A 90073-nucleotide genomic window follows, 5' to 3' on the forward strand; every position below is an offset into this window, starting at 1 on the left:
CGGAAATCTACGAACTGCTGTACGACCTCGCGGAAGCAGGACGCACGGTGATCGTCGTATCGAGCGATCTGGCGGAAGTGATCGGCATTGCGGACCGCGTGCTGGTGATGAAGGAAGGGCGCATCGTCGGCGATCTGCCGAAAGCGCAGGCCACGCCCGATCAGCTGATCAAACTTGCTTTGCCGCAGTAAGCAGCGCGTGCAACAGCGCACCACGTAGACCACGGAACTGGAAGCCCATGCAAACACCGAGCACCCGTCCGGCGACCGAGCCGGCCGCCAGCCACGTCGCATCGCCAGGCGCGGTCGCGCGCGCGGCGCGCACGGGGGATCTGATCAACAAGTCGGGCATCGTGCTGGTGTTCGGCCTTCTGTTCGCGGTGCTGTCGTTCGCGGGGCCCGACTTTCTGACGACACGCAACATGCAGGGCCTGCTGCTCTCGGTGACGTTGATCGGTTCGATCTCCGTGACGATGATGTTCGTGCTGGCGCTCGGAGAAGTGGATCTCTCCGTCGCATCGATCGTGGCGTTTTCGGGCGTCGTGGCTTCGACGCTGATTACCGTGACGCATAGCGTGTGGCTCGGCGTGGCGGCGGGCGTGCTCGCGGGCGGCGCGGTTGGCCTCGTGAATGGTCTGCTGATCGCGCGCTACAAGATCAATTCGCTGATCGTCACGCTCGCGATGATGGAAGTGGTGCGCGGCCTCGCGTTCATCACGTCGAACGGCGATGCCGTGATGATCTCGGAAGAGAGTTTCTTCGATCTCGGTGGCGGTTCGTTCCTCGGCATTTCGTATCCGATCTGGAGCAATATCGTTGGGTTCGTGCTGTTTGGTTTCCTGCTGCGCAAGACGGTGTTTGGCAAGAACGTGCTGGCTGTGGGTGGCAATAGCGAAGCGGCGTTGCTGGCGGGGTTGCCTGTTACGCGTATCAAGATCACGGTGTTCGTGCTGCAGGGCCTGGTGACGGGTTTTGCTGGCGTCATGCTCGCGGCGCGGATGAGTCTCGGCGATCCGAAGACTTCGGTTGGTCTCGAACTCGGCGTGATTGCGGCTTGCGTGCTGGGCGGCGTGTCGCTGACAGGTGGCGTCGCGACGATCTCTGGCGTGCTGGTGGGCGTGCTGATCATGGGCTCGGTGCAGGACGCGATGAGCCTCCTGAATGTGCCGACGTTTTATCAGTATCTGATTCGTGGTGGGATTCTGTTGCTGGCGGTGCTGTTCGATCAGTTTCGGCGGAGCAAGCGGCGGGTTTGATTTGGGCGCTTATCGGAAGATGTAATGCTGACGATTCCGGCCGAACCCACGTCTTATGCTTTCGGCGCGGTCGCAGCTGGTGCACTGGCTGCATTCGGTGCACTCTGCTGCGGCGCGTCGCGCTTAACGGGTTCAGGCTTTGCGTCAACGAGTTCCATCACGTTGCCGCGCACGACGATCTTCACAGGGTCAGTCTTCTTCCACTGCTTTTTCGGCACCAGTAGCTTCCACGTCGAGTCCCGGTCCGGATTGCGGAAGAATGCGACCACGCCAACATACTGTGCGTCTTCCTGCATCGGCTCACTGATGCTCGCGCTCGCGTTGGGACGTAACACGACATCGCGCGTTGCAAGCAGATCGGCTTTCAGCGCGTTGAGATCGTCGGTTTGCAATTGCGCGTACTCCAGTTGCTGGAAGCTCTGCGCATCCTTCAACTGATACAGGCGCACAACCGTCGATAGCGATTGCCCTGCTGCGTTTTCATTCAACGACGCACGGCTGACGAGATCGACGCTCATCGTTTTTACCTGCGTCGTGAAGACCCATTTGGCTGCATCGACGGTGCTGTCGGACACTGCCTGAGTCAGTCCGCAGCCGGCCAGCGTCAGTGCAGTCAATGTCAGTGCGCTCATGCCGAGCGCGTTCATCTTGTTGTTCATGGTTTTCGGCGTTGTTTGTTGTGTTCTGCGGATCACGGTATCGACGTACCATCGTTGCTGTTGCCCGTCCAGACACCCAGTTGCACGCGCGTACGGCCACCGTGACGGCTCAACGCCTCAGTGCCTGGCAGGCGCGTCGTGAAGCCGAGCCGCAAATCGCTCGTATTGATCTTCTGTGCCGGCATCAGATCGGGCGAGACCTGCATCTCGAGATGCGCCTGCGCCTCGTAGCCGAGGTAGAACCGCAACAACGTCATCACTTCGCGATGTGCGTGATGGCCTGGAAGCAATGCGAGCACGGACTCGCGTGTTTGCGGCGTGAGTGTGATGCGCACGCTGTTGCTTCTGTCATGAAAGCCACGACCCAGCAGACACGCTTCGCCGAGCGCTGCCCGTTGATCACTGCGCACGGCGATCCAGACGGGATGAAACTCATCGACGTCGACCTGCGTATCCGGCACTGCGTGACGCAGAATGCCCGCCAGCCCTTCAGCCGTGCGTGTCTTCTGACCTGCGAGGCCGAGCATCGACAGCAGTTTGCGCGGACCGACCCTGCGCGCAATGTCAGGCGTGCCGATGCCGAGTCCCGCGTAGCTGAGCAGATACTGCGAAATGTCATCTGCGCCATCTTTTCTGAAACCGGCCGGATAGCGATACTTGCGCCACACGCGGTAGTACTGCGTAACGATCCGGTGATGGAACAGATCGAGAAAGCCGGCGAGCGGCTCGGCGCCTTCGCGGTTCTGCGCAATCTCATCGGCAAAGTACGACGGCATGCGCGCATCGACGCCATAGAGGCCGAGAAAGGTGGTGACGACGGCTGGCGGTTTCGTTGGATCGTCGGCGTTGATTTCGGTCGCGTCGATTTCCCGGCGGGGGAACCCAAACCGGCCGTGCGAGCGAAAACGAACAGGCTCGTCTTTCGGCGAATCCGTCGTGCCAAGCGGCGACCGATCAGGCGCTGTCAACTCGATGAGCTGGCAGAAGCGGAAGAAATTCATCTGCGACGCGTGATCGAGCAATGCGGACAGCAGCGGTCGACCGGGCTCGCTCACCTCGTTATTGACCGCGTATGGAAACGCGTCATGCCGGTGGTTCAAAGCGGTGCTCCCTGGCCCTTGGTGTCCGGCCATTCGATGCGCCGGCCTGTCGGTTGCGAGACGATCACGAGCCTCGTGTAGAGGTTGAGCGAGGCATAGAGCCCGAGAAAGCGGTTCAACATGCCGCCGAACAGTTCGAGATCGCCATCGCCGGCAAAGCGGCTGCTGTCGATGGTCACGACGATCTCGACACCGCGTTGCAGGCCGCCGCGCACCAGTTTCTGCAGCAGGTGATGCTGAACATCGGTGATTGCGTCGATACGCCGCCGGTTCAGTTCGCCGTCCGTCCAGTCGTAGAGCGCGAGACTGCCGCGCAAGATCTCTGCGTTGAGCAGCGACAGATAATTCGGCGCGAGATGCGATAGCACGCGCCACTGAAAGCGGTCGCCAGTCGGCGGATAGACGGGCAATGTCGGCGCGCACAGATTGCGCACGGCGCCAATGTTCGTAAAACCGCCGCGCATGCGCGTGATGCCTGCTTCGCGTAGCGCTTTGCGCGGCAGCATGCCATTGGTGCCCGTCACCGAGAGCGATAGCGTTTCCTTTGGAAGCGTGTCGGCACGCTCCCATGCATGGCCGCCGAGCACCAGCCACGTGTCCAGCCGTCCTGCCGGCCCGCGCCGCACGCGGGTGTGAAAGTAACGCTCAGGCATTTCATGGCGCAGCATGCCGCCGCGATGTCGAAACGCCGCGAACGGAACATATTCGAAGCGCTGACCTGTGCCTGCTTCGAAACCCTGCACGGAATCGACCGAATAGACTTCGACGTTCGCGCCGTATTGCTCGCGAGCGTTCACGCGGTATTCGGTCTCGAACTGCGTGACGGTGACGGGCGCGGCTTCGAGTGCGAACAGATTGATGATCGGCGTGCAGTAGAGGCGAAGGTTATCGGCGTTGAAGCGCATGTCGTCGGGATACGCCTGGGCCGTGACGATCTCGACGTCGACGTGCGTAGCGGCAGCGGGGATTGCCTGGATGTCGAGACCGAGCAGATCGACAAACATGAACTTCTCGGGAAACGTGAAGTATTCGAGCAGCAATTGATATCAGGAAGCGCATACCGTTTCCCAACTCAAAGGCTCGCCGCCGGGCTATGTCGGCTACGGCCAGGGCGGGGTGCTGACGGAAGCCGTGCGCCAGCGTCCATACAGTGTGATCCTGCTGGACGAGGTCGAGAAGGCACACCGCGACGTGCTGAATCTGTTCTATCAGGTATTCGATCGCGGCTTCATGCGTGATGGCGAAGGCCGCATCATCGACTTTCGTAACACCGTCATTCTGATGACGTCGAATCTCGCTAGCGCGCAGATCGCCTCTGCTGCTGAGCTCCCGCACAGCACTGCCGATGAGCCCGCGCAAGACACTGACGATATGACGCGTGCCAACGGCGCGCCTGTCAATGACGCGGCGTTGATGGAAATCATCCGTCCCACGTTGCTGCAGCACTTTCAGCCCGCGCTGCTCGCACGTTTTCAAACGGTGATCTATCGGCCTCTTTCCGACGCCGCGCTCGCCGCCATTGTTCGCATGAAGCTCGACAAGGTAGCGCAGCGGATCGCGAAACGGTTCGATGCGGTACTGGTCTGTGAGACCACGTTAATCGATGAAATGGTTGGGGCTTGCAGAACGCCGGACTCGGGCGCCCGGAATATCGATAGCCTGCTCGATCAGCAGATTCTGCCCGTGCTCTCGCGTGAGTTGCTGTTGCGTTCAGCTCAAGGCAAACTGCCGGCCACGATACGGTTATCGTCGAGCGAGACGGAAGGCGTGGTCATCGACTTCGAAGACGGACCGCTTCTTCACGAGATTGCCGTATGAGCCATGGCGGCCCCGGACTGTTCGAAATGGTGACCGGGCACTTTGCTAACGGCGCGGCCATCGACGAATTCGACGCACAGACCCAAACGTTTCTGTCCGTTCAGGACAATATCCATCGCATCCTGAATAGCCGTCGCAATGGACTCGCGCATCTGCCGGACTACGGCCTTGCCGATCTGTCCGAGATTTATCGGCATTTGCCTGCATCGGCGCACAAATTGCGACGCGAGATCGAAGCGACGCTGCTCAAATACGAACCACGCCTGTCCAGCATCGAGATCAGTATCGAGGAAACCGATCCCGGCATGCTGTTGAGCTTCACGATGTCGTGTCATCTGCGCAGGCACGGCCTGGTGCGTTTCGGCACGCACTTCGCGCCGGACGGCCGCACCGTGCTGAAGATGTTGAACCGGGACATCGACCGCTACTGATCAGAACGGCGCCCCGCCCACCCCTTCGCGCTATCATCTATCTCTTCCCCGGTTCAAACGACACCAGCCGGACATGGCAAGAGACAACACGACAGGAGCGGGACGCCGGACTGCCGGGCCGCAGGCAACGCGCGCAGCCGCCGACGAAGAAGCCGCGCGCGGCACGGAAAGCATCGAAGGCGCAGCACCAGCCGAATCCGCCGCCGACGAAGCCAGCGGCGCGTCGACTTATCTCGTGCCAGGCCTCGAACGCGGCTTGCGCATTCTTTCCGAGTTCTCGGCGCGCGAACCCGTGCTCGGCGCGCCCGAACTGTCGAAGCGCATCGGCATTCCGCGCACCACGACCTTCCGCCTGCTGCAAACGCTCGAAGCGCTCGGCTTTCTCGAACGTGCGAATGGCGACCGGCATTTCCGGCTCGGCGTCGCGGTGCTGCGGCTCGGCTTCGAGTATCTGAGTTCGCTCGAACTGACCGATTTCGGCACGCCGATTCTCGAAAGGCTGCGCGATCAGACTGGCTTGAGTACGCATCTGCTGATACGCGACGACCGCGACGTGGTGTTCGTCGCGAAGGCGCAAACGCATGATCCGATGTTCAGTTCGGTGAAGGTGCATGTCGGCACGCGGCTGCCTGCGCACGCGACTGTGCACGGTCAGGTGCTGATGGGCGATCTCTCGCTGATGCAACTGCGCCAGCTATACCCCGAGCAGCAGCTAGAACGTTTCACGGACCGCACACCTGCCACTGTCGACGAACTGTATGAGCGCGTGCGCGACACGGCCGCGCAAGGTTACGCGCTCAGCGAGGCATCGTTCGAACGTGGCATTTCCGTGGTCAGCGCGCCCGTGCGCGACCAGACGGGCAAGATCGTCGCGGCGATGACGGTGACCGTGCCGCGTTCCGATATCGGCGACGACGAGCGCGCACCGCTCGTCGCGAAGGTGTGCGGCGCGGCGCTCGATCTGTCGACGCGATTGAATTATCGGCCGTCTGCTGACGATCCGACGCTCGCACATTCACGTTGATCGAGCGTACATAAATAAAAACAGGCGGCCTTTGAGCCGCCTGTTTCGCTTCATACCTGATCAGATCATCGTTCAGAACGAGTGGTGAATGCCCGTCAGCACGATCGCCTGATTGCGGCCGCCCGATACACCCGCCGTGAAGAACGCAGCGTTCGCGTTGTCGTTCGCGTGCTCGTACAGCACGTTCACGTAGACCTGCGTGCTCTTGGACAGCGCATAGATGTCGCCGATTTCGAACTGCGTCCAGCGACGGCCCGCGAGCGTCGTGGTCGCGGCGCCGCCTGCGACAGTGTTGGCCGGCGTGAACTGATAATTCGCGCCCGCGTCCCAGCTTTGATAGGTATCCGAGAAACCGTTCGACTGCAGCTTCACGCGCGTGTACAGCGCATGCAACAGCAGATTCCCAAGCTGATACGACAGACCCGCGCCCATGTTCTCGACCTTGTCGGCGGAATACGTTGCGGCAGCTTCCCCCTGGAAGCTGTTGATGCCCGTCGTGACGATCGACGGCGTGCGGTTGTGCTCGTTCGAATATACGGCGGCGGCCTTGAACGGACCGTTCGCGTAGTTCACGCCGAAGCTCATCGTCTTGCCCGTCGAGAAGTTCGTCGTGTTGCCGAGGCCGAGCATCGCGCCGACTGTGAAGCCCGCGTAGCTGATTGACTTGAACTTCACCGAGTTGTCGTACGGCACGACACCTGTGTCCGCCAGTTCGTCGATGTTGCCGGGGTGAAACGCATACCAGCTTGCTGCGAGATATGCGGTGCTGAGCGGGCCGAGCATGTCGAAGTTGAACGGCGTCTGATGGCCGAGCGTGATCTGCCCAACCTGATCGGAACTGATACCGACATACGCCTGCCGGTTGAACAGCGTGCCCGCCTTCGCGAAGTTGCCCGTGTTCGTATAGAAGCCGTTTTCGAGCTGGAAGATCGCGTGCAGACCGCCACCCAGATCTTCGACGCCGCGCAGACCCCAACGGTCCGGCTGCATGTTGCCCTGTTCTTCCATCCACTTCGTATGGCCGCCGACGTTGCTCACGTAAGCAATGCCGGCATCCAGACTGCCGTACAGCGTGACGCTGCTCTGCGCCCACGCCGTCGATGTCACCACAAGTCCTGCCACGCCGGCAGCGATGATGCGTTTCACCCTTGGTACTCCTGATCGTGTGGTCGAGATCACGGCATGCCGTTTTCTCTTCCTTTGCCTGTCATCTCTCCGGATGGCCTTCTGGTCGACTGCTCTGTTGGCTATCCGCTTTATGTTCCACCTATGGGCATATGTATCGCCTATGGAAAGTATAGTGAGTCAATACGGCGATCAAAAAACTTTTTGCGACGGTGAAAACCCTCATTCATCAGATGGCATCCCGTGCCGTACGCGCGCGTTCTTTATGCGCAGCAAGTCCTTGATTTGGCCCGCATTAGTCGGTCCATCCGTTGCAAAAACGCTGCTGTCGGTGTTTTCCCTGGAAGCGCAGAATTTTTATTTTGTCCGTCCAAACATGTTCCTATAATGACCATACATAAACTGATGTTCCTTAGATGGAACGTCAAGGCGAACGGAACAGGTTGGTCGGAGAAGGTGAGATATGAGTGAACAGTGGCTTTGCGCCGGACACGCCGGTGCGCTTTCCGAAGACTCGCCCGTCGAATTCAAGCTCGACGACGGCAAGGAAATCGGCATCTACAAGGTGGGCGACGAGCTTTACGCCCTCGAGAACGTCTGCCCGCATGCGTATGCGCTGCTGACGCAAGGCTTTATCGACGGCGACACGGTCGAATGTCCGCTGCACGAAGCCGTTTTCCATATCCCGACTGGCAAATGCATGAAAGAGCCGGGCGGCCGCGACCTGAAGACGTACTCCGTGCGCCTCGCGGGTGAAGAAATCCAGATCAAGGTGGAATGACATGAAAGAAGCTGTCGTGAACTTCAATCCCTTCCTGAAGCCGTGGCTCGCGCCGCAGCCGAACAACGTCGCGGGCAAGGGCGTGATCGAAAAGCCGGGCGAAACGGACAACATGATCTGGCAGACGCGCAAAGCCGAGCCGACGCAGTACGAGAACGACTTCGGCGATGCGCTGGAACAGGTGTTCGAAGCAGGCGCCGCCGAGTTGCATGAAGTGGTGGCAGGCCTGAACAGGATCGGCTTCCGCACGCCGGATGGCGCGCAGTGGAGCGAAGAGCGTCTCGCCGCGGAACTGCGGCTGCTTGCCGAATAAGCGCAACGCGTCCACGACCCAAGCGAACACGGAGTTTCTTCATGACGTCCCTCAATACAACGACCCCCGCAGCCGATCCGATCCAGGCCTATCTGGATCGCGGCATCAAGAACTACTGGTATCCCGTCGCGCCGAGCTGGCAAGTTGGCAATGCGCCTATCGGCCTCACGCGTCTGAGCGATCAGATCGTGCTGTGGCGCGATCAGGAAGGCAAAGTTCACGCGCTCGAAGACCGCTGCCCCCACCGCGGCGCGCGTCTGTCGCTTGGCTGGAATCTCGGCAATCGCGTCGCGTGCTGGTATCACGGCATCGAAGTGGAGGGCTCGGGCACGGTGCAGTCGGTGCCGGCCGTGTCGGCCTGTCCGCTCGAAGGCCAGAAGTGCGTGAAGTCGTATCCCGTCGAAGAGCACGCAGGCGCGATCTTCCTGTGGTTCGGCGACGATGCACATAAAGAACCGACGCCGCTCTCGCTGCCCGAAGAACTGGTCGGCGCGGAGTACTCGCAGTTTCTGTGCGTGTCGAACTGGAAGTGCAACTATCAGTACGCGATCGACAACGTGATGGACCCGATGCACGGCGCGTATCTGCACGCGACGTCGCATTCGATGGCCGAAGGCGACAAGCAGGCCGACATGCGCGTGCGCAAAACAGAGTCCGGCCTCATGTTCGAAAAGGTCGGTCAGCGCGACGTGAATTTCGACTGGGTTGAACTCGGCGAAACGGGCGGCCTGTGGATGCGCCTCGCGATTCCGTACAAAAAGAAGTTCGGCCCCGGCGGCAGCTTCGGAATTATCGGTTTTGCAGTGCCGGTCGATAACGACAACTGCCAGGTCTACTTCTGGCGCACGCGCAAGGTGAGCGGCTGGCAGCGCGATGCATGGCGCTTTCTGTATCGCAATCGTCTGGAAGGTCTGCATTGGGCGGTGCTGGAGCAAGACCGCTATGTGCTCGAAAGCCTCGCTCCGAATGCACGCGATCACGAGTTCCTCTATCAGCACGATGTCGGCATGACGCGCGTGCGTCGCATGCTGCGTCAACGCGCGCAACAGCATTTCGCCGATCTCGACGCATTCAAGGCGAAGCAGGCGGAAGCGGCCGCGCAGGCATCGACGGGGCACGCTCATGCCTGACGTCACGCTCTCCGGCCTGAACGGGCGGCGTGTCGTCGTAACGGGCGGCGCGCGCGGCCTTGGCGCAGCGTTCATCGAAGCGCTCGCCAAGGCAGACACGCAAGTCGTGTTCGGCGATGTCCTCGAGGCAGAAGGTCGCGCGCTCGCAGAGAAGCTCGGCGCGAACGTGCACTTCGTCGCGCTCGATCTCGCGAATCCTGAAAGCATCGCGGCGTTCGTCGAACAGGCCGCACAGAAGATGGGCGGCATCGACGCGTTGATCAACAACGCTGCAATCACCAACTCGGGCGGCCGCTTCGCAGAAGAGTTGACCACGCAAACGTGGGACGCGGTGATGAACGTCAACGTGCGCGGCACATGGCTGATGTGCACGGCAGCGCTGCCGCATCTGCGTGACTCGAAGCGCGGCGCAATCGTGAACATCGCATCCGATACGGCGATGTGGGGTGCGCCGAAACTGCTCGCTTACGTTGCCAGCAAGGGCGCAGTGATTTCGATGACGCGCTCGCTCGCGCGCGAATTCGGTGCGCACGGCATCACGGTGAATGCGATTGCGCCGGGCCTCACGGAAGTCGAAGCCACTGCCTACGTGCCCGCTGAACGCCACGAGTATTACCTCAAAGGCCGCGCACTGACGCGCCCGCAGGTGCCCGACGACGTCACGGGCCCGGTGCTGTTCCTGCTGACGGATGCCGCCCGCTTCGTGACGGGCCAGTTGCTGCCCGTGAACGGCGGCTTCGTGATGAATTGACCTTGCTCGAACGAGCGAACCACATGGAGAAAACAATGGCCGACGCCGATCTCGAACGCAAATCGTGGGACCAACCCGCCGACGCGAGTTTCGAACAATGGCTGGATTCACGTGTCGCGCGCTTCGAAACGCGCCGCTACGACTGGGACGCTTTGAAGTTCCAGGCCGACTACGACCCGAAGTATCGCCGCGCGCAAATGCGTTATGTCGGCACGGGCGGCACGGGTGTCGCCAAAGATATGAACACGGTGCCTGCTGGCGGCTTCACGTTTTCGACGATGGTGATTCCCGCCGGCAACATCGGTCCGAGCCACATTCACACCGACGTCGAAGAAATCTTCTTCGTGCTGCGCGGCAAGATGAAAGTGATCTGCGAGCGCGATGGCGAAACGTGGGAAGCCGTGCTCGGCGAGCGCGATCTGATCTCGGTGCCGCCGGGCGTGTATCGCACGGAAATCAACATCGGTGAAGAAGACGCGTTGATGTGCGTGATGCTCGGTGCGCCGAAGCCGATCACGCCGACGTATCCGCCCGATTCGCCGCTCGCGAAGATCAAGCGCGATCTCGCGAAGTAAATCCGCTGCAACGAAAGCACCTCACTCACGAAGCGAAGCGAAACGAAGCCATGTCCGCAGCACTGCCCGTCACCGCCGATCAGTCCGATCAATCCGTCACGCTGGAAACGCGCCTCTCGCACTTCCCGGCAAAGCGGATCGCGATTGCGTCGCAACGCACGCTCGGCTATCGCGAAGCGGGCGCTGCACATGCTGGCGCATTGCCGCTCGTGCTGTTGCACGGCATCGGCTCGGGCGCCGCTTCGTGGGTGCAACAGCTTGAAGGACTCGGCACGACGCGCCGTGTGATCGCGTGGGACGCGCCGGGATATGGCGAATCGACGCCGGTTGAATCCGCTTCGCCGCAAGCCGACGCATACGCGATCTCGCTTGCGCAATGGCTCGACGCGCTTGATATCGAGCGATGCGTGCTGGTCGGTCATTCGCTCGGCGCGATCATCGCCGGTTCGTTTGCAGCGTCGCATGCACAACGCGTGGCGGGCTTGCTGCTGATTTCTCCCGCAGCGGGCTACGGCGCAGCATCCGAAGAAGTGCGTGCATCGAAGCGCGACAGCCGCCTCGCGATGCTCGCCGAACTCGGCCCGCAAGGACTCGCAGAACAGCGCAGCGCCAACATGTTGTCGTCGCATGCCGATCAGGCGTCGCGCGACTGGGTGCGCTGGAACATGTCGCGCATCGTGCCGCACGGTTACGCGCAGGCGACGCATCTGCTCGCCAATGCCGACCTCGCCAGCGATGTCGCGAACTACACAGGCCGTATCGCCGTTGCAGTCGGCGCGGATGATGCGATCACGCCGCCATCGTCGTGCGAACGCATCGCACTTGCGGCACATACACGCTTGCAGATCATCCCGCGCGCGGGTCACGCGGGCTACATCGAAGCAGGCGACGAATACACCGCGCTCATCGACGCATTCTGCCGCGCGAGCGACGGCCAATGGAGCAAAGCATGACCCCCGAATTGACGGGCACTGTGCCTGACGCAGAAGAAGACCGCAGCGACGCGAGCTATCGCGTGCCAGGTCTGGAACGTGGCCTGCGCATTCTCACTGAGTTTTCGCCGCGCGAGCCGGTGCTCGGCGCACCCGAGTTGTCGAAGCGCCTCGGCATTCCACGCACGACGGTGTTCCGTCTGTTGCAAACGCTCGAAGCGCTCGGCTTTCTTGAGCGCGCGGATCGCGACCGTAACTATCGTCTTGGCGTCGCTGTGTTGCGCCTGGGGTTTGAGTATCTGAGTTCGCTCGAACTGACGGATCTCGGCTTGCCGCTGATCGAAGCGCTGCGCGACGCGACGGGTTTGACCTCGCACATCGTGATCCGCGATGGCCGTGACGTCGTGTTCGTCGCGAAGGCGCAAAGCCATGCACCCGTGTTCAGCTCGGTGAAGGTGAACGTCGGCACGCGTTTGCCCGCACATGCAACGACACACGGACATGTGCTGATGGGCGATCTCTCGCTCGCCGAACTGCGCGCGCTGTATCCGGAAGACACGCTCGAACGCTTCACGAAGCACACGCCCGCGACCGTCGAGGAACTGTACGAACGCGTGAAGGACGATGCCGCGCGCGGCTTTGCGATCAGCGAATCGTCCTTTGAAAACGGTATTTCCGTGATTTCCGCGCCGGTGCGCAACGACACGGGGCGCATCGCTGCCGTCATCACGACGACGATTCCGCGTCCGCAAATCGACGCTGCGCTGCTCGACGGCGGGCTGGTCGACAAGGTGCGTAACGCAGCCGAGCAACTGTCGCTGCGGCTGAACTATCGGCCGTCGGCGGAAAGCCGCTACATGAAAGCATTGGGGCTGTGATGAATCAAATCGATCTGACAGGACAGGTTGCAGTGGTGACGGGCGGATCGTCCGGCATCGGCCTCGCAACGGCTGAACTCTTTTTGCGCGCGGGCGCATCAGTGGCGATTTGCGGACGCGATGCCGACCGGCTTGCGAGCGCTGAAGCCTCGCTGCGTGTCCATTATCCGCAAGCGCAACTTCTGGCTGCACGCTGTAACGTGCTCGACGCAGACGACGTCGCGCAGTTCGCGAATGAAGTGCAGCAGCGTTTCGGCCGCACCGACATGCTGATCAACAACGCAGGCCAGGGCCGCGTGTCGACCTTTGCGGACACGAGCGACGAAGCATGGCGCGAGGAACTCGATCTCAAGTATTTCAGCGTAATCCGCCCAACACGCGCCTTTCTGCCGATGCTCGCGCAAGCCGCGCAGCAAGGCAATGGCTCGATTGTCTGCGTGAATTCGCTGCTCGCGTTGCAGCCTGAACCGCATATGGTCGCGACTTCATCGGCACGTGCAGGCGTGCAGAACCTGATCAAGTCGCTGGCCGTGGAGTTTGCGCCGCAAGGCATCCGCGTGAATTCGATTCTCATTGGTCTGGTCGAGTCGGGCCAATGGCGCCGCCGTTATCAGACGCAGGCGCAGCCCGGTCAAAGCTGGGAAGACTGGACCCGCGAACTCGCACGCAAGAAAAGCATTCCGCTCGGCCGTTTAGGCCTTCCCGAAGAGGCCGCCCAAGCTCTCTTTTATCTCGCTACACCCCTGTCGTCGTACACGACGGGAAGCCATATCGATGTTTCCGGAGGCGTTGCACGTCATGTCTAACAAAACCACCGTCGGCGAGCTGATCGCCGCTTTCCTCGAGCAGTGCGGCGTCCAGACTGCTTTCGGCGTGATCTCCATTCACAACATGCCGATCCTCGACGCTATCAATTCGCGCGGCAAGATCCGCTATGTCGGCGCGCGCGGCGAAGCGGGCGCGCTGAACATGGCCGATGGTCTGGCGCGCGTGTCGGGCGGCCTCGGTGTCGCGATCACGAGCACGGGCACGGCTGCGGGCAACGCGGCAGGCGCGATGGTCGAAGCGCTGACGGCAGGCACGGCACTCGTGCACATCACCGGTCAGATCGAAGCGACGTATCTGGATCAGGATCTCGCGTACATCCACGAAGCGCCGGATCAACTGGCCATGCTGTCGTCTATTTCGAAGGCGGCGTATCGCGTGCGTTCAGTCGAAACGGCACTGGCGACGGTGCGTGAAGCCGTGCGCGTCGCGCAAACGGCGCCGAGCGGCCCTGTTAGCGTCGAGATTCCCATCGACATCCAGGCAGCCGAAGTGGAATGGCCCGCCGACATGACGGCACCGCACATCACGACGCTGACGCACGACACGAAGCGCGTCGAGCAACTCGCCGATGAACTCGCGAAAGCAAAGCGTCCGTTGTTGTGGCTCGGCGGCGGCACGCGTCATGCACGTACGCAGGTGGAGCGTCTGGTGAAGCTCGGCTTCGGCGTCGTCACGAGCGTGCAGGGCCGTGGCGTGCTGCCCGAAGATCATCCCGCAACACTCGGCGCATTCAACGTGCAGCCGACCGTCGAAAAGTTCTACAAGACCTGCGATGCACTGCTCGTGGTCGGCTCGCGCCTGCGTGGCAACGAAACGCTCAAGTACAAGCTTGCGCTGCCGCAGCCGCTGTTCCGTGTCGATGCTGACGCACTTGCCGACAACCGCGGCTATCGCAACGAACTTTTCATTCACGGTGATGCAGCCGACGTGCTCGATCAACTGGCGACGCTGCTCGAAGGCCGCATGAAGATCGACCCTGCATTTGCAGGCGATCTCGCCGCAACCCGTGAAGTCGCTGTCGGTGAAACGGGCAAGGGTCTCGGACCGTACAAGCGCCTCGTCGACGTGCTGCAACACGCAGTGGGCCGCGACTACAACTGGGTGCGCGACGTGACAATCTCGAACAGCACGTGGGGCAACCGCATGCTGAAGATCTTCCAGCCGCGCGCGGGCGTGCATGCACTCGGCGGCGGCATCGGCCAGGGCATCCAGATGGCGATTGGCGCGGCGTTGGCGAATGCTGCGTCGAAGACCGTGTGCCTGGTCGGCGACGGTGGCCTGATGGTCAACGTCGGCGAACTGGTCACGGCTGTGCAGGAAAACGCGAACGTGATGATCGTGTTGATGAACGATCAATGCTACGGCGTGATCCGCAACATTCAGGACGCGCACTACGGTGGCCGCCGCTGTTACGTGCAACTGCATCAACCCGACTTCGCGCAGTTCTGCGCGAGCTTCGGCCTCACGCACTACCGCATCTCGTCGCTGGATCAGGCTGAAGCGATCGTTCGCGACGGCATGGCGAAGACGGGTCCCGTGATGGTCGAAGTGGACATGCTGTCGGTCGGTACGTTCGCCACGGCATTTGCAGGCCCGCCCGTGCGCAAGCAGGAGCCGGAACATGCCTGAAGCCAATCACGCTGCCAACGGTGCCGCCATGAACAACCTGCCTATCGACATTGCAATGATCGGCTTCGGCGCAATCGGCCAGACCGTTTATCGCGCGGTCGCCGCCGATCCGCAAGTGCACGTGTCGCACGTGATCGTGCCCGAGCATCAGGCCGATGCGGTGCGCGAGCAGGTCGGGCCGGATGTGGACGTGGTGTGGTCCGTCGATGCGTTGAAGTCGCGCCCGCAGTTCGCGCTCGAATGTGCGGGGCACGGCGCGCTGGTCAGCCATGTCGTGCCGCTGCTGAAAGCGGGCACGGATTGCGCGGTTGCATCGATCGGCGCGTTGTCTGACCTCGCGTTGCTCGACGCGCTGAACGCTGCTGCTGACGAAGGCCACGCGACGGTGACGCTGTTGTCCGGCGCGATCGGCGGTATCGATGCGTTGGCGGCGGCGAAGCTCGGCGGTCTCGACGAAGTGCAATACATCGGCCGCAAGCCGCCGACGGGCTGGCTCGGCTCGCCCGCCGAACAGGTTTGCGATCTGCACACGCTGACGGAAGCACGCGTGATCTTCGAAGGCAGCGCGCGTGAAGCGGCACTTCTGTATCCGAAGAACGCGAACGTTGCGGCGACCGTCGCGCTTGCAGGCCTCGGCCTCGATCAGACGACCGTGCGTCTTATTGCCGATCCCGCAGTCACGCGCAACGTGCATCGCATCGTCGCGCGTGGCGCGTTCGGCGAGATGTCGCTGGAGATGAGCGGCAAGCCGTTGCCCGATAACCCGAAGACGTCTGCGTTGACCGCATATAGCGCAATCCGCGCGCTGCGCAATCGCGCGGCCCGCTGCGTGATCTGAGAGTCAAAGGAAGTACGACATGCCCCACACCGACATCATTTCGAGCCTCGTGCCCTCCGCCGATATCCTGATCGGCGGCGAGTGGAAGCGTGGACGCGGCGCACTGTACGCGAGCGTGTATCCCGCGGACGGCTCGGTGAACACCGAGATCACCACGGCTGACGCCGACGATGCTCGCGAAGCCATCGAAGCCGCCGACATCGCGTGGCGCAAACCGGACTGGTCCGGCCTGAAACCGCATCAGCGTGCGTTGATCCTGTATCGCATCGCCGATCTGATCATGGCGAAGCATGAAGCGCTCGCGCAGCTGCAACGCCGCGACAACGGTAAGCCGATCAACGAGACGCGCGTACTGGTTGCGAGCGCCGCGAACACGTTCCGCTATTTCGCGGCCTGCCTCGAAACGCTCGATGAAGAAGTCACGCCTTCGCGCGGCGACTACCTGACGATGAGCGTGCACGAGCCGATCGGTGTGATCGCGGCGATTACGCCGTGGAATTCGCCGATCGCATCCGATGCACAAAAGCTCGCGCCTGCTTTGGCGGCTGGCAACGCAGTCGTGCTCAAGCCCGCTGAAGTGACGCCGCTCGTATCGCTTGCGCTTGCGCGCATCTGCGAGGAAGCAGGCGTGCCGAAGGGTGTGTTGAGCGTGCTGCCCGGCAAGGGCTCGGTGATCGGCGATGTGATGGTGCGTCATCCGCTCGTGAAGAAAGTGTCGTTCACGGGCGGCACCGAAGTAGGACGCGGTATCGCGCGTATCGCAGCGGACAAGTTGATGCCCGTGTCGCTCGAACTCGGTGGCAAGTCGCCGACGATGGTTTTCGAAGATGCCGACCTCGATCACGCGGTAAATGGCGTGCTGTATGGCATTTTCAGTTCATCGGGTGAAGCGTGTATCGCGGGTTCGCGTCTGTTCGTGCAACGCTCGATTTACCCCGAGTTCATGAAGCGGCTCACGGAAAAAGCGCGCCAGTTGCGCGTCGGCGATCCGGCGAGCGAGAACACGCAGATGGGTCCGCTGATTACGGCAAAGCATCGTGAATCGGTCGAGCGTTATGTGGCGCTCGGCCTTGAAGAGGGCGGGCGTTTGCTGTGCGGTGGCGAGCGGCCTGTGGGCAACAACCGCGAACAAGGCTACTTCTATCAGCCGACGATTCTCGAAGGCCTGACGAACAACGCACGCATCTGCCAGGAAGAAATCTTCGGCCCGGTGCTGGTCGCGATGCCGTTCGACGACGAAGCGTCCTTGCTGAAAGAAGCCAACGACAGCGTGTTCGGTCTCGCCGCCGGCATCTGGACGCGCGACTACAAGCGCGCATGGCGCGTCGCGCGCGCCCTTGAAGCAGGCACGGTCTGGATCAACACGTACAAGCTGTTCTCGATTTCGACACCGTTCTCAGGCTGGAAAGAAAGCGGCATGGGCCGCGAGAAAGGCCGCCTGGGCATTCGTGAGTACATGCAGCAAAAGAGCCTCTACTGGGGCTTGAACGACGCCCCGCTCGCGTGGGCGAACTGAAGAGGCACGCAACATGAGCATTCTCGGCATTGAACAGATCACTTACGGCGTAACGGATCTGGAGACCTGTCGGCGCTTTTTCGCTGACTGGGGCATGAAGGAAACCGCGCGCAACGAAACGCGCGCGCGATTCGAAACACTGAATGGCTGCACCGTGCTCGCTGTATTGGCCGATGATCCGTCGCTGCCGCCCGCGTTCGAAGCAGGTCCGACGCTGCGCGAAGTGACGTGGGGTGTCGCGACGCCCGCTGATCTCGACAAGTATCGCGTGAGCCTGAAAGGCGCACAGGGCTATTACTCGCACGATGATGCCGTTGGTTGTATCGATCCGAACGGCATGGCGATCCGCATCGAAGTGACGCGCAAGCGCGATGTCGATGTGCATGGTTCGCTGTCGAACGTGTGGGGCCAGACGCTGCGTGTCGATACGCCCAGCACGATCTACGAACGCGCGGAGCCGGTTGAAGTGGGCCACGTCGTGTTCTTCACGAACTGTCTCGCAGAGCAGGAGAAGTTCTATCACGAGCGGCTCGGCTTCGAGACGTCGGACCGTTATCCGGATCGTGGTGCATTCATGCGCTGCGCACCGCACGGCGGCCATCACGATCTGTTCCTGCTGCAACTGCCCACAGGAAAGCGCGGCCTGAATCACGTCGCGTTCACCGTGCGCGATATTCACGAAGTGTTCGGTGGCGGCATGCATATCAGCCGTTGCGGTTGGGACACGCAACTCGGGCCGGGACGTCACCCTGTTTCGTCAGCGTACTTCTGGTACTTCCAGAATCCGGCGGGCGGCCTGATCGAGTACTACGCGGACGAAGACCAGCTGACGCCCGAATGGCAGCCGCGCGAATTCGAACCGGGTCCGACCGTGTTCGCCGAATGGGCGATCGATGGCGGTATCGACGGCAATACGCGCCGTCAGAAAGACACGAAAGCGCCGGAAGGCAAGTTCATGACGGAGCGCAAACATGACTGACGCTGCCAACACACACGCCGCGAGCCACACGGACGCGCCGCAAACCATCGTTGTGATTGGCGGTGGTCAGGCGGCGGGCTGGGTCGTGAAGACGCTGCGCAAGACGGGCTTCGAAGGCCGTCTCGTGATGATCGCCGATGAAATTCATCTGCCGTATGAGCGGCCGCCGCTGTCGAAAGCGGTGCTGTCCGGCGATGCCGATATCGACACCGTACGTCTGTTCGCTACCGACGATTTCGCTTCATTGAACGTCGAAGCATGGCAACCGGATGTAGCGACGCAGATCGACCGTGAACAACGCATCGTGCGCACGCAGACTGGCCGTGAAGTGCAGTATGACCGCCTCGTGATCGCAACGGGCGGCGCGGCGCGCAAGCTGCCGGCATCGCTGGTGAAGACGGATCACATCGCGTATCTGCGTACGCTGGATGAAGCCTCGGCACTCGGCGAGCGTCTGCGCAAAAGCCAGCATGTGCTCGTGATCGGCGGTGGATGGATCGGCCTCGAAGTCGCCGCGACGGCGCGCAAGCTCGGTGTTGCAGCGACGGTGGTGGAAGGCGCGCCGCGTTTGTGCGCGCGTTCGTTGCCGCCTTCGGTGTCGGATTTCCTGCTGGATCTGCATCGCGCGAATGGCGTCGATGTGCGCTTGTCCGCTGCGTTGACATCGCTCGATACGCATCCCGAAGACGCGAACAAGGTTCGCGCAACGCTCGCGGATGGCACGGTTATCGACGCCGATTTCGCAGTCGCAGGCATTGGACTCACACCGCACACGTCGCTTGCCGAAGCGGCGGGTTTGCCTGTGAGCGACGGCATCGTCGTCGACGAGCACGGCATGACGAACGACCCGCGCATCTTCGCATGCGGCGATGTGGCGAACCATCCGAGCGCGTGGCTCAAGCGCCGCGTGCGGCTCGAATCGTGGGCAAATGCACAGAATCAGGCGATTGTCGTCGCGAAGGCCGCGCTCGGCCAGTTCGAACCGTATGCGGAGATTCCGTGGTTCTGGTCGGATCAGTACGACGTGAACCTGCAGATTCTCGGCGACATTCCCGCCGATGCTCAACTCGTCGTGCGCGGCGATGTCAGCGCGCGGCGCGCGACGCTGTTTCATGTCGCCGATGGCGGCGTGCGCGGCGTGATTGCGATCAATACGCCGCGCGACCTGAAGCTTGCGCGCAAATGGATGACCCAGGGACGCACGGTCGATGTCGCGGCTCTGGCCGACGCCGACAAGGCACTCGCATAACCCCAGTACGCGGCGGAGAGACGACGCATGAGCACTATCGACAACACGTTTGAGGCACACAGCAGCGCTGGTGTCTCCCAACCCGCGACGCGCGGCTCGATCATCGCGCGGCTCGAGCGATTGCCTGCGAACGCTCTGCTGGTGCGCGCGCGCATCCTGATCGGTCTCGCGACGTTCTTCGACGGCTTCGACGTCATCGCAATTGCCGCGACGCTGCCGATCCTGATCGGCAAATGGCATCTGACGCCGTGGGACGTGGGCCTGATGATCGGCGCAAGTTCGGTGGGACAGTTGATCGGCGCGTTTCTGTTTCCGTGGTACGCGGAACGACATGGCCGCGTGAAAGCGATTGCGCTGAGTTCGGGGCTGATCGGTGTGACGAGTATTGCGTGTGGTTTTGCCCCGACGTTTGCAGTGTTTTTCGTGTTGCGCATCGTGCAAGGCATCGGACTGGGCGGCGAGTTGCCCGTGGCTGCGAGGTACTTCAACGAAATCTGCCGTGCGCATGGACGTGGGCGTTTCGTGCTGCTGTATGAGATCGTGTTTCCGGTTGGTTTGCTGGCGTCGAATGCGCTGGGTGCGTGGATCGTGCCGCGCTTTGGCTGGGAAGCGATGTACTTTATCGGCGGCATGCCGTTGATTCTGTTCTTCGTGCTGCGCAAGCTCGTGCCCGAGTCGCCGCGCTGGCTGGCCGAACGTGGCCGCATGGGCGAAGCCGCCGATGCCGTGCAGGCTTTCGAGCGCACCGCGAAAAGCGCGCTGCCGCCGATGGGCGACCCTGCTGCTTTCGAAGCAATGGCGGCACGCCATCCGAAGCGCAGGATGCGCGACCTGTTCGGTCAGGCTTACTGGAAGCGCTCGGCGGCTGTCGCGATGCTGTGGATGACGTGCGGCGTGATCCAGTACGGTCTGTCGACGTGGCTGCCGACCATTTATCGGACGGTTTATCACGCGCCGTTGCAGCTTGCGCTGAATCTGGCTGTCGCTGCTTCCGTACTCGGCGTGCTTGGCTCGCTGCTGTGCGCGATGCTCGTCGACAAGGTGGGCCGCAAGCCGATCATCAACTGGTCGTTTATGTTGTGCGCGTTGTCGCTGGTGTTGGCGGGTGTGTTCCACGACGCCTCTGTTTATGTGGTCGCGACGTGCTGCGCGTTTGCGCTCGGCTGGCTGGCGTGCGGGTTTATCACCGCGTATGTGTACACGCCGGAGTTGTATCCGACGAGTATTCGCGCGTTTGGCTGCGGTGTCGGCGGCGCGTGGCTGAAGCTCGCGGCGATCTTCGCGCCGACGCTCGTGTCGAAGACGATGATCGGCGGCAATCTCGATGTGGCGTTTTATCTGCTGGCAGTGGTGCCGTTTGTTGCGGCGCTGGTGGTGAAGTTTCTTGGAATCGAGACGAAGGGGAAGGTGCTGGAGCAGCTGGAGGCTTGAGTTTTCGTTGATGCTTTGAATGTTGGGCCACGATGCGCACTGTGCGTATCGTGGCCCAGGTTGTTTATAGGTGAGGGTTTTCGGGAGTGAGTGATCGCATGCCTGTCGGACGCACCGTAAATCGCTTCTCGACATGGCGTACGTGTAAAAAGACCACATTTCAGGGCAGTTTTGCCGCTTTCACGGGAGCGGTGTACTACAAGCACAGGGGCTGGAGGACGCGTTCGAAGCGAAAGGTGAGACTTTTCGGGGTTCCGTCAGTGGCGAATTGCCAGATTCTCTGGGATGCCGTTAGCTTGAAATATATACCACTTAGTGGTATATTTAAACATGCCCACGATCTGATCTCAAATGAAGAAAAAGCCGCTGCGGGTTTTCAAAACGGCCTGGTTCACCAGGAAGGCCAAGTCCGTGGGCATCTCGGATGTTGAACTTTGCAAGGCGGCGCGAGAGTTGAACGACGGGCAAGGCGACGACCTTGGCGGTAACGTGTGGAAAAAACGCTTGGACAAGAACACGAAACGAGGCATTGTCGTTAACAAGGTTGGAGATTTTTGGGTATTTGTTTACGTATTCGCCAAGAGTGACCGGGAGAACATTGACGATCGCGAGTTGCGCGGCTTTAAAAAACTCGCCCGGGACTACGGCGCTGCGAAACCGGCCGACATCGCCTGGATGTTGGAAGCGAAGGAACTCGTGGAGATCTGCAATGGCTAAGACACGTTACAAAAGCGATGCGTCGGAAGCTATTCATAGTGCTGCTTCCGGCTTGCATCGTGCAAAGGTCATCGACAAGAAGACGATGCGCGAGTACGACGAACTGTGCATCGAAGAAGTGCCGGAGTACAACGCGAAGGACATTGCGCGTATCCGTAAAGAAGTCAACGTAAGCCAGAACGTGTTTGCGCTTTATCTCAACACGACGGTATCGACGGTCCGGCAGTGGGAGCAAGGCGACAAAAAGCCTAGCGGTATTGCTGCTCGCCTGCTCCAGCTCATTCAGAAAAACGGCCTGGCGATCTTCGGATGAGTCAATCGAAAGGGCAATCGCACGATCGCAACGCCTTTAACGAGTGGTGCGATCACCCCTGCGGCAACTCCCGCACATCCGCCGTCGCCACCGCCCCAAACGTCTCGCTGAGCACATAATCCACCAGCTTGCCCGCCGACTCTTCAGGCGTCGATAGCTTGCCATCGCGCTTCAATTCCTCGAACTTCTCGCGCATCGGGAATTTCTCCAACTCCGACGAACGAATTTCCGCCTGCATATTCGTATCGACGACGCCCGGCGCGACGCTGCAAATCCGCAGCGCACGGTTTTGATCGAGCGCAACCGAGCGCGCATGATGATCGAGCGCGGCCTTGGTCGCGCAGTAGATGCTCCAGCCCGAATACGGATGCCGCGCCGCACCGCTCGAAATGTGCACGATGCGCCTGTCGCTCGCGTCCGGGCTTGCCGCTGCGAATGCGCTCGCAAGCATCAACGGCGCCGACACGTTCAGCGTGACAGCTTGCGCAATGGCCGCCACGTCCTGCGTTTCGACAGGGCCAATCGGCTGCACCATGCCCGCGTTGTTGAACAGCAGTACCGTCTGCGCATCCTTCATAAAGTTGCGCAACGTATCGCCTGCAAGGAATTGCGTCAGTCGATCGGCATTCGACAGATCGACTGCGACCTGTTCGAAGCCAGTCTGATTCGCGAATGCCTGATTGCCGGTACGCGAAACGCCGAGCACGGCAATACCCTGTGTCAGCAGCCGTTGTGTGAGTGCAGCGCCGAGACCGCGCGTATGGCCGGTGACGATAGCGCGGACAGAAGTCGTAGCGTTCATGTCGATGTGCGTTGAACCTGTTGATCAATCGGTCATTCTCGCACGCACGCGCACACAGCGCGTGCAGGCGCGTCACTCATTCATGCCGAAAGCGCTCGCGATACTGATTCGGCGTCGCACCAATCCGCTTTGTAAACACGATACGCATGCGGTCCGCCGTGCCGAAGCCGCAATCGTAAGCAATCGTCTTGAGTGCTGCGCCGCTGCTTTCGAGCAGCTTGCGGGCCGCATCCATGCGCGCCCGCTCGACGAACTCATGTGGCGTCACACCCGTTTCCTGCACGAAGATACGCGCGAAATTGCGTGCGCTCATTCCGGCAACATCGGCGAGCTGCCTGACCGTGAAGTTCTCGCGGATATTCGCCATGACATGCGTCTGGATCTTCGCGACAGGCGAGGTTTCATCGGCTGGCGCGGTGAGATACGGGCTGAACTGCGACTGCCCGCCCTGGCGCTGCGAGAACACCACCAGCCGCTTCGCCACGCTCAACGCCGTCTGCGGCCCGTGATCTTCAGTCACGAGCGCCAAGGCGAGATCGATGCCCGCCGTCACACCCGCCGACGTCACCAGCCGCTCGTCACGCAGATAGATGCGGTCGAAATCGACGCGCGCTTTCGGGAACTGCGTCGCGAGTTGCTGCGCGTGCTGCCAATGCGTCGTGACATGGCGATCGTCGATCAAACCCGCATGGCCTAACGCAAACGCGCCCGTGCAGATCGAGCCATAGCGCTCGCATTGCGAAGCGACTTGCGCGAGCCAGTGCGTGAGACGTGTGTCCGGCACGCTCTCGGGCAACGCGGGACCGCCTGCCATCAAGGCCAGATCGAATGTGCTGCGCTGCTCCGCGAAGGTTTCGTCTGCCACGAAAGTGATACCGTTCGACGCGCGCAGCGGCGCGCTATCGGCGGCGAGCAGCGTGACTTCATAGCGGTCTTTCTCGCCGATAAACCCGTTCGCTTCGGCAAACACATCAAGAGGACCGGCGACATCCAGCGCCTGGACGCCCGGAAAGATCGCTATCGCAACGCTCGGCATTCAATGACCTCGCAGAACAACGCGTGACGGAAAAGGCAGCAGACAACGTGTAGTTGGCAGATTTCGCCGTTGGGAACAGGTTGAGCGCAGCGGCCGCAAAGCCAATACTGAAGCCATCGACAGCCACGACATACCGGAGGAACCCACGATGGAACAGGATAGCAAATTTGCGTATCAGGCCGATGCCAAGGTCCGCGACGCGCACGACGAACGCCTGATGGACGAAGCCCTGATGGACACTTTTCCTGCCAGCGACCCCGTCGCGCCGATGCGTTTCGATTGAGCGCGAGCATTTGAAGCAAGCTCACGGCACAATATGACGCAATCCAATGCGTCATATTGTCTGCCATGGTCCTGAAGAACCTGCTTCGCCGCCTCGACCTCACCACGTTGCAACTGTTCATCGCCGTCTACGAGGAAGGCACGCTGACGCGCGCCGCGGAACGCGAGGCCATCGCGGTTTCGGCGGCGAGCAAGCGGTTGCTCGAACTGGAGCAGGCGGTGAACGCCACGCTATTCCAGCGCAACGCGCGCGGCATGACGCTCACGCCCGCAGGCGAAACGCTGCTGCATCACGCGCGCCGCGTGATGCGCGGCATCGAGAACATCGGCATCGAACTGGCGGGCCATGCGAGCGGCGTACGCGGCTACGTGCGCATGATGGCGAACCTGTCGGCGATCGTCGAGTTCCTGCCGGAAGATCTGCGCGCCTTTCTCGGTGTCAACGAGCAGGTGAAGATCGATCTCGAAGAGCGGCCAAGTGGCGGCGTGGTCGAAGCGGTGGCCGACAGTCTCGCCGATCTCGGCATCTGTTCCGGCGAAGCCGATGCGCGCGGTCTAGAAGTGACGCATTACCGGCACGACAGGCTGTGCGTCGTGATGCGCGACGATCATCCACTCGCGGGCCGCGAAAGCGTTGCGTTCGACGAGACGCTCGACAGCGATCACGTCGGCCTGCATTCGGCCAGTTCGATCAACGCGCGCACGCATATGGCCGCACGCCAGGCGGGCAAGGCGCTGAAGCTGCGCATCCACGTGCCGGGCTTCGATGCCGTGTGCCGGATGGTACAGGCGGGCATGGGCGTCGGCGTGCTGCCAGTGAACGTGTATCGCATCATGGGCCGGCCGCTGGGCCTCGTTTCCGTCGCGCTGGAAGACGCATGGGCCGAGCGCAATCTGATCATCGTCACGCGCGACGCGGCGCGTCTTTCGCCCGTCGCGAAGCTGCTGTTCGACCATCTGCGCACCGTGGAAGCCTTGTCCGGCAAGGCGTAGCGCGGAGCGTTCGCGAACCGCGAACGGTCGTTGGCGAATTGCGGTTGGACGCTCCCGCTGCGTCGCTTCTACATTTGTCTCCAACCTGAAACAAGATTGGAGACAGCCTCATGAGTGGTCCGTTGCAGGGCATTCGCGTCGTCGAAATCGGCACGCTGATCGCCGCGCCATTCGCCGCCCGCCTGCTCGCCGAGTTCGGCGCCGAAGTCATCAAGATCGAAGCGCCCGAAACGGGCGATCCGCTGCGCAAATGGCGCAAGCTGCACGAAGGCACCTCGCTCTGGTGGTATCTGCAATCGCGCAACAAAAAGTCGATCTGCGTGAATCTCAAGTCGCCCGAAGGCGCGGACGTGGTCAAACGTCTCGCTGCCGATGCCGACATCGTCATCGAAAATCTGCGTCCCGGTGCGCTCGAAAAGCTCGGTTTGGGCTGGGACGTGCTGCACGCGATCAACCCCAAGCTTACGATGGTCCGCATCTCCGGTTATGGGCAAACAGGCCCGTATCGCGATCGTCCGGGCTTTGGCGCGATCGGCGAAGCGATGGGCGGTATCCGCTACACGACGGGCGATGTCGATGGTGCGCCCGCGCGCGTCGGCGTGAGTCTCGGCGATTCGCTCGCGTCGCTGCACGGCGTGATCGGCGCGCTGATGTCGGTGTTGCGCGTGAAGACAGGGCAGGGCGATGGACAGATCGTCGATGTGTCGCTGGTCGAAAGCGTGTTCAACCTGATGGAAAGCCTCGTGCCCGAATACGACCTGCTCGGTCACGTGCGCGAGCGCAGCGGCGGCGCGTTGCCGGGCATTGCGCCGTCGAACACGTATCGCACGGAAGACGGCGGCTTTGTGGTGATCGCTGGCAATAGCGATCCGATTTTCAAACGGCTGATGCAGGTGATCGGGCGTCCCGATCTCGCCGATGATCCCGCGCTCGCCCGCAATGATGGCCGTGTCGCGCAGAACGCGATGCTCGATGCCGCGATCACCGCATGGACTTCGCATCATTCGATCGACGATGTGCTTGCCGCGCTCGAAAGCGCCGAAGTGCCGTCGGGTCGCATCTATTCGGTCGCGGACATCGTTGCCGATCCTCATTACCAGGCGCGCGAGATGTTGCTGAAGGCCGACTTGCCGGGCGGCGCATCGGTGAAGATGCCGGGCATCGTGCCGAAGCTGTCGGCGACGCCGGGCGAAGTGCGCTGGCAAGGTCCGGCGCTCGGCGAACATACGTCGAGCGTACTGGCCGATCTGGGTTACGCGCAAAGCGAAATCGAGCGGCTGCGCCGCGAAGGAGCTGTGCAATGAACTTCGATAACGACATGCAGTTCGACAAACTGATCGTGCAGGAAGTCGCGCCGCGCGATGGCCTGCAGATCGAGCCAACATGGGTCGAAACAGCCGACAAGATCGCGCTGATCGATCAACTATCGACGGCGGGTTTCACGCGCATCGAGGCGGGTTCGTTCGTCTCGCCGAAAGCGATTCCCGCGCTGCGCGATGGCGAAGCGGTGTTCACGCAGATCCAGCGCCGCGAAGGCGTGATCTTCGTCGCGCTGGTGCCGAACGTGAAGGGCGCGGAGCGCGCGCTGAACGCTCGCGCCGATGAATTGAACCTCGTGATGTCCGCGAGCCAGACGCACAATCGCGCGAACATGCGCATGAGCTGCGAAGCATCGCTCGATGCATTCACCGACATCGTGCGGCTCGCGAAGCATTTTCCTGCTTCATTGAATGCGACGGTCGCGACCGCATTCGGCTGTCCGTTCGAAGGCAAGATCGACGAAGACCGCGTCGTGTCGATCGTCGATACGTACCGTGAAATGGGCATCAACGGCATCACACTCGCCGATACGACGGGCATGGCGAATCCGCGTCAGGTCGCGCGGCTCGTCACGCGCGTGCTGCAACGTGTGCCTGCCGAAGCACTCACGCTGCACTTCCACAACACGCGCGGACTCGGACTCGCCAACGTGCTGGCGGCATATGAAGTGGGCGCGCGCCGCTTCGATGCAGCGCTTGGCGGACTCGGCGGTTGTCCATTCGCACCGGGCGCGTCGGGCAACATCTGCACGGAAGATCTCGTGAACATGTGCGACGAAATGGGCATTCCCACGGGCATCGACCTGCAAAAGCTGATCGCGCTGTCGCGCACTTTACCCGCGCTGCTCGGCCACGACGTGCCGGGCCAGTTGATGAAAGCAGGCCGCAACTGCGATGTGCACCCCGTACCGGATTACGTGCACGCCATCTGAACTTCATTCACCCGAACAACATCGACAGCCGGACGACGAATCCGGCTCAACCAGGAGACAAGCATGAGCACACCAGGCGCAGTGGCGGCAGGCGGCCGCGACGACAAGCTGACGGCAACCGCCGACATCATCAAAAAGGTCACGTGGCGGCTGATGCCGCTCATCATGATCTGTTATCTGTTCGCGTTCTTCGACCGCATCAACATCAGCTTTGCGAAGTTTCAGCTGCAAAGCGATCTCGGCTTTTCCGACACCGCGTATGGACTCGGCGCGAGTCTGTTCGTGATCGGCTACGTGCTGTTCGAAGTGCCCAGCAATATGCTGCTGTACAAGGTCGGTGCGCGTAAGTGGATCGCGCGGATCATGATTTCGTGGGGTCTTGCGACAGCCGCGATGGTGTTCGTGCAGAACGAATGGCAGTTCTACGGGCTGCGCTTCGTGATCGGCGCGATGGAAGCGGGCTTCGCGCCGGGCGTGCTCTACTATCTGACGCTGTGGTTTCCGGCGAGCTATCGCGGTCGCGTGACGTCGCTGCTGTTCCTTGCGTCGGCATTCTCGGGTCTGGTTGGCGCGCCGCTGTCGGGTCTCGTGCTTGGTCAGATGGATGGCGTGTTCGGTATTCGCGGCTGGCACTGGCTGTTCCTGCTCGGTGGTCTGCCTTGCATCGTGCTCGGCATTCTCGTGCTGAAAGTACTGAAGGATCGCATCGAAGACGCGGGCTGGCTGTCGCCTGCCGAGAAGACCTATCTGTCGAGCCAGATCGCGCAACAGGCGCAGCCGACCACGCAGGGTCATTCGCTGCTCGGCGCGATCCGCACGCCTGGTTTTCTGACACTCGGTCTGATCTACTTCCTGATTCAGATTGCTTCATACGGTCTCAACTTCTGGGCGCCGCATCTGATCCGCAGCGCAGGCACGCAAAATCCGACGATTATCGGTTTGCTCACGGCTGTGCCCTATATTTGCGGTGCAATCTGCATGGTGGTGGTGGGGCGTTTGTCGGATGCGTCGGGTGAGCGTCGCAAGTTTGTGAGCGCGCTGCTCGTGATGGCTGCCGTCGGCTTCTTTGCCGCAGGCTACTTCGACAAGCAGACGACGATGCTCGTCGTCGCACTCGCTGTGCTCGGCGCTGGCGTGATCGCGTCGATCCCCGCGTTCTGGGCGTTGCCGCCGAAGCTCGTGACGGGTGCAGGCGCAGCAGGTGGCATCGCGTTGATCAATACGCTGGGGCAGTTGGGCGGTATCGTCAGCCCGGTGATGGTGGGGCGTGTGCGCGACGTGACGGGCAGCACGACGCCGGCGTTGTATGTGATCGGCGGGTTGAGCCTGATCTGCGCGCTGATCATTCTGTACGGTCTGCCGCAATCGCTGCGCGAGAAAGACAACACGGGGCGCGCTGGCGCGTGATGGCGCGATGATGAGGCAATAAAAAACGCACGGCTCGATGCCGTGCGTTTTTGCTTTTGGGCCTTTAAACAGGCCCTATTCAAGCTTTCAGTTTCGCCGCCGCTGCATCTTCACGCGACTGCACTTGCAACACCGCATCGCGTTTATCGAGCAAATGCTGACGCAAGATCGTGCTCAAACGCTTGCCGTCGCGTGCTTCGAGTGCCTTGAGCATTTCGTCGTGGTCGTGAATCGCGCTGTCCCACTTTGGAATCTGGAAGTTCGAACGAAAGCGCAGCGCCTGCAAACGCCGGTTCACAGCGATATACGTCTGACGCAGTGCCGAGTTGCGCGCGGCTTCGTTGATCTTGTCGTGAATCGCCTGATTGCGGCTGTAGTAACCGGCCAGATCATTCTGCGCGCGGCACGCGAGCATCGCGTAATGCAGCGCCTTGATCTCGGCCAGTTCGACAGCCGTCATCCGTTCCGCAGCCAGTTCGCCTGAAAACGCTTCGAGTCCGCTCATCAATTCGAAGGTTTCGCGCAGTTCCGCTTCGTCCATCTTCGACACGGACGCGCCGCGATTCGGCTCGATATCGATCAAGCCTTCCGCCGCGAGCACTTTCAGCGCCTCGCGCAACGGCGTGCGCGAAATGCCGAGTGTTTCGCACAGTTCGCGTTCGTTCAGTTTCTTGCCCGGTTCCAGCACGCCTTCCACGATAAAGCGCCGGATATGTTCGACCACCGTGTCGTGCAAACGCTGGCGTTCGACCTTCGGCATCAGCGGAGGCGGCGTCAGGCCTGCTTCAATGTCCGAATTTTGCATACAAAAACCCTCAAGCACGATTTGAACCGATTTTAAAGCATGCGACCCGCTATGTGGGTGCGAGGGTAAACACCGCCTTGGGATTGTCACGAATCGGCTGTTATAGTTTTTTGCATGCAAAATTCAATCGAGGAGATAGACCGATGCTGAAGCTCGACTTTCATCCCGCAGGCCGCCACTTTTTGCAGATTCCCGGTCCGAGCCCCGTGCCCGACCGCATTCTGCGAGCCATGAGCTATCCGACCATCGACCATCGCGGGCCGGAGTTCGGCGCGCTGGGTCTGAAAGTGCTGGACGGCATCAAGAAGATCTTCAAGACGCAGCAGCCGGTGGTGATCTACCCGGCGTCGGGGACGGGCGCGTGGGAAGCCGCGCTGTCGAACACGCTGAGCCCCGGCGATCACGTGCTGATGTTCGAGACAGGCCACTTCGCCACGCTGTGGAAGAAGATGGCCGAGAACCTCGGCCTGAAGCCCGAGTTTCTCGGTTTGCCGGGTATCGAAGGCTGGCGGCGCGGCGTGCAGCCGCAAATGATCGAAGCACGCTTGCGTGAAGACACGCAGCATTCGATCAAGGCCGTGTGCGTCGTGCACAACGAAACCTCGACGGGCGTCACATCGGATATCGCTGCCGTGCGCCGCGCCATCGATGCAGCGGGCCATCCGGCGCTGCTGCTGGTCGATACGATTTCGGGCCTCGCGTGCGCCGACTATCGTCATGACGAATGGGGCGTGGACGTGACCGTTTCCGGTTCGCAGAAGGGCTTGATGCTGCCGCCGGGCATCAGCTTCAATGCCGTGTCGCAGAAGGCGATCGAAGCGGGCAAGCAGGCGAAGCTGCCGCGCGCGTTCTGGGACTGGACCGAAATCATCGAAATGAACAAGAGCGGCTACTGGCCGTACACGCCGAACACGAACCTGCTGTACGGGCTGTATGAAGCGCTGGAGATGATTCTCGGCGAAGGGCTCGACAACGTGTTCGCGCGTCACGACCGTCTCGCAGAAGCATGCCGCCGCGCAGTGCGTGCGTGGGGCCTCGAGATTCAATGCGCCGATCCTTCCGTCTATAGCCCGGTTCTGACGGGCGTGATGATGCCCGAAGGCATCGACGCCGATGCCGTGCGCAAGGTGATTTACGAGCGCTTCGACATGTCGCTCGGTACGGGCCTCGGCAAGATGAAGGGGCGCATGTTCCGCATCGGGCATCTGGGCGACTGCAACGATCTCACGCTGATGGCGACGCTTGCGGGTGTCGAAATGGGCTTGCAGATCGCAGGCGTACCGGTTGCCGCGAGCGGCCTGCCTGCCGCGATGGAGTTCCTGATGTCGCAGCCCGGCGCAACGAAGCTCAAGGCAGCCGCGTAAGCAGCCTCACGACAGGCAGACGGCGAAGGCAGCACCACATCGCTCCCTTCGCCGCAGAGACACCTAAGCAGCACCTACGCATCACCCACGCGCCCGGCCAGCGCGACGCACAGCATCGAACAGAAAGACAAAGACACAAACGAACCACAAACGCGACCAACGCCAACGGCAGACCCTGCGGTAGGCGGCTCGCGCGGCATGAAGGCGAACACGCCGTGTGAATGCCCATCCGCCAGAAACGGAGACAGACGATGAAGCGGTTTCGTGTGACCAGTGCGAGCAGTATCGTTCTATTGATGCTATGCATCATGTACTTCATCACCTACCTTGACCGCGTCAACGTCAGCACGGCAGCAGCGGGCTTCGGCAAGGAGTTTCATCTTTCGCATACGGAAATCGGCCTTGTTTTCTCGGCTTTTGCGTATCCGTATCTCGTGTTTCAGATTATCGGCGGCTGGGTCAGTGACAAGTTTGGCGCGAAACGCACGCTGATTGCGTGCGGCGCAATCTGGGCGGTTGCTACGCTGCTGACGGGTTTTGCAGGCGGGCTGGTTTCGCTGCTCCTCGCTCGCGTGCTGCTCGGCTTTGGCGAAGGCGCAACCTTTCCGGCTGCAACGGCTGCGATGTCGCGCTGGGTCGCGAAAGAGAAGCGCGGCTTTGCGCAGGGCATCACGCACGCTGCGGCACGGATCGGTAATGCGGTCGCGCCTGGCGTGATCGTGCTGGTGATGACGACATGGGGCTGGCGCGAATCGTTCTATATCTGCGGTGCATTCAGTCTGTTGTGGGTCGTGGTGTGGGCGATGACCTTCACCGAGTATCCGAAAGAACATCGCCGTATCACGCAAGCCGAACTCGATATCTTGCCGCCGCCGAAGGCGAAGATGGCGAACGTGCCGTGGAAAGCATTGTTCAAACGCATGACGCCTGTGACCATCGTGTACTTCTGCTATGGCTGGACGTTGTGGCTGTTTCTCAGCTGGATTCCGCAGTACTTCCTGCATAGCTATCACCTCGATCTGAAGAAGTCGGCAGTGTTTGCTTCGGCTGTGTTCTTCGCAGGCGTGATCGGCGATACGCTCGGCGGCATCGTCACCGACAAGGTCTTCGAGCGCACCGGCAACCTTCGCCGCGCACGCAGCTGGATGGTGTCGATCTGCATGCTGCTCACGCTCGCGTCGCTCGTGCCGTTGATGTTCACGCACAACCTGTATGTATCGATGGTGTGTCTGTCGGCGGGCTTCTTCTTCGCCGAAATGACGATCGGCCCGATGTGGGCGATCCCTATGGACATCGCGCCGGAATACTCGGGCACCGCAAGCGGCATGATGAACACGGGTTCGGCGCTTGCCGCGATCATCTCGCCTGTGCTGTCGGGTTATCTGATCGACACATTTGGCAGCTGGGAATTGCCGTTCGCGGGCAGCATGCTGCTGATGGCGATCGGCGTCGTGCTCGCATTCCGCATGCAGCCGGAAAGCCGCTTCGCAGTCGGCAGTGAACCGACGGCACAGCCCGCCACGCATTTGAATGCCTAACTCTCGCTAACGTTTGACTGATCATGCTGAGCCAACAACTCGCCGACGCGCGCGCCGACTACACGACACTCGCGTCGCTTTCTCCCGACCTCATTCCTGCCGACATGAGCGCGGCCTACGCGATCCAGCACGAGCTGCTGGCGAAGCGCGGTGAGCGCATCGGAGGCTGGAAAATAGGCGCGAAATCTGCCGATGGCGCGATTCAAGGCGCACCATTGCCTGTTTCCGATTTGCATAGAAATGGCGCGCGCTTGCCGCGTGCGCACTTCACGCCGCTTGGACTCGAACTGGAAATCGCGTTCCGTTTCGGGCGTGATTTCGAGCCTTCCGCTAATGGGTATCACGAAGTCGAAGTACTCGATGCGATCGATGCGATGGGCGCGACCATCGAGATCGTCGCGAGCCGCTATGCGCAGTGGCCCAACGTCGACAAGCTCGCGCAACTCGCGGACTTGCAGAATCACGGTGCGTTGATTGTCGGCGAGTTCACGCCGTATCGGCGTGACTTTCCATTCGTTGCGCCTTCGCTCGAGTTCACGTTCGAAGGCGACAACGTGGTGAAAGCGACGCCGTCGAATCCGTGCGGCGATCCGCGCCGCCTGCTGACATGGCTCGTCAATCACTGCACGCAGCATCATCGCATTGCCGTGACGCGCGACATGGTTCTGACGACAGGCTCATACACCGGCATGTTCTTTCCGCAGCATGCAGGCACCGCGTGCGGACAGATCGAAGGGCTGGCGCCTGTCAGCGTCACGCTCGAGTAGCCGCGCCTTTCACGCCTCGCTTTCTATAGGCCGAAGCATATGTCGAACGCCGATTCCCTGCTGGTCAAGCCGATCCATCTCGTGCCGTCTTCGGCGCGTCTGAGCACGCCGCTGGCGAACCGTTTGCGCAAGGAATTGCGCGGCGATGTGCTATTCGATGCCGCGAGCCGTGGGCGCTATTCAACCGATGCGTCGATCTATCAGATCATGCCGATTGGCGTGGTCGTGCCGCGCGATCAGGACGATCTGCTTGTCGCGCTGGATGTGGCGCGTAGCGAGCGTGTGCCGTTGCTCGCACGCGGCGCGGGTTCGAGCCAGTGCGGGCAGACGGTTGGCGAAGCGCTGGTGATCGACACGAGTAAATGGCTGAATCAGGTCGTTGCGTTCGACAAGGACAGGCGTACCGTCACGGTCGAGCCCGGCATCGTGCTCGATCATCTGAATGCGTGGCTCAAGCCGCATGGCTTGTGGTTTCCCGTCGATGTGTCGACGGCAGCGCAATGCACGATCGGCGGGATGGCGGGTAACAATTCATGCGGCTCGCGATCGATCGAATACGGCAACATGGTGCACAACGTCGATGCGATCGATGCGATTCTTGCAGACGGCACGCAGGCGCATTTTGCTTCGTTGCGTGAGGCGCCGCAGGGCGCGCGCCTGGAACAGATTGTCGAAAGCGTGAAGGCGATTGCGCTGCGCGAGCGTGATGAGATCGTTGCGCAGGTGCCAAAGGTACTGCGCCGCGTGGCAGGCTACAACATCGATCTGTTCGATTGCCAGAATCCGCGCGCTTATACCGACGATGGTTTTGCCAATCTCGCGCATCTGCTGGTTGGCTCCGAAGGCACGCTTGCCTTCAGCCGACAGTTGACCTTGAAGCTCGCGCCATTGCCTGCGCACAAGACGCTGGGCGTCGTGAATTTTCCGACCTTCTGGCAGGCAATGGACCTGACGCAGCATATCGTCAAGCTCAAGCCCGTTGCCGTTGAACTGGTCGATCGCACGATGATCGAACTCGCGATGGGCAATCCGTCGTTCAGGCCGGTGATCGAAAAGGCGTTGGTGGGCAGGCCCGAAGCGATTCTGCTGGTCGAATTTGCGGGTGAGAACCGCGATGAACAGCTCGCGTCGCTCAAACAGCTGACTGAGTTGATGGCGGATCTCGGCTTGCCGGACACAGTCGTGCAGATGCCCGATGCGGGCGAGCAGAAAGCGCTGTGGGAAGTGCGTAAGGCCGGCCTGAACATCATGATGAGCATGAAGGGCGACGGCAAGCCGGTGTCGTTTATCGAAGACTGCGCGGTGCCTCTGGAGCATCTCGCTGAATATACGAGCCGGCTTACCGAAGTGTTTCATCGCAATGGCACGGAAGGGACATGGTATGCACATGCGAGCGTCGGCACGCTGCACGTGCGGCCGATTCTTGACATGCGCCGCGACGGCGCGACGAAGATGCGCGCCATTGCCGAAGAAGCGGCCGCGCTGGTGCGCGAATACAAGGGCGCGTATTCAGGCGAGCACGGCGATGGCTTGTGTCGCGGCGAGTGGGTAGCGTGGCAATACGGTCCGCGCATCAACCGCGCGTTCAGTGAGATCAAGACGCTGTTCGATCCGAACAACCGGATGAACCCGGACAAGATCGTGCGTCCGCCGAAAATGGACGATACGCGCAACTTCCGTTTTGCGCCGGGTTATCAGGTGCATTCGTTAGCACCCGCGCTCGACTGGTCGACGTGGAATGTCGAGCGCGATCCGATGACGGGTGTGGAGACCGCACCCGGTACAGGCAGCGATCTCGCGGGCGGACTCGCGAGAGCAGTCGAGATGTGCAACAACAATGGCCATTGCCGCAAGTTCGATGCGGGTACGATGTGCCCGAGTTATCGGGTGACGAAAGACGAACAGCATGTGACGCGTGGCCGCGCGAATACGTTGCGCCTCGCACTGTCGGGGCAACTCGGCGATGGAGGACTGGCCAGCCAGGACGTGAAAGACACGCTCGATCTGTGTGTCTCGTGCAAAGGTTGCAAGCGCGATTGCCCGACGGGCATCGATATGGCCAAGTTCAAGATCGAGGCGCGCGCAGCCTGGGCGCAAAAACACGGTTTGCGGCTGCGCGAAAAGATGATTGCGTTCATGCCGCGTTATGCGGCGAAGGCAGCAGGCATGCCGGGTGCATTTGCATTCGCGGGCAATCTGCCATGGGTCAAGCGCGCCCTTGGACTTGCGCCGCAGCGTTCGCTACCGCGTTTCGTAAAGCCTTTTTTAAGCGGCGAACATGCAAAAGCCAGTGCAACGAATGCGCAGACTAAACAGAAAGAAGTGCTGCTATTCGTCGACACGTTCAACAACAATATCGAACCGGAGAACGCACTCGCGGCGCAACAGGTGCTGGAAGCAGCGGGTTATACCGTGCACTTCAACACGCGAGCAGGAGAACGTCCGATTTGCTGTGGTAGAACATTTCTCGCTGCAGGACTCGTGGATGAAGCGAAGCGTGAAGCGCGCCGCATGCTCGATGCGTTCAAGCCATATATCCAGCGCGACGTTCCGGTAGTCGGTCTGGAGCCTTCGTGTCTTTTGTCGTTGCGCGACGAGTTTCTGCAATACGGTTTTGGCGAAGAGGCCGAACGTCTGTCGAAACTCGCCATGCTGTTCGAGGAATTTCTTGTAGCAGAGAAAAAGGCGGGCCGACTGACGCTGGAATTGAAAGCACTCGATGGCGCGAATCAGGCACTCGTGCACGGGCATTGTCATCAGAAAGCATTCGATGCGTTCACGCCTGTGCAAACCGTGCTGAAATGGATTCCCGAGCTGAAGGTATCGACAGTGGAATCGTCGTGCTGCGGAATGGCGGGAAGCTTTGGATATGAAGCCGAGCACTACGAGGCTTCCATGGCCATGGCAGAACTTTCGCTATTGCCTGCCGTGCGCAAGATCGATGCGAATACGGTGATGGTGGCCGATGGTACGAGTTGCCGTCATCAGATTCATGACGGCGCAGGCGTCGATGCATTGCATGTTGCAAGGATACTGGCGCGAGCGTTGAAAAGCAGCAACTGACATCGCGCCACTTTCACCGCAGGTGCATCACGCATTGGGTTTGCCAATACGTGACGTCACCTGCTGCAACGTTGTATGTTTTAGCGCGCGATGTCCCGCAAGAAATCCGATACCTTCGCGAGTCCAGCAACCAGCACGTCACGATTATTCGTGTAGCCAATGCGCACATAGCCTTCGACATCGAGCGCACTGCCCGGCGTGAACATCACGCCCGTCTTTTCGATTAGCGCAATGCAGAAGTCTCGCGAAGACATATCGACATTGACACGCACGAGCGCCGTCGTGCCGGCTTTCGGCTTGACATACGAGAGCAGCGGTTCTTTCGCGATCCACGCATCGAGCAGGGCGAGATTCGTCCGCAGAATGCCGTGATTGCGTTCGAGAATGGCCTTGCGGTTTTCCAGTGCAATGGAAGCCAGCAGATCATTCAACATCCCGACGCTAATGGTGTTGTAGTCGCGGTGCGTGCGCACGCGTTCGAGCAATTCGACAGGCGCGACGATCCAGCCCACGCGCAAGCCTGCCAGCGACCATGTCTTCGACATGCTGCCCGTGCTGATCCCTTTTTCATAAAGATCCGCAATCGATGCCGTGAAGCCGCTGCCTTCCTGGTCGGTGCCTCGATACACTTCGTCGTTGAGCACATAAGCGCCGCATGACCGTGCGATCTCCACGATGCGTTCGAGAAACGCACGATCCATCAGCGAGCCAGTCGGATTGTTCGGATTGTTGATCGCGATGACGCGCGTGTTCGGCGTCACCATGCGCTTCAGTTCATCCAGATCGGGCAGAAAGCCGTTTTCTTCGCGCAAACGCAGAATGTCGACCTTTGCGCCGTAGCTCTCGGGAATCGAATAATGCTGCTGATACGTGGGCAGCACGGAAATCACGTGATCGCCGGGTTCGACCAGCGTTTCGTAGACCAGCGCATTGGCACTGATCGCGCCGTGCGTGATCAGCACGTTCGACACGCTCTGCTTTTCATACAGCGATGCAACGTTGCTGCGCAGGCGCTCAGTGCCGTCGATTGCGCCATACGTCAGCTTCATCGGCAGGATCTCGCCGAGTAGCGCGTCTTCCTTGCCCGCAATCTTCAGCAACTCGCCGACCGTCAGCGACTCGACACACGTTTCCGCAAGATTGAGTTGGCACTGGTTCTCGTAGAGATCCATCCAGCGTTCGACTCCGAATTCCCTGATTTGCATGAGTTCTGTCCTCGATTGAAAGCAGTGGCAAAGGGCGCGGCTGGTCAGACTTTCGCGGCGCAAATTCGATTGCTGTCGAGTGTAGACTATTTGTCTCAAATAGACAAACATCCGTCCACGCACGATCGTGCTCGACAAGACGAACGTAGACCGTGCGTATCGCAAGCGAATGATGGGTAGAGGAGAAAGAGCAGCGTACGCCAGGAAGGGCCGCTGCGTCAGCGCGCGAGAATCAGCCCGCGCGCAGCGCCTGACGATAGACAGCCGGTGTCACGCCGACGCCCTGCCGGAAGCGGTGGCTGAAGTGGCTTGCGTTCGCGTAGCCGCATTGCGTCGCGATATCGATGAGCGGCAGCCTGGTGGTGCGCAGCAGCGTGCGCGCGCGTTCCAGCCGCTGCTGCGCGATCCACGCATGCGGCGGCAGGCCAAACGAAGCGCGGAACATCCGTGCCAGATGGAATTCAGACAGATTCGCGACGGCGGCCAGTTCGCCGAGCGTCAACGGCTGCGTCAGGTTTTGATCGATGTAGTCGCGCAGGCGGCGGCGTGTCGCGACGGCGAGGCCGCCCTTGAGCACGGCATCCGCGCGATTCACGCCTTGCGAGCGCAACAGCAGGCTCAATATTTCGTGTGATGTTTCGTTCGCGCGAAGGCGGCCGTCTGCGTCTTCCCACAGGTCGTTGGCGAGCGACTGGCACAGCGCCGCGATGCGCTCGTCTTCGAAGTACGTGCGATCGGCGAGCGTCATTTCACGCGGCTCGCGGTCCAGTTCGCGAATGGCGCGCTGCGTGAAATGCTCGGGCAGGAAGTACAGATGCATGAAGTGCATGTGACCGCGTACCCACCAGCGCGATTCGTGATCGCCGGGCAGCGCGCACAGACGGCTCGGCGCGCCATAGCGGCCGGGCAGTTTCTGCCGTTCGGTGCGGTAGCCGCCGTCCAGATAGCACGACAGCGTGTGATGGCCGGGCTGGTCGTAGACCGTCTCGGCTTCCTTGGTCTCGCGGGTCCAGATCGCGACGGCCAGCTGGTCGCCCAACCATGCGAAACGGTCGAGCGACGCATTGGAGTCGCTCAGCGTTTTGCAGACCGAATGCATGCCGAACGGCGGTTCGGCGAGATCGGCAGTGGAATTGGACGATGTGTTCACGTTGTAGACGGCAAAACAGAAAGGGCGTGCGCTTACCCGAAGTATACGGCCAGCCCGCCTGCCGCTCGTTGCGGCATGCCAAAAGTGCGCAATTCTGGACAATCGAACGGACGTGCGGCGGTGCATAGTCGGCTCGACCCGTATTCTGTGGCCTGAAAGCAATGAATCTGTTCCTTTATGTTGTGACCGTGCTGATCTGGGGTACGACCTGGATCGCGATCAAGTGGCAGCTTGGCGTCGTGCCGACGCCGGTTTCGATTGCGTGCCGTTTCTGGCTCGCCGCCATCGTGCTGTTCGCGCTGCTGAAAATCATGCGCCGCCCCATGTGGCCGCCGCGTGCCGCGTGGCGTTTCCTCGCGGCGCAAGGTCTCGCGCTTTTCTGCGTGAACTTCCTGTGCTTCTACTACGCGGAAAGCGTGGTGCCGAGCGGACTCGTGGCCGTGGTGTTCTCGACTGCGCCGCTGTTGAATTCGCTCAATGGACGTCTCTTCATGGGCCGTCCGCTGCAGCCGACCGCGATTGTCGGCGCGGTGCTCGGGCTGGCCGGCATCGTGTGTCTGTCGTTGCAGCAGATGGCCGGACATCTCGGCGATCACGCCGCGTGGCTCGGCCTCGCTGTCGCATTCGTGGGGACGATGTGTTTTTCGGCGGGCAATCTGCTGTCGAGCCGCATGCAGTCGATGGGTCTGCACCCTATCGTCACCAATAGCTGGGCGATGCTGATCGGCGCGAGCGTGCTGACAATCGGCAGTTTCGCGGCCGGCCTGCCGTTCGCGCTGGAGCCGGATGCGCGCTATCTCGGCGCACTCGTCTATCTTGCCGTCCCCGGCTCCGTGATCGGTTTCACCGCGTATCTGATGCTGGTCGGGCGCATCGGGCCCGAGCGCGCGGCCTATTGCACGGTGCTGTTCCCGTTCGTCGCGCTGGCGGTTTCGACTGTGTTCGAGGGATACCGCTGGTCGGCGCTCGCTGTCGTTGGACTGGTGCTGGTGGTGGCGGGCAATCTGGTTGCGTTCGGCCTCACGCAGCGGCTGTTCATGCGGCGCACGCGTGTCGCATGATGCATTCAAGCTAATGCCAATCTAGTTCAAATAAAAGCATAAAAAATCGCTAATCGATTTATTTAAGGAGAAACGGTCGTCGTCTGATTTGAGAAGATAGAAAACACAATAAATCTATTTCATGCGAATTGAGTATCGATTCATATGGAATGGCAAATTCTGTTGGATAAGCGTATTGCCTGAACGCTTTATCTGCATTTGCCAACGTTTTGCTTCTCGCAAGGACACGACCGTGAAAGCCTCCACTCGCCTCGCTGCCGCGCTGTTCGCGCTCGGCAGCCTTGTTTCTGCCGGCGCTGCTGCGCAAACGCAGTTGACCTATACCACGTCATGGATAGGCAATAGTTTCGGATTCGGCGATGGCAAATGGATGCAGCAGGACATTCAGGCAATTAACGTTGCACCGGATGGCACGGTATTCACCAATTCGCCATGGGATGAAAGCGGAAGTGAAATAGCGGCCTATAAAAATGGCGACAAAATCGCCGTAGGCGGCGCGACGCATGGCTGGGGCGCGGCAGGCGGCGACGCGATCACGTCGAATCACACATACGTGTATGCGGCGATGTCGATCGGCAATGAGAACAACGGGCTGGTCGGCGCCGATTATCCGCCTGCAGGCCAGACGTGGTTCGGCATCACGCGCCGCTCGCTGGCGAACATTGCTGTGGGCGTGCCGTTCGACAGCGGCATCGGCAATAGCGCGAACGCGACGAAGAACAGCTTCCTGCGCGTCAATGCAGTAGCAACCGGCACCGACGCGGGCATTCGCGGCCTCGCGGCAACCGATGCCGAAGTCTACGCATCCGATACCTATGGCAACCAGGTCGTCGTGTTCGATGCGAACACGATGCGGCGCCTGCGCGCATGGAGCGTCGCGGCGCCTGGACGCATCGCGATCGATACCGATTCGACCATCTGGGTCATGAGCGGCTTCGGCACAGGCACGCTGAGCGTGCTTCACTATTCGGCGACGGGCGCGCCGCTGGCAGGCACACTCGCGTTGCCGGTTGACGCCATTCCGACCGATCTCGCCATCTCATCATCGGGACAGATTCTCGTCGCCGATAACGGCCCGAAGCAGCAGATCCTCATCTACGACAGGACAGCAAGCGGCACGACCCAGCGGACGGGCGCGCTCGGCACGCTGTACGGGATCTTCCACGAGCCGAAGGGCACGCCTGGCAACTGGCGCTTCAACGGCATCACGGGGATCGGTTTCGATCAGATGGGCAATCTCTTCGTCGCGCAGAACGGGGAAGGGCCGCGGCCGCTCGCATCGGCGACGGTGGGGCAGGGCGCGGTGCTGGAAAGCTATCGCTACGCAACACGGGGCTTCAACTGGCGGCTGCAGGGCTTGACCTTCGTCGACAGCGCAGCCTTCGATCCCGCGACGCCGAACATCGTCTACACCGGCTCGAAGCGCTTCACGATGGATTACGCGCAGCCGCCAGGGCTTCAATGGAAATACGCCGGCTTCACGCTCGACCGCTTCGATTTCCCCGACGATCCCGCCTTCCATCAGCCGCGTGGCGTGCGCGGCGAGCCGATGGTGCGGCGGATCAACGGCAAGCCATATCTGTACACGCTGGATCCTGGCGCGCACTACCTGAACGTCTATCGATTCGACGCCGCGCACGACGAAGTGGCGATTCCATCGGGGCTGTTCGCGCAGAACCCGTTGCCGGGCAACTGGCCTGCTGCCCAGCCGACGTACGGCGAGTGGATGTGGCGCGATGCGAACGGCGACGGCCATGTGGACGCGAGCGAAATCACCGGCAATCCGTCGACGGGCAGCACCGTCGGCAACGGCTTCTGGTGGGTCGATACGCCCGGCAACGTGTGGCTCGCGACGCCCGCGAGCGGGATTCGCGAAATGCCGTTGCAGGGTTTCGATAGCGTTGGCAATCCTGTCTACAGCTACGCAAGCTCGAAGATGTTCCCGATGCCCGCGCCGTTCAACCGGATCGCGCGCATCGTCTACGCCGCCGAGACCGACACGATGTACGTGTCCGGCTACACGAGCAGTCTGCCGTGGGACGCGACGCACTGGAAGGAGGCGGGCCGCATTCTCGTGCGCTACGACAACTGGAGTTCAGGTGCGCCCACACCCGTCTACACGATCGCGCTGCCGTGGAACGCGGGTAGCAATCCGCAGGTGACGCCCGTCGGCGTCGCGGTTGCGGGCAACTACATCTTCGTCGCCGAGTTGTACACGCCAAAGGTCGATGTGTACGACGCGCGCTCGGGGCAGATGGTCGGCTACATGACACCGGGCGCGGCAGTCGGCAACACGACGGGCTGGGTCGACGTGTATCTCGGCATCAGCGCGGTGCGGCGCGCAAACGGCGAATACGTGGTGCTGCTCGAAGACGATGCGCGCGCGAAAATCCTGATGTATCGCTGGACGCCTTGAGCCTCGCGTGAACTCGCGTTGATCGCCGTCAGTCAAATGTGACATGCCGCGAGCGTGCCGTCTGTGCGAATGGACGGCTGCACGCGATAGGTATATACATAACGGCAGCACCTTTTGCTCAAGAGCCAGAACAGGAGTGACGATTCTTATGACGCACGACGATCCGGACAATCAGCAAACTGGCAATCAGCCGGACCTCGAACACCTCGACGCCGCCGTGACGCATGTGCACGAGATGGTGTCGTCGGGCAACATCGCTGTCAGCGCGGCGCGCGGCATTCTCTATAGCCTGATCGAGACGCTCGGCGCACTGGTCGGCGACCCGGACCTGCCCGAGCATGCGCGTTCCGGCTATGAAGGTCTGCTCGAAACGGCGCGCGAATTGCGGGTCAAGCTCGATCGCTGAGTCTTGCGCGCGCATGGTGTTGCCCGGCATGCCGGCACTCGCCTGACAATATTCGGCAGTGCCGCGCAACTGTGATACAAAGGGCGCTCGTTCTGACGTGCCCGCTTTCCTCCGATGCTCTCCACTTCCGATACCGCGCTGCTCGCGCTCGGCATCATCGTCGTGCTGATTACGCCTGGTCCTACCAACACGCTGCTGGCTGCAGCGGGCTTGCGTCAGGGCACGCGCCGCTCGTTGCCGCTGATCGGCGCGGAACTTGCCGGCTATCTCGTGTCGATCTCGGCGTGGGGCCGCTTTCTCGCGCATGCGGCGCATGCGTTGCCGTGGCTGCCGTCGGTGCTGCGCATCGCGAGCGGTCTGTACATCGCCTATCTCGCCATCGATATGTGGCGCGCCGCCGTGGCCTTGCCCGATTCGGCACAACCCGCAAACGGCCCGCGTGCGCTGTTCGTCGCGACCTTGCTCAATCCCAAAGCGTTGCTGTTTGCGGGCACGATCTTCCCGTCGGTCGCATTCGAAAACTTCCCGGTGTATGGCTTTGCGATGACGTTGTTCGCATGCCTGCTCGCGCCGATTGCGTTCGCGTGGATTTCGTTCGGCGCGGCGCTCGGCAGCGGCAAGCTCAAGTGGCTCGACCCGGTGAAGATGCAGCGCGGAGCGTCGATCGTGCTGGGGATGTTTTCGTTGTCGCTGGCGTGGGCCGCGTTGCATTAAGTCGCGTCGTTCCGCGTTCACTCTTCCGTGGCAGTAAGTGCGCTGGCGAGTCCGTCGGGCGCCGAGGTGATCTGCAATTCCGGCGTGCCGTGCCAGTCCGCGCAACGTTGCAGCGCGCGGCGTAGATCCGTGATCAACCGGCCGCTCACGCGCACGCCCGGCTCCAGATGCAGCGCCTTCAGTTCGAACACGCCGGTTGCGCGATGTGCCTTGGCATCGACGCGCCCTATCAGCTTGCCGCGATTCAGAATCGGCAGCACGTAGTAGCCGTAGCGGCGCCTGGGCGCGGGCACGTAGCACTCGATCACATAGTCGAAGTCGAACAGTGCCGCTGCGCGCTTGCGGTCCCACACGACGGGATCGAATGGCGACAGCACCGTCGTGACCGTCGAGGCGATCCGGCCATTCGAAGCATCGTCGATCATGGATGTGAAGTCGCGGTGCACGAAGGTCGGCTGCTTCCATCCATCGACGTGCACGGGTGTCAGTTCGCCGGCATCGGCCAGTTGATGGAGCGCATCGGCGTATGGGCGGCGTGGCATCCGGTAGTAATCCGCGACCCAGTCCGCGCGCACGACACCCAGCGCGCGGCACGTGCGCCGTAGCATTTCCTGCGCGACGGCATCGACGGGTTGCAGATCGCGTTTGTCGTTCCAGTGCGGCAGGACGCGCTCGGTCACGTCGTACACGCGCTGGAAGTTGCGCCGCTCCGCGACCATCAGATCACCGATAGCGAACAGCACTTCCAGGTGCCGTTTTTCCGGCTTCCAGTCCCACCAGCCGCTGCCTTTGCCCGCTTCGCGCGCGAAATCTGCCGAACGCACCGGCCCGGTTGCGCGGATATGCGCGAGCAGCGCGTCGATTTCCTTGCGGTACTGCGCGTGCCAGTTGCCGGCGTATTTCCAGCCCATGTCGCTCGGATCGAGCATCCGGTGACGCATGAGGCCGTAGTCTTCGACGGGCAGAAAACACGCTTCGTGCGACCAGTATTCGAACAGCTTGCCTTCGGCCAGATGCTCGTCGAGCCATTGCGGCTGATATGCGCCGAGCCGGCTGAACAGCACCAGATACGGACTGCGCGCAACAACGTGAATCGTGTCGATCTGCAATTGCGCCATCTGCCGGATGACGTCGAGCACATCGGCTTTGGTCGCCTTGCGGCGCGGCGGCGTGAGCAGGCCTTGAGCGGCCAGATGCAGGGTGCGGGCAGCGGACAGGGGCAGTGTGATCACGCGGTTTTCGTTGTGGCGATCAAGGCGGCATGGCGGCTTGCCATGCCGGGCTTGTCGCTACTGTAGCGTGATCGGTGGAAACGCACTGCTGGCTTGCTGTTCCGACCCGACCCAGCGAGCCGCCTCTTACCAGCGCCCGTGGCCGTGACGACCTTCCCAGCCGCGATGACGGCCATGATCGTGCCAACGCGGACCGCCGCCCCAATAGCCGTGACGATAACCACCACCGTAATAAACGGGCGGCGGCGGTGCATAGACCACTGGAGGCGGCGGCGCATAAACAACAGGCGGCGGCGCGGCATAGACAGGCGCAGGCGCACCCAGGTACACACCGACGCCGACATGTGCCGATGCCGCCGTCGAAACAAGCGCAGCCGCGAGCGCTGCTGCTGCAAAAATCATCGCACGTTGGATCATGCTGTTCTCCTACCGTCCCAAGTCAGTTTCTGACCAAATCCTGACTTGATCTTACGAAGTAGAAAGCATCACAGGTGCAAGCAGACCGTCGCTTATGTAACAACCAGTAAGCAGGCTGATGATTGGAGAGAGGAAGCAGGAGGCGACCGGCCCGAGCGATGAACGCACAGGCCGGTGCAAAGAAAAACGCTCAGGCGCCGAGTGCGACTGTCGTTTCGCCCGCGATTTGCGCGAGCATCTGATGGATTTGCGCGACCACTTGCGCGCCTTCGCCGACGGCAGCCGCGACACGTTTGGTCGATCCTGCACGTGCGTCGCCGATCGCGTAGACGCCTTCGACCGACGTGGTGAGATCGCACGTCGAGTTGGTGCCCGTGATCACGAAGCCCTTCTTGTCGAGTTCGACGCCGCAGCTGCGCAGCCAGTCGGTATTCGGATCGGCGCCCGTGAACAGGAACAGATGCCGCGAATCGAAGCAGTCGCGCCCGTCTGCGCAGGGATTTTTCAGGCCGATCTGCGTGAGTCCGCCTTCATCGCCTTCCAGCCAGCCGATTTCCGTTTCCGGATACAGCGTCACGTTCGGCAGCGATGAGATCCGGTCGATCAGATAGCGCGACATGGTCGCCTCGAAGCCGCTGCGGCGGATCAGCACGTGAATGTGCTTGGCGTGCGAGGCGAGATACACGATGCCCTGGCCTGCCGAATTGCCGCCGCCGACCAGCACGATCTCTTCGCGCTTGCACAGCTTCGCTTCGACAGGCGACGCCCAGTAATAGATGCCGCGGCCATCGAACCGGTCGAGACCGTCGATCTCAGGACGCCGGTACACCGCGCCGCTCGCGATCACGATGGTCTGCGCACGGATGCTGCCCTGACATTGCAGTTCGAGCCGATACGGGCGTTCCTCGCAATGCAGATGCTTGACCTTCACGGGAATCGCGACGTGCGCGCCGAACTTCTGCGCCTGCACGAATGCGCGGCCCGCGAGCGCCTGGCCGGAAATACCCGTCGGAAAGCCCAGGTAGTTTTCGATGCGCGAACTCGCGCCCGCCTGGCCGCCCGGCGCGCGACTATCCAGCACGATCACCGACAAGCCTTCCGACGCCGCATACACAGCGGTAGCAAGCCCCGCAGGGCCCGCGCCGACGATCGCCACGTCGTACACATGTTCCGAATCGAGATCGGGGATCAGGCCGAGGCAGGTCGCCAGTTCGGGGTCGCTCGGATGGCGCAGCACCGAGCCGTCCGGACAGATGACGAGCGGCATGTCGTCCGGACCGGCCGCGAACTGTTCGATCACGCGCAGCCCGTCTTCATCGCGTTCGTCGAGTACGGTATGGGGATGGCCGTTGCGCGCCAGGAAACCTTGCAGCGACACCAGCCGCCGGTCATTGCTCTTGCCAACGATGATCGGTCCGCCCGCACCGCGCTCGATCAGCCCGACGCGGCGCAGGATCAGCGCACGCATGATGCGCTCGCCGAGTTCGGCTTCCGCGACGATCAGCGCGCGCAGCCGTTCCGGCGAAATCAGCAGGGCTTCGACGTGCTCCAGCGCCATGCCGTCGACGAGTGCAGGCTTGCCCGACAACTGGCCGACTTCCGCGAGAAACGAGCCTTGTACATGTTCGTTGACGAGCAGTTCACGCCCGAGCCCGTCACGCTGATACACCTTGACCGAACCCTTGAGCAGCACGAACATGCCCGGCCCGGTGCTGCCCGTGCGGAACAGCATTTCGCCCGCCTCGAAGTCCTGCCGTTCGCCGAACCTGCACAGCCGCTTGATCTCTTCAGGCTGAAGAATGGGAAACATCTGGTGACGCCGCGTCGAAAGCGTCGAGAACGGCGCCTCGCTAACTGCGGCGCGTTGAGCTTCTTCCCCCTCTCGCGTAACACCCATCAGTTTTTGCTCCTTGCTGCGCCGCGCGCCGAATCCGGCGGGCGGCAAAATCGGTTCAGACTGGCTTTGGCGTGATGTCCAGATCCATCGGCGGTTCCGCTTCTTCGGCGAGCGGCTCGAGCTGGCGCCCTGCATCGCGCCATGCGTCGAGACCGCCACGCAGCGGAATCACGTCCTTGAAGCCGGCTTCCGACAACTGCTTCGCCATCCACGCCGCTGACACCTCATTCGGGCAAGAGCAATAGATCACGAGCTTCTGGTCATGTGGATACTTGGCGACGATCTCGTCGAGCTGGCGTTCGTCGGCGAACACCGAGCCGGGAATCACGAAAGGATCGAGCGTGCGCTTTTCCTGCGAACGGATGTCGAACAGCACGGGCGAGCGCTTGTCGAGCATCAGCTTGTAGAGTTCGTCGACGTCCATGCGCGCCGTGGCCAGCTTCTTGATCAGCTGGCGGCGGCGATACCAGCGGTACGCGCAGTACACAGCCAGCAGCGCCACGACCACCACGGCCGTGAGCTTGCCGAGACGGCTCGCGCCGGCGAACAGCATGTCGATCTGCTGCGCGAACACCACGCCGAGCACGAGGCCGAGGCCCGACCAGAGCGTCGCGCCGATGCTGTCGTAGGCGAGGAACATGCGGTACGGCGTGCCCATTGCGCCTGCCATCGGAATGGAGACGATCGACAGGCCCGGCACGAACTTCGCCACGGCCAGCACGCGCACGCCCCAGCGGCCGAAGAAGCGCTCGGTCTTCTTTACGCAGGTATCGCGCGACAGCGACAGCTTGCAGAGCGTCTTCAGCGTGTTGCCGCCGTAGATGCGGCCCGCCGCGAACCATGCGCTGTCGCCGATGAGCGTGGCGAACACGGATAGCACGAGCACGGGCAGCACTTGCGCGCCGACCGAACCGGGGTGCATCGCCGCCATCGCGCCGAACAGCACGAGGCAAGGCATCGCGGGCACGGGCAGCCCGATTGACGCGGCGAGCACATTGACGAATACGATGGCAGGCCCGTACTGCTCGACGAGATCATGTAGCATCGGCTTACTTTCGCGACCGTTTCGGCCACGAAGACGACTGGAATTGACTAGAAGATTATGGACGCATTTTCAACGCGTGCAAGAGAGGTCTGTCTTGCGTCCGGATATTGCCGAAATGCGGGAAAAGCGCCTGCCGCCTCGGTCTTCGGCGGTAAGGTTGACGCGCCCGGTGAACGCCATGTGACATCCGACGGGTGCTGAGAGATGGTGGCGACTGCGTCAAAAACAAGAGGCACGGCGCCAGACTGAACTTGCGCCGCGCGCTCTTCGTGATGCGATTGATGACTGCGGTGAATTATTGACGGTGGTTATGCTGCTCGCCCGGCAGTTCGGCGCCATGCGCGCGGATGGCTGCGATCAGTTCCGCAGGCGTGATTTCATAACGCACTTCACGGTGGATGCCTGGCTTGCGTTCATCGACTTCGATCAGAAGAATGCCTTTGCCGTCTTCTGTCGATTCGAGGCGCAGCGAGCGCAGTTCGCGACCCGTTGCATCGTCATGCTCGGTGAGCAGGGCCATTGACCCGGAAGACCCGGTGGTGCGCATCGAAAATTCCCTCTTGCGTGATTGAACAACGTTGCCGAACAGGCATTGTAAGGGCAGTACCGCGCGGCGTCTGTCGCGTGGCGCTCACACTCTGCCGATTATGCGGGCGAGCCGTGCGCAATGCATCGAAGGGGCGCGTCGATGCGCGCAAACATAAGGCTGGTGCGGGTTTTGAGAGCGTGGCGGGATTTTTTGCGGGCGCTCGGGCGGGGTAGCCGCGCGTGTTTGCGGGGCATCGGGCGGAGCGTGTCGAGGGGTTTTCCGGTGCGCGGCCGCTCTTGTCACGGCGCTGACGCGAGCGTGTGCTTTCCGTTGATCAGAGCAAGATCCGGGAAGCAGGGTGGCCCGTGCTGGCTTTAAAGTGAGCCAATCCAGGAGGCCGTGCACGGTATCGCAGCCGGCCTTCGACGACTTTGCAGGAGGACGCAATGAAGCAATGCATGTCGATGCCAAGCCCGCTGGGCGATATTCTGCTGCGCGCTGAAAACGATGCGCTGACAGGCGTGTATTTCGTCGGGCAGAAATATTTCCCTGCCGCTGATGAAGCGCTTTCGTCCGGTGCGGCGGCGCGCGTGCTGTATCAGGCGCGCGAGCAGCTTGACGAATATTTTGCCGGGGAGCGTCATGAGTTCACCGTGCGACTGTGGATGCACGGCAGCGCGTTCCAGCGCGATGTGTGGGATCAGCTGGTGCGGATTCCCTACGGCGAAACGGCCAGCTATGGCGCCATCGCGCTGCGGCTCGGCTTGCCGCTGTCGGCGTCGCGAGCGGTTGGGGCGGCCAACGGGCGCAATCCCGTTTCGATTCTCGTGCCGTGTCATCGCGTGATTGGCAGCTCGGGTGAGCTTACTGGCTACGCGGGTGGCTTGCATCGGAAGGAAGCGCTGTTGTCGCTCGAACGGCCGATGGCCAGAGTGCCGCAGCAACTCGATCTGCTGGCGTTCGGTTGAACGCGTTCAGGCTGGGCCGCTGCACGGAAGGACATCCAGCCAGCGCTACCGCATGCCAGACCGCCCAAAAAAATAGCCCGTCCGGAAAGGGCGGGCATATAAACGCCGTTGTTACTCGGGTCAGCCGGCCCGTACACAAACCAGGGCGCTGACGGACGTATGTTTATGTGCCAATAGGGCGTTGTCGAGATGGGAGTAACGATGATCCATCAGACCAATGCTGCTTCGTCCGCGCGCTCGCGGGCGTCGTGAGCGGGCGCGGCAGGATTGCGTAGCGTGGCCGCCACACGCGCTGCTCCCTTGCCGGCGCTACGCGTCGCAGGCGCGCCCGCGACGGTGAACAGCCGCACTGCTTCGTCGAGCACGTCAGCCTGTTCTGCAAGTCGTTCCGCCGTCGCCGCGGCCTGTTCCACCATCGCCGCATTCTGCTGCGTCGCGCTGTCCAGATGCGAGACGGCCTGATTGACCTGGCTGATGCCATCGGCCTGTTCGCTGCTGGCGTTCGCCACTTCCACGATCAGCGACGACACCCGCGCCACCGCCTGATCGATCACGGCCATTTGCGATGTGGTGCGCGCGACGAGTTCGGTGCCTTGCGCCACCTCGTTCACCGTCGTGTCGACCACCGCCTTGATTTCCTTCGCCGATGCCGCGCAACGCTGCGCCAGCATGCGCACTTCGCCCGCGACCACTGCGAACGAGCGGCCCGCCTCGCCGGCACGCGCGGCTTCGACAGCGGCGTTGAGCGCGAGGATATTGGTCTGGAAGGCAATCCCGTCGATTACGCCTGTGATGTCGGCGATGCGCTTCGATGCCTCGGTGATCCCCGCCATGGTTTGTTCGACCTGCAGCGCTACCTTGCCGCCCGTTTCTGCCGCCGCCTGCGCGTCCTTGACGAGATCGAGCGCGCGCACGGTGGCGTCGGCGTTGGCCTGCACGGTCGTGGTCAGCTGTTCCATGGTCGCCGCCGTCTCTTCCAGCGACGCCGCCTGCATCTCCGTGCGCCGCGCGAGATCCAGATTGCCCATCGAAATTTCGTGCGCGGCGTCGAGCATCCCGCCGATCTGCGCGCGCACATCGAACACGATCGCAGCGAGGTTTGCCTTCAATTGATTGAGCGCCTGCAGCACGTCGCCGAGATCGTCGTGGCGCGCGATGGCGAGATCCACGGTCAGATCGCCCGCTGCCATGCGCGTGGCAAACGACGCCATCGCATCGACCGGCTGGCCGAGATGGCGCGACAGCAACTGCGAGGCGGCGCCGCTCGCCGCCGCCGTCACGCCGAAAGCGATCCAGAACGGTAGCGGCGGCGTGCCGCCCCATGCGGCGAGGCCCGCCGCGAGCAGGGCGACGGGCGCAACCATATAGCCGATGGTCGCGCGCACGGCCACGGGCAGACGCATCACGCCGTGCAACTTGCCGACGAGTCCCGTGCGCACGATCACGCCCCGCTGCAAGCGCATGCCGCGCACCGCGCCTGCGCGCAGCTTCGCGTAGAACGCATCTGCCGCGCGCACCTCGTCGCGCGATGGCTTCACGCGCACGCTCAGATAACCGACGGGCGTGCCGTTTTCGACCACGGGCGTGACGCTCGCGCGCACCCAGTAATGGTCGCCGTTCTTGCGGCGGTTCTTGACGAGCGCCGACCACGGACGGCCGGAGCGGATCGTCGTCCACATATCGGCGAAGGCTTCGGCCGGCATGTCGGGATGGCGGATCAGGTTGTGCGGCTGGCCAATCAGTTCGTCGCGCGTAAAGCCCGACACGGCGATGAAAGCGGGATTGCAGTACTGGATCCTGCCCTTGAGGTCGGTTGCGGAAACGAGCATCTGCGAGGACGGATAGTCGTACTCGTTCTGGGTAACAGGCTGGTTGTTGCGCATGACGTTCCTTCAACTGCTGGATGCACGTGCATCCGAATGAGTTCTGTAAGGCTTAACGGCAGAGACCCCTGATGCTTTAGGGGTTTCCTGGTATTTGACTCAGGTAAAGCGCGCTCGCGCCGATAACACAGAGGCTCTGCCCCGCGGCTCTGACAAACGAGGCGAGTATGTCAATCGACTGACAGGCCGTGGTGTAACGGACTGAACCGGTTGATTTTATGTATTCGATCTACTGCTTTACCTGCGGCTCTTCCCATCGACGGCTTTCGAGGCGAGACAGGCATGCCCGTATTGCCTGACGACGCGCGCGCAACGCTCGCGGAGGAGCTTGCGAGGTTTTCGCGCCTGACGCCGCAGCAACATCGCTTCTGGCTAGCGACGTTCGCGGTGTTGTTCGCGCTTGTCGCGGCGCTGGCGGTGCTGTTCGGCGCGAATCTGCCGTGGGACGACATGGGCGACGCGCTGCGCGGACGGCCTGGCGCGATCGCGGACGTGATGCTGCTGGCAGCGTGCGCAGCGATGCTCGCGGCAAGGCGCAGAAGCGTGGCCCGTTGCGTACGGCCAGATGCCGCAACGCATGCAAGCGAAGCCGTGATACGCGCGCTCGAAAGCGGGACGATCGATCACATCCTCGCTGCGGTGGCGCCAGTCGGGCTGTGCATCGTCAGGCTACGCGATTTTCACGTTCTGATGTCGAATCCCCTCGCACGTGAGTTGCTGCAACCTGGCAATGCTTCGGCCAGCCTGCCCGCGCACGTGGCGATGGCGCTCGAAAGAGTCGTGCCGCGCTCCGGCAAGGCCGTGGAGTTGATCGTGAGCGTGCCGCTTCCCGACTCCGCGCACACCTGCCCGCAAGACGTCCATCACGTTCAGATTAGCTGCAGTGTGGCGCGCTACCATCGCGAGGACGTGCTGGTGTGCGCGCTGCTCGACGTCACGGCGCGTCACGCACTGACTGAGCAGATGAACGCGGCGCAGCGCGAAACACAGGCGCTGATGCATGCGCAGCAGCGCTTTTTCGCCACGACAAGTCACGAGATCCGCACGCCGCTGAACGCGCTGCTTGGCAATCTCGAACTGCTGTCGATGACGCCCGGCCTCGATGCGCATCAGCAAAGGCTGCGTGCGATCAATGCGGCCGCCGACGGCTTGCGCCACGTGGTCAACGATGTCCTCGATTTCTCGAAGATCGGCGCCGGCAGAATGACCTTGTCGCTCGAGACGTTCGCGCCAATCGACGAGCTGGAGAGTCTCGCGCTTTCGTATGCGCCGCTCGCGTCGGGCAGGCCGCTGCGCTTCTATGCGCACCTGTCGCCGTCGCTGTATGCACCCGTGCGGGGCGATCGGGCGAGAATCGTTCAGGTGGTCAACAATCTGCTGTCGAATGCGTTCAAATTCACGTCGAGCGGCAAGATCACGTTCTCGGCGCGCGTCGAAACGGATTCGCGCGAACGCGCCGTGCTGATATGCAGCGTGATCGATTCGGGAATCGGTATCGATGCATCGCTGGTCGCGCGGATATTCGATCCGTTCGTGCAGGGCGAATCGAGTGTATCGAGCCGTCATGACGGCTCGGGCCTGGGTCTGTCGATCTGCGCGCGGCTGTGCGAACTGATGGGCGGCAAGCTCAGCGTCGAAAGCGTGCCCGGACTGGGCAGTGCGTTCATCGCGTCGATGCCGCTCGAGCGGGTCGCCGGGACAGTGGGCGCGCATATGCCGCAAGTGCCTCGGGTTTGCGACGACGCGCTCGTGCTGTGCGAGGACACGGCATCGTCGACCGTGCTGGCCGACATGCTCGCCTACGCGGGCTGGACGGCGAGCAGCGCGACTTCGATGGCGGCGGCGCAAGCCATGTTGCACACGCGCTCCTTTGCGTTCGCACTGGTAACGGGCGACTACGATCTCGTTGCTATCGACGAATTGCGCGCGGTTCGCCGCTTGCCTGTCGTGTGGCTGACACACACGGGCGAGCATCGGCCGACGCCGCGCGCCGAAGGCGTGCTCGAAGTGACCGCGTTCAGTCACGACGCGATCCTGGCGTGCGTCGAACGGTTGACGGCCGGCGCGGATCTGGCGCAAGCGCTGCCCACTGAGGCGTCAGACGAACCGCCCACTGTCGATGCCTCGCTGCAAGGGCTGCGTGTCCTTGTCGCCGAAGACAATCCGCTGAACCACGCGCTGATCGCCGAGCAACTGACGCGTCTGGGCTGCGAGCCAATGCTGGCTCGCGATGGCCGCGAGGCGCTGCATTTACTGGAGCATGCGCCCGCCGATCTGGTGCTGACCGATATCGACATGCCAGTGATGGACGGCTACGCGCTGCTCGACGCGCTGCGCGACGCTTATCCACGGCTTCCCGTGCTGGCGTTCAGCGCCGCCACGGATGCCGCACAGGCCGACGCATGGCGTCGGCGAGGTTTTACTGCGTATCTGCCGAAGCCGTCGTCGCTGAAGCAGGTAGAGGCGGCGCTGTCGGGTCTGGCGTTGTCTTCCGGACCCACGAACGAGTCCGCAAGCAGAATGCCTCTCCTGCCTGCAGAAACGGCGCACATGCAGGCGATGCTGCGCGACTACCTGAAGGCGAATCTGCCGATGCTCGCGTCCATCGTCGAGCGTCAGGACGTCGCCGCATTGCGGTCGTGGGCGCACGGCGCGGCAGGCGGTTTTGCCGTGACGCAGGAGACGGCGTTCGCGGCGCGGTGCCGTGCGATCCAGTCTTTGTGCGACGGCCAGCCGGACTGGGCACCTGCTCACGCGACACAGGCAGCCGCGCTGCACGACGCCTTGCGCAGTGCGTTCGCACCCGAACACGACGCGCTTCGGGACACGCCCGACGTCGCATGAAAACAACGCCGGACGGCGAATATTGGGCGTACGCTTTGCAGACGGGCCCGTGCTGCCGGACCCTCGCGCGATCGTCCGCATTCACGGGCGGCGCGGCATTTTGTTTTCGCTTTACTTCCGTTTCTGACGAGTCCAATAATGGATTCGTTTGCTTTTCGTAATATAGATTACGGAGCGCTCGCTCGAGAGGTTCGACGCGCTCCGCTTGTGCGTGTGGCTGTTGTTCCTATAAAAGGTCGCCTTTCGAAGCCGAACCGACTCAACTCAGGGAAAACAAGCATGTCCGCGAACAAGATCAACAAGACGGCTGCAGCCGCCGTTGTGAGCGCCGCGCTTCTCTCGTTCGGCATGGATGCGCGTGCGCAGAGCAGTGTCACGATGTTCGGCGAACTCGACACGGGCCTCGCGTATCTCAGCAACGTGCGCGGCAATTCGCAATGGAAGGCGACCTCGGGTCTCGTCGACGGTAGCTACTGGGGCTTGCAGGGCATCGAGGATCTGGGCGGCGGCTATCGCGCGATCTTCCGGCTGGAGCGTGGCTTTTCGGTGACGTCGGGTGAGATGTTCAACGATCACCCGTATTACGTCGGCCTCGGCAGTGACCAGGCGGGTACGCTGACCCTCGGTCATCAATACGATCTCGTGCATGACTATCTCGCGCCGTTCACGCTGACGGGCGGCGCAGGCGGCACGGCATTCGCACACCCGTTCGACAACGACAACGCCAACAACACCTATCTCGCAGCGAACTCCGTCAAGTACGCGAGCCCGTCGTTCGGCGGTTTGACGTTCGGCGGCATGTACGCATTTTCGAATGCAGCCGGACAGTTCGCGGACAACCGCGCGTACAGCTTCGGCATGAGCTACCAGGCGGGTGCGCTCAATGCAGGCGCGGCCTATCTGCATGCGAACGGGCGCGGCGGTACCACGACGGGCGCGTATGAGCCAGTCGTGCTGCCCACCTCCAACGACGTCTTCGACGCCGCCGTGCAGACGCAGAACACCTACGGTCTCGGCATCAGTTACGCGATCGGCGACTTCACGATGGCGGCAGCGTGGTCGCGTTCCACCTTTACGGGCGTCACCGTGATCGACACGGGCGGCGTGGCGCCGTCGGTGGGCTTTTCCAACTACGAACTCAACGGTGTCTACCAGCTGACGTCGACCGTCGCGCTGTCGGGTTCGTACACGTACACGCAGAGTTCGAGCGCGCACTGGCACAACGGCGGCGTACAGGCCGACTATCAGTTCTCGAAACGCACCGACACGTATCTGGAAGCGATCTATCAGCGTTCGTCGTCGGGTGCGCCGGCCGTGATCAATTCCGCCGATCCTTCGTCGGGACACAACCAGGTGCTGATCGGCGCGGGGCTGCGGCACCGCTTCTGACAGCCTCGCTCGCTTATGCCGGTGTGATCAGTCCTTCGGGCGCCTGTGGCCGGCTGAGCAGATAACCCTGCACATAATCGCAGTTGACCTGGCGCAGAATCTCGAGCTGCGCCGCCTGCTCGACGCCTTCGGCGATCACCTTGATACCCAGCTTGCGCGCAAGGCCGATCACGCCTTCGACGATGGTTTGCGTGGTCGGATCGTGATCGATCTTCGACGTGAAATGCCGGTCGATTTTCAGTGTGTGCGGCTCGAAGTCGGCGAGATACATGAGGCTCGAATAGCCGGTCCCGAAGTCGTCGATGGCGATGCGCACGCCTAGCCGCTTCAATTCGACAATCGACTTCTGCGCCTGCTTCGGGTTCTTCATCAGCGCAGTTTCCGTCAACTCGATTTCGAGTTTGCCAGGCGGAATGTTGTACTGCTTGAGCGCGCGATCCACGTCGCGCACGATCTGCTCGCTGCCCAGTTGCCGCGCCGACACGTTCACGGACACACCCAGATTCGTTGCGCCAGCAAGGCGCCACGCGGCCAGCTGGCGCAGCGCGTTGTCGAGCACCCACACGCCAACGTCTTCGACAAAACCGGTTTCTTCGAGCAGCGGAATGAAATCGCACGGCGGCACCAGGCCGCGTACGGGATGCTGCCAGCGGATCAACGCTTCCGCGCTATGCACGGCGAGCGTATGCGGCTCGTGAATGGTCTGGAAGTGCAGGAAAAACTGGTTCGTCGCCAGCGCTTCGGGCACATCGCGCTCCAGTTCGAAATCACCGATGGTGCGTGCCGCTTCCTTGCCGGCGAACTGGTAGCCATTGCGGCCGGTTTTCTTGGCCGCGTACATCGCGACATCGGCGCTCGACAGCAGCGCGTCGTGGCCGCTGCCATGCTCGGGAAAGATCGAGATGCCGATCGACGCCGTGATGAATGCGCCCGCGTTGTCCTGCAGCCGGTTCTCCGCCAGCCCGCCGAGCAGCGCCTTGGCCTGCGCTTCAAGCCCGGCCGTATCGATGACGCTGCCGATCAGCACCGCGAACTCGTCGCCGCCCAGGCGTGCGACATACGCATCGTCGGGCAGCGCGCGGCGAATCACGCTGCCGACATTGCGCAGCAGATGATCGGCGGCGAGATGGCCGAGCGTGTCGTTGAGCACCTTGAAGCGGTCGAGATCGACGAACATCAGCCCGAACGGCTCGCCCGCTGCACAGCGGTTTTCGATTTCGCGCAGCAGCGCGGCGCGATTCGCGAGACCCGTGAGCGAATCGGTGTACGCAAGCCGGTCCAGTTCGGCGATGCGCTCCTGCTCGGCCGTCACGTCCTCCGTAATGCCGACGATACGCAGCACGTTGCCTTTCTCGTCGATCACGGGATAACCCGTGCTGCGCAACCAGTGCACCGTACCGTCGGCTTTTCTGATCCGGTACTGCGCGCGGCCTTCAGTCGATTCGGCCATGATGCGCGCCATTTCCGCCTGCAACCCCGCGCGGTCTTCCTGCACGACCAGTTCACGCCAGCTGTTCGGGTTGCGCATGAACTCTTCCGGCTCGAGGCCGAACACGTTCGACGAACCCGCCGTGATGTAGTGGAAATACTCGAAGTTCGCGCTGTACGAGAAAAACACGAGCTTGACGTGTGCTTCCATCTCCGACATCAGTTCGCTTTTCGCGCGCAGTTGCTGGAGCAGTTGCGTCTGTTTCGTGATGTCGAGCGACGCGCAGACCACGGCGACCACCTTGCCGGTGTGGTCCTTCACGGGGATGAGTTGCGAGTCCCACCATTTCGGCTGCCCTGTCGTCGTCGCGCAGCTGCCGCGAAACGATGCGGGCGTGCCGCTCAATGCGCTTTTGAAGGCGGCAGTGGCGGCATCGTGATCGTCGCCTTGCCAGAAGCCGAGCCAGTCGGCGCCGGCCAGCTGCATCGGTGAGGTGGCTTCCATCAGTGTTGCGCCGTAATCGTTGATGCGCAGCATGTGGCCTTGCAGATCGAGCAGCTTGACGCAGTCACGGCTTGCATCGAGGAACGAGCTGGCGAGCGCCATCGCTGCGCTCTGACGCGCCTTTTGCGCGGCAAAGCGCTGGCGCACCGCGATCATCGCAATCGCGCCCGCTGTCGCGCCGAGCGCGACCTGCACGCTGAACGGCGCACTCGCAGGTCCGCGCAAGGCCATTTGCAGCGCGATGCTCGCCGTGCCTACGCCGATTCCCGTTGCAACGCTGACCGCGAAGCCAATGGTTCCGATCGGGCGGCGGCTTGACCATGCATCGAGCAGCAGCGCAAGAAAATGCTGATCCTGATGCGAACGGTCGGCGCTCTGCCGGCTCAGCGCGCGGCGCCGTTTCAGTGGCAGGCTCGTCGTCATGCCGTGACTCGCCTGAGCGCGCACAGCACGCGCGAAGCGGGCGCCACCGTGGCGTGGTGGGCGTGAACGCAGTCGCGCGCTGTGCGTCGTGCGTCGATCGGGTGGGGAAATGTAATGCCTTTCATGGTGGCCAGCCGCTTCGGCGGTAATTGTTGCTGCGCATGCGGACGGCGCGGCTTTTCTACGTTTACGGCGCGCCGGGGGTTTTGTTTAGCCTGAGCGATTGTGCCTGTTTTCAAAGGGTCGAACCATCGTGTCGTTGTTCATGCAACGACGTACATGCCGGATGATTCGCTTAGATGCGTCGCGCATCGTTTTAACAAAGAAACGATGCACGGTCGAAAAGATTGGCTTACCTAAGCTTTCTCCCGATGCCGATTGGCTTTTAAACGACCGCTGGTTTAGTCAATCGACGCGGTCCACTGCGCCGACGATAAATGCTGACGATCCCTCCACAGCTTGCTAAATTGCATGATCAGGCACTGCAAATAAAGCCGCACAGGCACGATGGTTGCACCTCACGCGGCGCAACCAGCGATGGCGCTGTACGGGCCAGTAGCACCCTCGTGCAAGGGACGCTGAAGCGCTGACACTGGTCAATCCAAGGAGACTCCATGCGCGCCGTATTCCAGTACCCGTTTCCCGTCACCGATCGCTCGGTCGCGCGCAACAAGGTGGTCAGCGCGCGCGCCGCCGTCGATCTGATCCGGCCCGGCGACACGCTCGCGACGGGCGGTTTCGTCGGCGTCGGCTTTGCGGAAGAAGTGGCGATTGCACTCGAGGAACGCTTCTTCGAGGCGAACGCGGCCACTTCTGGCGGGCCGGGCGCGCTGGGGACGCCCGATGCATCGAGCGCGCATCTCGACCTGACGCTCGTCTACGCGGCAGGTCAGGGCGACGGCAAGTCGAAAGGGCTAAATCATCTCGCACATGAAGGGCTGGTGCGGCGTGTGATCGGCGGGCATTGGGGGTTGGTGCCGAGGCTGCAGCAACTCGCAATCGATGGCCGCATCGAGGCGTACAACCTGCCGCAAGGCGTGATCTCGCATCTGTTCCGCGACATCGCCGCAGGCAAGCCCGGTCATCTGTCGAGCATTGGCCTTGGTACGTTCGTCGATCCGCGCCACGGCGGCGGCAAGCTGAACAACCGCACCGCGGAAGATCTCGTCAGACTGATGGAGATCGACGGCAGCGAGTATCTGTACTACAAGACCTTTCCCATCGATGTCGCGATCATTCGCGGCACCACGGCCGATGCGAACGGCAACGTCACGATGGAACGCGAAGCGCTCACGCTCGAAGCACTCGCTATCGCGATGGCGGCGCGTAATTCGGGCGGCGTGGTGATCGTGCAGGTGGAGCGGCTCGCCGATACGAATACGCTCAATCCGCGCGACGTGAAGATCCCGGGCATCATGGTCGATTGCGTGGTGGTCGCGCGGCCCGAGCATCATTGGCAGCCTTTCGCCGAACCGTATTCAGCGGCGTTCGCGAGCGAATTGCGCGTGCCCGCCAGTTCCGTCGCGGCGATGGAACTGACCGAGCGCAAAGTGATTGCGCGGCGCGCGGCGATGGAACTGATGGCGAATAGCGTCGTGAATCTTGGCATCGGCATGCCGGAAGGCATTGCGAGCGTCGCGAATGAAGAAGGCGTGATCGATCTCTTCACGATGACGACGGAGCCTGGCGTGATCGGCGGCATTCCGGCGGGCGGGCTGAACTTCGGCGCCGCGACCAATACGCAGGCCATCATCGATCAGCCGTATCAGTTCGACTTCTACGACGGCGGCGGTCTCGACCTCGCGTTTCTCGGACTCGCGCAGGCGGACCGTCAGGGCAATCTCAACGTCAGCAAGTTTGGGCCGAAGCTGGCGGGCGCGGGCGGTTTCATCAACATCAGCCAGAGCGCGAAGCGTGTCGTGTTTGTCGGCACGTTCAACGCGGGCAATCTGGACGTCGCCGTAGAAGATGGGCGCCTGAAAATCCGGCGCGAAGGCGCGAACCAGAAATTCGTCGATGAAGTGGAGCACCGCACGTTCAGCGGCGAGTATGCGGCGAAGCGCGGGCAGCATGTGCTGTACATCACGGAGCGCTGTGTGTTCACGCTCACGCCGCGCGGACTGGAACTGACGGAAGTGGCGCCGGGCGTCGACGTGCAGAACGATATCGTCGCGCGTATGGGCTTCACGCCGATTATCGAGCGGCCGCCGCGCATCATGGACGAGCGCATTTTTCGCGCCGCGCCGATGGGATTGCGCACATTACTGCTGTGCTTGCCGCTCGAAGAGCGCTTCAATTACGACGCCGAGAAGAACATGTTCTTCGTCAACTTCGAAGGCTTGCAGGTGACGACGCAGGAACAGATCGACATGATCTGGCAGCAAGTCGAATCGCGCTTGAAGGGCGTGCGTTTCAAGCCGCAGGCCATCGTCAATTACGATAATTTCACCATCAATCCAGAGTTGATCGAGCGCTATTCGGCGACCATTACGAAACTCGTCAATCAGTTCTATGCCAGCGTGACGCGCTATACGACCAGCAGCTTCTTGCGCATGAAGCTCGGCAGCGCACTGGAAGAACGCGATGTCGCGCCTTACATCAACGAGCGGCCGGGCGACGCATCGATACATCATTGAATGCAGGTATGTCCCTGACATGAACCGCTCACATCAGGCGTGCGAAAATAGCGCTTTCTGCGAGTCAGTTTACGGTTTCAAGAAGTCCATCATGAGCGGTTTCATTCCAAGTGTGCCCGGCAAGAGCGAAAGCGATTTCGAAGTGAGCGCGGGCTCGAAGCTCGCCGGCTACCGGCGCTTTTTCGGCGTGTTGCGCGTAGTGCGCAAAACGGACGGACGCCTGCTGTTTCCATTCGACGGCGCGCCCGATCTCGGCCCTTATCCGACCAAAGACGAGGCGCTCGCTGCCGCACAGGTGTACGGCGAGCACATCGTCGAACACGATCTCGCGCGGCCTGAACTGTAAGCGCTTCACGGCGCGCGATTTTTCTGTTTTGGCCCCGTGCAATGCGCTTGAAGCACGCTGCTGGCACGACTATCGTTGGAGTGGACCCCTGCGGGAGGCGATCATGCGTGCCGATGCCGTCGATGTGCATTTTGATCATGCACACCTGTTTCTCGATCTGTCCGACGGCCGCGCCGTCGAATTTCCACTCAACTGGTTTCCTGCGCTCGCCGCGGCGACCGATTCCGAGCGCGAGCACTTCGCCATCTCGATCGACAAGCAGCAGCTGATCTGGCCGGAGCTCGATGAGGACATGGACGTGACCGCGTTGCTGATGTCGCTGCCGGAGTCGATGCGACACTAACGTCAGCAGCATTTTCAGGGTTGCGTGAGGGCGGCGCTGCGTGCAGCGTCGCTTTGATTTTGTTCGTCCGCCGATTGAACAATCGCGGACGGCGCTCGCGCATGGGTTAAAATAATAGTCTGGTGCCAAACGGAGTTTATGTGCGATCTGTCGTTATTTATCTCACGCCTTCCCTGGACACCATGACGGAATCTGTATCGGCATCTTCAGGCGCGCGCGAGGTTGGCGTCGACCTGAATCGCAACACGATGGTCGAACATGATCGGGGAGACATCGCAGTCGTTTCGACGTCACATGATGGTCCGTCGGTTCAGGCTCTCTAAGAAGAACAAATAAAGCGGCGCGCTTGCCTTTGGGCAGCGCGCCGTTGTTGTTTCTACTCGCCATTCTCTTTGCTCTCCGTACTTGCCCTGCTCACAAAACGGCTTTAAAGCTGCATGACGCGACACGGCTATCCACCTCAAAGATTAATTTAATCTTTCTGTTATTTGCATTTTGCTTTCGAATTGAATAATTAAATCAATTCGATTTGCATAAAGGCGAGCCATATTTCCCTTTATTTCGTTTTGTCCCTATAGATCGGGGTCTCCGTACCGTTAACGGAGTTTGATCTCCGTCATGTTTTTGCAAATGCCGCATATAGGCAGGTGACATGAATGGAGATCAGGCAGTCGCGATGCCTTTAAAGATCGAAAGAAGCACGACAACACATCGCTTGCGAATCCGTGAGCGAACGGGGATTGGCTTCAATCGAAAAAAAATAACCGAGGACATGAATGAAGTTACGTTTGCAATGCCTGTTGGCAGCAGCTGCATTGGCCAACTGCCTTTCCGCTCACGCGGCGCTTGGCTCATCACCCACCTACACCGCGACAACCAGCGCAAGCTCGACGCAGACGGTCATGCGCCTGAGTGCAACGGCCGTACCGTTCACCGTCAGCAGCGCGACGCTGGCTGACGGCACGCAGGTTCGCGAATATGTCGGCCAGTCGGGTGCGGTGTTCGCCGTGTCCTGGCACGGTCCTCACATGCCGGATCTCAGCGCGCTGCTGGGCAGCTACTTCGCAGGCTATCTCGACACTGTCAATCAACAGCATGCGCAACAGGGCAGCGCGTTTGGTCCGGCAATGGTCCAGCGTTCGGATGTCGTGGTGCAGACGGGCGGCCATATGGGCGCGTTCGTCGGCCGTGCGTGGTTGCCGTCGGGACTTCCCGCCGGTGTGAGCAGCGACGATATCCAATAAGGCGAGGGGACTGTTAATGCGTGGATTGAAATGGATGCTTGCCGTCAGCGGCATGTGTGTGGCGCTTGCCGGATGCGGCGGCGGTGGCGGTTCTTCGGGTGCAGCGACTACGAGTTCGGCTCCCGTGAGCAACTCGCCCGTGGCGGTAAACACGGCATACGCCGATCCGACGGCGACACCTGTTTCGTCGGGTTCGGCGAATACGGTGCCGATCGTCGTATCGTCGTTCAGTAACGTGCGCAATTTCCCGATGGTGAGCGTGAAGGTTTGCGCGCCTGGCAGCGGTGGCTCGGGTTCTACCTGCTCGACGATCGACAACGTGCTTGTCGATACCGAATCGTTTGGCCTGCGCCTCTTCGCTTCCGCGATTCCGAGTTCGACGTATAACTTCCTGCCGCAACAGCTGCAAGCAGCTGTACCTGTCGCGGAGTGTGCGTCGTTTGGCTCCGGCAATACGTGGGGCACGGTGCGCACGGCCGACGTGGCGATGTCGGGCGAACTCGCGCCGAGCGTGCCGATTCAGGTGATCGCCGATCCGATGCTGACTGCGACGATACCGACGGGTCTGACTGGCTGCGCGACGGGCAGCAACATGACGACGCCCACGAACCTTGGCGCGAACGGCATTCTTGGGAGCGGCACGTCGCCGAACGATTGCGGGGCGGACTGCCAGAATTCGCTGGGCACGGGCGCTTACTACACGTGCGCGGGGTCGAGCTGCACACCGACGATGGAGCCAGTCAACAGCCAGGTGACCAACCCGGTGAAGATGTTCACGGGCGACAACAACGGTGTGATCGTCGAGATGCAGCAGGTGCCGGATACGGGCGCGGCGACGGCGACAGGGACGTTGGTGTTCGGGATCGATACGCGGTCGAACAATGCGTTGAGCGGCACCAACGCGACGATCCTGCAGACGAATACGTACGGTGATGTGACGGCAACGTTCGAGGGCCGTTCGTACAGCACGGCGTTCTTCGATTCTGGATCGAGCGGGTTGTATTTCCAGAGCACGGCGTTGAGCAAGGCTTCGAACGGGTTCTATACGCCCGCGGCGCCGACGGGGATGTCGGCTTTGTTCACGGCGACCAATGCGGCGACGACGACGGTCAAGTTCAATGTCGCCAATGGCGTGACGTTGATCAACTCAGGGAACTATGCGTTCAATAATCTGGGTGTGGCGCTGTTTAATGCTATTGATATCGGCATGCCGTTTTTTTATGGGCGTCATATGTTTTATGGGATTTCGGGGCAGTCGGGGTCTTCGGCTGGGTCCGGGCCGTATGTGGCGTATGTGTCGAGTTGAGGGTTGCTAGTGCGGTTGGTTTTTGTGCTGGCGTCCGCTTTTTGTTAGTGGTCTGCCTGGGTTGCCCCTGTGCGGGGCGGCACCTACTTTTCTTTGCAGCGGCAAAGAAAAGTAGGCAAAAGAACGCCGCTCACACCGAACCGCTTGACCCTCGCCTGCGGGCCCCCAACGGCCCCGTCCTGTCAGCGGCATCGATCTTCTCGATGCCCGCTGCCAACGCTCCTTATGGGCGCATCACCCACTTCAATTACCCGTAGCGAAGCAAGCGGCAGCGACCCGTCACTGCAGCCCAGGTGGCAAACGGTGTGTAGGTTGTCGCGCATTGAGCGTCGGCGATCCTACAAGACACACCGCCTTTGCTTTTCAGTCCGGAGTGAAGCGCATAAGGCGCGATAACCTACACACCGTTTGCCACCTGGGCGGCCTGGGACTGACGGGTAAGGCACGCTGAGACGCGGGAGGTTGAAGCGGGTGATGCGCCCTTGAAGAGCGCTGGCAGCGGACATCGAGAAGATCGATGCCGCGGACAGGACGGGGCCGTTGGGGGCCCGCAGGCAAGGAGAAGTGTTGGCGGTGTTAGCCCGCTTTCTTTTGCCTACTTTTCTTTGCGGCGGCAAAGAAAAGTAGGTGCCGCCCCGCACAGGGGCAACGCATGAAGAACCACTAACAAAAAGCGGCCGCCACCGCACAAAAAACCTTAAACCAACCCAGTAGCGTAATAAAGCCCAATCACAAAAAACACAGCCAGCGTCTTGATAATAGTGACAGCAAAAATATCCCGATACGACTCACGGTGAGTCAAACCCGTCACCGCCAGCAACGTAATCACAGCGCCGTTATGCGGCAACGTATCCATACCGCCGCTAGCCATAGCCACAACCCGATGCAGCACTTCCATCGGAATATGCGCTGCCTCGGCACCCTTGATAAACAGATCCGACATCGCCGCGAGCGCGATACTCATACCACCCGAAGCAGAACCCGTAATACCCGCCAGCGAGCTAACCGACACAGCCGCATTCACAAGCGGATTCGGAATGCTCTTGAGCGCATCGCTCACCACGATAAAACCCGGCAGCGCAGCGATCACGCCACCAAAACCATACTCCGACGCCGTATTCAGCGAAGCCAGCAACGCACCGCCGACAGCCGCCTTCGTGCCCGAAGCAAAACGCTCCTTCACGCGGCCAAACGCCGTGATCACGACGCGCAGAATGCCCAGCAGCAACGCACCTTCCCCCGACCAGATCGCCACCACCGACTTGACCGCCGGCGTCACGGGCGCGCCGTGATTGCCCGGCAGCACATCGGGCGCCACCGTGTAGCTTGCGCCATACCACTCGGGAATCATGCGCGTGAGCACGAAGTTCGCAACGCCAACCAGAATCAGCGGCGCAATCGCCAGCAACGGATGCGGCAGCGAATCGGTTGCGACCTGTTCCGGTTCGTTCAGCAGCGACGTGCCGTAGCCTTCGCCCGTCGCCATCGCCTTGCGGCGACGCCATTCGAGGAACGACAGACCCACCACGATGATGAACAGCGAACCCGCAATACCAAGGCCAGGCGCGGCCCAGGCGGTGGTCTTGAAGAACGTCGTCGGGATGATGTTCTGGATCTGCGGCGTGCCCGGCAACGAATCCATCGTGAACGAGAACGCACCCAGCGCAATCGCACCCGGCATCAGGCGCTTCGGAATATTGCTCTGGCGATACAGCTCGGCAGCGAACGGATACACCGCGAACACCACCACGAACAGCGACACGCCGCCGTACGTCAGCAGCGCACACACCGCGACGATCACCGCATTCGCCCGCGCACGGCCGATATAGCGGATCGCCGAATGCACGATCGAAGCCGCGAAGCCCGACAGTTCGATGACCTTGCCGAACACCGCGCCGAGCAGGAACACAGGGAAATACAGCTTCACGAAGACGACCATCTTCTCCATGAAGATGCCCGAGAACACAGGCGCGACGGCGGCGGGATCGACTAGCAGCACCGCGCCGAGCGCAGCAATCGGCGCGACCAGAATCACGCTGTAGCCGCGATAGGCGGCGAACATCAGGAACGCCAGGGCGGCGAGGACGATGACAAAAGCCAATTGAGTCTCCAATACTTGGTTGTTCTACGTAGACACGCGCAGCGAGGCGCGGTGGCCGGCGCCCGTTTGAGCAGGTTCCGTGCCATGCCCGTCAGGCGGGCTTTCTCAGCGCAGACGGCGTCTCAGCCGTCCAGCAATCCGAACGATTGTACAGAATTGTCTCAAGATAGAGACAAATTGCTGCCGCTCGATTTCGATTCGGCGAAGCATAACCGATTTAACGGGCTTGTTGCACGTCTCGTACGTGAGATAATCAGTCCACGATTAGAGACAATAAGCATAAAAAATATAACTGGAGACAGCGACACTATGATGAACGACTGGTCGGGCCTGCCCGCGACCTACAGCGACGTCCTGCGCCGCGCGATGGACTCGCTGTTCCGCACATTCGAAAACTTCAGCGAAGGCACGTTTATCGTCGATGCCGACGCGCGCGTCGTGTGGATCAACAAGCGCTACGCGGCGCGTTTCGGCTTTGCCGATCCGCAGCAGGCCATCGGCCGCGACTGCGAAGCCGTGATTCCGAACAGCCTGATGCGCGAAGTCGTGATGACAGGCAAACCGATCCTGCTCGACATTCTCGAAACCGACCGCGAGCCGCTCGTCGTTACGCGTCTGCCATTGAAGGACGATGCAGGCAAGACGGTCGGTGCCGTCGGCTTTGCATTGTTCGACGAGATGAAGGCGCTGACGCCGCTGTTCTCGCACTACTCGCGCGTGCAGCAGGAACTGATCGCGACGCGCCAGTCGCTCGCGCAGGCGCGCCGCGCGAAGTACACCTTCGCGAGCTTCGTCGGCACGGGCGCGGCGAGTCTGGAAGTGAAGCGCCAGGCGCGGCGCGCGGCGCAAGTCGACTCGCCCGTGCTGCTGCTCGGCGAAACGGGCACGGGCAAGGAACTGCTCGCGCATGCGATCCACGGTGCGTCCGCGCGTTCGACCAAACCGCTCGTCACCGTCAACGTCGCGGCGATTCCCGATACCTTGCTCGAAGTCGAATTTTTCGGCGCGGCGGCGGGCGCTTATACCGGCGCCGACCGCAAGGGCCGGGTCGGCAAATTCGAACTCGCCGATGGCGGCACGCTGTTCCTCGACGAGATCGGCGATATGCCTTTGCCGCTGCAAGGCAAGCTGCTGCGCGTACTGCAGGATCGCGAGTTCGAGCCGCTCGGCTCGAATCGCGTCGTGCGCGCCGATGTGCGGATCATCGCGGCGACCTCGGCGGATCTGCCCGCGCTGGTCGCGCAGGGACGCTTCCGCCCGGACCTGTTCTATCGGCTCAATGTGCTGACCATCCACGCACCGCCGCTGCGCGAGCGGCAAACGGATATCGAGGCGCTGGCCTATACGATCCTCGAAGACCTGTCGACGCAGGTGCGCGGCGGCCACTTCGAACTGCAGGACGATGCATTACGCCTGCTGTGCTCGTACAGTTGGCCGGGCAACGTGCGCGAGCTGCGCAACACGCTGGAACGTGCCGTGATGCTGTCGGACAGCGAGCGCATCGATGCACGCGCGCTTGCGCCGTTTATCGGCCCCGTGCGCGGACAGGCTGCGTTCGATGCGTCCACATCGGTTCACCCTGCAGCGCTCAAGGCAACCGACGACGGGCAGCCGCAGCAGTGGGCCGACGCGATGGCAGCGTTCGAAAAGCGTTTTCTCGACGACGCGCTGCGCGCATGCGAGGGACGCGTGACGGAAGCGGCGGCGCGCATCGGCATGGGACGTGCGACGCTTTACAAGAAGATCGCCGCGTACGGTATCGACGTCTGACCTCTCGGACGCGGCGTTTGCCGCGTGCGGCACTGAGGCGCAACTAGAGGGATAGGGTGCTCGCCGCGCGCGCCGCTGCGCAGTACGATCGGGGTGACTTCCGCCACGCAATGCCCAGGGAGACGCAGCCATGAGACGCGGGATTGTCTGGTTCATGCTGTTTATCGTGAGTACCGCCTGCAACGGGTTGCATGCGCAGGCGTCTTCGGCGGCGGGCGCGCCGGAAGAGCGCCGCAACTGGTACAACGATCCATTCTTCACGCTCTCGCATGCCATCGCCGATTGCCCCGTGCCGCTCGGCCCGATGATGACCCACGCGCAGATGGAAGACGACGCGCACTATCGCGTGGAGCGCGGCACGACCTGCTGGCTCGCACACAAGTGCACCAAGCCGAATTCCTACATGTACGACGCCGATATCGCCGGCGCGATCCACGCGCGTTACCCGAACCCGCAGCCGTTCGACGGCACCAGCCTGTGGATCACGGTGCAACGGCGCTTCGTCTATGTGGAAGGCTGCGCGCCTGCATCGTTCGACCGACAGGCGCTGCAGCAGCAACTCGAAGCGATTCCCGATGTCGAACAGGTCTTCGTGCGGATCAACGCGAGCACGCATGGACCCATGCCCTACAAGACGCTTGCTGATCCTGACGTGCAGCCGGCCACGCAAGCTCAATGACGTGGCGACCCTGACTCAACGCAATGCAAGGCGGGCATGGCACAATCGCGTTCGTCGAAAAACAAGTGGCCAACGGGGTTTTCCATGAAACGCAGTCAACTATCCACGGCGCGCGTCATGCACTGGGTTCGGAGCGCGGCGCTGCCCGCCGTTCTCGTCATGACGGGCGCGCTCGCCGCGTGCAGCAGTGCACCGCCGCTGTTCGGGCCAGGCGGCCAGCCCACCACGCTGGTGCAATGTCCTGCGGGCTCCGACAACTGCGAGCAGCAAGCGCAAGCGGCATGTGGCGGCGCGTTCGACACCATGCGCTCGACCACCGATAACGGCACACGCAGCTTGCTGTACGCGTGCCGCGCGAAGTAAGCAACGCTTCATCCCTGATCTCCTGGTCGGGCCGCTTTCGCGCCCGGCCTTCAGCCTGACGTCTTTTACGGCGATATATCGCGCCCGGCATATCGCGGTCGATGCACGCGCATCGACCTGAACGATTTCGCCTTCACGTTCGTCTTCATTGCAGCATTCACGCAGATCGGGGCAAGCGCATGCCGATTTCTCGACGAGATTGAACAACCACGCGAATTCGGCGCCGCGCACACAGCGCGGGCGTTGCGCTGGCGCATCGCGCGGGGCGCTTCCGTGCGGAGACCAACGGAACGCATCGATTTCCTCGTATAGATTTTCCATAAGCGAGAAAGCAGCGTCGATACAGGAAGCAGGCGCGGCTGATCCGAATTCGGGAAGCGTGTGCAAGCAAGACAATGATATTGAGAGAGCGGCGGTCGATTTCCCGCGGCACGCTTTGTGCCAACCGATGACGCCTGGCGAGGGACGACGGGGAAACGCAATGAACCACGAACAGATCGAGAAGGACATCGAACACCTAGAGCACGTCATCTCGCGCATCTCTGCCGCCGACGGCATTCCGCTGTCATACTGGCGCAGCCGCATCGAGTCGGTGTCGCTTGCCGCGCTGGTGCCGTCGCAGATCAGGCGCGTCCAGAAGCTCAGCGACGCGCTGCACGCACTCGAAGTTCGTTACAAGCGTTGAGCGTCTCCGTCTATTTCACGCGCGCCTGACGGATGCAATGCAACGCGATGCCGATCGCAGCAGTTGCCACTGCGTGAGCCACTCGACATGATGCGTACGGGACTTCGAACATCGCGTTGACGACGCAATCGACGACTGATCGTCCGCTTTCTTGACGGTGCGCAGTGTTCGTGAATCTCTGACAGCACTACACTGCTACCCGGCACTTTTTAGGTCTGGTACGGTCTCAGTTGCCGTACAGCCTTGCAAGGAGACTTCGCCAGATGGCCACATACAGACAGCTGACCGCACAACTCGAAAAGCTTCAGAAGGAGATGGAACAGGCACGAGCACAGGAAGTCACGCAGGCGATCGACGACATCAAACAGAAGATCGCCGAATACGGCATCACCGCTGAAGAGCTCGGCTTTTCCAGCAAGGTGCGCGTGGCACGCAAAGCCGCGCTGCCGGCGAAGTACCGTAACCCGAAGACGGGTGAAACCTGGAGTGGCCGTGGCCGCGCGCCTGGCTGGCTCACAGGTAAGAATCGCGACAAGTTTCTGATTGCCGAATGAAATCTGCGCAAGCGCCCGTCGCGATGGATGGGTGCGCTTGCTTTGTCTCCGTACCTCTCATGCCGAAGCGACGCTGGCTGCTTTGCCGGTGCATCGATCAGTGAGCAAGTGCGTGTGTGATTCGCGCACCGTCGCTCAAGTCCCGAAAACTCTCACCTTTTGCTGGTGACGTTCGTTTCGAACGCGCGCGCCGGGTGCACTGCTACGTGGTTCAAGTGATCGAGCCGTGTGCTGGCGAGCGTTCTGCGGGACGTCCTGCATTCGGCTTCAAAGCCTTGTGCGATAAGGCTTTGAGCGCATCCAACAGAGATGACGACAGGCGGCGGGGCATCTCGTCTGCCGCATTGAAGCGCCTCGTCTTGAGAACGTCTTGCGGCTATTCACCGCCTTGCTCGCGGCCGCTTTTCCTGGCTCCCGAAAACGCTCACCTCAACGCTGCCGCAACGCCGGGGTCATGACTCAGTGGAAACCCGGAGTTGAGTGCGGCTCATACCCTGGATCAAAAAACATCGCTTCATCGTCCTGCTTTCCGGCCAGCACAATCAGCGCATCCCACTCAACCTGATGGAACTGGACAGATGAGCATCAACGAGAAGCAACTGTATATCGGCGAAGGATTCGAAGGCCCGGGCGTCAACCTCGCCCATATCAACGTGCTGGTCGGTCCGCGCAACGGTCCCGCCGGTCAGGCGTTCGCCACCGCGCTGTCGACGCCGTCCGCCGGTCACGCGCCGTTCGTCGTGATCGCACGTCCGGGCGTGCCGACCAAGCCGCTCACGCTGTATGTGAACAAGGCGCAGATCGAAGGCGATTTCCACGGCAACGCGACGTGGGGTGCATCGCAGGCTGGCATCGCGAAAGCGGTCGCCGAGTCGCTCGAGAACGGCACGCTGCCGCCCGAAGCGGAAAACGACTGGGTCGTCGTGTCGGCGAACTGGGTCAACCCGAAGACCGACGATCTCGACGCCGTGTTCGAGAACAACTACCGCGCGTGCAAGAACGCGATCCTCGCGGCAATGAAGGGTCTGCCGCACAAAGATGAAGTGTTCGCCGCCGCGCGCGAAGTGTCGAACCCGTTCTATACGCCGAAGCAGCGTTAAGCCCTCGCCGGGACCTTGGAGAAATCGCAATGGAATACATCCGCCTCGGCCAGTCGGGCCTGAAAGTTTCGCGTCTGTGCCTCGGCACGATGAACATGGGCACGCCGGAATGGAAGCCTTGGATTTTCGATGAAGCGCAAAGCGAGCCGATCGTGCGCCACGCGCTCGAAGCCGGCGTCAACTTCATCGATCTCGCCGACTTCTACTCGACGGGCGTCGGCGAAGAAGTGGTGGGCCGCATCCTGAAGCGCCTCGCGCGCCGCGAAGAAATCGTCGTGACGACCAAGGTCGGCTACGACATGGGCACGTACCAGAACGCTGGCGGCCATTCGCGCAAGCACATCATGGACGGCATCGACGGTTCGCTGAAGCGTCTGGATATGGACTACGTCGATATCTTCATGCTGCATTTCTTCGACGTGAACACGCCCGTCGAGGAAACCATGAGCGCGATGAACGACATCGTGCGCGCAGGCAAGGCGCGCTACATCGGCGTTTCGACGATGTACACGTGGCAGTTCGCCAAGATCATGCAAGTGTGCGAGCGCAACGGCTGGCACAAGCCGATCAACATGCAGCTGCAGCTGAACCTCGCGTATCGCGAGGAAGAGCGCGAAATGATCCCGTATTGCCAGGATCAGGGCGTCGGCGTGTCGGTGTTCAGCCCGCTCGCACGCGGCCTGCTGACGAGCGATGCGCAATCCACCCGCAATCAGACCGACTTCTTCACCGCACAAATGTACGGCGATACGGCATCGCGTGACATTGCGGCATCGGTGGCGCGTGTGGCGGCGAAGCGCGGCGTGTCGGCTGCGCAGATTGCGCAAGCGTGGGTGCTGCAGAACCAGGGCGTGTCGAGCATGCTGGTCGGCGCGGATACGCCGGCGCAGTTCGACAGCGCACTGGCCGCGCTGAACACGAAGCTCGACGCCGAAGAACTGCACGAGCTGGAGCGCAACTACACGCCGTGCGATCTGATCAACGACTACACGGCAGGCAAGCGTATCGCCCGCGAAGCACGCGCCGCGCAAGGCACGTTCGCCGATGTGGCAGGCAATTTGGGTAAAGCAGCATGAGCGAATTTCTCCGTACAGGCCACTACATCAACGGTGAGTGGTACGAAGGCGCCAACACCTACGCAGTGCGCAACCCGGCGACGGGCGAGGTGATCGCCAACGTCGCGAAGGGCGGCGCGCAGGAAACGGCGCAAGCCATCGATGCCGCCGAGCGCGCATTCCCCGCCTGGCGCGCACTGACGGCCAAGGAACGCGGCGCACGCGTGAAGCGCTGGGGCGAGCTGATGCTCGAAAATCGCGACGCGCTGGCCGAACTGATGGTGCGCGAGCAAGGCAAGCCACTCGCCGAAGCGAAAGGCGAAGTCGGCTATGCGGCGAGTTTCTTCGAATGGTTTGCGGAAGAAGCGAAGCGCAGCTACGGCGACGTGATTCCCAGCCCGAGGCCCGATTCGAAGATCATCGTCACGCGGGAACCCGTTGGCGTGGTCGCGGCGATCACGCCGTGGAATTTCCCGCTCGCGATGATCACGCGAAAGGCCGGTCCCGCGCTCGCAGCCGGTTGCACGATGGTGCTCAAGCCTTCGGAAGAGACGCCGTTGTCGGCATTTGCGCTGGCGGTGCTCGCTGAGCGCGCAGGCATTCCGGCGGGCGTGTTCAACATCGTGTCCGGCGATGCAGTGGCGATCGGCGGCGTGCTGACGGAATCGCCTGTCGTGCGCAAGCTGTCGTTCACGGGATCGACGCGCGTCGGCAAGCTGCTCGCGAAGCAGTCGGCCGATACGCTGAAGAAGCTCTCGCTCGAACTCGGCGGCAACGCGCCGTTCATCGTGTTCGACGACGCCGATATCGAAGCGGCCGTGCAGGGCGCGATGGCATCGAAGTTCCGCAACACGGGGCAGACGTGCGTGTGCGTGAACCGCTTCTACGTGCAGGACGGTATCTACGACGCGTTCACGCAGGCATTGACGGCAGCCGTGAAGAAGATGCGCGTCGGCGATGGCCTGAAGGGCGAAGTCGAGCAGGGTCCGCTGATCAACGAAGCGGCGCTGATGAAAGTCGAAGCGCACGTCGCCGACGCGAAGCAGAAGGGCGCCAAGGCGTTGACGGGCGGCCAGCGTCACGCGCTGGGCGGCACGTTCTACGAGCCGACCGTGCTTGCCGGTGCAACGCAATCGATGCTGATCGCTGAAGAAGAAACCTTCGGCCCGGTCGCCGCATGCTTCCGCTTCAAGACGGAAGACGAAGCGATCAAGGCGGCAAACGATACGCCGTTCGGTCTCTCCGCGTACTTCTACACGCGCGATCTGGGCCGCGCGTGGCGCGTCGCGGAAGCGCTGGAAAGCGGCATGGTCGGCATCAACGAAGGGATCATCTCGACGGAAGTGGCGCCGTTTGGCGGCGTGAAGCAGTCGGGCCTTGGCCGCGAAGGTTCGAAGTACGGCATGGATGAGTACGTCGAACTGAAGTACATGATGATGGGCGGCCTGGGCCGTTGATTGTCGCTGCTTGATCCGCCATGCGCGGCGGAAGGCAAGGAAGGACGCGTCCCGGCGCGAATCATGGGACGCGTGAAACGCAAAAAATTGCATGGGGCCTGTGTGAGCGCTGAAGGGCTAACGCAGACCGACGCAATAAATTGCATGGGGCCTGCGTAAGCGCTGAAGCGCTAACGCAGGCCGACGCAATAAATTGCATGGGGTCCGCGTAAGCGCTAAAGCGCTAACGCGGACCGACACATGGAGACACTGTGAGCGATCAAGATATGCTTGCGCGGCCGTCCGGCCTCGCGTCCGCGCGCGTTGCCGCGCAGGCTCACCCTCAACAGCCTCATCGCGCGAACGGCAACACAGTCTCGCTCGACGATGTGCCTCTCAACAAATTCCACATCAAGATCGCCGGGTTGACATTCGGCGCGCACTTCACGGAAGGCTACGCGCTCGGCACGATCGGCTATGCGCTCGCGACGCTCAACAAGCAGATGCCGCTCGATGCATTCTGGCAAGGGATGATCGGCAGTTCCGCGCTGATGGGCATTTTTGCCGGCAGTCTCGTGTTTGGGTGGCTGTCGGACCGCATGGGCCGTCAGCGCATTTTCCTGTTGAGCTTTCTCATCATCACGCTGGCAGCTTTCGCGCAGTTTTATACGACGTCGCCCGCGATGCTGTGCGCGCTGCGCGTATTGATCGGCTTCGGCATGGGCGGCGATTTCGCCGTTGGCCACGCGATCCTCGCAGAGTTTTCACCGCGCAAGCATCGCGGCACGCTGCTCGGCTCGTTCAGTGTGATCTGGACGATCGGCTATGTGGTGGCGAACGTGCTCGGCCTGTACTACGCCGATGCATCGCCTGATGCATGGCGCTGGCTGCTGGCATCGGCGGGTGTGCCGGCGCTTGCGGTGCTGATCATGCGCATCGGCACGCCGGAGTCGCCGCGCTGGCTGCACGGCAAGGGGCGCGTGGCGGAAGCGCAGGCGGTCGTGCTGAAGTACTTCGGGCCGAATGTGACGATCGATGGCGGGCATGACGATCACGCGCATGCCAGCGGCGGTTTCGCGCGTCTGTTCCAACGCGATCTGATCCGCCGCACGATCTTCAACTGCGCGTTCTTTGTGTGTCTCGTGATTCCGTACTTCGCGATCTACACGTTCCTGCCGTCCATTCTCAAGGCGATTCATCTCGACAACGGCTCGGGCGCGGATTTTCTGCTGAATGGCTGTCTGGTGCTCGGCGCGTTGCTCGGCATCTGGCTGACGATCAAGCTGTCGCGTCGCGCGTTTCTGATCGGCTCGTTTGCCGTGACCTGCGTGTCGCTGCTGGCGTTGAGCGTGTTGCCGGAATCGGCGGCGCTGTGGATGATCGTCGCGTTTGGCGTGTTCACGTTGACGATGTCAGCGTTTTCGAATCTGGTCGGTGTGTTTCCGCCTGAGTGCTTTCCGACTGAAGTGCGCGCATGCGGCGTCGGTCTTGCGATTGCTTGCAGCCGTCTTGGTTCGGCTGTCGGGACGTTCCTGTTGCCGCTCGGTATCGCTCAGCTCGGTTTCCACTCGACCATGCTCGCGCTGGCGGCGGTGCTGCTGGTGGGCATGATCGTGTCGATTGCGTGGGCGCCTGAGACCAAGCATCTCACGCTGAATCAGGCGAGTGGGAATTAGCACCGGCTGTCGAATGCTTGGATTGTTGTTGCTGTTGTTGTTGTACCCGGCATCCGCGATTTGCCTTCGGTCTTGAAGAAGGCAGTCACATCGCGGATGCCAGAAGAACTAAAATAAAAATCCCCTCCTTCAGTCCGCGATGAATCCATGTTCATCGACGCGACGCGTCTGATCTGCGCAATCGTGCCGAAAGGCCAGGCCGACAACTGCTCCATACCGTTCTATCAGACTGAGCAGAACGACACGGATTACGTGACCAATCCGGTTTTCATAATCTAAATGCCTTTTCTGGCATCGAATCAGACGCGCGTTATCGAACGCGCAACGCATCAAAAATCCCTCTTCCAACCTCAAAGTCCGAGCGTCCATCGAGTCGTTTCGGACTTTCCTGTCATCTCCGCGCACAAAAGAATCACTTCGCAATTGCTGCTTCCGCATTCCAGGCGTTTCGAATAATCGGCATTCGCATTATTGATCTTCGTCATTCAATGAAAGGTTTTTGCAATAGAGAATTCGGCTCGCGTGACATTAGCGACGCGAAAGTTTGCCTGGCAAGCTACTTCTAGAAATGATTCGTATGGCTAAGCATTTGGATCACGACTCGCAGGCGAGCGTGCAGCCATTGTGAATACGTCAGTGAAGCACCGGGCAATCTCTTTTACCAGTAGAAACTTTGGAGCATCAACATGCAAAAGCGCATCTTGTCCGTGGCCGTGATCGGTTTCGCGGCACTCCTGTCGACGGCAGCGCAGGCGGCCGACGGCACGATCCAGATCACCGGCGCGGTTGCCGACACGACGTGTTCGATCAACGGCAAGGCAACGGGCACGCCCTCCGACGTCAGCGTGACGCTGCCGACCGTGCAGACGGGCGCGCTGGCTACGGCTGGCGCGACTGCCGGCACGTCGAACGCCGGTGATATCCGCTTCGTGCTGAGCGGCTGCTCGGGTACGGCGACGAAGGTCATCGCGCGATTCGAGAATGGTCCGACGGTCGACAGCAGCAGCGGTTATCTGACCAATCAGGCATCGGCTTCGTCGGCGAAGAACGTGCAGGTGCGTCTGCTGAACGCGAATGCCCAGCCGATCGACATCCTGACGGGTGAGAACAACACGCTCGCGACCAACGGCGTGACGATCACGGGCGGTGCGGCCACGATCGATTACTACGCGCAGTACTACGCAACAGGCAAGGCAGAACCGGGCAACGTGACCACGTCGGTTCAGTACACGATGCAGTATCAGTAATCGTTGAAGTCGGAGCGCTCGCACACGCGAGTGCTCCGATTCTGTCGCCTTGCGAGGAGCGCGCGCGAAATGTTGAGAGTACCGGTAGTTATCCGCCGATGTCTGGCGCTCACGTTGATATGCATTGCAGCGGCGGGCGTTGCCCATGCAAGCGTGACAGTCGGCGGCACGCGCGTGGTGTATCCGCTCAACGAGCGGGAAGTAAGCGTCAAACTGACCAATGACAGCTCGAATCCGTCGCTGGTCCAGGTATGGCTGGATAGCGGCGACCCAAATGCGAAGCCCGACAGCAGTAAGGCTCCTTTTGTGATTACGCCGCCTATTTTCCGCATGAATCCAGGCCGCGCGCAGACGTTGCGCGTGATCTATAGCGGCGATCCGTTGCCGCAAGACCGGGAGTCGGTCTATTGGCTCAACGTGCTGGACATTCCTCCGAAGGCTGCGCCGAAGCCGGACGTCAATTCGCTGCAGCTGGCGTACCGCACGCGTATCAAGCTGTTCGCGCGTCCGCCGAAGCTGCCGGGCACACCGGACGATTCGCCGAGCCAGATCACATGGAAAGTGACGCCGGACCAGAACGGCAAGGGCCAATCGCTCGAATTGTCGAATCCGACGCCTTACTACGTGTCGTTCAGTGCGATCACGGTTTCCGCGAACGGCCAGCAGTATCAGAACGACAGGGGTGGCATGGTCGCGCCCCGCGGCAAGGAAGTCATCGCCATGCCGAAGATGCAAAGCGTCCACTCGGGAAAGATTCACTACATCGCCATCAACGATTTTGGCGGTGCGATCGAAGGCGATGCGGCCATCGTGCCATGAGCATGCCGCTGCAGTCGCTTGAGTAGCCGGAATCCGGCTGCCTGATTATTCCGCTGCTTTGTACCAGAGACGTGCGTACTCACGCACGGCGGATCGTTGCGCGCGTGCATTGCGCGCACTTGTTGAATGCGCTGTTGATGGGATTGCGATCCCGTCAGGCACGAATTCGTTATTTCCAAACGCACATCATGCCGCGCGCTTCCCGCGCGCGGCAGTTCATCGTCATGACCAGTTTGCGCCATTCAAATTTGCCGGCTTTCGCCGATACGGTGACAGGACCGCAGCGGCTGCGCCCAGTCGCGGCCCTGGCGCTGCACGCGTTCGCGATCGTCGCCGGCCTGTGCGCCGATCATGCGATGGCGGCCGGTTCGACCGATGCCGTCGAGTTCGATCCGATGTTTCTGCAATCAGGCTCGAAAGTGGATGTATCGCGTTTTGCACGCGCCGATATGATCGCGCCGGGCAGCTATTACGTGGACGTCTGGATCAACGATATCCGCATCGCGCGTGAGAACGTGACCTTTGTGGCAACGACTGAAGGCAAGAGCGCGCGTGCGTGTCTGACGCGCGCGATGCTGGAAAAATGGGGCGTCGACTTCTCGCGCCTCGATCCCGCGAAAGAGAACGCGCCGGCCCCTGCCATGGATGCGTGTATCGAGCTGGGCGCAATCGTGCCGCAAGCCACGACTGATTTCGACTTCGGCGAGCAGAAGCTCTCGATCACCGTTCCGCAAAAATACATGCGCGGCAGCGCTCGCGGTTATGTGCCGCCGGAACTCTGGACCAACGGCGTGAACGCGGGCTATCTCAGCTATAACGCGAACGCGTGGCAATCGGCCAATGACGGCACGCGCACGACGCAAGGCTATCTGGGACTCAACGTCGGCGTGAATCTGGGCGGCTGGCATTTCCGGCATCAGTCGTCGGTGACGTCGATGACGGGACAGAAGACCACCTTCGACGAAATTGCCACCTACGCGCAGCACGACGTGACGAGGCTGCGTTCGCAAGTCGTGCTGGGTGAGTCGAACACACGCGGCGATGTGTTCGACACGGTAGCGTTCCGTGGCGCGCAGATCGCCACCGACGATCGCATGCTGCCGGAATCGCTGCGTGGTTACGCGCCAGTGGTGCGCGGCATGGCGCAATCGAATGCGCGTGTCAGCGTCAGACAGAACGGGCAGGTGATCTACGAGACGGTGGTGCCGCCCGGCCCGTTCGAGATCAGGGATCTCTATCCGACGGGTTATGGCGGCAATCTCGATGTGACCGTCACGGAAGCCGATGGGCGTGAGAAGTATTTCACGGTGCCGTATGCGTCGGTGGCGCAATTGCTGCGGCCGGGCATCACGCGATTCGCCTTCACGGCGGGCGAGCTTCGCGACGATTCGCTACGCACCAAGCCCGTATTTGCGCAACTGACAGTGCAGCGCGGTCTGACGAACATCGTCACGCTGTACGGCGGCGGCATTGGCGCGACGGGCTATCTGGCGGCCAACGCGGGCATCGCATTGAATACGCCCGTGGGCGCCTTCGCCGGCGACATCACGATGGCGAGCACACAGGTGCCCGGACGTTCTGCGATGCGCGGCAGCAGCTTGCATATCAGCTACAGCAAGTTCGTCGATGCGACCGACACGAACTTTGCGATCGGCGCTTACCGTTACTCGAGTTCCAACTATCTCAATCTGTCCGACGCTGCGCGGCTTCGCGATTACGTGTCGCATGGCTCGGTTGGCAGTCTCGCCGATCGCACGCGCGGCCAGTTTCAGTTGACGATCAGCCAGGGTCTCGCACGCTACGGCTCGGTGTTCATCAGCGCGAGTTCTCAGGATTACTGGAATCGCAGCGGTCACGACCTGTATTTCCAGGCGGGCTATTCGAACGACTTCCGCTTCGGTACGTACAGCGTGACGTTGGGTCGCACGGAAAACGCGAATGGCTCGCCATCGAACGAAGTCATGGTGACCACGACGATTCCGCTCGGCAAGTCGCGCTACGCGCCGTTGCTGTCGACCACCTTCAATTCGGGCGGCGACACGTCGAGTTTGCAGAACAGCCTGAGCGGTACGGCAGGCACCGCAAACGAGTACGCGTACAACGTCTACGCTACGGCGAACAAGGCGTCGTCGGAAAGCGTCAGGGGAAGCGGCGGCGCGAGCGGCACGTATCGCGGACCGTATGCGCAACTGACGGCATCGGCGAGCGGCAGCGCGCATTCGTCGCAGGTGTCGGCGGGTGTGAGCGGTTCGATCGTCGCGCATGGCGGCGGCGTCACGTTCTCGCAGCCGGTGGGCGACACGTTCGGCATCGTCGAGGCGAAGGGCGCGCAAGGCGCGAACGTGCCGGGTACGACGAACGCAAAGGTGGACGGCAATGGTTACGCGATCGTGCCGTACCTCACGCCTTATTCGATGAACACGGTCGATATTGATCCGAAGGGTGCATCGATGGATGTCGAATTCGATTCGACGTCCGAGAGCGCGGCGCCGCGGCTCGGTTCGATCGTGCTGTTCAAGTATCGGACCGACACGGGCCGCGCCACGCTGATCCGCGCACCGCGCGCGAGCGGCGAGGCGCTGCCGTTCGGTGCGGAAGTGCAGAACGAGCAGGGTCGGAGCGTGGCTGTCGTGGGACAGGACAGCCGCATCTTCACGCGCGATCTGCATGAGAAAGGGACGCTGACGGTGAAGTGGGGTATCGGGATGTCCGAACAATGCCGCATCGACTATGCGCTGCCAGCACGCGAGGAAGGTGGCAAGACGGAAATCGGGTACGCGTCGCTGGCGACGCATTGCACGCCTGTACAGCAGCACACGAATGAATCCGACGTACGTGAACCGGCGAAATGACGGGCCGGCTGAGCAACTGGTCGGGAGGAGAGAAACGATGAAACTGACGCGCTTGTGCAAAAACGAACATAGCTGGCTGATGCGGCTGGTTCAGATGGTATTCGTTGGACTCGTACTTCTGGCAGCTTCCCGGGCGCATGCTTCGGGAATCAGTTGCAGTGCATTTCCGACGGTGGGATTCGTGCCCAATGTAGGTACGAATCCGTTCCCACGCGACGCGCCCATCGGCAGCGCAACGCAGTACTACAAGTCGGACTTCGGCTTCAATTGCCAGCGGGATCCGTGCTGCGATCGCAATGTATATCCCGCGTTCATCACGGATCCGGATTACAGGCCCGTGTCGGGATATAGCGACGTCTATCGGACGAATCTCCGCGGCGTCGGCGTGCGCTATCTGATCGAGAACGGTTCGGGAACCTCATGTCAGGGGTTGCCACATTCGATCTCGAATCAAAGCCTGTCGCCGCGGTGTCACCAGATGGCCGGCCCGTATTCGCCCGGCGTCGACTACCGGTTCAATATCTCCGTCCAGTTCATCAAATACGACGAGATTGAATCGGGAAATCTGACGAGCATCCCGTTCGTGCAGGTCGATGTGACCGCGAACAATCAGGCGGGTTCGATGGTGCATAGCCGACCGATCCCCGGACGAGCCGCGGGTTCGTTCTATATCGGTGCGTGTACTGTCAGGCAATCGACGATCGACATATCGATGCCTGCGGCTTCGGTCAAAGACCTGACGGCGGTTGGGGCGACCACGGGCGATACGCCGTTCACGTTGTCGCTCGACTGCGACCCGGGTGTGCGTGTCGCCATGACCCTGCGCGACGCGACAACGTCGAATCAAGGTTGCGATTTGACCTTGACGAAGGACTCCACTGCCAAAGGCGTCCGCTATCAGATCATGTATGACGGCAAGGCGGTGTGCTACGGCCCCGACTCCGCTGCGGCAGGTACGACCAACCAGTTTTTCGTTTCCAGCACACCGACGGCGGGTGGCCTGCTTGCCGTTCCATTTACCGTGCGCTATGTGAGAACGGGCGCGGTCAATGGCGGTTCTGCGAAGGCACTTAGCACGTTCACAATGTCGTATGAGTGATGCTGGCGGTGTCATTACATTGACTGACCTTGCTTTACCATCAAGAAGAATCGAATGAGTTTTGAGTTGAGCCGCTCAAGTGCGGCAAGCGCTGTGGGCGCACGAATTTCATTGACGATGCGTCTGGTGCGCCTGTTTGCCTTCTGCTGCATCGGGATCGCGCCGTGCGCCGCGTATGCCGGCATCACTTGCTACGGCGTTGGACTGAACAAGGTGCTGAACGCAGGGACGATAACGGTCCCCGCCAATGCCGTGCAAGGCACCACGATCACAACGCACGCGCCGGAAAATTTTCAGTTCAACTGCACTTTCAATCCGGATGTGTGGCCGAAATTCGAAAAGTCCGACACGTTGTACGCCGATTTCAAAACCACGGCAGCACGGGCGCCGGGCTTCAACGACGTGTACGAGACGGACATTCCTGGGATCGGCGTGCGTTACGTGTTCAACTCGTCGGAGTGCAAGGCGCACGGGGCGGTTCTGGGCAATGGCAGCCTGCGCCTCGGATGTCCGATGGTAGGGCTGTTCAACCAGCCGCTCTATGCGTATCTGTCTGTTACGTGGAGTCTTGTCCTGACCAGCCCTCTTTCGGCTGGCAAGACAACGCTTTCCCAAGTGCCGACCGTGACGCTGGATTTCGCTCCGTCTAATGGCAGCGGCTACTTTAGCCAGCCGCCGTTGTACACCGGCAGCGCGAGCGGAACGCTGGCCAAAACCACATGCTCCGTCAATCAGTCCAATGTCTCGGTGAACCTGCCGACAATCGAGGCGCGCGCGCTCGCCCAGGGTGTCGGCGCGGTTGCCGGGCCTACGCCGTTCTCGCTGTCGCTGTCGTGTATGCCTGGGGCGATTGCCTACATTACCCTAACGGACGGCGCCGATCCGTCCAATCGTGACACGACGCTGCGCCTCGCACTCGATTCCACTTCCCGAGGCGTAGGCGTCCAGCTACTCGATCCGGCGGGCAAACTGATCGCTTACGGCCCCGACTCCGACGCGGCGGGCAATCCCAATCAGTGGCGGGTCGGGGATTTGCCGCAAGGCACGCTTACGATTCCGCTGACAGCGCGCTACGTTCGCACGGGAGAGGTATCGGCGGGCAGCGTGAAGGCGTTGTCGACGTTCACGATGTCATACCAGTAGACGCAGGCGCCGCAACCCTCGAGCGTCGCTCGCGCACCGAACGCAACCCCGGCACCCGACACAAGCTAAAATATTGGGTTATCCCGGTACGTGTATCATCGCCGCTTCGCATCTGTTCCTGCGCGCGGCGGCCGGCCCATTGCCGGGCCCGATTGCCGTACGGCTGCGCGCCACAAGGGCGTGCGCCATGACCCTAATTGCCCATGTCAGTCTCCGAACTCAAACGCCGCCGCACGTTCGCGGTCATTTCCCACCCGGACGCGGGTAAAACCACGCTCACGGAAAAGCTGCTGCTGTTCTCGGGCGCGATCCAGATCGCGGGTACCGTGAAGGGCCGCAAGAGCAACCGCTACGCGACGTCCGACTGGATGGAGATCGAAAAGCAGCGGGGCATTTCGGTCGCCAGCTCGGTGATGCAGTTCGAGTACGGTGAGTGCGTGATCAACCTGCTCGACACGCCGGGCCACGAGGACTTTTCGGAAGACACGTACCGCGTGCTGACGGCCGTCGATGCCGCCGTGATGGTGATCGACGGGGCGAACGGCGTCGAAGCGCAAACGCTCAAGCTGCTCGAAGTCTGCCGCAGCCGCAAGACGCCAATCGTCACCTTCATCAACAAGCTCGACCGCGAAGTGCGCGAGCCGCTCGATCTGCTCGATGAAATCGAGCAGCATCTGGGCGTGTCGGCCGTGCCGTTTACCTGGCCGATCGGCATGGGCAAGGAGTTCCAGGGCGTCTACGACATCCAGAACGATCAGGTGCGCGTATTCCGCGCAGGTCAGGACACGCTCGGCGGCGCGGTCGAAACGATTCAGGCGCTCGGCGACGAAGAAGGCGAACGCCGTTTTGGCCACTCATGGGTGCGCGCGAAGGAAGAAATCGATCTGATCACTGGCGCGACGCCCACGTTCGATCGCGATGAATTCCTCGCGGGCCAGCAATCGCCCGTGCTGTTCGGCTCGGCGATCAACAACTTCGGCGTGAAGGAAATTCTCGACGCGCTGGTCGATCTGGCGCCGCCGCCGTCGGCACGTCAGACGGTGCAGCGTCCTGTGCTGCCGGAAGAGCCGAAATTCACGGGCGTCGTGTTCAAGGTTCAGGCGAACATGGACCTCGCGCACCGCGACCGCGTCGCGTTCATTCGCGTGTGCTCGGGGCGCTTCGAGCGCGGCATGGCGCTGAAGGTCACGCGCAACAACAAGACCTTCCGCGCCAACAACGTGGTGACGTTCCTGTCGCAGCGTCGCGAGACGGTCAGCGAGGCGTACGCGGGCGACATCATCGGTATCCCGAATCACGGCACGCTGAGTCTCGGCGATACGCTGACGGAAGGCGAAATGCTGCAGTGCGTCGGCCTGCCGTTCTTCGCGCCGGAAATTATCCAGACGTGCGAAGTGGGGGACCCGATGCGCTCCAAGCAACTCGGCGAAGCGCTCAAGCAACTGGGCGAGGAAGGCGCGATCCAGGTGTTCAAGCCCGTCGTTGGCGGGTTGATGATTCTGGGTGCGGTCGGTCAGCTGCAGTTCGAAGTGGTGTCGCACCGGCTGTCGACGGAATACAAGGTCGATGTGCGCATGGCGCCGGCGCGCTACCGGATGTCGCGCTGGGTGACCTGCGACGATGCCGCCGAACTGCGCCGTTTCTGCGATTCGTACGCGCCGCGTATTGCCTACGATGCCGCCGATGCGCCGACGTATCTCGCATCGCATGTCTCGGAGATCGACGTCGCGCAGAAGGCGTGGCCGAAGATCGTGTTCAATGAACTTCGCGAGCATTCGGGCGCGCCGTTCAGGAAAGCGATGTAAAGCGAAGGACGGGTTTTCCGGCCCGTCCTTTGTTACGCCGAATATCCGCCGGTCATCTGACAGACGTGCAACTCGTGTGTGTCTGTCAGAGGCCGGACGCGTTACTGATACGAGATCGTATAGCTCAGCTGCCCTTGTAGTTTGCCGGCCGAAACGGCCCCCGTACGAAAATACTTCAGGCGGAAGCCGATCGGGTAAGTGCCGCCAGTCGACGGATCGTACTGATCGAGCGTGTGCGCGGTCGCAAGGGCAAAAGCGCTATCAGCATCATCTGTGACCATCAGGTCCACGCCTTTGACCGTCGATGTCGTGCCCGCCAGAAAGGTGCCCGCCGACGCATCGATCACACCTCCCGGAGCGTCGAGCCGGTACTGAATGGCGTTCATTTGCGCAGGGCAATCCGTCAGCGTGATCCTGAACGGCGTGCTGCCTGTCGTGGCCCCGATCGATGGCAGCGCACTCGTGGTGATAGTCGGCAGATCCACGTTCGAATCGGCGACGATCTGGCATGTCTTCGGGATGATCTGCCCGCCTGTGATCTGCAACACCGAGACCGTCAATCCGCCGATAGAGTATTCGCCGTGGACCGTCGGAGCGATTGCACCTGCTTCGGCCTGGCCCGTCAAGACGAGTTCGATGCCGTAGTATTCGCCCTTGTGGTTCTCAGCTCCGCCCGCGGTGAAGGTGCCATGTTTGTCTGGACCAAAGTACGATGACTTCGGTGGCGTGCCGCTTGCACTGGAGCTGAAAAAACGGATGCCGATTCCAGGCACACTGGTCGCAAACGTGCTGGTCGTCATGTTCGTTACCTGCGTTGCTCCTCTTACCATGTAGTACCAGGAGGTTGACCCAAGGCATTTGGCGTAGGCTGACGTCGCGGGCTGGGCCTGCTGGCGCGGACTGCTATAGATGACCGTGCCGACCGTTGCATCGCGTGGGACGACGATCGCAGGAATGTCGAACGTATAGGTCATGGTCGAAACGCCGTCTGCAAATTTGCAACTGGCGTTCGCCGCTGATGTACCGAGCGTGAAGAGTATCGACGCGCTGATGACGGTCCGCCAGACGCATTGGCGCACGCGAAGTAGCATCGAAGAAAAGTGACTCATGCAGTTGCCGGAACGTGCCGCGTCGGGAGCCTGCAATCTAGCAGCTACCTGGCGCTGGCACATTGTCCGATCGCAAACCGGCTAACGGTTGTGCGCGATCCCGCCGGGCAGTCAGATCATCCCCAGCACCTGCTCCCGCAACCAGCTGGCGAACGCCTGCACATGCTCCAGCGCCGCATGTCGCGGCGCGATATCCAGCCAGTACCCATACGGCCCGCTGACCTCGATATCCGACATCGGCGCGAGACTGCCTTCCGCCAGTTCCTCGACAATCATGTTGCGATCGACAATCGCCAGTCCGGCACCTTTGCGCGCCGCGCGGATCGCCTGTTCGAGCGTCGAGAATTCGATGCCGTTTTCCGCGTAATGCGCAGGCAGGCCGGCCTTGTCGAGCCAGTCGGGCCAGAGGTTCAGACGCGCGTCGTTGTGCAGCACGTGGAGCGCGGGCAGTGTCGCGAGCAAGGTGTCGAGCGGCTCGCCAGCCAGGCGCGGCGCACCGACCAGCGTATGCCGCTCGATCATCAGCAGTTCGGAGTGCGCGTCGTGCAGCGCCTCGCGGCCGAAGCGGATATTGCAGTGGCAGTCGTCGGTGGGTTCGGTGCGCACGGATAGCTCTACATCCGGCAACTCGACGGCGAGCGAGCCGAGACGCGGCGAGAACCATTGCGTGGCAAACGTAGGCGGCACCGACAGCATCAGCCGGCGGCGGCCCTTGGCGGTGGTGACCTGACGCGTGCCGCGTTCGAGTGTGTCGAATGCTTCTGACACACACGGCAGCAATTGCTGCCCCGCTTTCGTCAGGCGGATACCCTTGTGATCGCGCTCGAAAAGTTTCGCGCCAAGCGACTCCTCGAGAATCTTGATCTGCCGGCTGACGGCGCCCTGCGTCACGCACAGCGCGACGGCAGCGCGGTTGAAACTCATGTGCCGCGCCGTCTCTTCGAAAAAGCGCAGCGCAATCAGCGAGGGCAGACGCCGCATAAATCTTCCTTCAGTCTCATCGTTCTTCTCGGTTCCGCCCGCGTTCGCTTTCTCGACCGGCGCGCGCATCGGCAGCGCGATAGAACCGGTGTCGCAGCCGGAAAAGCCGTGCCGCGAGTCGTGGGGGCGATTCTACATGGTGTGCGGGCACGCGGGCGCGGGACGCATGTCGCGCGCCTGCCGGCCCAAGATGCGGCCGGTCCGAAGCTGTCACCGACATGCGCTAATATCGGACGAACTTGCGAACGGCGCGGGTTGTACATGCCACCCGCGCGACTCTGGCGGACGGCACGGGTTTCGCGTGCCACGGACACGTCCCACGCCGTCTCGCGCTTCGCCTATCCTGATGACATTGCGCGAGATTCAGCCGCGCTTTCACCCGTCCACGGAGCGCCCGTGACCGTACGCAATCTCGACGCGTTGTTCCGCCCGAAATCCGTTGCCGTGATCGGCGCCTCGAACCGCGAGGGCAGCACGGGCGCCATGGTATGGAAACGGCTGATCGAAGGCGGCTTCGACGGGCCCGTCTGGGCCGTCAATCCCAAATACGACATGCTCGACGGCCATCCGTGTGTGGGCAATTCGGGCGATCTGCCCGATACGCCGACCGTCGCCATCATCTGCACGCCGCCGTCTACCTGGCCCGCCATCGTTCATACGCTCGGCGGGCGTGGCACGCGTGCGGCGATCATCGTCGGCGAGGCGCGCGGTGACGAAGGCAGCGCCCACGTGCGCCATACGCTCGCCGCCGCGCGGCCGCATCTGCTGCGCGTGGTCGGGCCGGGCAGCCTCGGCGTCATCACACCCGCGCTCAAGGCGCATCTCGGCGCGCCGTCGGTGACAGTGCGTGCGGGCGGCGTGGCGTGGGTATCGCAATCGAACGCGTTGACGAATGCCGTGCTCGGCTGGGCGCACGCGCGCGGCCTCGGTTTTTCGCACGCGGTCGCACTCGGCGATGAAGCGGATGTCGATGCCGGCGACGTGCTCGACTATCTCGCGAGCGATCCCGGCACGCGAGCGATCCTGCTGGAAGTAGATTCCGTGAAGGCGGCGCGCAAGTTCATGTCGGCAGCGCGGGCGGCGGCGCGCAACAAGCCGGTGCTCGCGTTGCGTTCGGGCCGCAGCGATCCCGACGATGCGCTCTACACAGCCGCGTTTCGTCGCGCGGGCGTGGTGCGCGTGGACGCGCTCGACGATCTGCTCGACGAAATCGAAACGCTCGGCGTGGGACGCGTCGCGGCAGGCGCGACGGCGACGCTGATCACGAGTGACCGCGGCGTCGCGACGCTCGCCACCGATGCCTTCAAGGCAGCCGGCGACACGCTCGCGCCGTGTCCTTCGGGTGCCGTCGATGCCCTTGCGCAGGCGTTGCCGCGCGCGAAGCCCGGCAATCCGCTGCTGCTCGGCAGCGATGCGCGCGCCGAGCACTTCGGCACGGCGCTGAAAATTCTCGCCGATCAACGTTCGACGGGCACCGCGTTCGTGGTGCATGCGTCGACGCACAGCGCGCCCGTCGAGGAAGTCGCGCAGGCGCTGATTGCGAATCAGCGCTATGCGTATCGCGGCTTGCTCGCGTGCTTTTTCGGCGGCGTGAAGCGCGAGACGCGCGATGCGTTGCACGAACACGGCATTCCTGTGCACACCACGCCGCAGCGGCTGGCGCGCGCATTCGAGCGTCTGGTGGAGTACCGGCTGGTGCGTGAACTCTTGATGCAGACGCCCGAAGGTCAACCGTCGCGCGTGCCCGAAGCGATCGACGCCGCGCAGGCGCAGGCATGCGCGGCGCTGTCGTCGGGTGTGACGCTGCTCGAAGGCGACGACGCGGCCCGGCTGCTTGCAAACTTCGGTTTGCGCACCGTGCCAGACGATGCGCGCGATGGCGCGATCGTCGACATCGCAGTCGAACTGCGCGACGACGACAACTTCGGCCCGGTGTTCCGCTTCACTGCGCCACCCGAACACGATGAAGCACGGCCGATGTGCGTGTTCGGTCTGCCGCCGCTGAACCCGGTGCTGTCGGATGACATCCTGTCGAACTCGGCGTATTCGCGCGAAGTCGCACACGAACCGGTTTTGAGCGCGTTGACGGCGATCTCGCAGGCGGTGTCGGAGATACGCGAGATCGTGTCGCTGAAACTCGCGCTGCGCGTGATGCGCAACGGCGCGGCGATTGTCGCGCCACGCCTGACGCTGTCGGCGAACCGCACGCGCTTCGCGATCATGCCGTATCCACGGCGTTACGAAGAGACGCTCGACTGGCGCGGCCAGCGCATCACGGTGCGGCCCATTCGCCCGGAAGACGAAGTGGCGCACCGCGACTTCGTCGAATCGATGACGCCGGACGATTTGCGTTTGCGATTTTTCGGCGCGATCGGCAGCTTCGATCATTCGCAACTCGCGCGCATGACGCAGATCGATTACGACCGCGAGATGGCGTTGATCGCGACGACACCGAACGACGACGGCTCGACGCACACGCTGGGCGTGGTGCGCGCGGTCGCGGACCCGGACAACGAAACAGCCGAGTTCGCGATGGCCGTGCGTTCGGATCAGAAGGGCAGAGGGCTGGGGCGTCTGTTGATGGAGCGCATCATCGCGTATGCGCGTGCGCGGGGCACGCACTGGATCGTCGGCGAGGCGCTGCGCGAGAATTCGGCGATGATCGGTCTGGCGACGGCGGTCGGTTTCACGACGACGCGCACGGAAGACCCCGGCGTAGTCGGCTTCCGGATGGCGCTCGATCAGCCTGACGAATGCAAAGAAAAAGGCGGCGCACCGGGGTTCGGGGCGTCGCCTGCGTGTTCCGCGAATCCGCGCTGAACTTAATCAACGCGCGCGGGCGGGTGCTTTTCGCCGGTTGATCTGCTTAAGCTGCGAGCTTCGTTGCTGCCGAGTCGACCTGTTCGCGCGAAACGGCGAGTTCTTCGAGCCATTCGGGTGCGTACGTCGCGCCCGTTTCGCGTTCCAGACGCGCGATGGTTGCGGCGCAGCGCATCGCGTCCTTGGGCGTCGCGATGAACGACTTCACCGATTGACCTGCCGAGAACGCTTCGAAGAGCGGCACGCGCACTTCATCGGGGAGTGCGCGGGTCCATTGATACGGCTTGCCGTTGAAGGTCACCGTGGGCGGCAGCACGCGCTCTTTCTTGGCGGCGGGAATCAGGCCGAAGTTGCGGGCGGCGTCGCCGATCTGATCGGCCGAGAAGAGTTCATCGGGTGCGATGTCGAACTGGGCGATGAAGGTTTCGATCTGCTTCATCGCGGCGGCGCGGTCGTCGCGCTTTTGCTGCGCGCGCGAGACGATTTCGCGAAGCTCGTCGGCTTCTTCGCTGGTGATGGTGAAGCTTGCCTGCTTCTGCTGGAGTTCGGAAAAACGCTGGAATTCGAGGTCGGACAGAAGTTTGGCCATAAAGGTTTGGTTTTGCGCGTGGGCGCAATTTGCTGTTTCGCGATATCTGGGAGGGGCGGTAGTTTAGCGTATTCGTGGGTTGGTTTTGATTTTGGTGGTATTTGCGGGTTGCGATTTTGCTGGCGTCCGCGGTTTGCTTTTTGCTGGCGTCCGCGGTTTGTTAGTGGTCTGCTAGCGTTGCCCCTGTGCGGGGCGGCTCCTACTTTTCTTTGCCGCCGGAAAG

78 protein-coding genes and 2 pseudogenes (1 of these 80 only partly in view) are annotated in these 90073 nt (G+C 61.8%); 59 read left to right on the plus strand and 21 right to left on the minus strand.

Translation table 11 applies throughout. The features are described from left to right. Together araG and araH are read left to right on the plus strand one after the other, a co-directional pair. Positions 1-191, plus strand: partial view of an L-arabinose ABC transporter ATP-binding protein AraG gene (gene araG, locus DK391_RS03195; RefSeq protein ID WP_239482686.1) — the end only. The gene continues 1378 nt to the left of window position 1, outside the view; only the last 191 of its 1569 coding nucleotides appear in the window; the start codon falls outside the window, past its left edge; it ends in the stop codon at positions 189-191. A gap of 47 nt (positions 192-238) precedes the next feature. Continuing rightward, a complete protein-coding gene (araH, locus tag DK391_RS03200) occupies positions 239-1255 on the plus strand; it encodes an L-arabinose ABC transporter permease AraH (RefSeq protein WP_109476545.1) in 1017 nt (338 codons plus the stop codon). Between the two features lie 53 nt (positions 1256-1308). Here the strand turns inward: araH and tssJ are convergent, their stop codons facing one another. From tssJ to tssF, 3 genes and pseudogenes are all read right to left on the minus strand, one after another. Continuing rightward, positions 1309-1914, minus strand: coding sequence for a type VI secretion system lipoprotein TssJ (gene tssJ, locus DK391_RS03205; RefSeq protein ID WP_109476546.1), 606 nt, complete (start codon positions 1912-1914; stop codon positions 1309-1311). Between the two features lie 32 nt (positions 1915-1946). After that, a complete protein-coding gene (tssG, locus tag DK391_RS03210) occupies positions 1947-2915 on the minus strand; it encodes a type VI secretion system baseplate subunit TssG (RefSeq protein ID WP_204117280.1) in 969 nt (322 codons plus the stop codon). A gap of 95 nt (positions 2916-3010) precedes the next feature. Then, positions 3011-4060: pseudogene (tssF, locus tag DK391_RS03215) on the minus strand (type VI secretion system baseplate subunit TssF); the annotation flags it as partial. Between tssF and DK391_RS03220 the strand changes: the two are divergent. The 3 genes and pseudogenes from DK391_RS03220 to DK391_RS03230 form a co-directional block, all read left to right on the plus strand. Continuing rightward, a pseudogene (locus DK391_RS03220) lies at positions 4059-4832 on the plus strand (AAA family ATPase); the annotation flags it as partial. The pseudogenes tssF and DK391_RS03220 sit on opposite strands and share 2 nt — an antisense overlap. After that, complete coding sequence (gene tssE, locus DK391_RS03225; RefSeq protein WP_109476549.1) at positions 4829-5263, plus strand: type VI secretion system baseplate subunit TssE; 435 nt, start codon at positions 4829-4831, stop codon at positions 5261-5263. The pseudogene DK391_RS03220 and the gene tssE, both read left to right, overlap by 4 nt. Before the next feature lie 73 nt (positions 5264-5336). Continuing rightward, positions 5337-6287 carry an IclR family transcriptional regulator gene (locus DK391_RS03230; protein ID WP_109476550.1) on the plus strand — a complete coding sequence of 317 codons (951 nt, stop codon included), beginning with the start codon at positions 5337-5339 and terminating at the stop codon, positions 6285-6287. Positions 6288-6359: 72 nt separating this feature from the next. On the opposite strand, the gene DK391_RS03235 is transcribed toward DK391_RS03230, so the two are convergent. Further along, positions 6360-7433 carry a porin gene (locus tag DK391_RS03235; RefSeq protein WP_109476551.1) on the minus strand — a complete coding sequence of 358 codons (1074 nt, stop codon included), beginning with the start codon at positions 7431-7433 and terminating at the stop codon, positions 6360-6362. On the opposite strand from DK391_RS03235, the gene DK391_RS44090 reads away from it, so the two are divergent. The 17 genes from DK391_RS44090 (at position 7420) to DK391_RS03315 (ending at position 22272) form a co-directional block, all read left to right on the plus strand. Then, positions 7420-7800 carry a hypothetical protein gene (locus DK391_RS44090; protein WP_162600660.1) on the plus strand — a complete coding sequence of 127 codons (381 nt, stop codon included), beginning with the start codon at positions 7420-7422 and terminating at the stop codon, positions 7798-7800. The genes DK391_RS03235 and DK391_RS44090 overlap by 14 nt on opposite strands. A 75-nt stretch (positions 7801-7875) precedes the next feature. Next, positions 7876-8193 carry a non-heme iron oxygenase ferredoxin subunit gene (locus DK391_RS03240; RefSeq protein ID WP_109476552.1) on the plus strand — a complete coding sequence of 106 codons (318 nt, stop codon included), beginning with the start codon at positions 7876-7878 and terminating at the stop codon, positions 8191-8193. Position 8194: 1 nt separating this feature from the next. After that, positions 8195-8506, plus strand: coding sequence for a recombinase-like helix-turn-helix domain-containing protein (locus DK391_RS03245; RefSeq protein ID WP_109476553.1), 312 nt, complete (start codon positions 8195-8197; stop codon positions 8504-8506). 41 nt (positions 8507-8547) lie between these two features. Next, positions 8548-9636 (plus strand): aromatic ring-hydroxylating dioxygenase subunit alpha, encoded by a 1089-nt coding sequence (locus tag DK391_RS03250; protein ID WP_109476554.1) that lies wholly within the window; start codon positions 8548-8550, stop codon positions 9634-9636. Beyond that, positions 9629-10387, plus strand: coding sequence for an SDR family oxidoreductase (locus DK391_RS03255; protein ID WP_109476555.1), 759 nt, complete (start codon positions 9629-9631; stop codon positions 10385-10387). Before DK391_RS03250 ends, DK391_RS03255 begins: the two co-directional genes overlap by 8 nt. A gap of 35 nt (positions 10388-10422) precedes the next feature. Continuing rightward, complete coding sequence (locus tag DK391_RS03260) at positions 10423-10962, plus strand: cupin domain-containing protein (protein ID WP_109476556.1); 540 nt, start codon at positions 10423-10425, stop codon at positions 10960-10962. Between the two features lie 50 nt (positions 10963-11012). Then, complete coding sequence (locus DK391_RS03265; protein ID WP_109476557.1) at positions 11013-11915, plus strand: alpha/beta fold hydrolase; 903 nt, start codon at positions 11013-11015, stop codon at positions 11913-11915. After that, positions 11912-12772 carry an IclR family transcriptional regulator gene (locus tag DK391_RS03270; RefSeq protein WP_109476558.1) on the plus strand — a complete coding sequence of 287 codons (861 nt, stop codon included), beginning with the start codon at positions 11912-11914 and terminating at the stop codon, positions 12770-12772. Before DK391_RS03265 ends, DK391_RS03270 begins: the two co-directional genes overlap by 4 nt. Beyond that, on the plus strand, positions 12772-13578 hold the full coding sequence (locus DK391_RS03275) for an SDR family oxidoreductase (RefSeq protein ID WP_109476559.1): 807 nt from the start codon (positions 12772-12774) through the stop codon (positions 13576-13578). Before DK391_RS03270 ends, DK391_RS03275 begins: the two co-directional genes overlap by 1 nt. Continuing rightward, on the plus strand, positions 13571-15229 hold the full coding sequence (locus DK391_RS03280; RefSeq protein WP_109476560.1) for a thiamine pyrophosphate-binding protein: 1659 nt from the start codon (positions 13571-13573) through the stop codon (positions 15227-15229). The genes DK391_RS03275 and DK391_RS03280 overlap by 8 nt, the downstream gene beginning before the upstream one ends. Further along, a complete protein-coding gene (locus DK391_RS03285) occupies positions 15222-16067 on the plus strand; it encodes an aspartate dehydrogenase (protein ID WP_109476561.1) in 846 nt (281 codons plus the stop codon). Before DK391_RS03280 ends, DK391_RS03285 begins: the two co-directional genes overlap by 8 nt. Before the next feature lie 19 nt (positions 16068-16086). Then, entirely contained in the window at positions 16087-17583 is a 1497-nt protein-coding gene (locus DK391_RS03290; RefSeq protein WP_109476562.1) for an aldehyde dehydrogenase, read from the plus strand. A gap of 13 nt (positions 17584-17596) precedes the next feature. Beyond that, a complete protein-coding gene (locus DK391_RS03295) occupies positions 17597-18562 on the plus strand; it encodes a VOC family protein (protein ID WP_109476563.1) in 966 nt (321 codons plus the stop codon). Continuing rightward, positions 18555-19811, plus strand: coding sequence for an FAD-dependent oxidoreductase (locus DK391_RS03300; RefSeq protein WP_109476564.1), 1257 nt, complete (start codon positions 18555-18557; stop codon positions 19809-19811). The genes DK391_RS03295 and DK391_RS03300 overlap by 8 nt, the downstream gene beginning before the upstream one ends. Before the next feature lie 27 nt (positions 19812-19838). After that, positions 19839-21242 (plus strand): MFS transporter, encoded by a 1404-nt coding sequence (locus DK391_RS03305; RefSeq protein WP_109476565.1) that lies wholly within the window; start codon positions 19839-19841, stop codon positions 21240-21242. 351 nt (positions 21243-21593) lie between these two features. After that, entirely contained in the window at positions 21594-21959 is a 366-nt protein-coding gene (locus tag DK391_RS03310) for a type II toxin-antitoxin system RelE/ParE family toxin (protein ID WP_109476566.1), read from the plus strand. Next, positions 21952-22272, plus strand: coding sequence for a DNA-binding transcriptional regulator (locus tag DK391_RS03315; protein ID WP_109476567.1), 321 nt, complete (start codon positions 21952-21954; stop codon positions 22270-22272). The genes DK391_RS03310 and DK391_RS03315 overlap by 8 nt, the downstream gene beginning before the upstream one ends. Positions 22273-22324: 52 nt before the next feature. Here the strand turns inward: DK391_RS03315 and DK391_RS03320 are convergent, their stop codons facing one another. Both DK391_RS03320 and DK391_RS03325 read right to left on the minus strand, forming a co-directional pair. Next, the gene (locus tag DK391_RS03320) at positions 22325-23074 is read right to left on the minus strand and encodes an SDR family oxidoreductase (protein WP_109476568.1); all 750 of its coding nucleotides are present in this window, start codon (positions 23072-23074) and stop codon (positions 22325-22327) included. A gap of 76 nt (positions 23075-23150) precedes the next feature. Continuing rightward, on the minus strand, positions 23151-24110 hold the full coding sequence (locus DK391_RS03325; RefSeq protein ID WP_109476569.1) for a GlxA family transcriptional regulator: 960 nt from the start codon (positions 24108-24110) through the stop codon (positions 23151-23153). A gap of 148 nt (positions 24111-24258) precedes the next feature. Here DK391_RS03325 and DK391_RS45570 point away from each other — a divergent pair, with 148 nt between their 5' ends. The 5 genes from DK391_RS45570 to DK391_RS03345 all read left to right on the plus strand — a co-directional run bounded on the left by DK391_RS45570 (position 24259) and on the right by DK391_RS03345 (position 29043). Further along, entirely contained in the window at positions 24259-24393 is a 135-nt protein-coding gene (locus DK391_RS45570) for a hypothetical protein (RefSeq protein ID WP_275426807.1), read from the plus strand. Positions 24394-24458: 65 nt separating this feature from the next. Then, positions 24459-25385, plus strand: a complete 927-nt coding sequence (locus tag DK391_RS03330; protein ID WP_109476570.1) for a LysR family transcriptional regulator — start codon at positions 24459-24461, stop codon at positions 25383-25385. A gap of 110 nt (positions 25386-25495) precedes the next feature. Further along, complete coding sequence (locus tag DK391_RS03335; RefSeq protein ID WP_109476571.1) at positions 25496-26689, plus strand: CaiB/BaiF CoA-transferase family protein; 1194 nt, start codon at positions 25496-25498, stop codon at positions 26687-26689. After that, on the plus strand, positions 26686-27636 hold the full coding sequence (locus tag DK391_RS03340; protein ID WP_109476572.1) for a hydroxymethylglutaryl-CoA lyase: 951 nt from the start codon (positions 26686-26688) through the stop codon (positions 27634-27636). Before DK391_RS03335 ends, DK391_RS03340 begins: the two co-directional genes overlap by 4 nt. Positions 27637-27699: 63 nt before the next feature. Beyond that, entirely contained in the window at positions 27700-29043 is a 1344-nt protein-coding gene (locus tag DK391_RS03345; protein WP_109476573.1) for an MFS transporter, read from the plus strand. A 79-nt stretch (positions 29044-29122) separates the two neighbouring features. Here DK391_RS03345 and DK391_RS03350 read toward each other — a convergent pair whose 3' ends face one another. After that, complete coding sequence (locus DK391_RS03350) at positions 29123-29848, minus strand: GntR family transcriptional regulator (protein ID WP_109476574.1); 726 nt, start codon at positions 29846-29848, stop codon at positions 29123-29125. A gap of 143 nt (positions 29849-29991) precedes the next feature. On the opposite strand from DK391_RS03350, the gene DK391_RS03355 reads away from it, so the two are divergent. The 4 genes from DK391_RS03355 (at position 29992) to DK391_RS03370 (ending at position 36580) form a co-directional block, all read left to right on the plus strand. Beyond that, positions 29992-31212: an aminotransferase class V-fold PLP-dependent enzyme gene (locus DK391_RS03355; RefSeq protein WP_109476575.1), complete on the plus strand. Its 1221-nt coding sequence runs from the start codon at positions 29992-29994 to the stop codon at positions 31210-31212. A gap of 251 nt (positions 31213-31463) precedes the next feature. Then, entirely contained in the window at positions 31464-32750 is a 1287-nt protein-coding gene (locus DK391_RS03360) for an MFS transporter (RefSeq protein ID WP_109476576.1), read from the plus strand. A gap of 23 nt (positions 32751-32773) precedes the next feature. Next, complete coding sequence (locus tag DK391_RS03365) at positions 32774-33517, plus strand: 2-keto-4-pentenoate hydratase (RefSeq protein WP_109476577.1); 744 nt, start codon at positions 32774-32776, stop codon at positions 33515-33517. A 39-nt stretch (positions 33518-33556) separates the two neighbouring features. After that, entirely contained in the window at positions 33557-36580 is a 3024-nt protein-coding gene (locus DK391_RS03370; protein ID WP_109476578.1) for an FAD-binding and (Fe-S)-binding domain-containing protein, read from the plus strand. Between the two features lie 80 nt (positions 36581-36660). Here DK391_RS03370 and DK391_RS03375 read toward each other — a convergent pair whose 3' ends face one another. Then, positions 36661-37785 (minus strand): aminotransferase, encoded by a 1125-nt coding sequence (locus tag DK391_RS03375; RefSeq protein ID WP_109476579.1) that lies wholly within the window; start codon positions 37783-37785, stop codon positions 36661-36663. A gap of 232 nt (positions 37786-38017) precedes the next feature. Continuing rightward, positions 38018-38884 carry an AraC family transcriptional regulator gene (locus DK391_RS03380; protein WP_109476623.1) on the minus strand — a complete coding sequence of 289 codons (867 nt, stop codon included), beginning with the start codon at positions 38882-38884 and terminating at the stop codon, positions 38018-38020. Positions 38885-39096: 212 nt separating this feature from the next. Here DK391_RS03380 and DK391_RS03385 point away from each other — a divergent pair, with 212 nt between their 5' ends. The 4 genes from DK391_RS03385 (at position 39097) to DK391_RS03400 (ending at position 43532) form a co-directional block, all read left to right on the plus strand. Then, the gene (locus DK391_RS03385) at positions 39097-39996 is read left to right on the plus strand and encodes an EamA family transporter (protein ID WP_109476580.1); all 900 of its coding nucleotides are present in this window, start codon (positions 39097-39099) and stop codon (positions 39994-39996) included. A gap of 232 nt (positions 39997-40228) precedes the next feature. Then, a complete protein-coding gene (locus DK391_RS03390; protein WP_109476581.1) occupies positions 40229-42412 on the plus strand; it encodes a hypothetical protein in 2184 nt (727 codons plus the stop codon). Between the two features lie 148 nt (positions 42413-42560). After that, positions 42561-42818 (plus strand): hypothetical protein, encoded by a 258-nt coding sequence (locus DK391_RS03395; RefSeq protein ID WP_109476582.1) that lies wholly within the window; start codon positions 42561-42563, stop codon positions 42816-42818. Between the two features lie 114 nt (positions 42819-42932). After that, positions 42933-43532, plus strand: coding sequence for a LysE family translocator (locus DK391_RS03400; protein ID WP_109476583.1), 600 nt, complete (start codon positions 42933-42935; stop codon positions 43530-43532). Positions 43533-43549: 17 nt separating this feature from the next. Here the strand turns inward: DK391_RS03400 and DK391_RS03405 are convergent, their stop codons facing one another. The 5 genes from DK391_RS03405 to DK391_RS03425 all read right to left on the minus strand — a co-directional run bounded on the left by DK391_RS03405 (position 43550) and on the right by DK391_RS03425 (position 48670). Beyond that, the gene (locus DK391_RS03405) at positions 43550-44764 is read right to left on the minus strand and encodes a crosslink repair DNA glycosylase YcaQ family protein (RefSeq protein ID WP_109476584.1); all 1215 of its coding nucleotides are present in this window, start codon (positions 44762-44764) and stop codon (positions 43550-43552) included. A 126-nt stretch (positions 44765-44890) separates the two neighbouring features. Further along, positions 44891-45181, minus strand: coding sequence for a hypothetical protein (locus DK391_RS03410; RefSeq protein WP_109476585.1), 291 nt, complete (start codon positions 45179-45181; stop codon positions 44891-44893). A gap of 190 nt (positions 45182-45371) precedes the next feature. Continuing rightward, entirely contained in the window at positions 45372-47078 is a 1707-nt protein-coding gene (locus DK391_RS03415) for an FAD-dependent oxidoreductase (protein ID WP_109476586.1), read from the minus strand. A 55-nt stretch (positions 47079-47133) separates the two neighbouring features. After that, the gene (locus DK391_RS03420) at positions 47134-48123 is read right to left on the minus strand and encodes a DedA family protein/thiosulfate sulfurtransferase GlpE (RefSeq protein ID WP_109476587.1); all 990 of its coding nucleotides are present in this window, start codon (positions 48121-48123) and stop codon (positions 47134-47136) included. A 295-nt stretch (positions 48124-48418) separates the two neighbouring features. Continuing rightward, on the minus strand, positions 48419-48670 hold the full coding sequence (locus tag DK391_RS03425; protein ID WP_109476588.1) for a hypothetical protein: 252 nt from the start codon (positions 48668-48670) through the stop codon (positions 48419-48421). Positions 48671-49098: 428 nt separating this feature from the next. Here DK391_RS03425 and DK391_RS03430 point away from each other — a divergent pair, with 428 nt between their 5' ends. Then, the gene (locus DK391_RS03430) at positions 49099-49620 is read left to right on the plus strand and encodes a methylated-DNA--[protein]-cysteine S-methyltransferase (RefSeq protein WP_109476589.1); all 522 of its coding nucleotides are present in this window, start codon (positions 49099-49101) and stop codon (positions 49618-49620) included. 209 nt (positions 49621-49829) lie between these two features. Here DK391_RS03430 and DK391_RS03435 read toward each other — a convergent pair whose 3' ends face one another. Further along, a complete protein-coding gene (locus DK391_RS03435; RefSeq protein ID WP_109476590.1) occupies positions 49830-51503 on the minus strand; it encodes a PAS domain-containing methyl-accepting chemotaxis protein in 1674 nt (557 codons plus the stop codon). Between the two features lie 282 nt (positions 51504-51785). Here DK391_RS03435 and DK391_RS03440 point away from each other — a divergent pair, with 282 nt between their 5' ends. Together DK391_RS03440 and DK391_RS03445 are read left to right on the plus strand one after the other, a co-directional pair. After that, on the plus strand, positions 51786-54347 hold the full coding sequence (locus DK391_RS03440) for an ATP-binding protein (RefSeq protein WP_109476591.1): 2562 nt from the start codon (positions 51786-51788) through the stop codon (positions 54345-54347). Positions 54348-54626: 279 nt separating this feature from the next. Further along, complete coding sequence (locus tag DK391_RS03445) at positions 54627-55736, plus strand: porin (protein WP_109476592.1); 1110 nt, start codon at positions 54627-54629, stop codon at positions 55734-55736. A 13-nt stretch (positions 55737-55749) separates the two neighbouring features. Here DK391_RS03445 and DK391_RS03450 read toward each other — a convergent pair whose 3' ends face one another. Further along, a complete protein-coding gene (locus DK391_RS03450) occupies positions 55750-58092 on the minus strand; it encodes an EAL domain-containing protein (protein ID WP_109476593.1) in 2343 nt (780 codons plus the stop codon). A gap of 614 nt (positions 58093-58706) precedes the next feature. Here DK391_RS03450 and DK391_RS03455 point away from each other — a divergent pair. The 5 genes from DK391_RS03455 (at position 58707) to DK391_RS03475 (ending at position 63967) form a co-directional block, all read left to right on the plus strand. Next, positions 58707-60728 carry an acyl CoA:acetate/3-ketoacid CoA transferase gene (locus DK391_RS03455; RefSeq protein WP_109476594.1) on the plus strand — a complete coding sequence of 674 codons (2022 nt, stop codon included), beginning with the start codon at positions 58707-58709 and terminating at the stop codon, positions 60726-60728. A 91-nt stretch (positions 60729-60819) separates the two neighbouring features. After that, the gene (locus DK391_RS03460) at positions 60820-61074 is read left to right on the plus strand and encodes a DUF6723 family protein (RefSeq protein ID WP_109476624.1); all 255 of its coding nucleotides are present in this window, start codon (positions 60820-60822) and stop codon (positions 61072-61074) included. A 103-nt stretch (positions 61075-61177) separates the two neighbouring features. After that, on the plus strand, positions 61178-61417 hold the full coding sequence (locus DK391_RS03465; protein ID WP_109476595.1) for a DUF2442 domain-containing protein: 240 nt from the start codon (positions 61178-61180) through the stop codon (positions 61415-61417). 776 nt (positions 61418-62193) lie between these two features. After that, positions 62194-62661 (plus strand): DUF2844 domain-containing protein, encoded by a 468-nt coding sequence (locus DK391_RS03470; RefSeq protein ID WP_109476596.1) that lies wholly within the window; start codon positions 62194-62196, stop codon positions 62659-62661. Positions 62662-62677: 16 nt separating this feature from the next. Beyond that, a complete protein-coding gene (locus DK391_RS03475) occupies positions 62678-63967 on the plus strand; it encodes a DUF3443 family protein (RefSeq protein WP_109476597.1) in 1290 nt (429 codons plus the stop codon). A gap of 697 nt (positions 63968-64664) precedes the next feature. Here the strand turns inward: DK391_RS03475 and DK391_RS03480 are convergent. Then, positions 64665-66068, minus strand: a complete 1404-nt coding sequence (locus DK391_RS03480; protein ID WP_109476598.1) for a GntP family permease — start codon at positions 66066-66068, stop codon at positions 64665-64667. A 309-nt stretch (positions 66069-66377) separates the two neighbouring features. On the opposite strand from DK391_RS03480, the gene DK391_RS03485 reads away from it, so the two are divergent. The 9 genes from DK391_RS03485 to DK391_RS03530 all read left to right on the plus strand — a co-directional run bounded on the left by DK391_RS03485 (position 66378) and on the right by DK391_RS03530 (position 75386). After that, complete coding sequence (locus DK391_RS03485) at positions 66378-67838, plus strand: sigma 54-interacting transcriptional regulator (RefSeq protein WP_109476599.1); 1461 nt, start codon at positions 66378-66380, stop codon at positions 67836-67838. Between the two features lie 130 nt (positions 67839-67968). Beyond that, positions 67969-68517: a BON domain-containing protein gene (locus tag DK391_RS03490; protein WP_109476600.1), complete on the plus strand. Its 549-nt coding sequence runs from the start codon at positions 67969-67971 to the stop codon at positions 68515-68517. Positions 68518-68601: 84 nt separating this feature from the next. Beyond that, positions 68602-68880, plus strand: a complete 279-nt coding sequence (locus DK391_RS03495; protein WP_204117274.1) for a hypothetical protein — start codon at positions 68602-68604, stop codon at positions 68878-68880. 481 nt (positions 68881-69361) lie between these two features. Further along, positions 69362-69565: a hypothetical protein gene (locus DK391_RS03505; RefSeq protein WP_109476602.1), complete on the plus strand. Its 204-nt coding sequence runs from the start codon at positions 69362-69364 to the stop codon at positions 69563-69565. A 263-nt stretch (positions 69566-69828) separates the two neighbouring features. After that, positions 69829-70119: an H-NS histone family protein gene (locus DK391_RS03510; protein WP_109476603.1), complete on the plus strand. Its 291-nt coding sequence runs from the start codon at positions 69829-69831 to the stop codon at positions 70117-70119. 578 nt (positions 70120-70697) lie between these two features. Next, positions 70698-71219, plus strand: a complete 522-nt coding sequence (gene fae / locus DK391_RS03515) for a formaldehyde-activating enzyme (protein ID WP_109476604.1) — start codon at positions 70698-70700, stop codon at positions 71217-71219. 29 nt (positions 71220-71248) lie between these two features. Then, positions 71249-72295, plus strand: coding sequence for an aldo/keto reductase (locus DK391_RS03520; RefSeq protein ID WP_109476605.1), 1047 nt, complete (start codon positions 71249-71251; stop codon positions 72293-72295). Next, the gene (locus DK391_RS03525) at positions 72292-73731 is read left to right on the plus strand and encodes an NAD-dependent succinate-semialdehyde dehydrogenase (RefSeq protein ID WP_109476606.1); all 1440 of its coding nucleotides are present in this window, start codon (positions 72292-72294) and stop codon (positions 73729-73731) included. The genes DK391_RS03520 and DK391_RS03525 overlap by 4 nt, the downstream gene beginning before the upstream one ends. Before the next feature lie 251 nt (positions 73732-73982). Further along, a complete protein-coding gene (locus tag DK391_RS03530; protein WP_109476607.1) occupies positions 73983-75386 on the plus strand; it encodes an MFS transporter in 1404 nt (467 codons plus the stop codon). Here DK391_RS03530 and DK391_RS44095 read toward each other — a convergent pair. Beyond that, positions 75383-75601, minus strand: a complete 219-nt coding sequence (locus tag DK391_RS44095) for a hypothetical protein (protein WP_162600661.1) — start codon at positions 75599-75601, stop codon at positions 75383-75385. The two genes, DK391_RS03530 and DK391_RS44095, sit on opposite strands and share 4 nt — an antisense overlap. Before the next feature lie 471 nt (positions 75602-76072). On the opposite strand from DK391_RS44095, the gene DK391_RS03535 reads away from it, so the two are divergent. The 6 genes from DK391_RS03535 to DK391_RS03560 all read left to right on the plus strand — a co-directional run bounded on the left by DK391_RS03535 (position 76073) and on the right by DK391_RS03560 (position 84351). Further along, complete coding sequence (locus DK391_RS03535; protein ID WP_109476608.1) at positions 76073-76633, plus strand: fimbrial protein; 561 nt, start codon at positions 76073-76075, stop codon at positions 76631-76633. A gap of 69 nt (positions 76634-76702) precedes the next feature. Next, complete coding sequence (locus DK391_RS03540) at positions 76703-77452, plus strand: fimbria/pilus periplasmic chaperone (RefSeq protein WP_109476609.1); 750 nt, start codon at positions 76703-76705, stop codon at positions 77450-77452. A 188-nt stretch (positions 77453-77640) separates the two neighbouring features. Further along, on the plus strand, positions 77641-80304 hold the full coding sequence (locus DK391_RS03545; RefSeq protein ID WP_239482687.1) for a fimbria/pilus outer membrane usher protein: 2664 nt from the start codon (positions 77641-77643) through the stop codon (positions 80302-80304). Between the two features lie 37 nt (positions 80305-80341). Then, complete coding sequence (locus tag DK391_RS03550; protein ID WP_109476610.1) at positions 80342-81403, plus strand: fimbrial protein; 1062 nt, start codon at positions 80342-80344, stop codon at positions 81401-81403. A 54-nt stretch (positions 81404-81457) separates the two neighbouring features. Continuing rightward, positions 81458-82546, plus strand: a complete 1089-nt coding sequence (locus DK391_RS44100) for a fimbrial protein (protein WP_162600662.1) — start codon at positions 81458-81460, stop codon at positions 82544-82546. Between the two features lie 203 nt (positions 82547-82749). Beyond that, on the plus strand, positions 82750-84351 hold the full coding sequence (locus tag DK391_RS03560) for a peptide chain release factor 3 (RefSeq protein ID WP_109476611.1): 1602 nt from the start codon (positions 82750-82752) through the stop codon (positions 84349-84351). 101 nt (positions 84352-84452) lie between these two features. On the opposite strand, the gene DK391_RS03565 is transcribed toward DK391_RS03560, so the two are convergent. Together DK391_RS03565 and DK391_RS03570 are read right to left on the minus strand one after the other, a co-directional pair. After that, the gene (locus DK391_RS03565; RefSeq protein ID WP_162600663.1) at positions 84453-85325 is read right to left on the minus strand and encodes a fimbrial protein; all 873 of its coding nucleotides are present in this window, start codon (positions 85323-85325) and stop codon (positions 84453-84455) included. A gap of 246 nt (positions 85326-85571) precedes the next feature. Then, positions 85572-86441 carry a LysR family transcriptional regulator gene (locus tag DK391_RS03570; protein WP_109476628.1) on the minus strand — a complete coding sequence of 290 codons (870 nt, stop codon included), beginning with the start codon at positions 86439-86441 and terminating at the stop codon, positions 85572-85574. A 396-nt stretch (positions 86442-86837) separates the two neighbouring features. Here DK391_RS03570 and DK391_RS03575 point away from each other — a divergent pair, with 396 nt between their 5' ends. Beyond that, a complete protein-coding gene (locus tag DK391_RS03575; protein WP_109476613.1) occupies positions 86838-89261 on the plus strand; it encodes a GNAT family N-acetyltransferase in 2424 nt (807 codons plus the stop codon). Positions 89262-89307: 46 nt separating this feature from the next. Here the strand turns inward: DK391_RS03575 and DK391_RS03580 are convergent, their stop codons facing one another. Continuing rightward, positions 89308-89850, minus strand: coding sequence for a hypothetical protein (locus DK391_RS03580; RefSeq protein ID WP_109476614.1), 543 nt, complete (start codon positions 89848-89850; stop codon positions 89308-89310). Positions 89851-90073 lie beyond the last annotated feature (223 nt).

Origin of the sequence: Paraburkholderia sp. C35 (assembly GCF_003121405.1) — a bacterium.
Taxonomy (GTDB): Bacteria; Pseudomonadota; Gammaproteobacteria; order Burkholderiales; family Burkholderiaceae; genus Paraburkholderia.

What these genes read in the sequence shown, in the direction of transcription:
- DK391_RS03335 (WP_109476571.1), top strand. Translation starts at nt 25,496, where the DNA reads ATGAGTGGTCCGTTGCAGGGCATTCGCGTCGTCGAAATCGGCACGCTG.
- DK391_RS03435 (WP_109476590.1), bottom strand. Translation starts at nt 51,503, where the DNA reads ATGCGCAACAACCAGCCTGTTACCCAGAACGAGTACGACTATCCGTCC.
- DK391_RS03255 (WP_109476555.1), top strand. Translation starts at nt 9,629, where the DNA reads ATGCCTGACGTCACGCTCTCCGGCCTGAACGGGCGGCGTGTCGTCGTA.
- DK391_RS03230 (WP_109476550.1), top strand. Translation starts at nt 5,337, where the DNA reads ATGGCAAGAGACAACACGACAGGAGCGGGACGCCGGACTGCCGGGCCG.
- DK391_RS03275 (WP_109476559.1), top strand. Translation starts at nt 12,772, where the DNA reads ATGAATCAAATCGATCTGACAGGACAGGTTGCAGTGGTGACGGGCGGA.
- DK391_RS03445 (WP_109476592.1), top strand. Translation starts at nt 54,627, where the DNA reads ATGTCCGCGAACAAGATCAACAAGACGGCTGCAGCCGCCGTTGTGAGC.
- DK391_RS03250 (WP_109476554.1), top strand. Translation starts at nt 8,548, where the DNA reads ATGACGTCCCTCAATACAACGACCCCCGCAGCCGATCCGATCCAGGCC.
- DK391_RS03355 (WP_109476575.1), top strand. Translation starts at nt 29,992, where the DNA reads ATGCTGAAGCTCGACTTTCATCCCGCAGGCCGCCACTTTTTGCAGATT.
- DK391_RS03415 (WP_109476586.1), bottom strand. Translation starts at nt 47,078, where the DNA reads ATGGGTGTTACGCGAGAGGGGGAAGAAGCTCAACGCGCCGCAGTTAGC.
- DK391_RS03370 (WP_109476578.1), top strand. Translation starts at nt 33,557, where the DNA reads ATGTCGAACGCCGATTCCCTGCTGGTCAAGCCGATCCATCTCGTGCCG.
- DK391_RS03350 (WP_109476574.1), bottom strand. Translation starts at nt 29,848, where the DNA reads ATGCAAAATTCGGACATTGAAGCAGGCCTGACGCCGCCTCCGCTGATG.
- DK391_RS45570 (WP_275426807.1), top strand. Translation starts at nt 24,259, where the DNA reads ATGGAACAGGATAGCAAATTTGCGTATCAGGCCGATGCCAAGGTCCGC.
- DK391_RS03265 (WP_109476557.1), top strand. Translation starts at nt 11,013, where the DNA reads ATGTCCGCAGCACTGCCCGTCACCGCCGATCAGTCCGATCAATCCGTC.
- tssG (WP_204117280.1), bottom strand. Translation starts at nt 2,915, where the DNA reads ATGAATTTCTTCCGCTTCTGCCAGCTCATCGAGTTGACAGCGCCTGAT.
- DK391_RS03550 (WP_109476610.1), top strand. Translation starts at nt 80,342, where the DNA reads ATGAAACTGACGCGCTTGTGCAAAAACGAACATAGCTGGCTGATGCGG.
- DK391_RS03495 (WP_204117274.1), top strand. Translation starts at nt 68,602, where the DNA reads ATGAAACGCAGTCAACTATCCACGGCGCGCGTCATGCACTGGGTTCGG.
- DK391_RS03490 (WP_109476600.1), top strand. Translation starts at nt 67,969, where the DNA reads ATGAGACGCGGGATTGTCTGGTTCATGCTGTTTATCGTGAGTACCGCC.
- DK391_RS03525 (WP_109476606.1), top strand. Translation starts at nt 72,292, where the DNA reads ATGAGCGAATTTCTCCGTACAGGCCACTACATCAACGGTGAGTGGTAC.
- tssE (WP_109476549.1), top strand. Translation starts at nt 4,829, where the DNA reads ATGAGCCATGGCGGCCCCGGACTGTTCGAAATGGTGACCGGGCACTTT.
- DK391_RS03280 (WP_109476560.1), top strand. Translation starts at nt 13,571, where the DNA reads ATGTCTAACAAAACCACCGTCGGCGAGCTGATCGCCGCTTTCCTCGAG.
- DK391_RS03400 (WP_109476583.1), top strand. Translation starts at nt 42,933, where the DNA reads ATGCTCTCCACTTCCGATACCGCGCTGCTCGCGCTCGGCATCATCGTC.
- tssJ (WP_109476546.1), bottom strand. Translation starts at nt 1,914, where the DNA reads ATGAACAACAAGATGAACGCGCTCGGCATGAGCGCACTGACATTGACT.
- DK391_RS03510 (WP_109476603.1), top strand. Translation starts at nt 69,829, where the DNA reads ATGGCCACATACAGACAGCTGACCGCACAACTCGAAAAGCTTCAGAAG.
- DK391_RS03260 (WP_109476556.1), top strand. Translation starts at nt 10,423, where the DNA reads ATGGCCGACGCCGATCTCGAACGCAAATCGTGGGACCAACCCGCCGAC.
- DK391_RS03345 (WP_109476573.1), top strand. Translation starts at nt 27,700, where the DNA reads ATGAGCACACCAGGCGCAGTGGCGGCAGGCGGCCGCGACGACAAGCTG.
- DK391_RS03460 (WP_109476624.1), top strand. Translation starts at nt 60,820, where the DNA reads ATGAGCGGTTTCATTCCAAGTGTGCCCGGCAAGAGCGAAAGCGATTTC.
- DK391_RS03485 (WP_109476599.1), top strand. Translation starts at nt 66,378, where the DNA reads ATGATGAACGACTGGTCGGGCCTGCCCGCGACCTACAGCGACGTCCTG.
- DK391_RS03315 (WP_109476567.1), top strand. Translation starts at nt 21,952, where the DNA reads ATGGCTAAGACACGTTACAAAAGCGATGCGTCGGAAGCTATTCATAGT.
- DK391_RS44095 (WP_162600661.1), bottom strand. Translation starts at nt 75,601, where the DNA reads ATGGAGCAGTTGTCGGCCTGGCCTTTCGGCACGATTGCGCAGATCAGA.
- DK391_RS03295 (WP_109476563.1), top strand. Translation starts at nt 17,597, where the DNA reads ATGAGCATTCTCGGCATTGAACAGATCACTTACGGCGTAACGGATCTG.
- DK391_RS03455 (WP_109476594.1), top strand. Translation starts at nt 58,707, where the DNA reads ATGCGCGCCGTATTCCAGTACCCGTTTCCCGTCACCGATCGCTCGGTC.
- DK391_RS03240 (WP_109476552.1), top strand. Translation starts at nt 7,876, where the DNA reads ATGAGTGAACAGTGGCTTTGCGCCGGACACGCCGGTGCGCTTTCCGAA.
- DK391_RS03340 (WP_109476572.1), top strand. Translation starts at nt 26,686, where the DNA reads ATGAACTTCGATAACGACATGCAGTTCGACAAACTGATCGTGCAGGAA.
- DK391_RS03430 (WP_109476589.1), top strand. Translation starts at nt 49,099, where the DNA reads ATGAAGCAATGCATGTCGATGCCAAGCCCGCTGGGCGATATTCTGCTG.
- DK391_RS03285 (WP_109476561.1), top strand. Translation starts at nt 15,222, where the DNA reads ATGCCTGAAGCCAATCACGCTGCCAACGGTGCCGCCATGAACAACCTG.
- DK391_RS03440 (WP_109476591.1), top strand. Translation starts at nt 51,786, where the DNA reads ATGCCCGTATTGCCTGACGACGCGCGCGCAACGCTCGCGGAGGAGCTT.
- DK391_RS03330 (WP_109476570.1), top strand. Translation starts at nt 24,459, where the DNA reads ATGGTCCTGAAGAACCTGCTTCGCCGCCTCGACCTCACCACGTTGCAA.
- DK391_RS03580 (WP_109476614.1), bottom strand. Translation starts at nt 89,850, where the DNA reads ATGGCCAAACTTCTGTCCGACCTCGAATTCCAGCGTTTTTCCGAACTC.
- DK391_RS03300 (WP_109476564.1), top strand. Translation starts at nt 18,555, where the DNA reads ATGACTGACGCTGCCAACACACACGCCGCGAGCCACACGGACGCGCCG.
- DK391_RS03310 (WP_109476566.1), top strand. Translation starts at nt 21,594, where the DNA reads ATGAAGAAAAAGCCGCTGCGGGTTTTCAAAACGGCCTGGTTCACCAGG.
- DK391_RS03320 (WP_109476568.1), bottom strand. Translation starts at nt 23,074, where the DNA reads ATGAACGCTACGACTTCTGTCCGCGCTATCGTCACCGGCCATACGCGC.
- DK391_RS03410 (WP_109476585.1), bottom strand. Translation starts at nt 45,181, where the DNA reads ATGATCCAACGTGCGATGATTTTTGCAGCAGCAGCGCTCGCGGCTGCG.
- DK391_RS03385 (WP_109476580.1), top strand. Translation starts at nt 39,097, where the DNA reads ATGAATCTGTTCCTTTATGTTGTGACCGTGCTGATCTGGGGTACGACC.
- araH (WP_109476545.1), top strand. Translation starts at nt 239, where the DNA reads ATGCAAACACCGAGCACCCGTCCGGCGACCGAGCCGGCCGCCAGCCAC.
- DK391_RS03535 (WP_109476608.1), top strand. Translation starts at nt 76,073, where the DNA reads ATGCAAAAGCGCATCTTGTCCGTGGCCGTGATCGGTTTCGCGGCACTC.
- DK391_RS03290 (WP_109476562.1), top strand. Translation starts at nt 16,087, where the DNA reads ATGCCCCACACCGACATCATTTCGAGCCTCGTGCCCTCCGCCGATATC.
- DK391_RS03395 (WP_109476582.1), top strand. Translation starts at nt 42,561, where the DNA reads ATGACGCACGACGATCCGGACAATCAGCAAACTGGCAATCAGCCGGAC.
- DK391_RS03505 (WP_109476602.1), top strand. Translation starts at nt 69,362, where the DNA reads ATGAACCACGAACAGATCGAGAAGGACATCGAACACCTAGAGCACGTC.
- DK391_RS03380 (WP_109476623.1), bottom strand. Translation starts at nt 38,884, where the DNA reads ATGCATTCGGTCTGCAAAACGCTGAGCGACTCCAATGCGTCGCTCGAC.
- fae (WP_109476604.1), top strand. Translation starts at nt 70,698, where the DNA reads ATGAGCATCAACGAGAAGCAACTGTATATCGGCGAAGGATTCGAAGGC.
- DK391_RS03475 (WP_109476597.1), top strand. Translation starts at nt 62,678, where the DNA reads ATGCGTGGATTGAAATGGATGCTTGCCGTCAGCGGCATGTGTGTGGCG.
- DK391_RS03540 (WP_109476609.1), top strand. Translation starts at nt 76,703, where the DNA reads ATGTTGAGAGTACCGGTAGTTATCCGCCGATGTCTGGCGCTCACGTTG.
- DK391_RS03565 (WP_162600663.1), bottom strand. Translation starts at nt 85,325, where the DNA reads ATGACCTATACGTTCGACATTCCTGCGATCGTCGTCCCACGCGATGCA.
- DK391_RS03375 (WP_109476579.1), bottom strand. Translation starts at nt 37,785, where the DNA reads ATGCAAATCAGGGAATTCGGAGTCGAACGCTGGATGGATCTCTACGAG.
- DK391_RS03520 (WP_109476605.1), top strand. Translation starts at nt 71,249, where the DNA reads ATGGAATACATCCGCCTCGGCCAGTCGGGCCTGAAAGTTTCGCGTCTG.
- DK391_RS03245 (WP_109476553.1), top strand. Translation starts at nt 8,195, where the DNA reads ATGAAAGAAGCTGTCGTGAACTTCAATCCCTTCCTGAAGCCGTGGCTC.
- DK391_RS03450 (WP_109476593.1), bottom strand. Translation starts at nt 58,092, where the DNA reads ATGACGACGAGCCTGCCACTGAAACGGCGCCGCGCGCTGAGCCGGCAG.
- DK391_RS03560 (WP_109476611.1), top strand. Translation starts at nt 82,750, where the DNA reads ATGTCAGTCTCCGAACTCAAACGCCGCCGCACGTTCGCGGTCATTTCC.
- DK391_RS03470 (WP_109476596.1), top strand. Translation starts at nt 62,194, where the DNA reads ATGAAGTTACGTTTGCAATGCCTGTTGGCAGCAGCTGCATTGGCCAAC.
- DK391_RS44100 (WP_162600662.1), top strand. Translation starts at nt 81,458, where the DNA reads ATGAGTTTTGAGTTGAGCCGCTCAAGTGCGGCAAGCGCTGTGGGCGCA.
- DK391_RS03360 (WP_109476576.1), top strand. Translation starts at nt 31,464, where the DNA reads ATGAAGCGGTTTCGTGTGACCAGTGCGAGCAGTATCGTTCTATTGATG.
- DK391_RS03270 (WP_109476558.1), top strand. Translation starts at nt 11,912, where the DNA reads ATGACCCCCGAATTGACGGGCACTGTGCCTGACGCAGAAGAAGACCGC.
- DK391_RS03570 (WP_109476628.1), bottom strand. Translation starts at nt 86,441, where the DNA reads ATGCGGCGTCTGCCCTCGCTGATTGCGCTGCGCTTTTTCGAAGAGACG.
- DK391_RS44090 (WP_162600660.1), top strand. Translation starts at nt 7,420, where the DNA reads ATGATGCGTTTCACCCTTGGTACTCCTGATCGTGTGGTCGAGATCACG.
- DK391_RS03365 (WP_109476577.1), top strand. Translation starts at nt 32,774, where the DNA reads ATGCTGAGCCAACAACTCGCCGACGCGCGCGCCGACTACACGACACTC.
- DK391_RS03305 (WP_109476565.1), top strand. Translation starts at nt 19,839, where the DNA reads ATGAGCACTATCGACAACACGTTTGAGGCACACAGCAGCGCTGGTGTC.
- DK391_RS03545 (WP_239482687.1), top strand. Translation starts at nt 77,641, where the DNA reads ATGCCGCGCGCTTCCCGCGCGCGGCAGTTCATCGTCATGACCAGTTTG.
- DK391_RS03420 (WP_109476587.1), bottom strand. Translation starts at nt 48,123, where the DNA reads ATGCTACATGATCTCGTCGAGCAGTACGGGCCTGCCATCGTATTCGTC.
- DK391_RS03325 (WP_109476569.1), bottom strand. Translation starts at nt 24,110, where the DNA reads ATGCCGAGCGTTGCGATAGCGATCTTTCCGGGCGTCCAGGCGCTGGAT.
- DK391_RS03425 (WP_109476588.1), bottom strand. Translation starts at nt 48,670, where the DNA reads ATGCGCACCACCGGGTCTTCCGGGTCAATGGCCCTGCTCACCGAGCAT.
- DK391_RS03465 (WP_109476595.1), top strand. Translation starts at nt 61,178, where the DNA reads ATGCGTGCCGATGCCGTCGATGTGCATTTTGATCATGCACACCTGTTT.